General features: G+C 70.7%; 111 protein-coding genes and 1 riboswitch (2 of these 112 only partly in view). Of the genes, 79 read left to right on the forward strand and 32 right to left on the reverse strand.

All coding sequences use genetic code 11. The features are described from left to right. The 16 genes from murF to ligA all read left to right on the forward strand — a co-directional run. Positions 1-632, forward strand: partial view of a UDP-N-acetylmuramoyl-tripeptide--D-alanyl-D-alanine ligase gene (murF, locus tag ACK4YQ_RS07815; RefSeq protein WP_409610036.1) — the 3' portion only. 766 nt of this gene lie to the left of the window's left edge; only the last 632 of its 1,398 coding nucleotides appear in the window; the start codon falls outside the window, past its left edge; the stop codon is at positions 630-632. Then, positions 632-1,741, forward strand: a complete 1,110-nt coding sequence (gene mraY / locus ACK4YQ_RS07820; RefSeq protein WP_409610038.1) for a phospho-N-acetylmuramoyl-pentapeptide-transferase — start codon at positions 632-634, stop codon at positions 1,739-1,741. The genes murF and mraY overlap by 1 nt, the downstream gene beginning before the upstream one ends. Before the next feature lie 18 nt (positions 1,742-1,759). After that, a complete protein-coding gene (gene murD / locus ACK4YQ_RS07825) occupies positions 1,760-3,175 on the forward strand; it encodes a UDP-N-acetylmuramoyl-L-alanine--D-glutamate ligase (protein ID WP_409610040.1) in 1,416 nt (471 codons plus the stop codon). After that, positions 3,172-4,344 carry a putative lipid II flippase FtsW gene (gene ftsW / locus ACK4YQ_RS07830; RefSeq protein WP_409610042.1) on the forward strand — a complete coding sequence of 391 codons (1,173 nt, stop codon included), beginning with the start codon at positions 3,172-3,174 and terminating at the stop codon, positions 4,342-4,344. Before murD ends, ftsW begins: the two co-directional genes overlap by 4 nt. Before the next feature lie 9 nt (positions 4,345-4,353). After that, entirely contained in the window at positions 4,354-5,469 is a 1,116-nt protein-coding gene (gene murG, locus ACK4YQ_RS07835; protein ID WP_409610044.1) for an undecaprenyldiphospho-muramoylpentapeptide beta-N-acetylglucosaminyltransferase, read from the forward strand. Between the two features lie 3 nt (positions 5,470-5,472). Further along, a complete protein-coding gene (gene murC / locus ACK4YQ_RS07840) occupies positions 5,473-6,888 on the forward strand; it encodes a UDP-N-acetylmuramate--L-alanine ligase (RefSeq protein ID WP_409610046.1) in 1,416 nt (471 codons plus the stop codon). Then, positions 6,889-7,803 carry a UDP-N-acetylmuramate dehydrogenase gene (murB, locus tag ACK4YQ_RS07845; RefSeq protein ID WP_409610048.1) on the forward strand — a complete coding sequence of 305 codons (915 nt, stop codon included), beginning with the start codon at positions 6,889-6,891 and terminating at the stop codon, positions 7,801-7,803. Between the two features lie 68 nt (positions 7,804-7,871). Continuing rightward, entirely contained in the window at positions 7,872-9,266 is a 1,395-nt protein-coding gene (locus ACK4YQ_RS07850) for a M20/M25/M40 family metallo-hydrolase (RefSeq protein WP_409610050.1), read from the forward strand. Continuing rightward, entirely contained in the window at positions 9,263-10,237 is a 975-nt protein-coding gene (locus ACK4YQ_RS07855; protein ID WP_409610052.1) for a D-alanine--D-alanine ligase, read from the forward strand. Before ACK4YQ_RS07850 ends, ACK4YQ_RS07855 begins: the two co-directional genes overlap by 4 nt. Before the next feature lie 136 nt (positions 10,238-10,373). Continuing rightward, positions 10,374-11,087: a cell division protein FtsQ/DivIB gene (locus ACK4YQ_RS07860; RefSeq protein ID WP_409610054.1), complete on the forward strand. Its 714-nt coding sequence runs from the start codon at positions 10,374-10,376 to the stop codon at positions 11,085-11,087. Positions 11,088-11,111: 24 nt separating this feature from the next. Continuing rightward, positions 11,112-12,440 (forward strand): cell division protein FtsA, encoded by a 1,329-nt coding sequence (gene ftsA / locus ACK4YQ_RS07865; RefSeq protein ID WP_409610056.1) that lies wholly within the window; start codon positions 11,112-11,114, stop codon positions 12,438-12,440. 342 nt (positions 12,441-12,782) lie between these two features. Then, positions 12,783-14,372, forward strand: a complete 1,590-nt coding sequence (gene ftsZ / locus ACK4YQ_RS07870; protein WP_409610058.1) for a cell division protein FtsZ — start codon at positions 12,783-12,785, stop codon at positions 14,370-14,372. Between the two features lie 262 nt (positions 14,373-14,634). Beyond that, entirely contained in the window at positions 14,635-15,528 is an 894-nt protein-coding gene (gene lpxC, locus ACK4YQ_RS07875) for a UDP-3-O-acyl-N-acetylglucosamine deacetylase (protein WP_409610060.1), read from the forward strand. A 120-nt stretch (positions 15,529-15,648) separates the two neighbouring features. After that, on the forward strand, positions 15,649-16,542 hold the full coding sequence (locus ACK4YQ_RS07880; protein ID WP_409610062.1) for an outer membrane protein assembly factor BamD: 894 nt from the start codon (positions 15,649-15,651) through the stop codon (positions 16,540-16,542). Between the two features lie 39 nt (positions 16,543-16,581). Further along, on the forward strand, positions 16,582-18,279 hold the full coding sequence (gene recN / locus ACK4YQ_RS07885) for a DNA repair protein RecN (protein ID WP_409610064.1): 1,698 nt from the start codon (positions 16,582-16,584) through the stop codon (positions 18,277-18,279). Beyond that, the gene (gene ligA / locus ACK4YQ_RS07890; protein WP_409610066.1) at positions 18,272-20,380 is read left to right on the forward strand and encodes an NAD-dependent DNA ligase LigA; all 2,109 of its coding nucleotides are present in this window, start codon (positions 18,272-18,274) and stop codon (positions 20,378-20,380) included. The genes recN and ligA overlap by 8 nt, the downstream gene beginning before the upstream one ends. 10 nt (positions 20,381-20,390) lie before the next feature. On the opposite strand, the gene ACK4YQ_RS07895 is transcribed toward ligA, so the two are convergent. Together ACK4YQ_RS07895 and ACK4YQ_RS07900 are read right to left on the reverse strand one after the other, a co-directional pair. Next, positions 20,391-20,795 (reverse strand): GFA family protein, encoded by a 405-nt coding sequence (locus ACK4YQ_RS07895; RefSeq protein ID WP_409610068.1) that lies wholly within the window; start codon positions 20,793-20,795, stop codon positions 20,391-20,393. A 68-nt stretch (positions 20,796-20,863) separates the two neighbouring features. Continuing rightward, positions 20,864-21,109 (reverse strand): hypothetical protein, encoded by a 246-nt coding sequence (locus ACK4YQ_RS07900; protein ID WP_409610070.1) that lies wholly within the window; start codon positions 21,107-21,109, stop codon positions 20,864-20,866. Positions 21,110-21,291: 182 nt separating this feature from the next. Between ACK4YQ_RS07900 and ACK4YQ_RS07905 the strand changes: the two genes are divergently transcribed. After that, positions 21,292-21,780 (forward strand): NUDIX domain-containing protein, encoded by a 489-nt coding sequence (locus ACK4YQ_RS07905; RefSeq protein WP_409610072.1) that lies wholly within the window; start codon positions 21,292-21,294, stop codon positions 21,778-21,780. A gap of 48 nt (positions 21,781-21,828) precedes the next feature. Here ACK4YQ_RS07905 and ACK4YQ_RS07910 read toward each other — a convergent pair whose 3' ends face one another. Next, positions 21,829-22,626, reverse strand: a complete 798-nt coding sequence (locus ACK4YQ_RS07910) for an SDR family NAD(P)-dependent oxidoreductase (protein WP_409610074.1) — start codon at positions 22,624-22,626, stop codon at positions 21,829-21,831. 190 nt (positions 22,627-22,816) lie between these two features. Between ACK4YQ_RS07910 and ACK4YQ_RS07915 the strand changes: the two genes are divergently transcribed. Further along, positions 22,817-23,371, forward strand: coding sequence for a DUF1003 domain-containing protein (locus ACK4YQ_RS07915; protein WP_409610076.1), 555 nt, complete (start codon positions 22,817-22,819; stop codon positions 23,369-23,371). 59 nt (positions 23,372-23,430) lie between these two features. Continuing rightward, complete coding sequence (locus tag ACK4YQ_RS07920) at positions 23,431-23,646, forward strand: hypothetical protein (RefSeq protein WP_409610078.1); 216 nt, start codon at positions 23,431-23,433, stop codon at positions 23,644-23,646. Between the two features lie 170 nt (positions 23,647-23,816). Here ACK4YQ_RS07920 and ACK4YQ_RS07925 read toward each other — a convergent pair whose 3' ends face one another. Beyond that, entirely contained in the window at positions 23,817-25,631 is a 1,815-nt protein-coding gene (locus ACK4YQ_RS07925) for an aminopeptidase P family protein (protein WP_409610080.1), read from the reverse strand. A 239-nt stretch (positions 25,632-25,870) separates the two neighbouring features. On the opposite strand from ACK4YQ_RS07925, the gene ACK4YQ_RS07930 reads away from it, so the two are divergent. Together ACK4YQ_RS07930 and ACK4YQ_RS07935 are read left to right on the forward strand one after the other, a co-directional pair. After that, a complete protein-coding gene (locus ACK4YQ_RS07930; protein WP_409610082.1) occupies positions 25,871-26,455 on the forward strand; it encodes a GNAT family N-acetyltransferase in 585 nt (194 codons plus the stop codon). Between the two features lie 58 nt (positions 26,456-26,513). Then, positions 26,514-27,053, forward strand: a complete 540-nt coding sequence (locus tag ACK4YQ_RS07935; protein WP_409610084.1) for a carbonic anhydrase — start codon at positions 26,514-26,516, stop codon at positions 27,051-27,053. On the opposite strand, the gene ACK4YQ_RS07940 is transcribed toward ACK4YQ_RS07935, so the two are convergent. Together ACK4YQ_RS07940 and ACK4YQ_RS07945 are read right to left on the reverse strand one after the other, a co-directional pair. Beyond that, entirely contained in the window at positions 27,037-27,906 is an 870-nt protein-coding gene (locus ACK4YQ_RS07940) for a 50S ribosomal protein L11 methyltransferase (protein WP_409610086.1), read from the reverse strand. The two genes, ACK4YQ_RS07935 and ACK4YQ_RS07940, sit on opposite strands and share 17 nt — an antisense overlap. Before the next feature lie 41 nt (positions 27,907-27,947). Then, positions 27,948-28,370: a hypothetical protein gene (locus ACK4YQ_RS07945; RefSeq protein ID WP_409610088.1), complete on the reverse strand. Its 423-nt coding sequence runs from the start codon at positions 28,368-28,370 to the stop codon at positions 27,948-27,950. 88 nt (positions 28,371-28,458) lie between these two features. Between ACK4YQ_RS07945 and ACK4YQ_RS07950 the strand changes: the two genes are divergently transcribed. Next, on the forward strand, positions 28,459-28,890 hold the full coding sequence (locus ACK4YQ_RS07950) for a hypothetical protein (protein ID WP_409610090.1): 432 nt from the start codon (positions 28,459-28,461) through the stop codon (positions 28,888-28,890). Here ACK4YQ_RS07950 and ACK4YQ_RS07955 read toward each other — a convergent pair. The 3 genes from ACK4YQ_RS07955 to ACK4YQ_RS07965 form a co-directional block, all read right to left on the reverse strand. After that, entirely contained in the window at positions 28,887-31,229 is a 2,343-nt protein-coding gene (locus ACK4YQ_RS07955; protein WP_409610092.1) for a DUF3553 domain-containing protein, read from the reverse strand. The two genes, ACK4YQ_RS07950 and ACK4YQ_RS07955, sit on opposite strands and share 4 nt — an antisense overlap. A gap of 31 nt (positions 31,230-31,260) precedes the next feature. Further along, the gene (locus tag ACK4YQ_RS07960; protein ID WP_409610094.1) at positions 31,261-31,482 is read right to left on the reverse strand and encodes a ribbon-helix-helix domain-containing protein; all 222 of its coding nucleotides are present in this window, start codon (positions 31,480-31,482) and stop codon (positions 31,261-31,263) included. Between the two features lie 152 nt (positions 31,483-31,634). Beyond that, a complete protein-coding gene (locus ACK4YQ_RS07965; RefSeq protein ID WP_409610096.1) occupies positions 31,635-31,811 on the reverse strand; it encodes a DUF4169 family protein in 177 nt (58 codons plus the stop codon). Between the two features lie 248 nt (positions 31,812-32,059). On the opposite strand from ACK4YQ_RS07965, the gene ACK4YQ_RS07970 reads away from it, so the two are divergent. Further along, complete coding sequence (locus ACK4YQ_RS07970) at positions 32,060-33,637, forward strand: CHASE domain-containing protein (RefSeq protein WP_409610098.1); 1,578 nt, start codon at positions 32,060-32,062, stop codon at positions 33,635-33,637. Between the two features lie 67 nt (positions 33,638-33,704). Continuing rightward, the gene (locus tag ACK4YQ_RS07975; protein ID WP_409610100.1) at positions 33,705-33,941 is read left to right on the forward strand and encodes a DUF2171 domain-containing protein; all 237 of its coding nucleotides are present in this window, start codon (positions 33,705-33,707) and stop codon (positions 33,939-33,941) included. 48 nt (positions 33,942-33,989) lie between these two features. Here the strand turns inward: ACK4YQ_RS07975 and ACK4YQ_RS07980 are convergent, their stop codons facing one another. Further along, entirely contained in the window at positions 33,990-35,192 is a 1,203-nt protein-coding gene (locus ACK4YQ_RS07980; protein WP_409610102.1) for a pyridoxal phosphate-dependent aminotransferase, read from the reverse strand. A gap of 135 nt (positions 35,193-35,327) precedes the next feature. Here ACK4YQ_RS07980 and ACK4YQ_RS07985 point away from each other — a divergent pair, with 135 nt between their 5' ends. The 14 genes from ACK4YQ_RS07985 to rodA all read left to right on the forward strand — a co-directional run bounded on the left by ACK4YQ_RS07985 (position 35,328) and on the right by rodA (position 50,682). Continuing rightward, positions 35,328-35,816: a hypothetical protein gene (locus ACK4YQ_RS07985; RefSeq protein ID WP_409610104.1), complete on the forward strand. Its 489-nt coding sequence runs from the start codon at positions 35,328-35,330 to the stop codon at positions 35,814-35,816. Further along, positions 35,815-35,898: riboswitch (ZMP/ZTP riboswitch) on the forward strand. It overlaps the preceding gene by 2 nt. Positions 35,899-35,935: 37 nt before the next feature. Further along, entirely contained in the window at positions 35,936-37,198 is a 1,263-nt protein-coding gene (gene glyA, locus ACK4YQ_RS07990; protein WP_409610106.1) for a serine hydroxymethyltransferase, read from the forward strand. 30 nt (positions 37,199-37,228) lie between these two features. Beyond that, the gene (locus ACK4YQ_RS07995) at positions 37,229-37,939 is read left to right on the forward strand and encodes a TVP38/TMEM64 family protein (protein ID WP_409610108.1); all 711 of its coding nucleotides are present in this window, start codon (positions 37,229-37,231) and stop codon (positions 37,937-37,939) included. Positions 37,940-37,941: 2 nt separating this feature from the next. Then, positions 37,942-38,562, forward strand: coding sequence for a glutathione S-transferase family protein (locus tag ACK4YQ_RS08000; RefSeq protein WP_409610110.1), 621 nt, complete (start codon positions 37,942-37,944; stop codon positions 38,560-38,562). Positions 38,563-38,788: 226 nt separating this feature from the next. Beyond that, positions 38,789-40,357 carry a 2-isopropylmalate synthase gene (locus ACK4YQ_RS08005; RefSeq protein WP_409610112.1) on the forward strand — a complete coding sequence of 523 codons (1,569 nt, stop codon included), beginning with the start codon at positions 38,789-38,791 and terminating at the stop codon, positions 40,355-40,357. Between the two features lie 90 nt (positions 40,358-40,447). After that, positions 40,448-41,329 (forward strand): EamA/RhaT family transporter, encoded by an 882-nt coding sequence (locus ACK4YQ_RS08010; protein WP_409610114.1) that lies wholly within the window; start codon positions 40,448-40,450, stop codon positions 41,327-41,329. 35 nt (positions 41,330-41,364) lie between these two features. Further along, positions 41,365-42,180: a TOBE domain-containing protein gene (locus ACK4YQ_RS08015; RefSeq protein WP_409610116.1), complete on the forward strand. Its 816-nt coding sequence runs from the start codon at positions 41,365-41,367 to the stop codon at positions 42,178-42,180. Positions 42,181-42,183: 3 nt separating this feature from the next. Next, a complete protein-coding gene (gene modA, locus ACK4YQ_RS08020) occupies positions 42,184-42,951 on the forward strand; it encodes a molybdate ABC transporter substrate-binding protein (RefSeq protein WP_409610118.1) in 768 nt (255 codons plus the stop codon). A 116-nt stretch (positions 42,952-43,067) separates the two neighbouring features. After that, positions 43,068-44,474, forward strand: a complete 1,407-nt coding sequence (locus ACK4YQ_RS08025) for a sensor histidine kinase (protein ID WP_409610120.1) — start codon at positions 43,068-43,070, stop codon at positions 44,472-44,474. Positions 44,475-44,736: 262 nt separating this feature from the next. Beyond that, positions 44,737-45,780, forward strand: coding sequence for a rod shape-determining protein (locus ACK4YQ_RS08030; RefSeq protein ID WP_012522835.1), 1,044 nt, complete (start codon positions 44,737-44,739; stop codon positions 45,778-45,780). Between the two features lie 65 nt (positions 45,781-45,845). Further along, positions 45,846-47,015, forward strand: coding sequence for a rod shape-determining protein MreC (gene mreC, locus ACK4YQ_RS08035; protein ID WP_409610123.1), 1,170 nt, complete (start codon positions 45,846-45,848; stop codon positions 47,013-47,015). Beyond that, on the forward strand, positions 47,012-47,527 hold the full coding sequence (locus ACK4YQ_RS08040; protein ID WP_409610125.1) for a hypothetical protein: 516 nt from the start codon (positions 47,012-47,014) through the stop codon (positions 47,525-47,527). The genes mreC and ACK4YQ_RS08040 overlap by 4 nt, the downstream gene beginning before the upstream one ends. Before the next feature lie 12 nt (positions 47,528-47,539). After that, a complete protein-coding gene (gene mrdA / locus ACK4YQ_RS08045) occupies positions 47,540-49,531 on the forward strand; it encodes a penicillin-binding protein 2 (protein ID WP_409610127.1) in 1,992 nt (663 codons plus the stop codon). Further along, positions 49,528-50,682: a rod shape-determining protein RodA gene (gene rodA / locus ACK4YQ_RS08050; RefSeq protein ID WP_409610129.1), complete on the forward strand. Its 1,155-nt coding sequence runs from the start codon at positions 49,528-49,530 to the stop codon at positions 50,680-50,682. Before mrdA ends, rodA begins: the two co-directional genes overlap by 4 nt. 21 nt (positions 50,683-50,703) lie before the next feature. Here the strand turns inward: rodA and pip are convergent, their stop codons facing one another. Both pip and ACK4YQ_RS08060 read right to left on the reverse strand, forming a co-directional pair. Then, positions 50,704-51,696, reverse strand: coding sequence for a prolyl aminopeptidase (gene pip / locus ACK4YQ_RS08055; protein WP_409610131.1), 993 nt, complete (start codon positions 51,694-51,696; stop codon positions 50,704-50,706). A gap of 9 nt (positions 51,697-51,705) precedes the next feature. Continuing rightward, the gene (locus ACK4YQ_RS08060) at positions 51,706-52,686 is read right to left on the reverse strand and encodes an alpha/beta fold hydrolase (protein ID WP_409610133.1); all 981 of its coding nucleotides are present in this window, start codon (positions 52,684-52,686) and stop codon (positions 51,706-51,708) included. A 110-nt stretch (positions 52,687-52,796) separates the two neighbouring features. On the opposite strand from ACK4YQ_RS08060, the gene ACK4YQ_RS08065 reads away from it, so the two are divergent. Then, the gene (locus ACK4YQ_RS08065; protein WP_409610135.1) at positions 52,797-54,023 is read left to right on the forward strand and encodes a multidrug effflux MFS transporter; all 1,227 of its coding nucleotides are present in this window, start codon (positions 52,797-52,799) and stop codon (positions 54,021-54,023) included. Here ACK4YQ_RS08065 and ACK4YQ_RS08070 read toward each other — a convergent pair. From ACK4YQ_RS08070 to ACK4YQ_RS08085, 4 genes are all read right to left on the reverse strand, one after another. Then, on the reverse strand, positions 54,014-54,376 hold the full coding sequence (locus ACK4YQ_RS08070) for a DUF423 domain-containing protein (RefSeq protein ID WP_409610137.1): 363 nt from the start codon (positions 54,374-54,376) through the stop codon (positions 54,014-54,016). The genes ACK4YQ_RS08065 and ACK4YQ_RS08070 overlap by 10 nt on opposite strands. 14 nt (positions 54,377-54,390) lie before the next feature. Further along, the gene (locus ACK4YQ_RS08075; protein WP_409610139.1) at positions 54,391-55,821 is read right to left on the reverse strand and encodes an amidase; all 1,431 of its coding nucleotides are present in this window, start codon (positions 55,819-55,821) and stop codon (positions 54,391-54,393) included. 7 nt (positions 55,822-55,828) lie between these two features. Next, complete coding sequence (locus ACK4YQ_RS08080; RefSeq protein ID WP_409610141.1) at positions 55,829-57,109, reverse strand: aminotransferase class III-fold pyridoxal phosphate-dependent enzyme; 1,281 nt, start codon at positions 57,107-57,109, stop codon at positions 55,829-55,831. 75 nt (positions 57,110-57,184) lie between these two features. Continuing rightward, complete coding sequence (locus ACK4YQ_RS08085; RefSeq protein ID WP_409610143.1) at positions 57,185-57,931, reverse strand: exopolysaccharide biosynthesis protein; 747 nt, start codon at positions 57,929-57,931, stop codon at positions 57,185-57,187. 23 nt (positions 57,932-57,954) lie between these two features. On the opposite strand from ACK4YQ_RS08085, the gene ACK4YQ_RS08090 reads away from it, so the two are divergent. Further along, on the forward strand, positions 57,955-59,115 hold the full coding sequence (locus ACK4YQ_RS08090; RefSeq protein ID WP_409610145.1) for an MFS transporter: 1,161 nt from the start codon (positions 57,955-57,957) through the stop codon (positions 59,113-59,115). Here ACK4YQ_RS08090 and ACK4YQ_RS08095 read toward each other — a convergent pair. Continuing rightward, positions 59,081-59,725: a hypothetical protein gene (locus tag ACK4YQ_RS08095; protein ID WP_409610147.1), complete on the reverse strand. Its 645-nt coding sequence runs from the start codon at positions 59,723-59,725 to the stop codon at positions 59,081-59,083. The two genes, ACK4YQ_RS08090 and ACK4YQ_RS08095, sit on opposite strands and share 35 nt — an antisense overlap. 111 nt (positions 59,726-59,836) lie before the next feature. Between ACK4YQ_RS08095 and ACK4YQ_RS08100 the strand changes: the two genes are divergently transcribed. From ACK4YQ_RS08100 to ACK4YQ_RS08110, 3 genes are all read left to right on the forward strand, one after another. Further along, complete coding sequence (locus ACK4YQ_RS08100; protein ID WP_409610149.1) at positions 59,837-60,853, forward strand: zinc-dependent alcohol dehydrogenase family protein; 1,017 nt, start codon at positions 59,837-59,839, stop codon at positions 60,851-60,853. A 205-nt stretch (positions 60,854-61,058) separates the two neighbouring features. Next, on the forward strand, positions 61,059-61,757 hold the full coding sequence (locus ACK4YQ_RS08105; protein ID WP_409610151.1) for a hypothetical protein: 699 nt from the start codon (positions 61,059-61,061) through the stop codon (positions 61,755-61,757). A 40-nt stretch (positions 61,758-61,797) separates the two neighbouring features. After that, positions 61,798-62,262, forward strand: coding sequence for a hypothetical protein (locus tag ACK4YQ_RS08110; protein WP_409610153.1), 465 nt, complete (start codon positions 61,798-61,800; stop codon positions 62,260-62,262). Between the two features lie 12 nt (positions 62,263-62,274). Here ACK4YQ_RS08110 and cysN read toward each other — a convergent pair whose 3' ends face one another. After that, the gene (gene cysN, locus ACK4YQ_RS08115) at positions 62,275-64,179 is read right to left on the reverse strand and encodes a sulfate adenylyltransferase subunit CysN (protein ID WP_409610155.1); all 1,905 of its coding nucleotides are present in this window, start codon (positions 64,177-64,179) and stop codon (positions 62,275-62,277) included. Beyond that, positions 64,179-65,138, reverse strand: a complete 960-nt coding sequence (gene cysD / locus ACK4YQ_RS08120) for a sulfate adenylyltransferase subunit CysD (RefSeq protein WP_409610157.1) — start codon at positions 65,136-65,138, stop codon at positions 64,179-64,181. The genes cysN and cysD overlap by 1 nt, the downstream gene beginning before the upstream one ends. A gap of 251 nt (positions 65,139-65,389) precedes the next feature. Here cysD and ACK4YQ_RS08125 point away from each other — a divergent pair, with 251 nt between their 5' ends. The 10 genes from ACK4YQ_RS08125 to ACK4YQ_RS08170 all read left to right on the forward strand — a co-directional run bounded on the left by ACK4YQ_RS08125 (position 65,390) and on the right by ACK4YQ_RS08170 (position 76,049). Continuing rightward, positions 65,390-66,901 carry an AlkA N-terminal domain-containing protein gene (locus tag ACK4YQ_RS08125; protein WP_409610159.1) on the forward strand — a complete coding sequence of 504 codons (1,512 nt, stop codon included), beginning with the start codon at positions 65,390-65,392 and terminating at the stop codon, positions 66,899-66,901. Continuing rightward, entirely contained in the window at positions 66,882-67,412 is a 531-nt protein-coding gene (locus tag ACK4YQ_RS08130; protein ID WP_409610161.1) for a methylated-DNA--[protein]-cysteine S-methyltransferase, read from the forward strand. Before ACK4YQ_RS08125 ends, ACK4YQ_RS08130 begins: the two co-directional genes overlap by 20 nt. A gap of 160 nt (positions 67,413-67,572) precedes the next feature. Further along, positions 67,573-68,097: a beta/gamma crystallin-related protein gene (locus ACK4YQ_RS08135; protein WP_409610163.1), complete on the forward strand. Its 525-nt coding sequence runs from the start codon at positions 67,573-67,575 to the stop codon at positions 68,095-68,097. Positions 68,098-68,206: 109 nt separating this feature from the next. Next, positions 68,207-68,404 (forward strand): hypothetical protein, encoded by a 198-nt coding sequence (locus tag ACK4YQ_RS08140; protein ID WP_409610165.1) that lies wholly within the window; start codon positions 68,207-68,209, stop codon positions 68,402-68,404. A 179-nt stretch (positions 68,405-68,583) separates the two neighbouring features. Then, positions 68,584-71,550 carry a polar localization protein TipN gene (locus ACK4YQ_RS08145; protein WP_409610167.1) on the forward strand — a complete coding sequence of 989 codons (2,967 nt, stop codon included), beginning with the start codon at positions 68,584-68,586 and terminating at the stop codon, positions 71,548-71,550. Positions 71,551-71,710: 160 nt separating this feature from the next. Further along, positions 71,711-72,310, forward strand: coding sequence for a PleD family two-component system response regulator (locus ACK4YQ_RS08150; RefSeq protein ID WP_409610169.1), 600 nt, complete (start codon positions 71,711-71,713; stop codon positions 72,308-72,310). Then, positions 72,307-72,798, forward strand: coding sequence for a hypothetical protein (locus tag ACK4YQ_RS08155; protein ID WP_409610171.1), 492 nt, complete (start codon positions 72,307-72,309; stop codon positions 72,796-72,798). Before ACK4YQ_RS08150 ends, ACK4YQ_RS08155 begins: the two co-directional genes overlap by 4 nt. A gap of 81 nt (positions 72,799-72,879) precedes the next feature. After that, positions 72,880-73,851 carry an N-acetyl-D-Glu racemase DgcA gene (dgcA, locus tag ACK4YQ_RS08160; protein ID WP_409610678.1) on the forward strand — a complete coding sequence of 324 codons (972 nt, stop codon included), beginning with the start codon at positions 72,880-72,882 and terminating at the stop codon, positions 73,849-73,851. A gap of 136 nt (positions 73,852-73,987) precedes the next feature. Further along, positions 73,988-75,670: a SulP family inorganic anion transporter gene (locus ACK4YQ_RS08165; RefSeq protein ID WP_409610173.1), complete on the forward strand. Its 1,683-nt coding sequence runs from the start codon at positions 73,988-73,990 to the stop codon at positions 75,668-75,670. Positions 75,671-75,677: 7 nt separating this feature from the next. Further along, on the forward strand, positions 75,678-76,049 hold the full coding sequence (locus tag ACK4YQ_RS08170) for a VOC family protein (RefSeq protein ID WP_409610175.1): 372 nt from the start codon (positions 75,678-75,680) through the stop codon (positions 76,047-76,049). A gap of 21 nt (positions 76,050-76,070) precedes the next feature. Here the strand turns inward: ACK4YQ_RS08170 and scpA are convergent, their stop codons facing one another. Together scpA and ACK4YQ_RS08180 are read right to left on the reverse strand one after the other, a co-directional pair. Beyond that, positions 76,071-78,230, reverse strand: a complete 2,160-nt coding sequence (gene scpA, locus ACK4YQ_RS08175; RefSeq protein WP_409610177.1) for a methylmalonyl-CoA mutase — start codon at positions 78,228-78,230, stop codon at positions 76,071-76,073. Further along, positions 78,227-79,666 carry a methylmalonyl-CoA mutase family protein gene (locus ACK4YQ_RS08180; protein WP_409610179.1) on the reverse strand — a complete coding sequence of 480 codons (1,440 nt, stop codon included), beginning with the start codon at positions 79,664-79,666 and terminating at the stop codon, positions 78,227-78,229. The genes scpA and ACK4YQ_RS08180 overlap by 4 nt, the downstream gene beginning before the upstream one ends. 159 nt (positions 79,667-79,825) lie before the next feature. Here ACK4YQ_RS08180 and ACK4YQ_RS08185 point away from each other — a divergent pair, with 159 nt between their 5' ends. After that, positions 79,826-80,833 (forward strand): NAD(P)H-dependent flavin oxidoreductase, encoded by a 1,008-nt coding sequence (locus tag ACK4YQ_RS08185; protein ID WP_409610182.1) that lies wholly within the window; start codon positions 79,826-79,828, stop codon positions 80,831-80,833. A 3-nt stretch (positions 80,834-80,836) separates the two neighbouring features. Here ACK4YQ_RS08185 and ACK4YQ_RS08190 read toward each other — a convergent pair whose 3' ends face one another. From ACK4YQ_RS08190 to ACK4YQ_RS08230, 9 genes are all read right to left on the reverse strand, one after another. Further along, positions 80,837-82,846, reverse strand: coding sequence for a transglycosylase domain-containing protein (locus tag ACK4YQ_RS08190; RefSeq protein WP_409610184.1), 2,010 nt, complete (start codon positions 82,844-82,846; stop codon positions 80,837-80,839). A gap of 235 nt (positions 82,847-83,081) precedes the next feature. After that, positions 83,082-83,279 carry a helix-turn-helix transcriptional regulator gene (locus tag ACK4YQ_RS08195; protein ID WP_409610186.1) on the reverse strand — a complete coding sequence of 66 codons (198 nt, stop codon included), beginning with the start codon at positions 83,277-83,279 and terminating at the stop codon, positions 83,082-83,084. After that, positions 83,279-83,665, reverse strand: coding sequence for a hypothetical protein (locus ACK4YQ_RS08200; RefSeq protein WP_409610188.1), 387 nt, complete (start codon positions 83,663-83,665; stop codon positions 83,279-83,281). Before ACK4YQ_RS08200 ends, ACK4YQ_RS08195 begins: the two co-directional genes overlap by 1 nt. 68 nt (positions 83,666-83,733) lie before the next feature. Continuing rightward, positions 83,734-85,509, reverse strand: coding sequence for an ATP-binding protein (locus ACK4YQ_RS08205; protein WP_409610680.1), 1,776 nt, complete (start codon positions 85,507-85,509; stop codon positions 83,734-83,736). A gap of 113 nt (positions 85,510-85,622) precedes the next feature. Continuing rightward, positions 85,623-87,080, reverse strand: a complete 1,458-nt coding sequence (locus ACK4YQ_RS08210) for an MFS transporter (protein WP_409610190.1) — start codon at positions 87,078-87,080, stop codon at positions 85,623-85,625. Continuing rightward, on the reverse strand, positions 87,077-87,532 hold the full coding sequence (locus ACK4YQ_RS08215; RefSeq protein ID WP_409610192.1) for a MarR family winged helix-turn-helix transcriptional regulator: 456 nt from the start codon (positions 87,530-87,532) through the stop codon (positions 87,077-87,079). The genes ACK4YQ_RS08210 and ACK4YQ_RS08215 overlap by 4 nt, the downstream gene beginning before the upstream one ends. 82 nt (positions 87,533-87,614) lie before the next feature. Beyond that, complete coding sequence (locus tag ACK4YQ_RS08220; protein WP_409610194.1) at positions 87,615-88,178, reverse strand: SOS response-associated peptidase; 564 nt, start codon at positions 88,176-88,178, stop codon at positions 87,615-87,617. A 31-nt stretch (positions 88,179-88,209) separates the two neighbouring features. Continuing rightward, a complete protein-coding gene (locus ACK4YQ_RS08225) occupies positions 88,210-88,653 on the reverse strand; it encodes a hypothetical protein (RefSeq protein ID WP_409610196.1) in 444 nt (147 codons plus the stop codon). A gap of 62 nt (positions 88,654-88,715) precedes the next feature. Further along, positions 88,716-89,366 carry a peptidase S24 gene (locus ACK4YQ_RS08230; RefSeq protein ID WP_409610198.1) on the reverse strand — a complete coding sequence of 217 codons (651 nt, stop codon included), beginning with the start codon at positions 89,364-89,366 and terminating at the stop codon, positions 88,716-88,718. Positions 89,367-89,498: 132 nt separating this feature from the next. On the opposite strand from ACK4YQ_RS08230, the gene ACK4YQ_RS08235 reads away from it, so the two are divergent. The 18 genes from ACK4YQ_RS08235 (at position 89,499) to ACK4YQ_RS08320 (ending at position 101,236) form a co-directional block, all read left to right on the forward strand. Further along, a complete protein-coding gene (locus tag ACK4YQ_RS08235) occupies positions 89,499-89,777 on the forward strand; it encodes a hypothetical protein (protein ID WP_409610200.1) in 279 nt (92 codons plus the stop codon). Continuing rightward, positions 89,770-89,964: a hypothetical protein gene (locus ACK4YQ_RS08240; RefSeq protein ID WP_409610202.1), complete on the forward strand. Its 195-nt coding sequence runs from the start codon at positions 89,770-89,772 to the stop codon at positions 89,962-89,964. The genes ACK4YQ_RS08235 and ACK4YQ_RS08240 overlap by 8 nt, the downstream gene beginning before the upstream one ends. Before the next feature lie 29 nt (positions 89,965-89,993). Beyond that, positions 89,994-90,503: a portal protein gene (locus ACK4YQ_RS08245; RefSeq protein WP_409610204.1), complete on the forward strand. Its 510-nt coding sequence runs from the start codon at positions 89,994-89,996 to the stop codon at positions 90,501-90,503. Between the two features lie 502 nt (positions 90,504-91,005). Beyond that, positions 91,006-91,635 carry a hypothetical protein gene (locus ACK4YQ_RS08250; protein WP_409610206.1) on the forward strand — a complete coding sequence of 210 codons (630 nt, stop codon included), beginning with the start codon at positions 91,006-91,008 and terminating at the stop codon, positions 91,633-91,635. 260 nt (positions 91,636-91,895) lie between these two features. Next, on the forward strand, positions 91,896-92,381 hold the full coding sequence (locus ACK4YQ_RS08255; RefSeq protein WP_409610208.1) for a P22 phage major capsid protein family protein: 486 nt from the start codon (positions 91,896-91,898) through the stop codon (positions 92,379-92,381). A 70-nt stretch (positions 92,382-92,451) separates the two neighbouring features. Next, on the forward strand, positions 92,452-93,090 hold the full coding sequence (locus tag ACK4YQ_RS08260) for a hypothetical protein (protein ID WP_409610210.1): 639 nt from the start codon (positions 92,452-92,454) through the stop codon (positions 93,088-93,090). A 1-nt stretch (position 93,091) separates the two neighbouring features. Beyond that, a complete protein-coding gene (locus ACK4YQ_RS08265) occupies positions 93,092-93,475 on the forward strand; it encodes a hypothetical protein (protein WP_409610212.1) in 384 nt (127 codons plus the stop codon). A 146-nt stretch (positions 93,476-93,621) separates the two neighbouring features. Continuing rightward, the gene (locus tag ACK4YQ_RS08270) at positions 93,622-94,668 is read left to right on the forward strand and encodes a hypothetical protein (protein WP_409610214.1); all 1,047 of its coding nucleotides are present in this window, start codon (positions 93,622-93,624) and stop codon (positions 94,666-94,668) included. A 3-nt stretch (positions 94,669-94,671) separates the two neighbouring features. Next, the gene (locus ACK4YQ_RS08275; protein ID WP_409610216.1) at positions 94,672-94,899 is read left to right on the forward strand and encodes a hypothetical protein; all 228 of its coding nucleotides are present in this window, start codon (positions 94,672-94,674) and stop codon (positions 94,897-94,899) included. Next, positions 94,900-95,517, forward strand: coding sequence for a hypothetical protein (locus tag ACK4YQ_RS08280; RefSeq protein WP_409610218.1), 618 nt, complete (start codon positions 94,900-94,902; stop codon positions 95,515-95,517). Positions 95,518-95,532: 15 nt separating this feature from the next. After that, complete coding sequence (locus ACK4YQ_RS08285; protein ID WP_409610220.1) at positions 95,533-95,955, forward strand: hypothetical protein; 423 nt, start codon at positions 95,533-95,535, stop codon at positions 95,953-95,955. Then, entirely contained in the window at positions 95,955-96,674 is a 720-nt protein-coding gene (locus ACK4YQ_RS08290; protein ID WP_409610222.1) for a hypothetical protein, read from the forward strand. Before ACK4YQ_RS08285 ends, ACK4YQ_RS08290 begins: the two co-directional genes overlap by 1 nt. 57 nt (positions 96,675-96,731) lie before the next feature. Continuing rightward, entirely contained in the window at positions 96,732-98,762 is a 2,031-nt protein-coding gene (locus ACK4YQ_RS08295; protein ID WP_409610224.1) for a hypothetical protein, read from the forward strand. A 126-nt stretch (positions 98,763-98,888) separates the two neighbouring features. Then, positions 98,889-99,776 (forward strand): hypothetical protein, encoded by an 888-nt coding sequence (locus ACK4YQ_RS08300; protein WP_409610226.1) that lies wholly within the window; start codon positions 98,889-98,891, stop codon positions 99,774-99,776. A 5-nt stretch (positions 99,777-99,781) separates the two neighbouring features. After that, a complete protein-coding gene (locus ACK4YQ_RS08305) occupies positions 99,782-100,078 on the forward strand; it encodes a hypothetical protein (protein ID WP_409610228.1) in 297 nt (98 codons plus the stop codon). Beyond that, positions 100,075-100,515 carry a D-Ala-D-Ala carboxypeptidase family metallohydrolase gene (locus ACK4YQ_RS08310; RefSeq protein ID WP_409610230.1) on the forward strand — a complete coding sequence of 147 codons (441 nt, stop codon included), beginning with the start codon at positions 100,075-100,077 and terminating at the stop codon, positions 100,513-100,515. Before ACK4YQ_RS08305 ends, ACK4YQ_RS08310 begins: the two co-directional genes overlap by 4 nt. A 24-nt stretch (positions 100,516-100,539) precedes the next feature. Then, the gene (locus ACK4YQ_RS08315) at positions 100,540-100,764 is read left to right on the forward strand and encodes a hypothetical protein (protein WP_409610232.1); all 225 of its coding nucleotides are present in this window, start codon (positions 100,540-100,542) and stop codon (positions 100,762-100,764) included. Between the two features lies 1 nt (position 100,765). Further along, complete coding sequence (locus ACK4YQ_RS08320; RefSeq protein WP_409610234.1) at positions 100,766-101,236, forward strand: hypothetical protein; 471 nt, start codon at positions 100,766-100,768, stop codon at positions 101,234-101,236. Between the two features lie 17 nt (positions 101,237-101,253). Here ACK4YQ_RS08320 and ACK4YQ_RS08325 read toward each other — a convergent pair whose 3' ends face one another. Continuing rightward, a complete protein-coding gene (locus ACK4YQ_RS08325; protein ID WP_409610236.1) occupies positions 101,254-101,841 on the reverse strand; it encodes a DUF2239 family protein in 588 nt (195 codons plus the stop codon). A 184-nt stretch (positions 101,842-102,025) separates the two neighbouring features. Here ACK4YQ_RS08325 and serS point away from each other — a divergent pair, with 184 nt between their 5' ends. From serS to ACK4YQ_RS08345, 4 genes are all read left to right on the forward strand, one after another. Next, the gene (gene serS / locus ACK4YQ_RS08330) at positions 102,026-103,306 is read left to right on the forward strand and encodes a serine--tRNA ligase (protein WP_409610238.1); all 1,281 of its coding nucleotides are present in this window, start codon (positions 102,026-102,028) and stop codon (positions 103,304-103,306) included. Further along, positions 103,303-104,079 carry a 5'/3'-nucleotidase SurE gene (gene surE / locus ACK4YQ_RS08335; protein ID WP_409610240.1) on the forward strand — a complete coding sequence of 259 codons (777 nt, stop codon included), beginning with the start codon at positions 103,303-103,305 and terminating at the stop codon, positions 104,077-104,079. The genes serS and surE overlap by 4 nt, the downstream gene beginning before the upstream one ends. 1 nt (position 104,080) lies before the next feature. Then, positions 104,081-104,749 (forward strand): protein-L-isoaspartate(D-aspartate) O-methyltransferase, encoded by a 669-nt coding sequence (locus ACK4YQ_RS08340; RefSeq protein WP_409610242.1) that lies wholly within the window; start codon positions 104,081-104,083, stop codon positions 104,747-104,749. 105 nt (positions 104,750-104,854) lie between these two features. Further along, positions 104,855-106,270 (forward strand): peptidoglycan DD-metalloendopeptidase family protein, encoded by a 1,416-nt coding sequence (locus ACK4YQ_RS08345; protein ID WP_409610244.1) that lies wholly within the window; start codon positions 104,855-104,857, stop codon positions 106,268-106,270. Between the two features lie 17 nt (positions 106,271-106,287). On the opposite strand, the gene ACK4YQ_RS08350 is transcribed toward ACK4YQ_RS08345, so the two are convergent. After that, the gene (locus tag ACK4YQ_RS08350) at positions 106,288-107,127 is read right to left on the reverse strand and encodes an ATP-binding protein (RefSeq protein ID WP_409610246.1); all 840 of its coding nucleotides are present in this window, start codon (positions 107,125-107,127) and stop codon (positions 106,288-106,290) included. 119 nt (positions 107,128-107,246) lie between these two features. Here ACK4YQ_RS08350 and yajC point away from each other — a divergent pair, with 119 nt between their 5' ends. The 3 genes in view from yajC to secF are tightly spaced (at most 19 nt apart) and all read left to right on the forward strand, a layout consistent with a single transcriptional unit that may run on beyond the window. Continuing rightward, positions 107,247-107,597, forward strand: a complete 351-nt coding sequence (gene yajC, locus ACK4YQ_RS08355) for a preprotein translocase subunit YajC (RefSeq protein ID WP_409610248.1) — start codon at positions 107,247-107,249, stop codon at positions 107,595-107,597. A 19-nt stretch (positions 107,598-107,616) separates the two neighbouring features. Then, a complete protein-coding gene (gene secD, locus ACK4YQ_RS08360) occupies positions 107,617-109,221 on the forward strand; it encodes a protein translocase subunit SecD (RefSeq protein ID WP_409610250.1) in 1,605 nt (534 codons plus the stop codon). Positions 109,222-109,233: 12 nt separating this feature from the next. Next, positions 109,234-109,922, forward strand: partial view of a protein translocase subunit SecF gene (gene secF / locus ACK4YQ_RS08365; RefSeq protein WP_409610252.1) — the 5' portion only. Its footprint extends 268 nt past the window's final position; the window shows 689 of its 957 coding nt (coding positions 1-689); the start codon lies at positions 109,234-109,236; its stop codon lies off the right edge, out of view.

The raw sequence follows: 109,922 nt of genomic DNA on the forward strand, positions 1-109,922 counted from the left end.
ACGTCGCCGACGGCCATGCGGTGGTAACCGCGCGCCTGCACGGCCAGGCGCTGGAATTCCCGATCCTGCAGACCGGCTTCCACTGGGGCCCGAACAGCATGGCCGTCCTGCTGATGCTGGAAGCCCTCGGCGTCAGCCAGTCCGACGCCCTGGCGGCGCTGGGTTCGTTCGAGCCGCTTGCGGGGCGGGGCGCGGAGAAGACGGTGCGGCTGGCGGGCGGCGCCTTCACCCTCATCGACGAGAGCTACAACGCCAATCCGGTGTCCATGGCCGCCGCCTTCGCCTCCCTCGGCGCGCGCCGAACGCAGGGGCGGCGGATCGTCGCGCTCACCGACATGCTGGAACTCGGCGACGGCGCCGCCGGCTTCCATGCGGCCTTGGCCGAGCCGCTCGCCGAGGCCGGCGTGGACCTGGTGTTCTGCGCCGGGCCGATGATGAAATCCCTCTGGGACGCCCTTCCTTCGACTCGACGCGGCGGCTACGCCGAGACCGCTGAGGCGCTCGCGCCGCAGGTCGTCCAGGCCGCAGAGCCCGGCGACGTGGTGATGGTGAAGGGGTCCAACGGGTCGAAGGCGGGAGCCGTGGCGGCGGCTCTGGCTGCGCTCGACGCCGTCTCGGGGGAGAACGGCTGATGTTCTACTGGCTGTACGAACAGCTTGCGGCCGGCGGACATGTGCCGATCCTCAACGTCCTGAAATACATCACGTTCCGCACGGGCCTGGCGATCTTCACCGCCCAGCTCGTGGTGGTGCTGATGGGCTCGCGCTTCATCCGCTGGATGCAGGCCAAGCAGGGCAAGGGCCAGCCGATCCGCGCCGAGGGCATCGAGCGCCACGTCGTCGAAAAGGCCGGCACGCCGACCATGGGCGGGGTGATGATCCTGGCCGGCCTCGGGGTGGGCACGCTCCTGTGGGCGGACCTGTCCAACGTCTACATCTGGGCCGTCCTGCTGGTGACCATGGGCTATGGCCTGCTGGGCTTCCTGGACGACTACGCCAAGGTGACCAAGCAGACGACGGCGGGGATCTCCGGCCGCGTGCGCCTGGCCCTGGAGGCCCTGATCGCGGTCGCCGCGGTGACCATGCTGATCCTGTGGGGCGGCCGCTCGCCCGAGGCGCCGGCCCTGTCGACCTCGGTCGCCTTCCCGGTGTTCAAGGCGCTGCTGGTGGACCTGGGCTGGTTCTACCTGGCCTTCGCCGCCTTCATCATCGTGGGCGGGGCCAATGCGGTGAACTTCACCGACGGTCTGGACGGGCTGGCCACCGTGCCGGTGATGATCGCCGCGGCCGCCTTCGGCCTGATCGCCTACCTCGTCGGCAACTACGTGTTCGCCCAGTACCTGCAACTGCACTTCGTGCCCGGGGTGGGCGAGGTGGCGGTGTTCTGCGGGGCGATGATCGGCGCCGGGCTCGGCTTCCTCTGGTACAACGCCCCGCCGGCCAAGATCTTCATGGGCGACACCGGGGCCCTGGCCCTGGGCGGCGCCCTGGGCGCGGTGGCGGTGGCCACCAAGCACGAGATCGTGCTGGGGGTGATCGGCGGGCTCTTCGTGCTGGAGACCCTGTCGGTGATGATCCAGGTGGCCTCGTTCAAGCTGACCGGCAAGCGGGTCTTCCGCATGGCGCCGATCCACCACCATTTCGAGAAGCTGGGCTGGTCGGAGTCCACCGTGGTGATCCGCTTCTGGATCATCGCGGTGATGCTGGCGATGCTCGGCCTCGCCACCCTGAAGCTGCGATAGGGAGGGGCGGCGGCGCGCATGATCCCGGTTCGCGGTTTCGAAGGCAAGACGGTGGCGGTGTTCGGCCTGGCCCGCACGGGCCTGACGGCCGCGCACGCCCTGGTGGCCGGCGGCGCGAGCGTCGCGGTCTGGGACGAGAGGCCGGCCGCCCGCGCCCAGGCCCAGGCCGAGGGGCTGAACGTCGTCGACCTGTCGGCGGCCGACTGGTCCGGCTTCGCCGCCCTGATGCTGTCGCCCGGCGTGCCGCTCACCCATCCCAAGCCGCACTGGACGGTTGAGCGCGCCCGCGAGGCGGGTGTCGAGATCCTGGGCGACATCGAGCTCTTCGCCCGCACGGTGAACGCGGCCCCCGAGCACAAGCGGCCGAAGGTGATCGCCGTCACCGGCACCAACGGCAAGTCGACCACCACCGCCCTGATCGGCCACATCTGCGCGGCCGCCGGCCGCGACACCCGCGTGGGCGGCAACATCGGCTTCGGCGTCCTGGGCCTGGAGGACATGCACGGCGGCGCCGTCTACGTCCTGGAGATGTCGTCCTACCAGCTCGACCTGACCTCGAGCCTGAAACCGGACGTAGCCATCCTCCTGAACCTGTCGCCCGACCACCTGGACCGCCACGGCGGCATGGAGGGCTATGTGACCGCCAAGCGGCGGATACTCCTGAACCAGGGCAAGGGCGACACCGCCGTGATCGGCGTGGACGATCCCTGGGGCCAGCGGATCTGCACCGAGATCACCGCCGCCAACCGCCGCACCATCGTGCCGATCTCCGCCAGCAAGGCCATGGGCCGCGGCGTCTACGCCCTGCAGGGCCTGCTCTACGACGCCACCGGCGAACGCGCGGTCGAGGTCGCCGACCTGTTGCAGGCGCGCTCCCTGCCGGGCCGCCACAACTGGCAGAACGCAGCCGCCGCCTACGCTGCGGCCCGCGGGATCGGCCTGTCCGCCGAGGAGGCTGGCGAGGGCCTGATGAGCTTCCCGGGCCTGGCCCACCGGATGGAGACCGTGGGCCAGATCGGCCGGGTGCGCTTCGTCAACGATTCCAAGGCCACCAACGCCGACGCCGCCCGCCAGGCCCTGTCGAGCTATCCCAAGGTCTTCTGGATCGCCGGCGGCCAGCCCAAGAGCGGCGGCATCGACGACCTCGTCGACCTGTTTCCGCGGGTGGAGAAGGCCTACCTGATCGGCGAGGCGGCGCAGGCCTTCGCCCGGACCCTCGAGGGCCACGCGCCGACGGTCCAATGCGGCACGATCGAGGTCGCCGCCGAGCGGGCCCTGGCCGACGCCGCCGCCACCGGCGAGGACGCCGTGGTGCTGCTCTCGCCGGCCTGCGCCTCGTTCGACCAGTTCGCCGACTTCGAGGCGCGGGGGGAGGCCTTCCGCGCGGCGGTGGCGGCCCTGGCCCAGCCCAAGGTGAAGGGAGCCCGCGCTTGAGCCCGTCCCAGGCCCATGCCTTTTCGCGCGCCGACCGCTCGACCCTAGGGGTCTGGTGGTGGACCACCGACCGCTGGCTGCTGGGCGCGGTGGCGGTCCTGATCACCCTGGGCGTGCTGATGTCCTTCGCCGCCAGCCCGGCGGCGGCGGCCCGGATGAACGTGGGCGATCCCTTCCATTTCGCCGTTCGCCAATGCGTCTTCGCCGTGGCGGCCGCCTTCGTGGTGGTGTCGGTCTCGATGCTGAGCACGCGCGGCGTGCGCCGGGCGGCCTTCTTCATCTATGTGGCGGCGATCGCCGTGATGATCGCCCTGCCGTTCATCGGCCACAACGCCAAGGGGGCGACGCGCTGGCTGGAGTTCGGGGGCTTCACCCTGCAGCCCTCAGAGTTCATGAAGCCGGCGCTGATCATCCTGGTCGCCTGGATGTTCGCCGAGGGGCAGAAGGGCGAGGGCGTGCCGGGGGTGACGATCGCCTTCGGCCTCTATTTCCTCTCCGTCGCCCTGCTGCTGATCCAGCCAGACGTGGGCCAGACGGTGCTGATCACGGTCGCCTTCGGGGCCGCCTTCTGGATGGCGGGGGTGCCGCTCTCCTGGGTGATGGTGCTGGGCGGCGTGGCCGTGGTCGGGCTGTCGAGCACCTACTTCCTGTTCCCCCACGTGGCCAGCCGGGTCGACCGCTTCCTGAGCCCCGACAAAGCCGACACCCACCAGGTGGACCGGGCGGCCGAGGCGATCGCCGCCGGCGGCTTCTTCGGACGTGGACCGGGGGAGGGGGTGATGAAGCGCCACGTGCCCGACCTGCACACCGACTTCATCTATTCGGTGGCCGCCGAGGAGTACGGCCTGGTCTTCTCCCTGCTGCTGATCGCGCTGTTCGGCTTCATCGTCGTGCGCGGCCTCTACAAGGCCATGAAGCTGACCGATCCCTTCGAGCAGGTGGCCGCGGCCGGTCTGTTCGTCCTGGTCGGCCAGCAGGCCTTCATCAATATCGCGGTGAACCTGAACATGATCCCGACCAAGGGCATGACATTGCCGTTCATCTCCTACGGCGGGTCGTCCATGCTCGCCATGGGCCTCACTCTTGGCATGGCGCTGGCCCTGACCCGGCGGCGGCCGGGCGCCTATTCCCAGGCCGACGGGCTCGCCAAAGCCGGCGCCTTCGCTTAAGGCGAGGCCATGGCCAAGACAGCCGTCGTCGCCGCCGGGGGAACCGGCGGCCATCTGTTTCCCGCCCAGGCCCTGGCCGAGGCGCTGATCGCCCGCGGCTGGCGCATCGTGCTGGCTTCGGACGAGCGGGTGGCCGGCTTCGCCGAGAGTTTCCCGGCCGAGCGGCGCATCGGCCTGTCGGCGCGCACGTTCAGGCGCGGCGACCCGCTCGGCATGGCCCTGGCGGGCCTTGCGATCGGGCGCGGCGTGCTGCAGGCCCAGCGCGCGTTCCGCGAGATCGACCCGGCGGTGGTGGTGGGGTTCGGCGGCTATCCCTCGGCCCCGGCCCTGGTGGCGGCGATCCTGTCCGGCCGGCCGACGGTGATCCACGAGCAGAACGCGGTGATGGGCCGGGCCAACCGGCGCCTGGCGCCCCATGTGCGGACGGTGGCCTGCGCCTTCCCGACGCTGCAGAAGGCCACGCCCAAGGTGGCCGCGAGAGCGGTGGTGGTGGGCAACCCGGTGCGCCCGCCGATCCGGGCCCTGTACGATGTTCCCTATGAGCCGCCGACCGAGGGCGGGCCGATCCGCCTGCTGATCACCGGCGGCAGCCAGGGCGCGCGCCTGCTCTCCGAACTCGTGCCCGAGGCGATCCGCGCCCTGCCGGACGACCTGCGCGTGCGCCTGAAAGTGCAGCAGCAGACCCGTCCGGAATCCATGGACAACGCGCGCCGCATCTACGCCGACGCCTTGGTGGAAGCCGAGGTCGCCCCCTTCTTCCGCGACATGGCCAGCCGCCTGCGCGACGCGCACCTGGTGATCGGCCGCTCGGGCGCAGGCTCGGTCTGCGAGTTCGCCGTCGCCGGCAAGCCGGCCATCCTGGTGCCCCTGGCCCTGGCCCTGGACGACGACCAGGGGCAGAACGCGCGTCTGCTGGCCGAGGCGGGCGGGGCCGAGGTGGCCCGCGAGCACCAGCTCACGGTCGAGAGCCTCAGCCGAGCCCTTGAGACCCTGCTCTCCAATCCCGCCCGGCTGGCGCGGATGGCCGCGGCCTCGCGCTCTGTCGCCACGCCCGACGCCGCCGAACGCCTGGCCGACGTGGTCGAGGCCACCGCGCGCAACCCCAAAGCCCTGTCGAAAGCCTGAGTCATGAACCGCCGTCGCCCCGTACCCTTCGACATCGGCCCCGTGCACTTCATCGGCATCGGCGGCATCGGCATGAGCGGCATCGCCGAGATCATGCTGCGCATCGGCTATTCGGTGCAGGGCTCGGACGCCAAGGCCAGCGCCAACACCGAGCGGCTGGAGAAGCTCGGCGCGAAGATCTCCATCGGCCATGAGGCCAGCCACGTGGAGGGCGCCTACGCGGTCGTGTATTCCACCGCGGTCAAGCCGGACAATCCGGAGATGGTCGCCGCCCGCGAGAAGCGCCTGCCGCTGGTGCGCCGGGCCGAAATGCTGGCCGAGCTGATGCGCCTGCAGTTCTCGGTCGCGGTGGGCGGCACTCACGGCAAGACCACCACCACCTCGATGATCGCCGCCCTGCTGGACGCCGGGGGCTTGGATCCCACGGTGGTCAACGGCGGGATCATCAACGCCTACGGGACCAACGCCAAGGTGGGCGAAGGCGACTGGATCGTCGTCGAGGCCGACGAGAGCGACGGCACCTTCCTGAAGTTGAAGTCCACCGTCGCAGTGGTCACCAACATTGACCCCGAGCACCTGGACCACTACGGCGACTTCGACGCCGTGAAGAAGGCCTTCCAGGACTTCGTCGAGAACATCCCCTTCTATGGCTTCGCGGCCGTCTGCACCGACCATCCGGAGGTGCAGGCGATGGCCGCGCGGGTGGAGAACCGCCGCCTCGTCACCTACGGGGTCAACCCCCAGGCGGAGGTCCGCGCCGAGAAGATCGCCATGGGCCCGGACGGAGCCCACTACGACGTGGTGATCCGGCCCCTCGACGGAGCCGAGATCCGCCTGGACGACCTGCACCTGCCGATGGCCGGGCACCACAACGTGCTCAATTCGCTGGCCGCCATCGCCGTCGCCCGCGAACTGGGCGTGTCGGCCGAGGACATCCGCAAGGGCCTCGCCGGCTTCGGCGGGGTGAAGCGCCGCTTCACGACCACCGGCGTGGCGCGGGGGGTGCGGGTGATCGACGACTACGGCCACCATCCGGTGGAGATCGCCTCGGTGCTGAAAGCCGCTCGGGCGGTGACCAACGGGCGGGTGATCGCCGTGGTCCAGCCCCACCGCTATTCGCGCCTGCACGACCTGTTCGACGACTTCTGCAAGTGCTTCAACGACGCAGACGCCGTGATCGTGGCCGACGTCTACGCCGCCGGCGAGGCGCCCCTGCCGGGCGTCAGCCGCGACGCCCTCGTGGAGGGCTTGCGCCGCTACGGTCACCGCCGGGCGATGCCGCTCGAGGGGCCGGAAAAGCTGGCGGCGGTGATCGGCGAAGAAGCCAAGGAGGGCGACCTTGTGGTCTGCCTGGGCGCCGGAGACATCACCTCGTGGGCCTACGCCCTGCCGGGCCAGCTCGAAGCGCTGGTGGGCTGAGTGGCGGGGGACTGGCGCGAGCGCCTGCCGGCCGTCCGCGGCAAGCTCCTGCGGGACGAGCCGCTGGGGCCGTTCACCTGGTTCCGGGTGGGCGGGCCGGCGGAACTCGTCTTCCTGCCGGAGGACGAGGACGACCTCGCCGTCTTCCTGGCGGGGCTCGACCCCGCCGTTCCGGTGACGCCGCTCGGCGTCGGCTCCAACACCCTGGTGCGCGACGGCGGCGTCGAAGGCGTGGTGATCCGCCTGGGCAAGGCCTTCGCCCGGGTGGAGCCCCGGCCGGGGGCGCGGCTGTTCGCCGGGGCGGCGGCGCTGGACGCCACCGTGGCGCGGGAGGCGGCCAAGGCCGGAATCGGCGGCCTGGAGTTCCTGCGGGGGGTGCCCGGCTCGGTGGGCGGCGCCTGCGTGATGAACGCCGGCTGCTACGGCGCCGAGACCAAGGACGTCCTAGTGGAGGCCTACGCCGTCGCCCGCAGCGGCGAGCGCCTGACCCTTTCCAATGCGGAAATGGGCTTCAGCTATCGCAAGTCCGCCAGGGCGGCGCAGGGCGGGCTGATCTTCACCGGCGCCCTGTTCGAGGGCCGGCCGGACGACCCGGCCGCCGTCACGGCCCGGATGGAGGAGATCACCGCTCGTCGCGAGGCCTCCCAGCCGATCCGCGAAAAGACCAGCGGCTCGACCTTCAAGAACCCGCCGGGCCACTCGTCGTGGAAGCTTGTGGACGAGGCGGGCTGGCGCGGCAGGCCCTACGGCGGGGCCATGTTCTCGCCCCTGCACGCCAACTTCCTGATCAACACCGGCGAGGCGACCGCCGCCGACCTGGAGGGGCTGGGCGAGGTGGTGCGCGCCGACGTGAAGGCCAAGACGGGGATCGAGCTGGAATGGGAAATCAAGCGCATCGGGCGGCCCGCCGGCTGATCCGCAGGCCGCGCTCCGGCGACGCAGGGCGGCTTGACTTGAATCCGCCGCGGGCGCACCGGCGGGGCATGCGCCTGATCACACTCCTGGCCGCCTCGGCCGCCCTGCTTTCGGTCGCGCCGGCCAAGGCCGCCGACCTTTCCGCCACCGCCGCCGCCCTGCGCGACAAGGCCCTGATCGACTCCACGGCCTGGAGCGTCGCCGAGTCCCTCACCACCGAGATCGGCGCGCGGCCCACCGGATCGCCCGCCATGGAACGGGCCCGGGACTGGGCGGCGGCCAAGTTCGCCGAACTCGGCTTCACCAACATCAAGGTCGAGAGCTACGAGGCGCCGTCCTGGCTGCGCGGCGCCGAGAGCGCCGAGGTCGTCGCTCCGTTCCCGCAGAAGCTGCACATCCTGGGGCTGGGGCTGTCGGCGCCCACGCCCAAGGGCGGGCTGGAGGCCGAGATTGCGCTCTTCCGCACATTGGAGGAACTCAAGGCCCAGCCGCCCGGCGCCCTGAAGGGCAAGATCGCCGTGGTGACGGAGAAGATGATCCGCGCCCAGGACGGCTCCGGCTACGGCGCGATCAACGCGGCGCGAACCGCCGGGGCGGCGGAGGCCTCGCGCCGCGGGGCGGTGGCCTATCTGGTCCGCTCGCTGTCGACCGACGACACCCGCCTGCCGCACACCGGCGGCATGCGCCCGTGGGGCGACGTCACGCCGATCCCGGCAGCGGCGCTCTCGACGCCGGACGCCGAGCTGCTGGAGCACATGGCCGAGCGCGGCCGGCCGGTGCGCGTGCGCCTGTCGATGGCCTCGAGCTTCACGCCCAAGGCGCCGGCCTGGAACATCTCCGGAGAGATCCGGGGCTCCGAGGCGCCCGACGAGGTGATCGTCGTCGGCGGCCACCTGGATTCCTGGGATCCCGGCACGGGCGCCGTGGACGACGCGGCCGGGATCGCCATCACCACCGCCGCGGCCAAGCTGATCGGCGAGCTGCCGCACCATCCGCGGCGCACCATCCGGGTGGTCATGTTCGGCGCCGAGGAGCAGGGCGGCGCGGGGGCGGCCTACGCCGCCGCGCACAAGGACGAACTGGGCAGGATCGTCATGGTCGGCGAGAGCGACGAGGGGGCGGGCGCGGTCTGGAAGGTCAGCCTGCCGAAGGGTTCGGCCGGCCACCCGGCGATGCGGGCCTTCGCCTCGACCCTGCCGGCGGTCAAGGCCTATGTGGAAGATGCGCCCGCCCGCTTCGGGGGGGCGGACGTCTTCCCGATGGTCGCCGCCGGCGCGCCGGTGGCCGACCTGCACCAGGACGCCAGCCGCTACTTCGACCTGCACCATTCGGCCGACGACACCCTGGACAAGATCGACCCGGCCGAGCTCGCGCAGAACGTCGCCGTGTGGGCCGCGCTGCTCTACACGGTCGCCGACAGCGACATCGATTTCCGCGCCCTCGCCGCCGGGGGCGGCCAATGAGCGCCCTCGCCGGACGCCACGTCGCCCTGCTGATGGGCGGACTGTCCTCGGAGCGGGAGGTGAGCCTGGTGTCCGGCCGCGAGTGCGGCGCGGCGCTGGAGCGGCTTGGGGCCAAGGTCTCCTATGTCGACGCCGGCCGCGACATCGCCCAGGTGCTGACCCGCCTGAGGCCCGACGTCTGCTTCAACGCCCTGCACGGGGAATGGGGCGAGGACGGCTGCGTCCAGGGGGTGCTGGAGACGCTGGGCCTGCCCTACACCCACTCGGGCGTGCTGGCCTCGGCCCTGGCCATGGACAAGGCCAAGGCCAAGGCCGTGCTCGCGGCGGCCGGGGTCGCCGTGCCCGGCGGTGGGCTGTTCAACCGTTTCGAGGTCGCGGCCGACCACGTCATCGCCCCGCCCTATGTGGTGAAGCCCAACGCCGAGGGCTCCTCGGTGGGCGTGTTCATCGTGCAGGAGGGCGCCAACCGGCCGCCGCAGGAGATCGTCGCCCCGTCTTGGACCTTCGGCGAGGAGGTGATGGTCGAGCCCTATATCGCCGGCCGCGAGCTCGCCGTCGGGGTCATGGACGGCCGGGCGATGACGGTGACGGACATTGTGCCGCGGTCCGGCTTCTACGACTACGAAGCCAAGTACGGGGAGGGCGGCTCCGAACACATCCTGCCGGCCCAGCTTCCTCATCATGTATTTGAGAAGGCGTTGAAACTCGCCGAGCTGGCGCACGCGGCCCTTGGTTGTCGCGGCGTTACCCGGTCCGACCTCCGTTATGATGACGTTAAGGACATTCTGGTCCTTCTAGAGGTGAATACGCAGCCTGGAATGACGCCCACTTCGCTCGTCCCCGAGCAGGCGGCTCTGAAGGGTGTGGATTTCGACCGTCTAGTGCTTTGGATTACGGAGGACGCTTATGCCCGCGGCTCTGCGGGGGGGATCGCGCGCTCAAGCGAAACCTCGGACCAAAGCGTCCGCTAGTCCGGCCAGATCGCGTAACCCGTCCAAATCCCGGGCCGGCTACGCGCCGGCCAAGCTGGGGGCTGCGCGTGGCGTAGGCCTGTCGCCGCCGCATGCCCTGGCGGCCGCCGGCGCGCTGCTGGTCGCCGCCCTCGGCGTGGCTCTGGGCACCGGCGACCGCGCCGAGCGCCTGGGCGAGGCGACCACCGGCGCCATCGGCCAGCGGCTGGCGGGAATCGGCTTCCGCCTGCGCGCCGTCCATGTCCAGGGGGCCTCGGAGCTGGCCCGCGACGACATCCTGAAGGCCGCCAACGTCGAAGCCGGCCAGCCGACCATCGGCCTGGACCTCGATGCGCTGCGCCAGCGCATCGAGCAGGTCGGCTGGGTGAAGGAGGCGCGGGTGCTTCGCCTGCTGCCGGACACCCTGGTGATCGCCGTCACCGAGCGCAGGCAGCTGGCCGTCTGGCAGAACGGCGGCCGGGCGGTGGTGATCGACGAGCAGGGCCGCGTGATCCCCGAGGCGGCGCCGCGGCAGTTCCCGCACCTGCCGCTGATCGTGGGGGAGGGCGCCAACGAACACGCCGCCGAGATCCTGCCCGAAGTGGCCGCGCGGCCGCGCCTGATGGCCCGGCTCGAGGCCCTGGTGCGGGTGGACAACCGCCGCTGGGACCTGCGGCTGAAGGACGGCTCGCTGGTGCAACTGCCGGCGGTCGATGAGGAAGCCGCGCTGATCCAGCTCGAACAGCTCGATCGGCGCGCCCGGATCCTGGAGCTGGGATTCGAGCGGATCGACCTGCGCGATCCGAACATGGTGGCCGTGCGGCCCAGGGACGGCGCCTCGCCAGGGCAGCCCGTCGCGGGCGGCGCGTAGAAGAATTCGGAAGGGAGAATCCCGTTGGCGACCCGCGTTGAGGACCGCAAGGAAAACCGTGAGAGCCTGAAGGCGGCGCTGGGCCGCCAGCCTGTCGTCGCGGCTGTGGACCTGGGCGCCTCCAAGGTGGCCTGCTTCATCATGAAGTCGGACGGAGTGCGCCGCGTCGACCGCACCCTGACGACCGCCGGGGTCGGCTATGTGCAGTCCCGCGGGGTGAAGGGCGGCTCGATCGTCAATCTGGACGAGGCTTCCGACGCCATCGCGCAGGCGGTGGAGCGGGCCGAGAACGTCGCCAACGTGAGCGTCCAGGGCGTCACCGTCGCCACTTCCGGCGGCCAGCTCGCCAGCCATCGGGTGTTCGGCAAGGTGTCGCTTGGCGCGCGGCCGATCGCCGACAACGACCTGGTGCGCGCCATCCAGGCTGCGCTGGCGCAGGTCAAGCTGCCCGGCCGCCGCGCGGCCCACATCCTGCCGATCGCCTGGCAGGTTGACGCCCATGGCGGCGTGCGCGACCCCCGCTCCATGTTCGGACGCAGCCTGGGGGTGGAGCTGCTGGTCGTCTCCGTCAGCGAGGCTGTGTTCCAGACCCTGGGCGCCTGCGTCGAACGGGCCCACCTGCAGTTCGAGGGCGTCGTCGCCGCCCCCTTCGCCTCGGGCCTTGCGGCCCTGGAAGAGGACGAGATGGACCTGGGCTCGGTCTGCATCGACATGGGCGGCGGCTCGACCTCGGCCGCCCTGTTCGCCGCCGGCAGCCTGGTGCACGTGGAGACCGTGCCGGTGGGCGGTCAGCATGTCACCGCCGACATCGCCCGCGGCCTGTCGACCTCCATCGCCGGCGCTGAGCGCATCAAGACCCTGCACGGCTCGGCCATCGCCTCGGCCAACGAGGACCGCGAGATGATCGAAGCGCCGCCCCGCGGCGATGATCCGGGGGCGGGGCCGGTGATCGCTCCGCGCTCGCTCCTGAAGGGCATCATCGCCCCGCGGGTGGAGGAGACGCTGGAACTGCTGCGCGACCGGCTCAAGGCCTCCGGCGCGCCGGTGGAGCCGGGCGCCGGCATCGTCCTGACCGGCGGCGCCAGCCAGCTCGCCGGCGTGCGCGAGGTCTGCGTTCGGGTCTTCGACAGGCCCGTGCGCCTGGGCCGGCCGCGGCGCGTGCCGCACCTGGCCGACGCGGCCTCGGGCCCGGCGTTCTGCGCGGCGGCCGGCGTGCTGCAGCGCGCGGCCTTCGGCCCGCGCGAGGCGGTGTCGCTGAAGGCCCTGGCCAACGCCAAGGTGCGCCGCGAACCGCTGGACCCGCGCGCCAATCCGGTCGCCAAGGCCGCAGCGTGGCTGCGCGAGAACCTCTGAGCGCCGACGCCAGAATCAAGCTACCGGCTGCCTCCGAATGGTTAATCGGCGCCGTGGAGATGCAAGCTAAACGAGCGTCGCCGTAGATCGGCACGCGTCGAATGCGCCACAAAATCGCCTGAGCCAGCTTGTCGCATCGGGACCGCGCGATTCGCGCCGACGCCTTATTTCACAAGAAAATTGGCGTCGCCCCCCGTCGACGAATCTCCGACTCAGGTTATGCGGGTTAACTCTCAATTAAGGATGGTGGTCGCTTAGTTAACCGCATCCGCGAGAGGGTGGCCGCCATGCGGGGAAGGCGGGCGCTCAGACGGGGATTTTGGCGGAGGACGCAGGCTCGTTATGGCAATCGCACTTTCAGCGCCGCAGGCGACAGAGCTGAAGCCGCGCATCGTGGTGTTCGGCGTGGGCGGCGCCGGCGGCAACGCCGTGAACAACATGATCGAGGCCCATCTCGAGGGCGTCGAGTTCGTAGTCGCCAACACCGACGCCCAGCAGCTGGCGTTCTCCAAGACCGACCGCCGCATCCAACTCGGGGTCCAGGTGACCCAGGGCCTGGGCGCCGGCGCCCATCCCGAGGTGGGGATGAGCGCGGCGGAGGAATCGATCCCCGAGATCGGCGAGCACCTCGACGGCGCGCACATGGTGTTCATCACCGCGGGCATGGGCGGCGGCACCGGGACGGGCGCCGCGCCGATCATCGCCAAGTGCGCCCGCGAGCGCGGCATCCTGACCGTCGGCGTGGTCACCAAGCCCTTCCACTTCGAGGGCCGCCACCGCATGCGCCTGGCCGACGCCGGCATCGGCGAGCTGCAGCGCTACGTCGACACCCTGATCGTCATCCCCAACCAGAACCTGTTCCGCGTCGCCAACGAACGCACGACCTTCGCCGAAGCCTTCGGCATGGCCGACCAGGTGCTGCACTCGGGCGTGCGCTCGATCACCGACCTGATGGTGCTGCCGGGCCTGATCAACCTCGACTTCGCCGACGTCCGCACGGTCATGACCGAAATGGGCAAGGCGATGATGGGCACCGGCGAAGCCTCCGGCGACGACCGCGCCCTGATGGCCGCCCAGAACGCCATCGCCAACCCGCTGCTGGACGAAGTCTCGCTGAAGGGGGCCAAGGCCGTGCTGGTCAACGTCACCGGCGGCCTGGACATGACGCTGCTGGAAGTCGACGAGGCGGCCAACGCCATCTCCGAACAGGTCGATCCGGAAGCCAACATCATCTTCGGCGCGGCCTTCGATCCGTCGCTGGAAGGAGTGATCCGCGTGTCGGTGGTCGCCACCGGCATGGACGGCGCCTCGATTGCGGCCATCGAGCCGAAGGTGGAGCGCGTCGTGGCGGCCCGCCCCGAGCCCGCCCGTCCGGCGGCGCCCGAGCCGATGCGCCCGGCGGCCACCTACCAGCCGCGGCCGGCCCCGGCCCAACCGTCCTACCAATCGACCTATCAGCCGCAGCCCCAGGCGCCGATCGCGCCGGCCGCGCCGCAGTCCTATGCGGCGGCCCCGGCCTATGCGCCGGCCCCGGCCTACGCGCCCGAGCCGGTCCGCGAGACCGCGCCGGAGGCGGCGGTTGCGCCGGAAGAGCAGGGTGACCTCTATGCGGTCTCGCCGGCCGCCGCGCCGGCGCCGGCCGCGCCCGAGCCGCAGATCGTTCGGCCCACCACCCGGATCGTCGATCCGGCCGTGGCCGACGAGGACGACGAGCCGCTGTTCGGCGACGCCGGCTTCGAGGAACGCAAGCCCCAGAAGGGCGGCTTCCTCAGCCTGTTCGGCAGCCGCCCGCGCTACGAGGCTCCGGCCGCTCCGCCGCGTCACGCCGCCCGCGGCGGCGCCCTGCCGGTCGAGGCGCCGAACGAGGCCGAACAGTCCGACGCGGGCGAGGATCTGGAGATCCCGTCGTTCCTGCGGCGGCTCGCCAACTGACGTACGAGGGGGTGCTTCCTGCGTCGTCTCGGAAGCCGGGCGTAAAGTATTGAGACGACAGCGTTAAGGGAGCCCCGGCGAAAGCCGGGGTTCTCTGATTCCGGGGCGCCGGGCGCGGCGTTTCGGCGGTCGCGCGGGCGGCGATTCACCACGAAACATTCCGAAACAGGAGTTGTTTTGCGGCGCCGCAGCATGAGTTTTATCTGGCGGCTGGGGCGATACGCGGCCAGCGAGGCCGCCCGTCGATTGGGAAGGTCCGACCTTGGCCGCAGCCGCGTTTCAACACACCCTTCAGGGCCCCGCGATCTTTGCGGGCGTCGGCGTGCACACGGGCGCCTACACGCGCGTTTCGGTGCGCCCTGCGCCGGCCGACTCCGGCGTCGTGTTCGTCCGAACCGACGTCGCCGACAGGGACAACCGGATCGCCGCGTCGGCCGAAGCCGTCTGCAAGACCCAGCTCGGGACCGTCATCGGCAATGCGGCGGGGGTCACCGTCTCCACCATCGAGCACCTGATGGCCGCCCTGGCGATGCTGGGGGTCGACAACGCCGTCGTGGAGCTGGACGGGCCGGAAATGCCGATCATGGACGGCTCGTCCCTGCCGTTCGTGCAGATCCTGGACCGCGCCGGACGCCGTCCGCTGGACGCCCCGCGCCGCTACATCGAGATTCTCGAGCCGATCGAGGTGGTGGAGGGCGACAAGCGCGCCACGCTCACCCCGGCGGACCGCTTCGAGGTGGCCTTCGAGATCGCCTTCCCCTCGGCCGCCATCGGCCGCCAGCGCGTCGACCTGCCGATGGACGAGCAGGCGTTCCGCCGCGAACTGGCGGACTGCCGCACCTTCGGCTTCCTGCACGAAGTCGAGGCCCTGCGCGCCATGGGCCTGGCCCGCGGCGGCTCGATGGAGAACGTGGTGGTGATCGAGGGCGACCGCGTCCTCAACCCCGAGGGCCTGCGCCGGCCGGACGAGTTCGTGCGCCACAAGGCGCTGGACGCGATCGGCGACCTCTATGTGCTGGGCGCGCCGATCATTGGCCGCTTCGAAGGGATCCTGGCCGGCCATGGCCTGAACAATGCGCTGGTGCGCGCCCTGGTCGCCAGGCCCCAGGCCTGGCGCATGCGCTCCCTGGTCGAGCGGCTGGCCGAAGCCGTCTGAGGCGACCGCCACGCGGCACGGTTAATCCGGGTCCGCCTTCCGTTTGCGCGACGCGCCCCCTGGTGTAGAAGCGACGGACGCGGCGCGGGGGCGCGCGTTGGTCTTGAGGTGAAGGTGTCCTTGCTTCGCAATTCCCTGGGTCGTTCGGCGCTGGTCGCCGCCATGGCGGCGCTCGCCCTCGCCGGGTGCGCCGGCCGGAAGGAAAAGCCCCGACTCGCCTATGAAGAGCGCCCCGTGGAGCTGCTCTACGCCACCGGCGCCGACCGACTCGACCGCGGCCTGTGGAGCCAGGCGGTGGGCTATTTCGAGGAAGTCGAGCGCCAGCACCCCTATTCGGAGTGGTCGCGGCGGGCGATCCTGATGACCGCCTTCGCCCACTACCAGAGCAACAACTACGCCGAGGCGATCGGCGACGCCGACAGGTTCCTGTCGCTCTATCCGGGCAACCCGGCGGCGGTGTACGCCTATTACCTGAAGGCCATCTGCTACTTCGAGCAGATCGTCGACGTGGGCCGCGACCAGGCCGCCACGGGTCAGGCGCTCAACGCCCTGGAAGAGGTCGTCCGCCGCTATCCGAACAGCGAATACGCTCAGGACGCGCGCCTGAAGATCGACATGGTCAACGACCAGTTGGCCGGCAAGGAAATGAACATCGGCCGCTGGTACCTGCGCCAGGGCGACACCCTGGCCGCCATTGGCCGGTTCAAGACCGTGGTCGAGCGCTACCAGACCACCAGCCACACCCCCGAGGCCCTCTACCGCCTGGTGGAGGCCTATCTCACCCTGGGCCTGTTCGAGGAAGCCAAGCGCAACGGCGCGGTGCTGGGCTACAACTACCCAGGCGACGTCTGGTACTCGGACGCCTATAAGCTCTTGACCAGCAAGGGCCTGCAGCCGGCGACCGCGCCTTCGGCCCGCGCCGAGCGCCGGGGAATGCTCTCACGCCTGCCCTTCGTGAAGGACAAGGACGCCACGTTGAAGCCGCCCGCCGACGCGGAACCAAAGTCGAACTAGCCGCTTCCAGACCAGCCGATTCCGGGTGATCTTCCCCGCATGCTGATCGGGCTCTGGATCCGCGACGTGGTGCTGATCGAGGCGCTGGACCTGTCCATCGGGCCCGGCCTCACCGCGCTGACCGGGGAGACCGGCGCAGGCAAGTCGATCATCCTCGACGCCCTGGGACTGGCTGTGGGCGCCCGCGCCGACTCAGGCCTGGTGCGCCGCGGGGCGAGCCAGGCCGCGGTGAGCGCGGTGTTCGCCCCGGCGCCCGACCATCCGGTGTGGGCGGTGCTGGAGGAGAAGGGGCTCGACTACCGCACCGACGAGGACCTGATCCTGCGCCGCACGCTCAGCGCCGACGGCCGCAGCCGCGCTTTCGTCAACGACCAGGCCACGAGCGCCGGCGTCCTGCGCGAAATCGGCGAGCGCCTGCTGGAGGTGCACGGCCAGCACGAGACCGTCGGCCTTCTGGACGCGCGCACCCATCGCCCGCTGCTCGACGCCTTCGCGGGCCTCGGTCCTCACGCCGCCGCCGTGGCCGCCCGCTGGAAGCACTGGCGGGCCGCTCAGGTCCGGCGCGACGAGCTGGCCGCCCAGGTGGCCCAGGCCGCCTCCGAGGCCGAGGAGCTGTCCCTGCGCCTGGCCGAGCTCGACCGGCTGGATCCGCGGGAAGGGGAGGAGACCGAGCTCGCCGAGGCCCGCGCCGTCCTCGGCGCCGCGGAAAAGGCGTTGGGCGACATCGCCGGCGCGCGCGAGGCGTTCGACGGGCTGTCCAACCGCCTGGCCCAGGCGATCCGGGGGCTGGAGCGGGCGCGGGAGCGGGCCGTGCAGGCCGGGGCCGGCGAGGACGGCGCTGCGGTGTCGCGTCTGATCGCCGCCAGCGCCGCGGTGGATCGCGTCCTGATCGAAGCCCAGGAGGCGGAAGCCGCGATCGACGCGGCGGCAGGCGCCTTCGAGTTCCGTCCCGACGACCTGGAGAAGACCGAGGAGCGGCTGTTCGACCTGCGGGGCCTGGCGCGCAAGCTCTCGGTCAGCGTCGAGGAACTGCCGCCGCTGCGGGTGCGCTTCGCCGAGCGGCTGCGCGCCATGGAATCCAGCGAGGACGAACTCAAGGCCGCCGAGGCCGCCGTGGCCGAAGCCCGCGCCGCCTATCGGCGCGAGGCCGAGGCGCTCTCGCAGGCGCGCAGGGCGGCGGGGGAGACCCTGGCCGCGGCGGTGATGGGCGAGCTTGCGCCGCTCAAGCTGGACAAGGCGCGCTTCCGCGTCGCGGTCGAGCCGTTGGACGAGGAGCGGGCAGGGCCGACGGGCCTCGACCGCGTGGCCTTCGAGATCGCCACCAACCCCGGGGCGCCGTTCGGCGACCTGGGCGCCATCGCCTCGGGGGGCGAGCTGGCCCGCTTCGCCTTGGCGCTGAAAGCCTCCCTGGCCGGGCGCGGGGAGGGCCCCCAGCCGCTGATGATCTTCGACGAGGTGGACCAGGGGGTCGGCGGCGCGGTGGCCGACGCTGTCGGCCTGCGCCTCAAACGCCTGGCCTCCACGGCCCAGGTCCTGGTCGTGACCCACAGCCCCCAGGTGGCCGCCCGCGCCGAAGCCCACTGGCGCATCGCCAAGAGCGGCGACGCCGAGCGGGTGCGCACGGCCGTGGAGGTGCTGTCCGCCGCCGACCGCGAAGAGGAGATCGCCCGCATGTTGGCCGGCGCGGAGATCACCGACGCTGCCCGCGCCGCAGCCCGGGCCCTGATGCATGCCTAAGCCGACCACCGCCGCAAAGCCCGTCGAGGCCCTGAGCGAGAGCGAGGCCGCCGACGAGCTGACCGAACTCGCCGACGCCATCGCCGCGCACGACATCCGATACTACCAGGAGGAGGCGCCGAGCGTCTCCGACGCCGAGTACGATGCGCTCAAGCAGCGCAACGCCGCCATCGAGGCGCGCTTTCCGCACCTGATCCGTGAGAATTCGCCCTCCCTGCGGGTGGGGGCGACGCGCGCCGAGGCCTTTGCGCCCGTGGAGCACGGCGTGCCGATGCTCTCGCTGGACAACGCCTTCTCCGACGAGGAGGCCGTCGAGTTCGAGGCGCGGGTGAAGCGGTTTCTTCGGGTGGAGGAGCCGGTGGCCTTCACCGCCGAGCCCAAGATCGACGGGCTGTCCGCTTCGCTGCGCTACGAGGACGGCGTCCTGGTGCGCGGCGCTACGCGGGGCGACGGCCGGGTTGGCGAGGACGTTACGGCCAACCTGAAGACCCTCGCAGAGATTCCGAAGCGGCTGAAAGGCGAGGGCTGGCCGCAGGTCATCGAGATCCGCGGCGAAGTCTATCTGGGCCACGCCGAGTTCGCCGCCCTGAACGCCGCCGCCGAAGCCGCCGGCCAGAAGACCTACGCCAACCCGCGCAACGCCGCCTCCGGCTCCCTGCGGCAGATCGATCCGAAGATCACGGCCCAGCGGCCGCTGCGCTTCTTCGCCTACGCCTGGGGAGAGGTCTCGTCCCCGTTCGCCGGGACCCAGTGGGAAGCGCTTGCGGCGCTGCGGGCCTGGGGGTTCTGCGTGACGCCGCAGGCGGAGCGGGTGGAGGGCGCCGAGGGGCTGCTGGCGGCCTACCGGGAGATGGAGGCGCTGCGCCCGCGCCTGGGCTTCGACATCGACGGGGTGGTCTACAAGGTCGACCGGCTGGACTGGCAGCAACGGCTGGGATTCATCACCCGCACCCCGCGGTGGGCGATCGCCCGCAAGTTCCCGGCCCAGCAGGCGCGCACCATTCTTGAGGCGATCGACGTCCAGGTGGGGCGCACCGGCGCGGTGACGCCGGTGGCGCGGCTGAAGCCGGTGACCGTCGGCGGGGTCGTGGTCGAGAACGCCACCTTGCACAACGCCGACGAGATCGAGCGTAAGGACGTACGCCCCGGCGACACGGTGATCGTGCAGCGGGCCGGCGACGTGATCCCGCAGATCGTGGGCGTGGTGCTGGAGGAGCGGCCGCCGGGGACGCAGCCCTTCGAGTTCCCGACCGTCTGCCCCTGCGAGCTGAAGACCCCGCTGGTGCGCGAGACCACCGCCTCGGGCGCGGAGACGGTGGTGCGCCGCTGCTCGGGCGAGTTCGCATGCCCGTTCCAGCGCATCGAGCACCTGCGCCATTTCGTGTCGCGCCGGGCCTACGACATCGAGGGACTGGGCGAGAAGCAGCTCCAGGCCTTCTTCGACCGCGGCTGGATCCGCGAGCCGGCCGACATCTTCCGCCTGGCGAGGGACGAGGCGAAGCTGGCCGAGCTGCGCCAGACCGAGGGCTATGGCGAGACCAGCGTGGCCAACCTCGTCGCCGGCATCGAGGCGCGCCGCGCCATCCCCCTGGACCGCTTCATCTTCGGGCTTGGCGTGCGCCACATCGGCGAGACCACGGCCATGGTCCTGGCCCGCGGCTACGGCTCGGCCGACGCCTTCCTGGAGGCCATGGACAAGGTCGCCGACCGCGACCCGGCCGCCATCGAGGACCTGGACGCCCTGGATCAGATCGGCTCGGCGGTGATCGAGGCGGCGGCGGCCTATTTCGCCGAAGACCACAACCGGCGCATCGTGCAGAACCTTCGCGAACAGCTCCAGATCCTGGACGCCGAGCGCCCGAAGACCGACACCGCCGTCGCTGGCAAGACCATCGTCTTCACCGGCTCGCTGGAGCGGCTGACCCGCGACGAAGCCAAGGCCCAGGCCGAGCGGCTGGGCGCCAAGGTCTCCGGATCGGTGTCGAAGAAGACCGACCTCGTCGTCGCCGGCCCGGGCGCGGGCTCCAAGCTGAAGACCGCGACCGAGCTCGGCATCCAGGTCCTGACGGAAGAGGAATGGCTGGCCCTGGTCGCCGGCTAGCCGGCGACCTTCAGCCCGGCAGGCGCTCGAAGGCAGGCATTCCCTCGGGGATCACGTGGAACGGCTGCCGGTCGCAGGTGTAGATCGCCATCTGCGGCCCGCCGTACTGCGACGGGTCGTCGAGCGTGCCGACCTTAAGCACCAGGGCCGGATAGCCGGGCGGACGGGTGACGATGTGCGTGCCGCAATCGGGGCAGAACTCGCGGGTGACCGGCGCGTCCAGGTCCTTGCGGGTGAAGCTCTTCGGCTGGCCCTTCACATAGGAGAAGCCGGCCGCCGGCATCATCATGAAGAAGTTCGGACCGCCGCCGGCGATGTACTGGCACTCGCGGCAGCAGCACTCGGCCTTCAGCACCGGGTCGCCCTCGCACACGTAGCGGACCTCGCCGCAATAGCAGCCGCCTTCCAGTCTCATGACCCTGTCCTCCCTGGTCTTTGCAGCGGGATCACACAGGGGCGTGCGGCTGTCCAGCGCCGGGGGCCTCACCCCCGCGGCGTCTGCGGCGACTGACCGCGCGCCAGCCACAGGCCAAGCCCCACCTCCACCAGCCCGAGGGCCGCCGTCAGCGCCGGCCGCTCCTCGAAGTAGCGCAGGGCCCGCGACCAGGACGGCGGGCCGGTCCGCCAAAGGGCGACGTGCCGCCGCGGCTCGATCATGGCCAGCACCCCGTCGCCGATCATCATCATGCCGAGGGTCTCGAACGTGCGTCGGGTGGGAAGCGACAGCATGGGGCTCTCCGTTGCGCCTGACCGAAGCAACGGCGCGGCGGCCGGATCGTTGCCAAAGGGGCGCCGGCGAGGCCGGTCTGGGACCTGAGCCCGCCGGTGCGCGGCGGCGGGGCCGCTCGTTGCAGCCTGAGGGGGTCGCCGATATGCATCCAGGCGTTGGAGCGGGAGCGGGGGACGCGCCGATGGGCGGCTTCGCCGAAAGCTATCTGGGCCGCCTTCGCGAGGTCGTCGGCGACCGGCTGTTGCTGATGCCGGGCGCGCGGGTCGTGGTGGAGGATGTGGCTGGCCGCGTGCTTCTGCAGCACAGGTCTGACTTTGGGCTCTGGGGCGTGCCAGGCGGCGCGCCCGAGGTGGGCGAGGACCTCACCGCCGGGCTTCTGCGCGAACTCCTCGAGGAGACGGGGCTGACGGCGGACGTCGCCTCGCCCTTCGGTTTCGCGTCGGATCCAGCCTACGAGACGATCACCTACCCCAATGGCGATCGCTGCCAGTATTTTGTGATGCTCTATGCGGTGCGGGCCTATTCCGGATGCGCGGTGGTGAATGACGATGAAAGCCAAGCGCTGGAGTGGTTCGCGACGGACCGCCTGCCGCAGATGCTGCCGAACATGCGCCGCACCGTGGAGGCCTGGGTGCGCCACAAGGCGACCGGAGCCTTTCAGATGATCTAGGCGCCGATCGGGCGGCGGAGCCGCGCGGGCCCCGCCGCCCTCGCCCCGTCAGAGCGCGAACGAGAAGCCGCCGTTCACAGGATAGACCTGGCCGGTGATCCAGCTGGAGGCGTCGGAGGCCAGGAACTGCACCATGTTGGCGATGTCGTCCGGGCGGCCGGGCCGGCGGATGATGTACTTCTCCAGGGTGCGCTTCAGCCGCTCGGGGTCGCCCTTGAGCGTGCGCTCCACCGCCGGCGTGGCGGTGAGGGCGATGGCGACCGAATTGGCGGTGATGCCGTAACGGCCGAGGGAACGGGCCACCGAGCGCATGAAGCCCGCGGCGCCGGCCTTGGCCCCGGCGTAGATCTCCAGGCCCGCATCGCCCCAGCGGCTGGCGTCGGAGATCACGGTGATGATCCGGCCGGGCGCCTGGCGCTGGATCATGCCGGGGATGACCGCGGCGGTGCAGTTCATCACCCCGTAGAGATTGACGCCGATGAAGCTGTTCCACACCTCCGGGCTGGTTTCCCAAAACGGCTTTCCGAGCTCCGGCGAGGGGTTGGCGCCCGCATTGCCGGCGTTGTTGACCAGGACGCCCACGGCGCCCAGCTCGGCCGCGGCGCGGGCCACCATGTCCTTGACGGCGGCGTGGTCGGAGACGTCGCACTGGGCGGCCAGCGCCTTGCCGCCGGCGGCGCGGATTTCCTCTGCGACCGCTTCGGCGCGGTCCAGCACATAGTCGTTCACGACGACGCCGCCGCTGTTCTGCGCCGCGGCGAGCTGCAGGGCGACCTGGCGCCCCACGCCTTGGCCCGCGCCGGTGACCAGCGCCACGCGCCCGCCCAGGTCCAGGATGTCCGTCATCAGTTCCCTCCCATCTTATGGCTGCGCCTTAGGGGCGCTGAGGGAAGGCTAGCGGGGCTGACGTGGGGGAGGGCGAGGGGGTTTGGAGGCGGAGGATCGCCCGCTCCGCAGTGTGAGCCGTGACGCCGGTTCGCGCGTTGTTCGAGCGCGCCGCGCGCCGGCGATCCGCGCAAGCTCCTGGAGCCGATCCATGGCAGAGTCTGCAGCTCCTTCGCCGACGGTGCCGCCGCCCCAGCCGGAGGGACTGAACTCGGCCCTGGCGAGAAACATCAGGGCCCTGCATGCGCGCCACCTGCGCGAGGAGCGGCGCGCGCGGCCGGGCGACCGGATGGCGGCCGCGATCACCGCGTTCACCGGGAGCATGACCTTCGTCTATGTGCACCTGGCGATCCTCGCCGGCTGGATTGCGGCGAACGCCGGGATCTTCCCGCAGGCTCCCCGCTTCGACCCCACCTTCGTGATCCTCGCGACGGCCGCCTCGGTCGAGGCCATCTTTCTGTCGACCTTCGTGCTGATCAGCCAGAACCGGGCCGCCAAAGCGGCCGACCGACGGGCGGACCTGGACCTGCAGATCAACCTTCTGACTGAACACGAGGTGACGCGACTGATCGGCCTCGTCACCGAGATCGCCGACCGGCTGGGCGTGGCGGAAGGTCGCGACCCTGCGCTGCGTGAGCTGGAACGGGATGTGGCGCCCGAGGCGGTGCTCGACACGCTCGCGGCGACGGAAGAGGGAACGCCGTAAGCTCGGCGGAACCTCGGCCAGACGCGGGTGTTGCGCCTGCAGCAACGCAGGAGGTCGTGATGGGCGAGCAGAACCGCAGGATCGTCGATGGGCAAGGCGCGCCGGCCGATCGGGCCAGGGCCCGCCAAGCGGCTCACGGCGAGGCTACGCCGACCCCGCCGGACCCGGCGCCGGAGCGGGCCCTCGGCGTCGCCGCCGACGAGCGCCAGACCGAACGCCAGGCGCCGGCCGGCGCCGCCCCTGGCGAGGGGAGCCAGGGCGACTCGATCGGCTGACGTCATGGCGTCCGCCGCGGGTGACTGGAGCGGGCGCGGGTGGGAGCCGAGGCGCCCGCCTCGCCCTGCGAGCGCACGCCGGGGCGGCCGGGCATCTTCGCCCGCCTTTTCGGCAGGGGGTAGCGGGGCCGGCGGCGGCGCCTCGGCGACAGACGCCGCTGGACGCGGGCCTAGATCGGCGCGCAGGCCTCCTCAAGCCAGGCGGCGACGTCGGCGGGCGCCTTGGGGCCGATCACGGCCAGCACCCGGGCGTGATAGGCGTCGAGCTGCGCCCGCTCCTCGGCGGTAAGGAGGTCGGCGACGATCAGGCGCCGGTCGATGGGCGCCAGGGTCAGGGTCTCGAAGCCCAGCATCGGCCGCTCGCCGCCGGCGATCGGCGCCGCCTCGGTGACCACCTGCAGGTTCTCGATACGGATTCCGTAGGCGCCTTCCTTGTAGTAGCCGGGCTCGTTGGAAACGATCATCCCCGGCTTCAGGGCGACCGTGTTGGGGACCTTTGAGATCCGCTGCGGCCCCTCGTGGACGCCAAGGTAGACGCCCACCCCGTGGCCGGTGCCGTGGTCGTAGTCCAGGCCGTGGGCCCAAAGCGGGGCGCGGGCCAGGGCGTCCAGCGCCGATCCGGTGGTGCCCGCGGGGAAGCGCACGCGCGCCAGGGCCAGATTGCCCTTCAGCACCAGGGTGAAGCGCTCGGCCATCTCGGCGCTGGGCTCGCCGATGGCGACGGTGCGGGTGACGTCGGTGGTGCCGTCCAGGTACTGGGCGCCGCTGTCGACCAGCAGCAGGGAGCCGGCTTCAGTGCGCTTGTTCAGGCGCGCCGTCGGCCGGTAGTGGACGATGGCGCCGTTGGCGGCGGCGCCGGCGATGGTGTCGAAGCTGAGGTCCTTCAGCGCCCCAGTCTCCTCGCGGAACGCCTCCAGCCGGCTCACCACCTCGACCTCGTCGGGCAGGCTCTGCTGGGCGTCGGTCGCCAGCCAGTGCAGGAACCGGGTGAGGGCGACCCCGTCGCGGGCGTGGGCCCGGCGGGTCCCTTCGATCTCGGTCGCATTCTTGCAGGCCCGCGGCAGGGCGCAGGGGTCCTCGCCGCGCACCACCTCGGCTCCGGCGGCGCGCAGGGCCTCGAAGTACCAGGCCGAGGACTGGGCGGGATCCACCAGCACCCGCTTGCCCTTCAGTTCGGCGAGGGCCGCGGGCAGGTCGTCGGGCGTCTCCAGGCGCACCTCGTTGCCGAGCCAGGCGCGCAGCTCGCCCGAGACCTTGGCCGGATCGAGGAACAGGCGGGCGGAGCCGTCGGCGTTGAGAATGGCCTGGCCGAGGGGCAGGGGCGAGCGGATGACGTCGCCGCCGCGGACGTTGAACAGCCAGGCGATCGAGGAGGGGGCCGTCACGACCGCCGCCTCGGCGGTTTTCCGGGCGAGGTCGGCGCCGACCCGGCTGCGCTTGGCCGCGCTTTCCTCGCCGGCGTACTCCAGCGGATGGGGAACCACCGGCGCCTGCGGCTGGGCCGGGCGGGCCGCGCCCCAGGCGAGGTCGAGGGGGTTGGCCTCGACCGGCTTCAAAGCGGCGCCGGCCTTCTCGGCGGCGGACTTCAGCTTGTCGAGGGCGTCGGGGCTGTGCAGGCGCGGATCGTAGCCGATGGCCTGGCCCTTGGCCGCGGCGGCCTCGAGGTAGGCCGGCACGCCGCCATCCACCAGGTCGCGGATTTCGAACAGGGCCTGATCGACCTGGTCGCGCACCTGCAGGGTGTAGCGCCCGTCGACGAAGATCGCCGCTTTGTCCTTGAAGATGACCGCTGCGCCGGCCGAGCCGGTGAACCCGGTGGCCCAGGCCAGCCGGTCGTTGGCCTCGGGCAGGTACTCGTTCTGGTGCTCGTCCTCGTGCGGCACGAGGAAGCCGTCCAGGCCCTGCTCGGCCATGGCCTGGCGGATCAGGGGGACGTGCCGTGGGCCGAAGGAGGGGTCGGTGGATTCATCGAAGGTCTGGCGCATGCGAAGGATGTAGGCCGTCCCGAGCGCCGGGCAAAGGCCGTATCTTGCGCCGCCGCAGCTTGACCGGTAACACCATGCCCATGGTCCACGCCTCTGGCCTCGGTTGCTCGAACTCGAACGCGCCTTGCGGGGCCGTTCGTCGTCGCGCGCCTTGACCTGAGCCGCGACGACCGGACCCCGCCGCATCGGCCGGGGTCCATGAAGGCGAGCCCGTCCGATCCTTCCTCGGAGAGCTCGACATGATCCTACCTGCCGAACCCTGGTTCCCCCTTCGCACAGAGCGGCTTCTGCTGCGCGAGTTCCGCATGGGGGACTTCGACGACGTCCACGCCTATGCGACCGACCCCGAGGTCGTCCGCTACATGGAGTGGGGGCCCAACACGCCGGAGGTCACGCGCGAGGTGCTCGCCCGCTGGGAGGCCGACGCCGCCGTCTGGCCGCGACCGGGCGTGACCCTGGCCGCCGAGCTGCTCGACACCGGCCGGGTGATCGGCTCGATCCGGCTGGAGGTCACCTCGCCGAACGACCGCACCGCCGACTTCGGCTACAGCTTCCACCGCCCCTGGTGGCGCCAGGGCTACGCGACCGAGGCCGCCCGCGCGGTGGTCGCCGTCGGCTTCGACAAGCTCGGCCTGCACCGTGTCTGGGCGACCTGCGACGTGCGCAACGTCGGCTCCTGGGGCGTCATGGAAAAGCTCGGCATGCGCCGGGAGGGCCTTCTCAGGCGCAACCGCCTGGTCCGCGACGGTTGGCGCGACAGCTTCATCTACGCCGTGCTCGCCGAGGAGTGGGCGTCTGCGACGCACGGCCGCACGTCCCAGTAGAGGTTTGGCAAGGGCGGCGCCGCAGGAATTTGCGCAAGGATTTCATAGGGAGAAGCCCATGACCTGTTGCGCCGTCCACGCCGCCTGGCCGTCGATGTCGCGTCGCGCCGTGCTGGGGGCCGCCGCCCTTGGCGCGGGCGTTTCGCTGCTGACCGGCCTGACCCCGGGGGTCGCCCGGGCCGCCGGCCAGACCGAAGCCCTGCTGCTCACCTGCATGGACTACCGGCTGGCGAACGAGATCGAGGCCTACATGACCGCCCGCGGCCTCAGGGACAAATACGACCATGTGATTCTGGCCGGCGCCTCCCTGGGCGCGGTGAGCGACAAGTATCCCGCGTGGGCCGAGACCTTCTGGGCGCACCTGGACCTGGCGATTCAGCTTCATCACGTGCATCGGGTGATCGTGCTCGATCACCGCGACTGCGGCGCCTACAAGCTCGTGCTGGGGGAAGGGGCGGTGAAGGACCCGCAGACCGAGCTCGCCAGCCACGTGAAGCAGCTCTACGCCCTGCGCCAGGCGATCGTCACGCGCCACCGCCACATGGAGGTGGAGATCGGGCTGATGAACCTCGACGGAACCGTCACCCAGCTCGTCTGAGCACCAGGGTGGCCCAGGCGTCGCGGTGCAGCCGGCGGACCAGCACGAAGCCCTTTGAGCGGTAGGCGGCGAGCACGCGCCGCTCCTGGGAGCGCAGGAGCCCAGACAGGATCGCCAGGCCGCCGGGCTTCAGGGCCGCCCTGATCGGCTGGGACAGGAAGACCAGGGGCGCGGCCAGGATGTTGGCGAACACCAGGTCGTAGGGGCCGGCGCCGCGGACGCTGCGGTGGTCGAGGCCGAAGGCGTGGACGAAGCGCGCCCGCGCCGTGTTGAGGCGGGCGTTCTCGCGGGCGATGCGCACGGAGACGGGATCGATGTCCGTGCCGACCACGACGGGCGAGCCGGTGCGCGCGGCGGCGATGCCGAGCACGCCGGTGCCGCAGCCCACGTCCAGCACCCGGCCGAAGCGGCGGGCCTTGAGCAGCTCGTCGTAGGCAAGGAGGCAGCCGACGGTGGTGCCGTGGTGCCCGGTGCCGAAGGCCGCGCCGGCTTCGATGCGCAGGTTCACGGTGCTGGCCGGCGCGCGGCCGCGGTCGTGGGCGCCGTAGATGAAGAACCGGCCGGCGCGCACCGGCGGCAGGCCCGACAGGGCCATGGCCAGCCAGTCGGCGTCGGCGAGCTTCTCGCGGGTGACCTTCAGGGCCGGGAACCCGGCCAGGGTCTCGGCGAGGGCGTCGGCTTCCTCGTCGCTGGTGGGGAAGGCGTCGATGCGCCAGACGTCGTGGTCCTCGTCCTCCTCCAGGATGGAGTAGGTCGCCCCCTCGAGCAGGGGGGCGGAGTCGATCGCCGCGGCGGCGGCCTCGGCTTCGGCGCGGGGGCCGCGGGCGATGATCTGGAAGGCGTCGTCGGTCATGGGCCTCCCTCTAGAGAGGCCGAGGGCGAAAGGCGAGGGGTTCAGAACAGGGGCGCGGCCGGCGCGGGGGCTTCCGCGGTCAGGGCGGGCGCTGCCGGGGCCGTGCGCAGCGGTTCGGCCGTCTTACCGGCGGCGAGCAAGGGGGCCGACCTGGGCTTGGGAGCCGCGGCCGTCACCACTGTCATCGGATCGACCTCGGTCTCCTCGGCCTGCAGCGAGGCCTCGTCGAAGGACGGGGGCAGCCAGTCGGTGCCGACCACATAGTCGGGGGCGTCGGCGGCGAAGGGGTCGACCTCCGGCTCCGCCTCGGTGGTCTCGGCGCGGCGGCCGGCGGCGGCGGTCTCCAGGCGCGGGGCATGGATCTGGCCGACCAGGCTGCCCATCTCGGGCTTGATGAGACCGCCCGCGACGGTCCCGGCGAACGCGGCGGCGACGCCGCCGGCGAGCGCGATGATCCGGCGCATCTCGGCCTCGCGTTTGGCTGGGAACGGCCTAACTTGATGAAAGTCGCCCTTCCAGGCAATGACGCATAGGTCGCACCCGGAGCCCTTGATGAGCAAATACCAGCCGCTGACCGATCACCTCGCCCACCTGGCCGCCGACGAATGGCGCGCGAGCTTCGCCGAGGTCGAGGCGGTGCTGGGTTTCCCCCTGCCGAAGAGCGCCTCCACCTACAGCTCGTGGTGGTCGAACGAGGCCGACAAGCCGCACAAGAAGGGCTGGCTGGACGCGGGCTGGCGCGTGGCCGAGGTGGACCGGCGCGACGGCAAGGTCGCGTTCGAGCGCGCCGAGGCGCGCCTGGCCACCCCGGCGCTGGCCGAGGCGCCGCCGCTGGCGCCCACCTCGCCGGTGGCGGTGATCGCCGCCTCGCCGGAGGCGAAAGCCAAGGCGCCGAAGGTGAAGCTGGCCGCCATCGTGGCCGGCACGGCGGCCCTGGCGCTGGGGCTTGGCGTCACGGCCGCGCGGCTGATGCGCCGGCGCTAGGCTCGTTCCACGAAGCTGTCGATCACGCGCTTCTCGCCGGCCTTTTCGAACTCGACGGTCAGCTTGTTGCCCTCCACGCCGCGGACCTGGCCGTAGCCGAACTTGACGTGGAACACCCGGTCGCCGCGCTTCCAGTCGCTGGCGGCGGACGGTTCGGAGACGGCGATCAGCCGGCCTTCGCCCTCGATCACCTGCTGGCGGCCGGGCTGGCTGCCGCGGTAGCTGCGCTCCTGGGCCCGCTTCCAGCCGGGGGAGGAGTAGCCGGCGCCGAATGCGGGGCTTTCGTCCCAGCGGCTGCCGTGCTGCTGCATCCCGGGCCCGCCGCCGTAGTAGCCGGTCTCGGAGGCGGCCTCGACATTGGCCAGCGGCAACTCGTCCACGAAGCGGGAAGGGAGCTGGGTGGTCCAGCGACCGTAGACCTGGCGGTTCGCGGCGAAGGAGATGCGCGCCTCCTCGCGCGCGCGGGTGATGCCGACGTAGGCCAGCCGCCGCTCCTCCTCCAGGCCCTTTTCGCCCTTTTCGTCCATGCTGCGCTGGGAGGGGAAGACGCCTTCCTCCCAGCCCGGCAGGAAGACGAGGGGGAACTCCAGCCCCTTGGCCGAGTGCAGGGTCATGATCTGGACCGCGTCGGCCGCAGGGCCGCGGTCCAGATCCATCACCAGGGAGACGTGCTCCAGATAGGCCTGCAGGCTGTCGAACGCGCCCATCGACTGGACGAGTTCCTTGAGGTTCTCCAGGCGGGTCTGGGCGGTGGGCGTCTTGTCCAGGCGAAGGGCGTCGGTGTAGCCGCTTTCCTCCAGCACCTGCTCCATCAGCCGTTGGTGGGGCATGACCTCGGCCTGGGCGCGCCAGCGGTCCAGGTCGCGCAGGAAGTTGGCGAGGGACGTGCGGGTGCGCGCAGGCAACTCGTCGGTGAGCGCCAGCTGGCGGGCGGCCACGGTGGCCGGCACGCCGTTCAGGCGGGCGACCTGCAGCAGCTTCTGCACCGAGGTGTCGCCGATTCCGCGCTTGGGCACGTTGACGATGCGCTCGAAGGCCAGGTCGTCGGCGTCGGACTGGATCAGCCGCAGATAGGCGTGGGCGTCGCGGATCTCCGCCCGCTCGAAGAAGCGCGGCCCGCCCACCACCGTGTAGGGGATCTGCAGCAGCACGAAGCGCTCTTCGAAGGCGCGCATCTGGAACGAGGCGCGCACGAGAATGGCGATGTCGCGATAGGCGCGCGGCGCCCGCTCGGTTCCGCCGCGGTGGGCGCGCTCGATCTCGTCGGCGATCAGGCGGGACTCCGCCTCGCCGTCCCAGACCCCGCGGACGATGACCTTTTCGCCGCCCTCGGCCTCGGTCCAAAGGGTCTTGCCGAGGCGCGACTTGTTGGCGGCGATCAGACCGGAGGCGGCGGCCAGGATATGGCTGGTCGAGCGGTAGTTGCGCTCCAGCCGGATGACCTTGGCGCCGGGGAAGTCGCGCTCGAAGCGCAGGATGTTGTCGACCTCGGCCCCGCGCCATCCATAGATCGACTGGTCGTCGTCGCCCACACAGCAGAGGTTCTGGCGGCCCTGGGCCAGCAGCCGCAGCCACAGGTACTGGGCGACGTTGGTGTCCTGGTACTCGTCGACCAGGATGTAGCGGAAGCGCCCGTGGAAGTCGGCGAGCACGTCCGGATTGGCGGTGAAGATCGTCAGGTTGTGCAGGAGCAGGTCGCCGAAGTCGCAGGCGTTCAGGACCCGCAGCCGCTCCTGATAGAGGCGGTAGAGGGCCTGGCCCTTGCCGTTGGCGAAGTGGGCGGCCTCGGCCGGCGGCAACCGGTCCGGCGTCCAGCCGCGGTTCTTCCAGTGGTCGATGAGGCCCGCCAGGGCCTTGGGCGTCCAGCGCTTGGCGTCGATGTTCTCGGCCTCGAGCACCTGCTTGAGCAGGCGCTCCTGATCGTCGACGTCGAGGATGGTGTAGTTGGACTTCAGCCCCACGAGCTCGGCATGGCGGCGCAGGATCTGCGCGGCGATGGCGTGGAAGGTGCCGAGCCAGCGCAGGCCTTCGGCCTGGGGGCCGATGATGGCGGTGATGCGCTCGCGCATCTCGCGGGCGGCCTTGTTGGTGAAGGTGACCGCCAGCAGTTCCCAGGGGCGCGCCTTGCCGGTGGCGAGGATGTGCGCCAGGCGGGTGGTGAGGACGCGGGTCTTGCCCGTGCCCGCCCCGGCCAGCACCAGCACGGGCCCCTCGGTGGATTCGACCGCCTCGCGCTGCTCCGGGTTCAGCCCTTCAAGATAGTCGGGGCCGCGCACGCGAGCGAGGTCGCTGACGCGGGGCGAGGGCAGGGCGGGATCGAACGATTCAGGCGCGGACATCGGAACATATGTAGCACGCGAGCGCGCCGGGTTAACTACGGGCGGAGCTCATCGCGTGGGAGAGCGCGGCCACCCGGCAGGCCGAGGCCAGGGGTGCGCCGGCGCGGCCGGCGTCGATCTCGGCCACCAGGGCGGGGAGGCTGACGCCGCGGGCCTGGGCCATCGTCTCCAGGGCGGCCCAGAACTCCGGCTCCAGGGCGAGGGAGGTGGCGTGACCTGCCAGAAGGATGGAGCGCTTGCGCAGGCGGGGCATGAAGCGTTCTTGCAGGCCAAAGCGGGGGCTGCGCAAGGCGCCGCCTCGACCGGCGGAAAAATTGCGTGCGAGCTGCGCGAAGGCGCTGGCCGGCGCCTGGGCGTCACGCCGCCGACGATCATGACCGGGGTCCGCGCGCCGCCTGCGACGGGCTAGTCGTCCCGCCGGGCGCCGTCGAGCTTGCGGGAAAGCATCACGACCTCGGCCTTGCCGCGCACCTTTTCCGCCCGCGTGCGGCCGAAGGCGAAGCGGTTCTCGGCGGCCTGGGCCTTGGCCTCGGCGCGCGCCCGGGCCTTGCGGGCCTTGTTCAGATTGACGATCTCGCTCATCGGCGACCTCGCGACAGAGTGCTGCAATCTGCCCTGAAACGCGCCGATGCGAAACGGGATCATCCGCGGCGGCAGACAGAGGTTTCGCGCCTCGTCCGTCGGGCGCCCATGAAGCCATTGAAGTTCGCGAAGAATATGGACGCGGCGCGGCAAATCAGTCACGCCTGGAACACGCAAAGCCGGGAGCGGTCGTGGCGACGGGCTCGGGAGCTGGGACATTCCGCTGGTCAAGGGCGAGGGGGCTGCCGGTGCTCGTCCTCGTCGGGGGCCTGCTCGCCACCGGCGGCGGCGCAGCGCTCATCCAGTCCCTCAACGCAAGCCGGGAACACGAACGCTTCGAGCGCCTGGCGGACGAAGCCAACGACGCCATCGTCGACAGGCTGGGGACCTATGTCGCGGTGCTGCGCGCCGGCGCCGGGCTCTTCGCCGCCAGCCGCACCGTCAACGCCGGGGAGTTCCGGGCCTTCGCCGAGCGGGTGGAACTGACCACACGCTACCCAGGCGTGGAGGGGATCGGCTATGCGGCCGGGGGCCGGGCGGCCGACGGGACGGCCGTGATGAGGATCGCCTATTTCGAACCGCCCCACGGCGACAGGGCCGCGGTGATCGGGCGCGACCTGCTCGCCGATCCGGTGCGGCGCGAGGCCGTGGAGCGGGCGCGGGACAGCGGCCTGCTGACGATGACCGGGAAGGTGACCCTCTATTCCTCCCGCGACCCGAGCGACGGGTCAGGCTTCCTGATCCTTGAGCCGATCTACCGCGGCGGGACCGTGCCGCGCAGCGTGGGCCTGAGGCGCGATCTGCTGGAAGGGGTGATCTATGCGCCCTTTCGGGCCGAAACCCTGCTGCAGGAGGTGTTCAGGGGGCTGCGGGGACCGGAGCTGCAGTACGCCGTCTACGATGGGGACCGTCCCGGCCAGGAGGTGCTTCTCCATGCCGAAACCCCGGCCGGCGCCCGCGAGGCGAAGGCGTATCGCGCCATCCGGCGCCTGGAGGTGGGCGGGCGGACCTGGACGGTGGTCTACAGCGCCGGGCCGGCCTTCGCCGCCGGCGACGCCTCGCAGGAGCTGGCCCTGTTCATTCTTGTCGGCCTCATGACCACGGGCGCGCTCGCCTGGGCCATGTTCGTCCAGGTCGACGCCCGCCTGATCGCCGAGCGGGAAGTGGCCGCGCGCCAGCGCGGGGAGGAACGGCGCAAGCTGTTGCTCGACGAACTGAACCACCGGGTGAAGAACACCCTGGCCACGGTGCAGTCGATCGCCGCCCAGTCGCTGCGAAGCGCCCCGGACCTCGAGAGCGCCCGCCGGACCTTCGAAGCCCGCCTGATCGCCCTCAGCGAGGCGCACAACCTGCTGACCCGGGACAATTGGCGCGGCGCCGGCCTGGAGGATCTGGCCGCGACCGAGCTTGAGCCCTACCGCGGCGGGCGGCGCGAGCGGGTGAGCATCCTCGGCGAGCCCGTCTGGCTGTCGCCCGATACGGCGGTGGCCCTGGGCATGGCGTTCCACGAACTGGCCACCAATGCGGCGAAGCACGGCGCGCTTTCGGCGGAGAACGGCCGGGTGCGGGTGGAATGGACCGTGGCGCGACGTCAGGGCGCCCCGGACCAGGTTTCGATCGTCTGGCGTGAGGCCGGCGGCCCCCCGGTCGGCAAGCCGACACGGCAGGGATTCGGCTCGCGGCTGATCGTGGCGGGCCTGGCTCACCAGCTCAACGGAGAGGTGAGCCTCGCCTTCGATCCCGAGGGCGTGAGCTGCTCGATCGTGTTCAACCTGACGCCGGAGCGAAGGGCCGCGCCGCCTGCGGGCGCCGAGGAGGCCGCGTGAAGGCCGAGGCTGAAACCAGGCCCGGTTTCAGCAGTTCTCCTCGCACCCGAAACGAAGGAGACGAAGGATGATTCAGGCTTCGCAGATCCGTGAACACATGGATGTGGTGGGCTCGGACGGCGGCCACGTCGGCCGCGTCGATCACGTCGTCGGCGGCGACATCGAACTGGCCAAGTTCGACATGGGCTCTGGCCTCAAGCACCACCTGATCCCGATGAGCTGGGTCGACCACCTGGAGGAAGGCAAGGTGTGCCTGAACCTCACCAAGGACGCCGCTAAGGCCGCCTGGCGCGAGAAGCACTGAGGGCTGACGCCCGCCCCCGCCCGAAGCCCGGGACGGGGGCGGAGCCGCTTACTTCACCGAGGCGCAGAAGCGCTGGATGCGGGTGCAGGCCTCCTCCAGCACCGTGTTCGAGGTCGCGTAGCTGATGCGGAAGAAGGGCGACAGGCCGAAGGCCTCGCCGAACACCACCGCCACGCCCTCGGCCTCGAGGAGCTCGTTGGCGAAGTCCTTGTCGGACCCGATCGTGCGTCCGCTCGGGGCGGTCTTGCCGATCAGCCCTTCGCAGGACGGATAGACGTAGAAGGCCCCCTCGGGCGTGGGGCACCTCAGGCCGCTAGCCTGATTCAGCATCGACACCACCAGATCGCGCCGCTCCTGGAAGAGCTTGGCGTTCGGCTTGATGAAGTCCTGCGGGCCGTTCAGCGCCTCTACGGCGGCGTACTGGCTGACCGAGCACGGGTTGGAGGTGGACTGGCTCATCACCTTGGCCATCAGCTTGATGAGCGGCTCGGGGCCGGCCGCATAGCCGATCCGCCAGCCGGTCATGGCGTAGGCCTTGGACACGCCGTTCATGGTCAGGGTGCGCTCGTAGAGCGCCGGCTCGACCTGGGCGATGGTCCAGAACTGGAAGTCGTCGAACACCAGGTGCTCGTACATGTCGTCGGTGAGGATCCACACCTGCGGGTGGCGCAGGAGGACCTCGGCGAGGGCCTTCAGCTCGTCCTTGGTGTAGGCCGCGCCCGACGGGTTGGATGGCGAGTTCAGGATCAGCCAGCGGGTCCTGGGCGTGATCGCCGCTTCCAGGTCGGCGGGCTTCAGCTTGAAGCCGGTCTCGGCGGTGGTCGGGGCGAACACCGGCGTGCCGCCAGCCAGCAGCACCATGTCCGGATAGCTCACCCAGTAAGGGGTGGGCACCACGACCTCGTCGCCGGGGTTCAGGGTGGCCATCATGGCGTTGAAGATCACCGGCTTGCCGCCGGGCGAGACGTTCACCTGGGACGGCTTGTAGGCGAGGCCGTTCTCGCGGGCGAACTTGGCGCAGATCGCCTCCTTCAGCTCCGGGATGCCGTCGACCGTCGTGTACTTCGTCTTGCCGTCGCGGATCGCCTTGATGGCGGCTTCCTTGATGTTGTCGGGCGTGTCGAAGTCCGGCTCGCCGGCGCCCAGGCTGATGACGTCTTTGCCCTGCGCCTTGAGCTCACGAGCCTTCTGATCGGTCGCCATGGTGGCGGAGGGCTTTACGCGGGCGAGCGTGGCGGATTCGAGCGACATGGCGCTGGGGCTTTCCGTCTGAGGTGGAAGAAACGCCCGGGGGTGTAGACCATGGCGGGACGTGCGCAACCCCGAATGGTCCGTGGAACGGCGGATGGCGCCCGTCGTTTGCCGAAAGGTCACAGGAGGAGCGTCATGCCCCGATCCAAAGCGCTGCTGATCGCGCTGGCGCCCGCGGCCCTCGCGGCCTGCGAGCGGACCGTCCCCACGTCAGATGCGCCCGCCGCCGCCGCGCCGCCGGCCGCGGTGCGTCCGCCCGCCCCGGCCACGGCCCTCGCGCCGGCGCCCGTCGGCAAGGACCTGCCGCCGATCAACGGGCCCGATCCGCGCTACGTCGGCCGCTGGGCCGCCGCGGCCACCGCCTGCGGCCACGAGGCCTGGCGCTTCTCGGCGCAGGAGCTGGAAACCCCGGGGGAGGTGGCCTGCACCTTTGGTAAGGTGACGCCCACGCCCGGCGGCTACGACATCGACATGACCTGCGTGGCGGAGGCCCCGCCCGCGCCCTCGACGCTCCATCTGCGCTTCGCCGAATCGGCCAAGGCCATGCTGGTGAGCGGCGGGCCGTTCAGCGGCGAGGTCGGACTGGTCTATTGCGGCCCGCCGGAGGCGACGCTAAACCGCTGAACGTCCGCGTGACTGGCGAGATCGGAGGGATTCAACCCTCGGGGAGCGCGGACGTCATCGGCCGCTCGCCTGGGCGATCGGGATCCTTCCCGGTCAGACCTCCTCGCCAGGAGCCGCCCATGGACGCCGACCGCCAAGCCCTTCGCACCTACGACCCCGACATCTTCGCCGAGATCGCCGGCGAGGAGACCCGCCAGGTCGACGGGGTCGAGATGATCCCCTCGGAGAACTACACCTATCCCGAAGTGCTCGCCGCGCTGGGATCGGTGCTGACCAACAAGTATTCCGAAGGCTACCCCGGCCGGCGCTACTACGGCGGCCAGGAGCACACCGACGCGGTGGAACGGCTGGCCAGGGAGCGCGCCTGCCGCCTGTTCGGGGCCGAGCACGCCAACGTGCAGCCGCTTTCGGGCTCGCCGATGAACCAGGCGGCCTATTTCGCGGTGATGCAGCCCGGCGACACGGTGCTGGCGATGGACCTGTCCCACGGCGGGCACCTGACCCACGGGGCGCCCGTCTCGCACATGGGAAAGGTGTTCAACTTCGTCCGCTACAAGACCGCGCAGGGCGGGGCGATCGACTTCGACCACGTGATGAAGCTGGCCAAGCAGGTCCGGCCCAAGGTGGTTCTGGCCGGCTATTCCTCCTACCCGCGGGACTACGACTACACGGGGTTCCGCAAGGTGGCCGACGAGGTGGGGGCGCTGGCGATGGCCGACATCGCCCACATAGGCGGGCTGGTCGCGGCCGGGGTGATGCGAAATCCCTTTGACGCCGGCTTCGACATCGTGACGACCACCACGCACAAGACCCTGCGGGGGCCGCGCGGGGGACTGATCCTGTGCCGCAAGGACCTGGCCAAGGCGATCGACGCCTCGGTGTTCCCCGGCCTGCAGGGCGGACCGCACATGAACAACGTGGCCGGGGCGGCGATCACCTTCAGGAAGGCGGCCGAGCCCGAGTTCCGCGCCTATGCCGAACAGGTGCTGGCCAACGCCAAGGCGCTCGCGGCGACCCTGCTGGACGAGGGGGTCAGCCTGGTCACCGGCGGGACCGACAACCACATGATGGTGATCGACGCCGTGGCGAGCTTCGGGATCGACGGCCGAGCGGCGGAGGAGGCGCTGGACCGCATCGGGATCGCCACCAACAAGCAGGTGATCCCGGACGACCCTCGACCGCCCCTGCGGCCCAGCGGGGTTCGGCTGGGCACGCCGGCCTGCACCACCCGCGGGATGGGCGAGGGGGAGATGCGCCGGCTCGGCGGCTGGATGGCGCAGGCCCTGCGCGCGCCGCAGGACACGGCGCTGGCCGAACGGCTGCGGGGCGAGGTGCGTGCGCTGTGCCGGGGCTTCCCCGTGCCGGGCGTCGCCCACGCTTGACCGGGGCGGGCGAACGGGCGAGGGAGCGGCATGGGCAGCATCCTGCGCTTCCTGACCAACATGGACGCCCGCGCCTGGCGCACCCTGGCCGTCTCCTTCGTGCTGTTCGGCGGGGTGGGCGTGGTGTTCCTGTTCGGCGCCCAGGTGCTGGGCTTTTCCGGCGAGGCCACCGTCGAGCGCTGGCTCGGCCTGGCGGCCGACGGCCCCTGGGCCCTGCCGGCGGCGGTGGCGGCCTTCGCCGTCCTGGCCTTCCTGGGCGTGCCGCAGTTCGTGCTGATCGCCGCGGCGGTGGTGGCCTTCGGGCCGTGGACGGGCTTCGCCTACAGCTGGATCGGCACCATGGTCTCGGCCCTGGTCGGCTTCTACCTGGGGCGGCTGGCCGGCGGGCGGACCATGACCCTGCTGTCGGGCGATGGCGTGAGGAAGTTCATGGACCTGGTCGGGCGCAACGCGTTCCTGGCGAGCCTGATCGTGCGGCTGGTGCCCTCCGCGCCGTTCATCGTCGTCAACATGGCCGCCGGGGTGACGCCGATGCCGGTGTGGCTGTTCGCGGCGGGCACGGCCCTGGGCATCGTGCCGAAGATCGCGCTCACGGCCTTTGCGGGGAACTCCATCGTCCAGGCGCTGAAGGGCGAGGGGCTCGAGCACGTCGGCTGGCTGGTCGGGATCGCCGCGGCCTGGCTGGCGATCGGCTGGTATGCGCGCCGCTGGCTGAAGCGGCGGGAAGGGGAGAAGGTCTGACCATGATGAAGCTGTTCTACAGCGTCGGCTCCTGTTCGCTGGCCTCGCACATCGCCCTGGAGGAAGCCGGCGCCGACTACGAGGCGGTGCGGCTGAACCTGGCCGCGGGCGAGCAGCGCACGCCCGAGTACCTGGCGATCAATCCGAAGGGGCGGGTGCCGGCGCTGGTCACCGAGCGGGGCGTGCTGACGGAGACCCCGGCGATCCTGGCCTTCATCGCCCAGGCCCATCCGGCCGCGGGCCTTGCGCCGCTGGACGATCCCTTCGCCTTCGCCGAGCTGCAGAGCTTCAACGCCTACATCTGCTCGACGGTGCATCCGGCCTACGCTCACTGGCGGCGCGGAACGCGCTGGGCCGACGAGGACAGCTCGATCGAGGACATGAAGCGCCGGGCGCCGAAGAACATGGCCGACGAGTTCGCGGCGATCGAAGCCTCGATGTTCCGCGGACCCTGGATGATGGGCGCCGACTACAGCGTCGCCGACCCCTATCTGTTCACCCTGGCCTCCTGGCTCGGCAACCTGGGGGTGAACCTGGGCGACTTCCCGAAGGTGGCCGAGCACCAGGCGCGGATGAGGGCGCGCCCGGCGGTGAGCAAGGTTCTTGCCGTACATGCGGCCTAGCGGCGCGCCGGCGGCAATCGCCTTGCGCCAGAGCGGCGTTTTGGGGTAGAGAGCGGCCCATGGACATGCGCCGCCACAGCCAGCTTATGCTCGGCCTGCGTCTCGACCTGGGGCTTAGCCGCCCCTGGGCGCCTTACTAGGCTGCGCGTCTTCGCGGCCGGGCGTTCAGGGGATGACCCTTCCGCCCAAGCCCTGTAAAACCGCCTTCCGCGAAGAGACCTGCCCCATGACCTCCGTAACCGATCCGGCGCGCGAGCGCGTCATCGTCTTCGACACCACCATGCGCGACGGCGAGCAGTCGCCCGGCGCCTCCATGTCGCTCGAGGAGAAGCTCGAGCTGGCTAAGATCCTGGAGGAGATGCGCGTCGACGTGATCGAGGCCGGCTTCCCGATCGCCTCCAACGGCGACTTCGAGGCCGTGCGCGAGATCTCCAAGATCGTCACCGAGAGCACGATCTGCGGCTTGGCCCGGGCCGGGGTGGCCGACATCGAGCGCTGCGCCGAGGCGATCCGCCCGGCCAAGCGCGGCCGCATCCACACCTTCATCTCCACCAGCCCGGTCCACATGAAGTGGAAGCTGCAGATGGAGCCGGAGGCGGTGCTGGAGATGGTGACCAAGTCGGTCGCCCACGCCCGCAACCTGTGCGGCGACGTGGAGTGGTCGGCCGAGGACGCCACGCGCACCGAGCGCGACTTCCTGCGCCGCTGCGTGGAGGCCGCGATCAAGGCCGGGGCCTCGACGATCAACATCCCCGACACGGTGGGATACACCTATCCGTCGGAATACGCCGACATCTTCCGCGACCTGATCGAGAATGTGCCGGGGGCGGACGGGGTGATCTTCTCGACGCACTGCCACAACGACCTGGGCCTGGCCGTGGCCAACAGCCTGTCGGGCGTGCAAGGCGGGGCGCGCCAGGTCGAGGTGGCGGTCAACGGCATCGGCGAGCGCGCCGGTAACGCCGCGCTCGAGGAAGTGGTGATGGCGCTGAAGGTGCGGGGCGACGCGCTGCCGTACTACACGGGCGTGGACCCGCAGCACATCACGCGGGCCAGCCGCTACGTCTCGGCGATCACCGGCTTCCCGGTGCAGTTCAACAAGGCGATCGTCGGCAAGAACGCCTTCGCCCACGAGAGCGGCATCCACCAGGACGGGATGCTGAAGAACGCCGAGACCTATGAGATCATGAGGCCCGAGGACGTGGGGCAGGGCGCCACCAACCTCGTCATGGGCAAGCATTCGGGCCGGCACGCCTTCCGCGAAAAGCTCAAGGCGCTGGGCTACGAGCTGGGCCAGAACGCGCTGAACGAGGCGTTCCAGCGGTTCAAGGACCTGGCCGACAAGAAGAAGCACGTCTTCGACGACGATCTGGTGGCCCTGGTGGACGACGCCCTGGCCTCCGGCGCGGACCGCATCCAGGTCTCGCACCTGCGGGTGGTGGCCGGCACCGAGGGGCCGCAGCAGGCCGAACTGACTGTCACCGTCGACGGCGAGGAACGCACCGCCACGGCGACCGGGGACGGCCCGGTGGACGCGGTGTTCAACGCCATCCATGAGGTGATCCCCCACACCGCCATCCTGCGCCTGTTCCAGGTGCACGCGGTGACCGAGGGCACCGACGCCCAGGCCCAGGTCTCGGTGCGGCTCGAGGAAGACGGCCGCATCGCCACCGGCCAGGCGGCCGACACCGACACCCTGACCGCTTCGGCCAAGGCCTATGTGAACGCGCTCAACAACCTCTTTGCGAGGAAGGAAAAGAGCGCGCCCGAAGCGAAGGTCGCTTCCGGCTTCTAGGCGCCCGGCCGCAAGGCGGGGTTGTCGGCGACCACGCCGCCTGAGGGGCGGCGGGCCTGCACGCGTGCGGGCTGAGCGGGTGTGTCTGTCATGTTGTGGATCGTACTGACGGCGGCGGCCGCGCCGCTGCAGGTGGCGCGCAACGCGCTGCAAAGAGGGCTGGTGGGCGACGCCGGCCCCTGGGGGGCGACGCTGGTTCGCTTCCTGTTCGGCCTGCCGTTCTCGCTGGCGATCTTCGCCGTGGCGGCGGCCCTGACCCCGTACGCCGCGCCTAGGCTGAGCGGCGAGTTCCTGGCGGCGGTTTCCATCGGCGCCCTGGGGCAGGTGAGCGCCACCGCGGCCCTGCTGACCGCCATGCGCCGGGCCGGCTTCGCGGTGGCCACCTTCATGCAGCAGGCCTCGCTGCCGTTCGGAGCGCTGCTGGGCTTTGCGGCGCTGGGCGACCGGCTGAGCGCGCAGGGCTGGATCGGGGTGGCGACCACGACCGCGGGGCTGATGGCCCTGTCCTGGCCGAGTAAGGGCGAGGGCCGGCGCGACCTCGCCGGGGCGGCGGCGGGACTGGCCTCGGCGGCGTTCTTCGCCGTGACGCTCAACGCCTACCGCCGCGCGGGCCTGGCGCTGGAGCCGGACTATCCGATCTATTCCGGGGTGGCGTCGGTGTGCGTGGCCCAGACGCTGCAGACCCTGGGCCTGGGCGCCGCCCTGGCGCTTGCGCGGCCGCAGGCGCTGCGTGCGGTGGCCGCCTCGTGGCGGGCCTCCCTCGGCGCCGGGTTCTTCGGGGCGGCGGCGTCGGCCTGCTGGTTTTCGGCCCTGGCGCTGGCGCCGGCCGGCCCCGTGCGGGCGGTGGGGGTGATCGAGGCGCCGATCGCCGCAGCGGCGGGGCGGCGGCTGTTCCAGGAACGGCTGTCGCTGGTCCAGGCGGCGGCGGGGGCCGTCACGGCCCTCGGCGTGGTGCTGGCGGCCCTGGGCTAGGGCGCGCAGGGAACCGCTTGCCATGGCGTTATGAAGTGTGGCTACATAACGCCATGGACGACGCCACGCCCCTGCACGCCTCCCTGGTCCTGCGCCGCGGCCTCGGCGGCCGCGTGGGCGCCGAGCGCGTGGCGCTTCTGGACGCGATCGACGAGACCGGCTCCCTGAGCGCCGCAGCCAAGCGGCTGGGGCTGTCCTACAAGGGGGCGTGGGACGCCGCCCAGGCGCTCAACAACCTGTTCGACGGCCCGCTGATCGAGACGCGGGCCGGCGGCGGCGGCGGGGGCTCGGCGAGCTTGACTGCGCGGGGCCGCGCGGTCGCCACAGGCCTTCGCACCCTGCAGAGGGAACTGGCGACCACGCTCGCCCGCCTCGAGACCGTGGTCGGCGAGGGCGGCGAAACCCAGGACCTGATCTGGAGCCTCGGCATGCGGACCAGCGCGCGCAACGCCTTGAAGGGCGTGGTCGTGGAGGTGACGGACGGGGCGGTGAACGCCGAGGTGGCGCTGGAGGTCGCGCCGGGGGTGCGGATCGTGGCCGTGGCGACCCGGCAAAGCGTCGCCGAACTCGACCTTCGGCCCGGCGTGGCGGCCGTGGCCCTGATCAAGTCGAGCTTCATCACCCTGGCGGTGGGGGAAGGGCTGCGCACTTCCGCGCGGAACCAACTGGCGGGCGTGGTGAGCCGCCGGGAGGACGGGGCGGTGAACAGCGAGGTCACCCTGGAGCTCGCCCACGGCAAGACGCTGACGGCGACGATCACCCGCCAGAGCGCCGAGGCGCTGGACCTGAGGCCGGGCGCCGCGGCCATCGCGCTGATCAAGGCCCCGCACGTCATCCTGGCGGTGGAGTAGGGCGTGGCGGCAGTCCTGCGCTGGTTCGCGGCCCTGGTCCTGGCCTGGGCGCTGAGCGCCCCGCCGGCGTCGGCGCAGACGGTGACGGTGTTCGCGGCCGCCTCCCTGAAAGACGCTCTGGACGACATTGGAAAGGCCTATGAGGTCAGGACCGGCGTGAAGGTGAGGGTGTCCTATGCGGCAACCTCGGCCATCGCCCGGCAGATCGAGCAGGGGGCGCCGGCCGACATCTTCGTCTCGGCCGACTCCGAATGGATGGATTATCTGGCCGACCGCGGGCTGATCGCCCCGGCCAGCCGGCGGGACCTGCTGCGCAATCGCCTTGTACTGATCGCGCCGGCGAATTCGCGCACCCGCTTGCGGATCGCGCCGGGAGCGCCGATCGGACCGGCCCTCGGGCGCGAGCGACTGGCGCTGGCTGCCGCGCAGGTGCCGGCGGGCAAGTACGCGAGGGCCGCCCTGGCCCGCCTGGGCCTGTGGAGGGACGTCCAGGGATGCGTGGTCGACGCCGAGAACGTGCGCACCGCGCTGCAATACGTCGCTCGCGGCGAGGCGCCATTGGGGGTGGTCTACGCCACGGACGCGAAGATCGAGCCGAGAGTGCGCGTCGTCGGCGTCTTTCCGGAAGCGACGCATCCGCCGATCGTCTATCCCGCCGCCCTCACCACCGCCTCCCGCAGCCGCGAGGCAAACCGGTTCCTGGCCTTCATGGCCAGCGCCCAGGCGGCGCGGACGTTCCAGGGCTACGGCTTCACCATCCCGCGCCGTTGAACCGCGAGCCGCACCCCCGGGGAAACAAGCGGCGCCGTTCCGGAACCAACGCGCCCGCCGCCCCTTAGTGCCCTATCGCCGCAGCACGTGCGGCGACGTCGCTCGGGGGACAAGCGATGCGCCAGACTAGAATGACGCGTGGCCGAGCTCCCCCCGGGAACCCGGCGCCGGCGCTTCCCAGGTGGGAGCCGCTGCTCGAGCACCTGCCGGCGGGGGTCCACCTCTACGACCTCGACGGGCGGCTGGTGCGGGCGAACCGCCGCGCCGCGGAGATCGCCGCCGAGGGCCTGGGCGAGGGCGTCCTCGCGGCCGCGCTGAGCGGCGGGGCGGACCTGGGCGGAGAGGAACGCGAGCCGCCGGTGCGGGAGGTTCTGCGCCGCGGAGAGGCCGTGCGTGACCGCGAGGTCTCAGTGACGGGCCGGGACGGGACCCGGGTCCACCTTCTGACCAACGCCGACCTGGTGCTGAACGCCAAGGGGACGGCTGCGGGAGCGGTGGTGTGCTTCCAGAGCATCAACGGCATCCGCCAGGCCCGCACCGATCTGCGCAAGGAGCGGGTTTGGGCGCGCAGGATGTTCGAGACCTCGCCGGTCGCGGTGTACTGGACGGATCCTGAGGGACGCATCCGCTCGTTCAATCCGGCGGCGGAGGTGCTCTGGGGCCGCCGGCCCGCAGCGGACGAGCGGTGGTGCGCCTTCCAGGCGCGCTTCCATCCCGACGGGCGGGCGATGGGACGCGAGGAGTCTCCGCTGGCGGCGGCCGTGCTGCGGGGGCAGGCGGCCGGGGGGCGGGAACTCGCCTATGAGCGGCCGGACGGCCTGAAGGGATCGGTGATCTCCTATCCCACGCCGCTTTATGACGAGGGCGGACGGCTGGTCGGGGCGATCAACATGCTGGTCGACATCACCGAACGCAGGCTGGCCGAAGAGCGCCAGAAGGTGCTGCTGGACGAACTGAACCACCGGGTGAAGAACACCCTGGCGACGGTGCAGTCCCTGGCCGGGCAGAGCTTTCGCGGCGACAGCGATCCGGCCGCCATGGCCGCCGCCTTCGAGGCGCGGTTGCTGGCGCTGAGCAAGGCCCACGACCAGCTGGCGCAACGCCACTGGAACGATGCGGACCTGAAGTCCCTGGCCATGGCCGTCCTGTCGCCCGTCGATGGGGCGCGCCTGACCGTAGACGGCGAGCCGACGCGGATCAGCCCGCGGGCGGCGGTGACCATCGCCATGGGCCTGCACGAACTGGCCGCCAACGCCGAGCGCTTCGGCGCCCTGTCGACGCCGACGGGAAAGCTTCGCGTGGGCTGGGCGACGGACGCGGCCGGGGCGCTGGTGCTGACCTGGCGCGAGAGCGCCGGGCCGGCGGTCTCGCCGCCGCAGCGGCGGGGATTCGGCCGCCGCTTCCTGGAGGCGGCGCTCAGCCGCGAGCTCGGCGGGCGGGCGGACCTGGACTTCGCGCCGGACGGGCTGAGCTGCACGCTGCGCCTTCCGGCGTGGCGGCAGGGCGCGCCCGCGGACGCCTGAGCCCGGCCGGGGTGCGACACCCGCCACCCTGAGGCGCCGGCGGCGAATCGCTGCACGCTGCGGGCGACGTCCGTCGAAGTGCGAGGTCCTTGACCATGCCCGCCTCAATAAGCCTTGAATTCGACCAGATGGCAGGGCACACGGACGGGAGTCTGACAGCGGAGGCTGGGCGGTCAGGCGCTCCAGCAATCGGGGCGCGGGAACCTGCGGCCCGGGCTTCGCGGACCCGCCGTTCCAGCTCGCTTTCCTTCCAGGGCACTAAATGATCTCGTCCCTCTTCGGCGCTATCTCGAACGATATCGCCATCGACCTCGGCACCGCCAACACCCTCATCTACATGAAGGGCAAGGGCATAGTGCTGAACGAGCCGTCGGTGGTGGCGCTGCGCAACGTGGGCGGCCGCAAGGTGGTGCACGCGGTGGGCATCGAGGCCAAGCAGATGCTGGGACGCACCCCGGGGCACATGGAAGCCATCCGCCCGATGCGCGACGGGGTGATCGCCGACTTCGAAGTCGCCGAGGAGATGATCAAGTACTTCATCCGCAAGGTTCACAACCGCAAGGGCTTCGTGAACCCGAAGGTGATTGTCTGCGTGCCGTCGGGCGCGACTGCGGTGGAACGCCGCGCCATCAACGATTCCTGCCTGAACGCCGGCGGACGCCGCGTGGGCCTGATCGACGAGCCGATGGCCGCGGCGATCGGCGCCGGCCTGCCGATCCATGAGCCGACCGGCTCGATGGTTGTGGACATCGGCGGCGGCACCACCGAGGTGGCCGTGCTGTCGCTGTCGGGCATCGTCTATTCGCGTTCGGTCCGCGTCGGCGGCGACAAGATGGACGAGGCGATCATCAGCTACATGCGCCGCAACCATAACCTCCTGATCGGCGAGACCACGGCCGAGCGGATCAAGAAGGAGATCGGCACCGCCCGCGCGCCGGCCGACGGCGAGGGCCTGTCGATCGAGGTCAAGGGCCGCGACCTGATGCAGGGCGTGCCGCGCGAGGTGCGCATCAGCGAGAAGCAGGCCTCCGACGCGCTGTCAGAGCCGGTGGGCCAGATCGTCGACGCGGTGAAGATGGCCCTGGAAGCCACCCCGCCGGAACTGGCGTCGGACATCGCCGACAAGGGCATCATGCTGACGGGCGGCGGCGCGCTGCTGCGCGGGCTGGACGCCGAGATCCGCGACCACACCGGCCTGCCGGTGACGGTGGCGGACGATCCGCTGTCCTGCGTGGCGCTCGGGTGCGGCAAGGTGCTCGAACATCCGAAGTGGATGAAGGGCGTGCTGGAGTCCACTCTAGCCTGAGGCGAGCGAATCGCGCCGGCCCTCGCAGGGCGGCGGCTTCGACAGCCCCTGGAGACGACCCTTAAGTGCCCCTGCGGGACAACCAGTTCGGTGATCTGAAGGTCCCTCTGACCTGGACGGCCGGCATCGCCCTGGTGGTGGCGGCCGTGGCGGCTGCGGCCTTCCTGCTGAGCGACCGCCGCGAGCGCTTCCAGTCGGAGGCCTACGGCGTGACACGCCGCGTGACCGACGCGGTGGCGACGCCTGTCGGCGGGGTGCTCTCGGCGCCCGGGCGCTGGGTGGGCGTGGGGGCAAAGACGGTGGGGGGGTATTTCTTCGCCGTCTCGGAGAACCGCCGCCTGAAGGCGGAGCTGGCCGAGATGCGCCAGTGGAAGGACGTGGCGATCGCGCTGCGCGACACCAACGAACGCTACAAGACCATACTGGGCCTGAAGACCGATCCGCCGGTGCCGATGGCCACGGCCCGGGTGGTCACCGACGCGCGCGGGCCCTTCGCCAACACGCGGCTGGCCAACGCCGGGTCCGAACGGGGCGTGCGCGAAGGCAATCCGGTGATGAGCGAGAACGGCATCGTCGGCCGGGTGATCGGGGTGACCAAGGGCGCGAGCCGGATCCTGCTGCTGACCGACATCGCCTCGCGGGTCCCGGTGATGGTCGACCGCACCAACGCCCGGGCGATCCTGACCGGGGACGGCGGACCCAACCCCAAGCTCGAATACCTGCGCGGCAAGGACCCGGTGCGCGAGGGCGACCGCATCCTCACCTCCGGCGACGGCGGCCTGATGCCGCGAGGCCTGCCGGTGGGCGTGGCAGTGAAGGGCCTGGACGGGGAGTGGCGCGTGGTGCTGGCCTCCGACGCCGCCCCCATCGACTTCGTGCGGATCCTGCTGTTCGAAGACTTCGCCCAACTGGTCGACGCCCAGGAACTGGACCGGATGACCCCGCCGCCGGCGGCGACCCCGCCCGAGGCGAGCATGCAGGTTCCCGCCCCGTCGGCGACGAGGCCCGCCGCGACGCCGCAGCCGGCCGCGCCGGCCTCCGCGCAGTCCGCGCCCAGGACGCCGGCGACGGCCCAGACCACACCCCCGGCCCAACGCAGTACGGCGCCGCCGTCGGCGTCGCGGCCGACCAGTGCGGCCCCCCCCGCGACCCCGCCGCCCAACCGGACCGTCCCCGCGCCGGCGGCGAGGCCGAGTGAGACGCCGCCGGCCGCCGCAGGGCCGCCCACGCCATGAGCTATTCGGCCGCCCAACCGCTGACGCCCTGGCGCTGGCTCGGCGTGCCGCTGCTGCAATGTCTGGCGGTGACGGTGTTGCTGGCCGTCCCGATGCGGCTGTTCGGCCTGCGCCTGCCCGAGCCGGTGCTGCCGATGATCCTGGCCTTCGCCTGGGCCGTCATCCGGCCCTCGATCATCGCGCCTGCGGCGATCCTGTTCATGGGCCTGTTCCTGGACGTCTTCTGGGGCGGCTCGCTGGGCCTGTGGGCGCTGGCGTTGCTGGTGGCCTACGGCGTGGTGCTGGCGAGCCGCAACATGATGGCCGGGCAGAGCCGGCCGATGATGTGGGCCTGGTATGCGGCGACGTGCACCATCGCCATGGGCGCGGCCTATCTGCTCAGCATGGTGGACGCCAGGCAGGCGCCGAACCTGGTGAGCGTGGGCTGGCAACTGCTCGCCACAATTCTACTTTATCCGTTCGCGGACCGGCTCATCGACCGCTTCGAGGACGCCGACGTGAGATTCCGCTAGGGGGCTGCGGGGATGGCCGAGCCGTCCATCTTCTTTTCCGAAGTCAACGAGCGGCAGGGCGTCTTCCACCGCCGCTCGGTGCTGATGGGCGGGCTGGCCGGCGCCGGCATCGCCGCCCTTGGCGGCCGGCTGGCGCACCTGCAGCTGGTGGAAGCCCAGCGGTACCAGAAGCTGTCGGCCTCCAACCAGTTCAACTACAAGCTGGTTCCGCCGCCCCGCGGGCTGATCACCGACCGCAACGGAGCCGTCCTGGCCTCGAACCGGCCGAACTTCCGGCTGCTGGTCACTCGGGACAAGACGACCGACGCTCCGGCGATGCTGAAGACGCTGGCGAACTACGTGCCGCTGGACGACGAGCGGCAGAAGCGGCTGCTGCGCGAGATCGAGCGCACGCCGCGCCGGGTGCCCGTCTCGGTGATGGAGGACATGAGCTGGGAGCAGTTCAGCGCCGTCAACGTGCGCACGCCCGAACTGCCTGGCGTGACGGCCGACATGGGGGAGGTGCGCGTCTATCCGCATGGCGGGGCGTTCGCCCACGTGATCGGCTACGTGGCCAAGGTCAATCGGGAGGACCTGACCGAAACCGGCCCCAACTCGGACCCGATCCTACTGCACCCCGGCTTCCGGATCGGCCGCCAGGGGGTGGAGAAGGCCTTCGACCTGTCGCTGCGGGGCAAGCCCGGGGCGAAGAAGGTGGAGGTGGACGCCAACGGGCGCGAGGTGCGCCAGGACCCGGAAGGGGACATTCCGGCGACGGCGGGCAAGGAAATCCAGCTCACCCTGGACGTCGACATCCAGAACCGCGCCCTGGAGGTGTTCGGCGAGGAGAGCGGCGCGGCGGTGATGATCGACTGCCGCACCGGCGATCTTCTGTGCATGACCTCGGCGCCGAGCTTCGACGCCAACCGCTTCGTGCGGGGGCTGACCGGGGCGGAGTACCGCGCCCTCGCCAACTATGAGCGCAAGCCCCTGCTGGACAAGGCCATGTCGGGCCTCTACCCGCCGGGCTCGACCTTCAAGACCATGACCGCCCTGGCCGCCCTGGAGGCGGGGATCAATCCGGAGGAGACCGTCTTCTGCGGCGGCGGCATGTACTTCGGCGGCCGCTACTTCCACTGCCACAAGCGCGGCGGACATGGCGTGCAGAACCTGCACGAGGCGATCAAGAATTCCTGCGACGTCTGGTTCTATTCGATGTCGAACCGCATCGGGCCGGACCGCATCGCCAAGGTGGCCAAGGCGTTCGGCCTGGGCCAGACCTTCGACATCGGCATCTCGGGCCAGAAGGCCGGGATCGTGCCGTCGACCGACTGGAAGAAGCGCTACTACAAGAGCAATCCCGCCCAGCAGAAGTGGTTTCCCGGCGAGAGCCTCAGCTACGCCATCGGCCAGGGCTATCTGACGGTCAACGCCCTGCAGCTGGCGGTGATGACGGCCCGCCTGGCCAACGGGCGCAAGGCGCTCAATCCGCGTCTGATCAAGGCGATCGGCGGCAAGGAGATGCCGGCCGGCTCGGCGGTCCCCGACCTGCCGTTTCCGCCGGAGAACATCGAGCGGGTCCGAGCCGGCATGGCCGCGGTGACGGAAGCCGGCGGCACGGCCTATCGCGCCAGCCAGCTCGGCCTGGGCGACGTGCTGATGGCCGGCAAGACCGGCACGGCCCAGGTGCGCTCCTATTCCAGCGGCAGTCCCCGCGGCAAGGGCGGGCCCTGGCGCTATCGCGACCACGGCCTGTTCGTGGCCTTCGCCCCGGTCGACGACCCGCGCTACGCCATTTCGGTGATCGTCCAGCACGGCATGGGCGGATCGACCGCTGCTGCGCCCCGGGCGCGCGAGATCATGCGGGTGGCCCTGCTCAAGGACCCTGAAATCCGGGTTCGGGTGGAAAAGCCGCTGCCGATGCCGGAGGTCGCCCCCGAGGAGGACCTGATCGGCGCCGCGCCCGAGGACCCCACCGTCGCGCCGCCGGCCGCCGAGCCTTCGCCCACCGGAACCGAAACATGACCGTCAGCGCCCTTACGCGACCCGGCGAGCGCGACCGGCTGATCGTCAAGATCAGCGAGTTCGACTGGACCTTCGGGCTGTTGCTGGCCCTGATCGCCGGCGCCGGAGCGCTGATGATGTTCTCGGTCGCCGGCAGCTCCTGGGAGCCGTGGGCGGCCAAGCACCTGATCCGCTTCGGCCTGTGCTTTGTGCTGATGGTCGCGCTGGCGATGATCGACCTGCGGGTCTGGTTCGCCCTGGCCTATCCGATCTACGGCGTGGGCCTCCTGCTTCTGGTGGCGGTGGAGGCGGTGGGCGACGTGCGCATGGGCGCGCAGCGCTGGCTGGACCTGGGGGTGATCAGCTTCCAGCCGTCCGAGATCATGAAGATCGGCATCGTCCTGGCCCTGGCGCGCTTCTACCACGGCATGTCGGCCGATAGCGCACGGATGAGCTGGTGGCTGCTGGTTCCCGCCGCGATGATCGGGGCGCCGGTGCTCCTGGTGGCTCACCAGCCCGACCTCGGCACGGCGATGCTGATCGCCCTGACCGGCGGGGCGATCATGGTGCTGGCGGGCCTGTCCTGGCGGATCATCGGCGCGATCATCGGCTCGGTGCTGGTGGCCATCCCGCCGATGGTGATGTTCGTGATGCACGACTACCAGCGCAAGCGGGTCATGACCTTCCTGGATCCGGAGAGCGATCCGTCAGGCTCGGGCTACCACATCCTTCAGTCGAAGATCGCCCTCGGCTCGGGCGGGCTCCTGGGCAAGGGCTACGGCCTGGGGTCGCAGAGCCAGCTCAATTTCCTGCCCGAGAAGCACACCGACTTCATCTTCGCCACCCTGGCCGAGGAGTTCGGCTTCGTAGGCTGCGTATCGGTGCTGATCCTCTATGCGGCGGTGATCTTCATGGCGCTGCGCACGGCCTACATCTCCCACAGCCATTTCGGGCGGCTGGCGGCGGCGGGCTCTACGGCGACCTTCGCCTTCTACGTGCTGATCAACGGGGCCATGGTGATGGGCCTGGCCCCGGTGGTGGGGGTGCCGATGCCGCTGCTCTCCTACGGCGGCACCGTCATGCTGACGGTCATGATCGGCTTCGGCATGGTGCAGTCGGTGCGCGTGCACCGCTATTCGGAAGTGAGCAGCGGCAAGGGCAGCCTGCTGTAGGCGCCCCGCGCCGCCCGCCGGTCAGCGCTTCAGCGCCTGGTCCGTCGACCGCACCAGGGCGTCGACGATGCCCGGCTCGGTGGAGGCGTGGCCGGCGTCCCAGATCACCTCGAACCGGGCCTCCGGCCAGGCGGTCTTCAGATTCCAGGCCGCCTCCATCGGCGTGACCACGTCGAACCGGCCCTGGACGATCCAGCCCGGGATGTCGCGGATCCTGTGGACGTTCTTCAGGATCCAGCCTTCTTCCGGGAAGAAGCCGTGGTTGACGAAGAAGTGGCATTCGATCCGCGCGAAGGCGATGGCGAAATCCACCTCGTTGAACTTGGAGGGGCGGGCTTCGGGGCCGCGGATCGAGATGGTGTCCCCTTCCCACTGGCTCCAGGCCGCCGCGGCCTCCGCCTGGATGCGGCGGTCCGAATGGGTGAGGCGCTTGTGATAGGCGCCGATCATGTCGCCGCGCTCGGCGGGCGGGATCGGGGCGGCGAACTTCTGCCAGGCGTCGGGAAACAGGAACGACGCGCCGTCCTGGTAGAACCACCTGAGCTCCCGCTCGGTGAGCAGGAAGACCCCCCGCAGGACGAGGCCCTCGACCCGCTCGGGGTGGGTGATGGCGTAGGCCAGCGCCAGGGTCGATCCCCAGGAGCCGCCGAACACGGTCCACTTCTCGATTCCGAGGTGCTCGCGCAGGCGCTCGATGTCCTCGATCAGGGTCCAGGTGGTGTTGTGCTCGAGGGAGGCGTTGGGGCGCGAACGCCCGCACCCGCGCTGGTCGAAAAGGGCCATGCGCCACTTCGCCGGATCGAAGAAGCGCCGCATGGTCGGGTTGATCGCCCCGCCCGGGCCTCCGTGCAGGATCACGCAGGGCTTGCCGTCGGGCCGCCCGCATTCCTCGTAGAAGACCTCGTGGCCGTCGCGGGGCGGCAGCCAGCCATAGGCGAAGGGCTCGTTCTCGGCGAAGAGCCCGCGCCGGTTGGACGTCGAGGCGAAGGCTGGGGGCGGCGTGGCGCGTTCCATGCGGCTGTTCTACTTCGGAAACCTGCGGCCCATCCAGTCGAGGATGAGGCGATTGACCTCTTCGGGCTTCTCCTGCTGCGTCCAGTGGCCCGAGCCCTTCACCAGCGCCTTCTCCAGGTCGCCGATCACGTCCTCCATCCCCTCGGCCATGGCCGGGCTCAGCACGGCGTCGTTCTCGGCCATGATCATCAGGCAGGGCAGGCCGTCGATCCGCGTGGGCAGGTCGGCGGAGCGTTCCCAGTTGCGGGTGAAGTTCCGGTACCAGTTGATCCCGCCGGTGAAGCCTGTGCGCTCGAAGGTGTCGACGAAGACCTTCAGCTCCTCGGGCGACAGAAGCTGGTGGGCGGCGTCGGACTTGTCCCAGGCCTTCAGCGCCGGCCCGAAGGCGAAGGTGGGGCGCTCCTGCCCGGGCGGCGGGGCGGCGACGGTCGCGCCGGGGCGGCGCATGAAGAAGCGCATCGTCTTATCGACGTCCTCAGCGAGAGCGGCGTCGGCCTCGCCCGGCTTCTGGAACCAGACGATGTACATCTCCTCGCCAAAGGCGGCGCGCATGCCGGCGATCGGATCGATGGGCGCACGGCGCAGGAAGGGCGTGTTGAGGCCGATAACGCCGGCGCAGCGGTCCGGATGCATCAGGGGCATCTGCCAGACGATCAGCCCGCCCCAGTCGTGGCCGCAGAAGATGGCCTTCTCCACGCCCAGGTGGTCGAGCAGCCCGACGAGGTCGCCGGTCAGGTGCTCCATGTCGTAGTCGGCGACCGCCTGCGGACGCGAAGTTCCGCCGTAGCCCCGCTGGTCGGGGGCGATCGCCCAGCGGCCGGCGGCCTCGAAGGCGGCGAGCTGGTGGCGCCAGGAATAGGCGATCTCCGGAAAGCCGTGACAGAACACGACCGGCACGCCCTCCCGCGGTCCGACCTCGTAGTAGGCCATCTCGATTCCGTTGACCTTGGCGGACCGGACCGGCGGCATCTGAGGGGACGGATTGGACATGCAGGCGTTTCCTGACTTCTGACGAGCGTTGCGCGCACGGTGGCGAGGGCGAAGCCCCGGCGCAAGGGTTTCAAGCTTCGCCTTTGCGTGAGCGCGGCTAGAAGGGAACGATGACGATCGATCAAGGCGAGTCGCGGGCGCAGGCCACCCCCTGGGGCTTGGTGATCCTGTTGGGGGCGTTGACGGCGTTCGCGCCGATGTCGATCGACATGTACCTGCCGAGCCTGCCGACGATCGGCGAGGCCCTTTCGGCGAGCTCCGGACAGACCCAGGCGACGGTGTCGGCCTTCCTCGCCGGCATGGCGATCGGCCAGCTCATCTACGGCCCCGCCTCCGACCGCTTCGGGCGCCGCGGCCCGATCCTGGTCGGCGTGGTCGTCTATGTGGCGGCCTCGGCGGCCTGCGCCCTGGCGACGTCGCCGGAGATGCTGATCGGGGCGCGTTTCGTCCAGGCCCTGGGCGGATGCGCCGGGGCGGTCGTCGCCCGCGCAGTCGTCCGCGACCGCTTCGACCATGTGGAGACGGCGCGGATGCTGTCGCTGCTGATGCTGGTGATGGGGCTGGCCCCGGTGCTGGCGCCGCTGGCCGGCGGGGCTGTGCTGGCGCTGGCGGGCTGGCGGGCGATCTTCTGGATCCTGGCGGTGTTCGGCGTATGCGTCGGCGTCGCCTCGGCCCTGCGTCTCACCGAATCCCGATCGGAGGAGACGGCGCGCCAGGCGCGTTCGGAGACCCCCCTGCGGTCCTATCTGGCGCTTCTGCAGCGCCGGCGGCTGGTGGGGTACGCCTTGGCGGGGGCGTTCAACGGGGCGACGCTCTTCACCTATATCTCGGCCTCGCCGGAGCTGCTGATCGGCGCCTACGGGATTTCGCCAGGCCAGTTCGGCTGGGTGTTCGGGCTGAACGCGGCCGGGCTGATCGCGGCGGGCCAGGTCAACCGCATGATCCTGCGCTGGACGACGCCGGACCGGGTCCTCTCGCGGGCCAGCGTGATCGCCGTGGGCCTGGGCGGAGTGCTGGCCCTGGCCGCCGTCTCCGGCCTTGGCGGTCCGGGGACGATCCTGCCGCTGCTGTTCGCGCTCCTGGCGACCTACGGCTTCATGCAAGGCAACGCCACCGCGGGCGCGCTCAGCGTCGATCCGTTGCGCGCGGGCTCGACCTCGGCGCTGATGGGGGCGGTCTCCTTCGCCATGGGGGCGGCGGCCTCCAGCCTGTCTGGCCTGCTGCACGACGGCACCGCCCGGCCGATGGCGCTGATCATGTTCGCGGCGATGGCGGGGTCGGCGCTGGCGCTGAGGTTCCTGGCGCTGGCGCCCGAGCCGCCTGCCGCTCAGCCCTGATCGAGCTGGAAGGCGGCCCAGGCCAGCACCACCCAGCCGGCCAGGAAGAGCAGGCCGCCGATCGGCGTGATCGCGCCGAACCAGCGGGGCGCGCCGAGCGCCATGGCGTAGAGGCTGCCGGCGAAGACCAGCACCCCCGGAAGGAACAGGGCCGGCGCCAGGCGGGCCCGCTCGGCGCCGGCGGCGACGAGGGCCAGGCTCGCGAAGCACGCCAGCACGTGGACCATGGCGTAGAGCGCGCCGGTGCGCAGCCACTCCTTGGCCTGCGGGTCCTGCACCCCGTGCGCCCCGAAGGCGCCGCCGGCCACGCCGAGAAAGCCGCCGAGGGCGGCCAGGATCATCCAGATGCGCATGGGCTTGGTTCGACCTAGTTCCAGAGCGCCGGGCGGCGGTCCTTCCAGGGGGCTTCCTTCTCGAGCTGGGCGGCGAGGCGGAAGAGGGTGGCTTCGTCGGCGTAGCGGCCGGTGAACATCATGCCGATCGGCAGGCCTGCGCTGTCCTGCTCCAGAGGCAGCGACAGGGACGGCTGGCCGGAGAAGTTGAACGGCGGGGTGAAGGGGAAGACCTCGGCCTGCCGGCGGTTGACCTCCCGGGGCTCCAGGGCGACCGGATCGATGTAGCCGACCTTGGGCGTCGGCGCGCCGGTGACGGGGCAGAGATAGACCTCGATGTCCTCGAAGGCGGCGAGGGTGCGGCGGTTGAGCATGCGCAGCTCCTGCAGGCTGCGCAGGGCCTCGGCCCCGGTGACGCGGCGGCCGCCCTTGAGCGAGGCCCAGGTCAGGGGCTCCAGCTCGTCCTCCTCCGGCTCGCGGCCGATGACCTCGATCAGGCGGGCCATGCCGGCGGCGAAATTGGCGCCGCTGAGCGCGGCGCGGGCGGTGTAGAGGGCGCGATAGTCGATGCCGAGCCCGCGCTCGATCACCTCGTGCCCGAGGCCCTTCAAGAGGGCGGCGGTGCGTTCAAGCGCCGCCTGAACCTCGGGGTGGATCGGCTTGCCGCTAGGCGTCTCGGCGGACCAGGCGATGCGCAGGCGGCCGGGGGAGGCCTCGATCTCCTGCGCGTAGGGCCGCGCCTTGGGCGGCGCGGGGTAGGGGGCGCCCGGCTCCGGATAGCCGCTGGCGTCCAGCATGGCGGCGCTGTCGCGCACAGTGCGGCTGACCACGTGGTCGACGACGAAGCCGGCGGCGTAGTCGAAGCCGTCGGGCAGGTTCGGGTTGCGGTCGCGGGTGACCTTCATGCCGACGAGGCCGCAGAGCGCTGCGGGAATGCGGATCGAGCCCAGGCCGTCGCTGGCGTGGGCCAGGGGGACCATGCCGGCGGCGACCGCCGAAGCCGAGCCGCCCGAGGAGCCGCCGGAGATGTGCTCGGGATTCCAGGGATTGCGGCATGGCCCCAGGAGGGCGCTCTCGGTCGTGCCGGTGATGCCGTACTCGGGTGTGTTGGTCTTGCCGAGGGGGATCACGCCGGCGGCGCGGTAGCGGGCGGTGAGGCCGCCGTCGTCTTGGTCGATGATGCCGCGGGCGAACCGGCTGCCGGAGGTGCGGGGCCAGCCGGCGACCGGCATCCCCAGATCCTTGATGAGGAAGGGCACGCCGGTGAACGGCCCCTCGGGCAGGGCGCCGCGGGCGGCGGCGCGGGCCTCGTCGTAGGCCTTGTAGACCACCGCGTTGAGCGCGCCGTTGTGGCGTTCGATGCGCTCGATGGCCGCTTCGACCAGTTCCGCCGGCGACACCTGGCCGGACTTCACAAGGGCGGCCAGGCCCAGGCCGTCGTAGTCGGCGAATTCGGGAAAGCTCATGAACTCCTCACCTGGAAGCGGCGGCTGTCAGGAACGCCATCTTGTCGACGGCGCCGAGGCCGGGGGCCTCGCGGCGAAGGTCGGCGAAGGCGGCCTCGGCCGCATCGAGCAGGCCGTCGATGTCGGCCTCGGTCATCGCCGCGCAGAGGAACATGTTGTGCCAGGGGTGCACGTAGACGCCGCGGGCGAGCATCTGGCTGGACCAGAAGAAGCCCTTGCGTAGGTCGGGGTCGTCGTCGAACAGGAAGAGCGGTATTTGCACCGGACCGCTCTGGCGAAAGCCGAAGCCGGCGGCGGCGGCCCGTTCGGCCAGGCCCGCGCGCAGGCGCTCGCCGAGGGCGGCCAGACGCTCCAGATAGTCGGTCTCCCGGACGAGCCGCAGGGTCTCCAGCGCCGCGGCCATGGGGGCCGCCTGATACCAGAACGAGCCGGTGACGTAGATCGAGGCCGCGCCCTTGCGGGCGCTGTCGGAGCCGAGAAGCGCCGAGATCGCGTGGCCGTTGGCCAGGCACTTGCCCCAGGTCGACAGGTCCGGCCGCACCCCCACCAGCGACCAGCTGCAGTCGCGCGACAGGCGCAGGCCCGCACGCACCTCGTCGACCACCAGCATGGCGCCGCGCGCGTCGCAGAGTTCGCGGGCGCGGCGGGCGTAGGCCGGATCGGGCGCGGCCTGATCGACGAAGGCGTCGTGCTTGAACGGCGCGGCGAAGACGGCGGCGAGGTCGTCGCCGGCCTGGGCGACCGCAGCCTCGAGGCTCGCGACGTCGTTATAGTCGCAGAAGATCTGATGGGCGCGGTCGGTGTCCAGCACCCCGGCGCCCCGCGGCGTGCACCAGGGGGCCGCGCCGTGGTAGGCGCCCTTGGCGCGCACGATGGTCTTGCGCCGGGTCTGCGCCCGGGCGGCGACCAGGGCCATGGAGGTGGCGTCCGTGCCGTTCTTGCAGAACATCGCCCAGTCGGCGTGGGAGACCTGGGCGACCAGGGCCTCGGCCAGGGCGACCATCAGTTCGGTGGGGCCGGTGAGGGTGTCGCCGAGGCCGAGCTGGCGGACGTAGGCCGCGTCGATCTCCGGATGGGCGTAGCCGAAGAGATTGGGCCCATAGGCGCACATCATGTCCAGGTAGCTGCGGCCGTCCACGTCCCACAGGCGCGCGCCCTCGCCCCGGGCGAAGAACTGGGGATAGTCGTCGGGCAGAAGGCCCGTGGCCTGGTGGCCGTACATGCCGCCGGGGATGACGGCCTCGGCGCGGGCGCGAAGCGCGCGGTCTCGGCTGTCGGCGATGGGCATGGCGACCTCCCTGGCGGACCTGAGGCGACCTTAACCCGCCGGGGCCGGCCCGCAACCGCAAGCCGCCCGAGACGATCAGAAGATCATGCGCAGGGTTTCGACCAGGGCCCCGAAGAAGGCGAGGATCGCCACCACGATCGCCCGCGACAGAACGGCGAGCACCAGCACGCTGAGGATCGCCGCGACCCAGCCGACGAGCGCAGCCACGCCGTCGCGCTCGGCGGCGCCGATGGCGAAGGCGGCGATGGCGAAGGACGGCAGCATGTTGCCGAAGGGGATCGGCAGGAACACCACGAGCGACAGGACGAAGCAGACCGCCCCCAGGAGCCGGTCGCCCACACGGTTGTACATGAAGGTCAGGCGCGGCCTCAGGCGCCGCTCAAGCCGCTTCAGGTAGGGCGTCATCTTGGCGGTCACGGCGCGGAAGTCGCTCATGCTCATGGTCCGCTCGAGCAGGACCTTGGGCAGCCACAGGGTGCGCCGGCCCAGCATCCATTGGGCGGTGACGAACATCAGGGGCGCCCCGAGGATCGCGGAGACCCCGGGCGGCATCGGCAGCACCAGGGGGCCGGCGAAGACGAAGATCAGCGCTCCGAAGGCGCGGTCGCCGAAGGCGTCCAGGATGTCGCCGATCGAGACCTTGCGCGCCTTCCGCTCGGCGACGAGTTCAAGGATGTCGGAAACGCTGGCGGCCTGGGACTGGTGAGACATGGCCCCAGGCGCTAGCACGAGGGCGGCGAGGGGCGAAGGGGCGGGACGGAAGAAACGCCGCGCCTGGAGCCAGTTGTCCGGCGCCTGCGGCGCGCGCAGGCTGGAACGCACGATTCGCTCCTTCGCGGACCCAAATGCCCCAGCCGCTCCGCCTCGGCCTGATGTACGCCGCAATGTTCATCGGCACGGGCGCGAGTTCCCCCTACATGCCGGTATGGTTCGCCGACCAGGGCCTGAGCGGGGCGCAGATCGGCCTGATCCTGGCGGCGCCGATGCTGGCGCGGGCGGTGACCGCGCCGGCCCTGGCCATGTGGGCCGACAGCTTCAATCTGCGACGGACCCCCCTGATGCTGCTGGGCGTGGCCTCGACCCTGGCGGTCGCGCTGCTGGCCGCGCCGTTCGGGTTCCTCTGGTGGTTCGGCGTCTGGTTCTTCGCCTCCTCGCTGCTGTCGACCATGTCGCCGCTGGTGGACGTGATCGTGCTGCGGCGGGCGCGGCTGGACGGCTTCAACTACGGCTGGCCGCGGGGGATCGGCTCCGCCGCCTTCATCGTCGCCAACGTCGGATGCGGGGCGCTGATCGTGCGGTTCTCGCCGGACCTTGTGCTGGTCTGGACGGTGCTCGCAGCCGGACTGGCGGCCGTGGCGGCGCGGTTCCTTCTGCCGCCGGATCCGGTGCACGAGACCAGCGGCCCGGGGCGGCTTTCCGAACGCATGGCTGGGCTGGGCGGGTTGCTGACGGACCGGGGCTTCCTGCTGGCGGTGGGATCGGTGGGGCTGATCCAGTCGGCCCACGTCTTCTACTACGGCTTTTCCGCGCTGGTCTGGAAACAGCAGGGCGTCTCGGAGACCCTGACAGGCGTGCTCTGGGGCGTAGGCGTCGCCGTGGAGATCGGCTTCATGTGGTTCATGGAGCCGTGGCGGCGCGCCGTGGGGCCCAGGCGCCTGCTGGTGCTGGGCGGGGCCGCGGCGGTGGTGCGCTGGACCGCCCTGGCGTTCTCCCCGCCGCTCTGGGCGCTGTTTCCGCTGCAGGCGCTGCACACCCTGTCGTTCGCCGCGACCTTCCTGGCGTCGCTGCAACTGGTGGAGCGGCTATCCACGCCGGCGAACGCCTCGGCGGCGCAGTCGATCAACTCGGCGCTGTCGGGCGGCCTGCTCAGCGGACTGGCGATCATCGCCTCGGGCTGGATCTACGACCGTGGCGGCGCGCAGGGCTATCTGCTGATGTCGCTGATCGCCGCGATCGGCCTGATCGGCGCACTCAGGCTGTACGGCGTCCAGCGGCTGGACCCGTGAGCGGCGCAGCCAGGTCGTCGGCGAAGGCGGCGACACAGGCGCGCACGGCCCGGTCGATGTCGGCGAGGGTGAAGGCCGCCTCCGCAGCGCACTCCCGAGCCTGGGGCACGTGCAGGAACCCGGCGGCCGGGATGGACGCCTCGGCCAGAAGCCTGAAGAGGGTGAAGTTGCACAGGTAGTCGCCGGCGTCGTCGGAGGCGACGACGGGCAGGCCGGTCTCGGCGACGGCGGCGAGCATGGACCGCCAGGGCGCCGTGGCCGGCAGGGCCGCTGGCCCGCCGGGGGCGATCAGCGCGGCTGGCCAGAGATCGCCCGCATGGTCGGGGCGGGTCGGATCGGCGTGGTTGCGGCCCAGGGTCTCCACGCGGAAGGCCTCGGCCTCGACCGCAACGCCGACCACGAGGACGCCTTCAAAGCGTTCCCTGGCGGCCCGGACGAGGATCGCCTCGACGGATCCGCGCCAGGCGACCGGAAGGGTCAGATAGGCGACGTCGGCGCCCGCCGGCGACCAGGCGTCCCGGCCGAGCGCCTCGACCACAGCGGCGGACGGATTGCGCGGCGCTTCGGGAAATGAATCGAAGCCGCAGACGAGGAGGCGCGGGACGGACATGCGCCGACTATAGGCCGGCAGGGGCGGAAATCGACAGGACCTTCCCCGGCGACAGGCTTGCGACGGCGGCCCCCGCCGCGACTATGGGACCAAACATTGAGGAGGATCGCCATGCGCGCGCTGCAAGTCGCCGAGCCCTGGGGCGTCGACAGGCTGGAAGTGGTGGAGGTGGAGGCGCCGACGCCGGGACATGGCGAGGTGCTGGTGCGGATGCGCGCGCTGTCGCTGAACTACCGCGACCTGCTGATGGTGGGCGGGATGTACAGCCGCGGATCCGCCACGGCCGGGACGGTGACGCCGTTCTCCGACGGCTGCGGGATCGTCGAGGCGGTGGGGCCCGGGGTGACGCGGGTGAAGCCGGGGGATCGGGTCTCGACCCTGTTCTTCCAGAACTGGAACGCCGGACCTGCGCGTCTGGAGAACCTGATGTCGTCGCTGGGTCACCCGATTCCCGGCGCGGGGCGGGAGCTGGCGACCTTCAGCCAGGAGGGGGTCTCGAAGGTTCCCGACTTTCTGACCGACCACGAGGTGGCGACCCTGCCGTGCGCGGCGCTGACGGCCTGGCGCGGGCTTTTCGAAGACGCCCGGCTGGAGCCCGGCGACACGGTGGTGCTGCAGGGCACGGGCGGGGTGTCGATCTTCGGCCTGCAGTTCGCCAAGGCGGCGGGCTATCGGACGGTGATCACCTCGTCGTCCGACGAGAAGCTCAGGCGCGCCAAAGCCTTGGGGGCGGATCATGTCGTGAACTACAAGACGACGCCCGACTGGGCCAAGGCCGTGCGGGAAGCGACCGGCGGGGTCGGCGCGGACTTCGTCATGGAGGTCGGCGGCGCCGGCACCATCCAGCAGAGCTTGAGAGCTGTGCGCATCGGCGGGCATATCGCGATCATCGGCGTAGTGGCGGGCGCCGCCGAGGGCTTCAACCCGGCGGTGCTGATCGGCAACAACGCGCGGCTGCAGGGGCTGTCGGTCGGCTCGCGGGCGATGTTCGAGGCCATGTGCAAGGCGATGGAGCTGCACCAGATCCGGCCGGTGGTCGACAAGGTGTTCCCCTGGACCGAGGCGCGGGCGGCCTTCCAGGCGATGCAGGGCGGCGAACATTTCGGCAAGATCGTGCTGGCGTTCTGAGGCGACCCGTCCGCCCACACGCGTCGGCGATCCGGGGGAGATCCGAGTTCGCTTTTTGTTCTTTACAATCCAGGGTTGGCGTGAGAGACTGCTCTTCGAGTTGTCGGGGCGTCGGCGAATTCGAGGTTGCGCATGCAGGAGCCAGGTTGCGCCTCGCGCGGCGGGAGTTCGCTTGCGGCCGACTAGATCTGGAGATGAGAGCGAAATGGCGAGAATGCCGACGGGGCAGCCGCGGAGCGTGCCGGATGTCGAAGGGGAGCTCTACGACCAGCGGATGAGCGAGCTTCGAGCGAAGCGGGAAGCCGAAGACGGATTCGGCCCGCAGCTGGAGCTTGCCCGGGACGCATGGCGCAACTTTCAGGATGGGCCGGATATCCCGCGTCCGACGACGGCGCAGTCCTTCATCCCCGTCATCGGTCCGGCTTGGGAAGCGGCTGCGGACCTTCAGGATGGCGACTACGCCGGTGCGGCGTTCAACGGCGCTATGGCCGTGGCCGACGCACTGCCGATCGGCGTGGCGGCGAAGGGCGTGAAGGCCGCGTCCAAGGGCATCGGCATTCTCAAGACGGGCTCCGTGACGGCCAATGCGGCCTCCAAGACGCTGCGCCGGCGCGGATTGGCCGGCAAGGGGCAGGAGATCCATCACACCATTCCGCTGAAGGGGACCGGGCGCACCGTTCAGGATCCGCGAAACCACTACGCCCTGCTCAAGGTCATGCCCAAGGAGCAGCATCGCCGGCTGACCGGCAGTTGGGCCGGAAAGCCAAGGTATGATCCGGTTCGGCGTGTCTGGTACGGCACCACTGATTGGATGAAGGCAGTCCCGGCCGGACTGGCGGGCTACGGCGCAGACAGCGTGCAGAATGTCTCAGCCAGACCCACGCCGCCGGGCGCGCGGCGTTGACTTCGCCCGGTGCGGGCGCGTGTGAGGAAGGGGAGCTCTCATGAAGACGTCAGAGGTGGACTTTCGCTTTCCGGTGATCGGCTTCACGACGGATGAGGACATCTGGGGGTGGCCGGACCTGGACACGCTGACAAAGTGCGGCTCGATGACCCTTAAGGACCGCATGCAGGATGGCATGGAGCTCATTGACGCCGACGGCCGGCGTTGGAGGGTGCTTTCGGTGACGCGGACCGGTCGGGCCGGCCCTCTGCTATCGCTGGCGAGGCTTCTCGGGGCGCCGCCTCAGTCCCGGATCGAGCATGAGCTGGAGGCGCTTGAACCCGTCTCCCTGAAGGAGGTCCAGGCGCGTGCCCGCGCGTCGATCAAGGCGCATCCGGAGTTCTGGAGCGAAGGCGAAGAGGGCCGCGATGCCGAGCTTCGCAACCGGCTCGCCGATGTCGATGGCGTGACGACGATTGGAAGCCTGCTTGAGACCCTGGGACTGGACACCTTCGAGAGCTACTGACGCCGCCTGGCCTCAGATCGTGTATTCGAGCTCGCCTTCCAGCCAGGCGACGATCCGCTCGGCCGCCTCGGCGGGCGACAGGGCCGTCGTGTCGATCCGGATTTCCGGGAACTCCGGGGCCTCGTAGGGGCTGTCGATGCCGGTGAAGTTCTTCAACTGGCCGGCGCGGGCCTTCTTGTAGAGCCCCTTGACGTCTCGCGCCTCGGCGACCTCCAGCGGCGTGTCGACGAAGACCTCGACGAAGTCGCCCTCGGCCATCAGGTCGCGAGCCATGCGGCGCTCGGCCCGGAACGGGGAGATGAAGGAGACGAGCACGATCAGGCCCGCATCCACCATCAGCTTGGCGACCTCGGCCACGCGACGGATGTTCTCGACCCGGTCCTCATCGGTGAAGCCGAGATCCTTGTTGAGCCCGTGGCGGACGTTGTCGCCGTCGAGCAGGTAGGTGTGCCGCCCGTTCGCGTGCAGGCGCTTTTCCACCAGGTTGGCGATGGTCGACTTGCCCGAGCCGGACAGGCCGGTCAGCCACACCACGCGGCCGCGCTGGGCCTTGAGGGCGGCGCGGGAGGTCTTGTCGACGTCCAGCGCCTGCCAGTGGATGTTCTGCGACCGCCGCAGGGCGAAGTGCAGCATCCCCGCGCCGACCGTGCGGTTGGACATCCGGTCGATCAGGATGAAGCCGCCGAGGTCCTTGTTCTCGGCGTAGGGGTCGAAGGCGATCGGCGCGTCGAGCGAGAGGTTGCAGACGCCGATCTCGTTGAGCTCGAGGCGCTTGGCCGCGAGACGTTCGAGGGTGTTCACGTTCACCTTGCACTTGGGCTCGGTGATGCTGGCGCCGACGGTGCGGGCGCCGATCTTGATGAGGTAGGGCCGGCCCGGAAGCATGGCCTCCTCGTCCATCCACACCAGGGTGGCCTCGAACTGGTCGGCGACCTCGGGCGGCGCCTTGGCCGAGGCGATCACATCGCCCCGGGAGATGTCGATCTCGTCGGCCAGGGTGATCGTCACCGACTGTCCGGCGACGGCGATGGGCAGGTCCCCTGTCATGGTGACGATCCGCGTCACCGTGCTTTCGCGGCCCGAGGGCAGGGCCTTGATCCGGTCGCCGGGGCGGACCGTTCCCGAGGCGATCAGGCCGGAAAAGCCGCGGAAGTCGAGGTTGGGGCGGTTGACCCACTGGACCGGCATGCGCAGCGGCTTGCCCTGCAGGTCGTCCTCGACCTCGACCGCCTCCAGATGCGGCAGCAGCGCGGGGCCTGCGTACCAGGGCGCGGCGTCGCTGCGGGTGGTGATGTTGTCGCCCTTGAGGGCCGACATCGGAATGGCGGTGAAGTCGTTGAGGCCGATCTGGGCGGCGAAGTCGCGGTATTCCTGGAGGATCGCGTCGAAGACGTCCTTCGACCAGCCGACGAGATCCATCTTGTTGATCGCCAGCACCACGTGGCGGATGCCGAGCAGGCTGACCAGATAGGAGTGCCGCCGCGTCTGGGTGAGCACGCCCTTGCGCGCGTCGATCAGGATGACCGCGGCGTCGGCGGTCGAGGCGCCGGTGACCATGTTGCGCGTGTACTGCTCGTGGCCGGGCGTGTCGGCGACGATGAATTTGCGCCTGTCGGTGGAGAAGAAGCGGTAGGCGACGTCGATGGTGATGCCCTGCTCGCGCTCGGCGGCGAGTCCGTCGACGAGGAGGGCGAAGTCGATCTCGCCGCCCTGGGTGCCGACCTTGCGGGAATCCGCCTCGAGGGCCGCGAGCTGGTCCTCGAAGATCATCTTGGAATCGTAGAGGAGGCGGCCGATCAGGGTCGACTTGCCGTCGTCCACCGAGCCGCAGGTCAGGAAGCGCAGCAGCGACTTGTGCTGGTGGGCCTCGAGGTAGGCGTCGATGTCCTCGGCGATGAGCGCTGACTGGTGGGCCATCAGAAGTAGCCCTCCTGCTTCTTCTTCTCCATGGACGCGGCCTGGTCGTGGTCGATGACCCGGCCCTGGCGCTCGGACGTGGTGGTGAGCAGCATCTCCTGGATGATCTGCGGCAGAGTGGCGGCCGTCGATTCCACGGCGCCGGTCAGCGGGTAGCAGCCGAGCGTGCGGAAGCGCACCGAGCGCATCTGCGGGGTCTCGCCGGGCTTCAGCGGGAAGCGGTCGTCGTCGACCATGATCAGCGCGCCGTCGCGCTCGACCACCGGCCGCTCGGCGGAGAAGTAGAGCGGCACGATGGGGATGTTCTCCAGGTGGACGTATTGCCAGATGTCCAGCTCGGTCCAGTTGGAGATCGGGAACACGCGAATGCTCTCGCCCTTGTTCTTGCGGGCGTTGTAGAGCCGCCAGAGCTCCGGGCGCTGGTTCTTGGGGTCCCAGCGGTGCTGGGCCGAGCGGAACGAGAAGATGCGCTCCTTGGCGCGTGACTTCTCCTCGTCGCGGCGGGCGCCGCCGAAGGCCGCGTCGAAGCCGTACTTGTCGAGCGCCTGCTTCAGGCCCTCGGTCTTCCACATGTCGGTGTGCAGGGCGCTGCCGTGGTCGAACGGATTGACGCCGCGGGCCAGGGCCTCGGGGTTCTGGTGGACGATGAGCTCGAAGCCGAGCGCCTTGGCCATGCGCTCGCGCATCTCGTACATCGCCCGGAACTTCCAGGTGGTGTCGACGTGCAGCAGCGGAAACGGCGGCCGCGACGGATAGAAGGCCTTGGCCGCCAGGTGCAGCATGACCGCCGAGTCCTTGCCGATGGAATAGAGCATCACGGGACGCTCGGCCTCGGCGACGACCTCCCGCATGATGTGGATGCTCTCGGCCTCCAGGCGCTGCAGGTGCGTCAGCGTCTGCGGGGTGATCAAGGGCGTGGCGGCCATGGGCCTCAGATCAGGCGCGGCGACGGCGCTCATGCGGGCAACCTTGCACATAGTGTTCAGGCCGCCGCCACAGGTTCGCAGCGTGCGGCAGGGCCCCTTCGCCGTCGATCTAGGTGACGGGACCAAGTCCAGCAATAGGACGGTTTCTTGTGGCCGGCGTTAGAAATTCTGCCGCACCTGCCCGGAACCGTACGTGCAGAACGCGGCCGAATTCCGCCGGACGGCCGACGAGAATGTCCGAAAACCGCGAGACAGGTGGCGGCGGAGGGACGATCCTGGCGCGCATGGATATGGACCACGAGGCCTGCTACCGCGCGGTCGTCACCCGCGATCCGCGGTTCGACGGCAAGATCTTCGGCGGGGTGAAGACCACCGGGATCTATTGCCGGCCGATCTGCCCGGCGCGAACGCCCAAGCGCGAGAACATGACCTTCTATCCTTCGGCCGCCGCCGCGCAGGAGGCGGGCTTTCGCCCATGCCTGCGCTGCCGTCCGGAGACCTCGCCGGACCTCGGCTCGTGGCGCGGCACGTCGAACACGGTGTCCCGGGCGCTGGGCCTGATCGAGGCGGGCGCGCTGGATGCGGGGGACGTCGAGGCGCTGGCGGAACGGCTGGGCGTGGGCGAACGCCAGTTGCGCCGCCTGTTCAAGCAGCACCTGGGCGCCTCGCCGGTGGCGGTGGCGCAGACGCGGCGGGTGCTCTTGGCCAAGCAACTGATCCACGAGACCCGACTGCCGATGAGCGAGGTGGCCCTGGCCGCCGGCTTCGGCAGCGTTCGGCGGTTCAATGAGACCTTCCAGCAGTTGTTCGATCGCCCGCCGGCGGCGCTGCGCCGGTCCGGATCGCGGGAGGGCGCGGCGGGCGAAGGCGGCGCCGTGACGCTGAAGCTCGGCTACCGGGCGCCCTACGACTGGGAGAGCATGACCCGCTTCCTGGCCCTGCGCGCCATCCCCGGCGTCGAGACGGTGTCGGCCCGGCGTTATGCGCGCACCCTGAAGGTTGGCGGCGAGCAGGGGGTGGTGATCGTCGAGCCTGGCGACGGCGACTTCCTGAAGGCGACCATCCGGTTCGCCCGGCTGTCGGCCCTGCCGACGGTGATCGCCCGGGTGCGGCGGGTGTTCGACCTGACCGCCGATCCCGAGGCGATCGCCGCGCACCTGATGGAGGATCCGGCGCTGGCGCCGCTGGTCGCGGCGCGTCCGGGACTGCGGGCGGCCGGCGCGTGGGACGGGTTCGAACTGGCGGTGCGGGCGGTGCTGGGCCAGCAGATCACAGTGGTCGCCGCCCGGGGGCTGGCGGGGCGGATGACGGCGGCGTATGGCGAGCCGCTGGGGGCGGGCGTCGCCGCTGTGGAAGGCCTGACGCACCTGTTCCCGACTCCAGAGCGGCTGGCGAGCGCCGACATCGCCGCCCTCGGCATGCCGCGCTCGCGGGCGCGGACCTTGACGGCCCTCGCCGAGGCGGCGGTGCGTGATCCGGCGCTGTTCGCGCCCCGGCGCAGCCTGGAGGAGGCGGTGGCGCGCCTGCGGGACCTGCCGGGGATCGGCGAGTGGACGGCGCAGTACATCGCCATGCGCGAGCTGCGCGAGCCCGACGCCTTTCCGCACGGGGACATCGGGCTGATGCGCGCCATGGCCGACCCGCAGGGACGAAGGCCCACCCCAGGCGAGCTGCTGGCGCGGGCCGAGCGGTGGCGTCCGTGGCGCGCCTATGCGGCCCTGCATCTGTGGGCCGCGGATACGGCCGGCGCCGCCAAGCCAAGCCGGGAGAAGGGCCATGCCGCCGAGGCCGCCTGAGAATCTGCGCCTCGAGGCGCTGGCCACGCCGATCGGCCGGGCGCTGGTCGTCACCGATGCCGACGGGGTGCTCTGCGCCGTCGACTGGGAGGACTATGAGGCGCGGATGCGCCTGCTCATGGCCCGCCATCACCCCGGCGCCGAGATCTCGCCGGGCCGCGCGCCTGCGGCGGTGCGCGAGGCGTTCGAGGCCTATTTCGCCGGCGCGACCGGGGCGCTGGCGCCGCTGGTCTGGCGGACCAACGGAACGCCCTTCCAGAAGGCGGTGTGGGCGGCCCTGTGCGACATCCCGGCCGGCGTCACGCTCAGCTACGCCGGTCTGGCCGCGCGCATCGGCAAGCCCGCCGCCGTGCGGGCGGTGGGACTGGCGAACGGGGCGAACCCGGTGGGCGTGGTGGTGCCCTGTCACCGGGTGGTGGGGGCGAACGGGACATTGACGGGCTACGGCGGGGGGCTGCACCGCAAGCGCTGGCTCCTTGCGCACGAGGGTGCAGGGCGGTTCGAGCGCTAGGCCGCGCTCGCCTTCCTAGGCCGGCGCGGGTGGGCTAAGCTTGGCCGGATCTGGAGGACCTTCGATGCGCAGACTTGCCCTTGCCGCCGTCGCCGTGGGCGCGGTCGGATGCTTGGCTCTCTCGGCCGCTGCGCAGCCCTATGGGGGCGGGCGCCGGCCCATGGCGACGCTCTACGAGGGCTACAACTTCGAAGGCCGCAGCGTCGACGTCTACGCCAGCGAAGAGAACCTCTCGGGCCTGCGGTTCAACGACAAGGCGCGCAGCGCCCGCTTCCAGGGCGAATGGCGCGTATGTGAAGACGCCGGCTTCGGCGGTCGCTGCCAGACGGTGCGCGGCGATGTCCCCGACCTGAACCGCATCGGCATGGCGGAGCGAATCTCCTCGCTGCAGACCAGTTCGGGCGGCTATGGCGGCGGCTATGGCGGCGGGGGCCGGCCGGGCTGGAGCGGCGGCCAGGGCCGCTCGGCCGAAGGCGCCCGATCGGTGTTCTTCCCCTATCCGAGCTTCGACGGACGCGACATCGCCGCCGGCGGCATGTCGGCCAACGCCTTCTGCCGTTCGCAGGGGCTGGGTCCGGCGCTCTACTACGACTCCAACGACCGAGCTCCGAGCGCGGTGGACGGAGAGGGGCGCTACGTCGCCAACACGACCATCATTCGTGACCTGCTGTGCCGTCGATACTGACCAGCGTCACTGCATGACCAAAAATTCACGTTGCGTCACATTGCCCTAGGGGGCGGCTGGGCGGATAACACCGCTCGCCGGAATCGTATCGGGATCGGGGAGAGATCCGATGCAAACCTTGACCGAGATCGTTGCGGCGGTGGTCGTCCACTCGTCGGCCGCCGCCTTTTCGCATCTTGGCGTGCCCGTGGAGGCGCATCAGGCCCCAAGGCCGGCGCCGGCGGAGCGCACGATCGCGCGCACCTCTCCCAAGCCGACGGCGGTGGCCGATTGCCCGCAGTCGCGGGCCAAGGCCGTTAAGACTTAGCGGCCAAAAGCCGGAGTTTCCGCTACAAATCGAGCCTTTGAAGCGCATGATCGTCGGATCGTGCTTTGCCTTGGGCGACTTCGTCGGTAATCCTTCGCTTGAGGCGCGAGTGCGGGGCGGCGCGTGGGGTCGCGCTCGTCATCCACCGCAGTTGTCAGCCCGCGCCGGACGGATCGCGTATGAAGATCAGGAAGCGGCGGCAAACGCTGGATTTCGGAGCGCTCGCCCAAGGGGTCGCGGCGGAGTTCGACGACGCCGAGGCGCTCGACATGGAGTTGGAGGTCGCTCCGGATTTCGACCTGTCGCCCGCCGAGCCGCCGCCGCTGTCGCCGGATGAGGCCCTGTTTGCGCCGAAGGAGCCGCCCAAGGCCGCCCCTGCGCCGGCCCTGACGGCCGCACCCGAGACCGCCGCGGATGAGGCCCCGGCGGCCGAAGCGCCTTCGGCTGAGCCGCAGAAGCCGGCCGCCGAGCCCGCCCCCGCCCCGAAGCCGCCGGCGCCGGAAGCGCCGACCCCGAAGGCCGCCGCGCCGGTCGAGCCGGCGCCTCCGGAAGCGACCCGGAGCGAGCCGGCGCGGCCCGCCGCCTTCCGGGGCGAGCCTGCCGCGCCGAAGCCGCAGGGGGAGCCTCCGTCGGCCGCCGTGCAGGCCGAGCCTCAGAAGAAGCCGGAGGCGCCGCAGCAGAAGGCTTGGGAAATCAAGCCTGCAGCCGAGCGTTCCCAACCGACCGCCGCTCCGGCTCCGCTGGCGCGTAGCGGCGGGGCCGCGCCGTTGCGGCGCGAGCCGCAGGGACGGCCGCCGGGCGCTGCGGCCAGTCAGCCGTCGCGGCCGGCGGCGGCCTCGCCGATCCCCGGCGCCGCGACCAGCGGCCGGAGCGCGGCGCGCAGCGCACGCCCGACCAGCGAACGCAGCGCGGCCCGCCGCCCTGTCGAGCCCACGTCCTCCGGCTGGCCCATCTATATCGGCGCGGCCGGGGCGACCCTGGCCTGGATCGGCGCACTGGCGGTGCTGACCTGGACTTCGCTCGGCCTGTCGTCGGGCCGGACGCTCGACCCGATGCTGCTGGCCGGCCTCGCCGCTCTGGCGATCGGACCGGTGGCGCTGATCTGGGTGTCGGCCTACCTGGCTCGCCAGGGCATGCGGCTGGCCACGGAGGCCGCCCGCGCCAAGGCCCTTGCAGACGACATGGTATCGCCCGCGGTGATCGCCGCCGGCCGGGCCGGCGACCTGGTGCAGGCCGTGCGCGAGGAGATCGTGACCGCAGGGCGCACCGCCAAGGAGGCGCGCGAATCGCTGCTGGCGTTGCGCCAGGCCCTGGCGGCGGAGACCGAACGGCTGGCCGAGACCACGGCGGCCTCGACCAAGGCCGCCGAGACGCTCGCTCAGACCCTGGGGCGCGAGCGCACGGACATGGCGGGCCTGGCCCAAGCGCTGGAAGCCCAGGCCGCCTCGGCCGTGGAGGCGATCGGGCGGCAGTCGCGGATCGTGGCGGACGCTTCGGACCTGGCGGAGACGCAACTGCGCGAGGCTGAAGCCTCGCTGACCGCACGGGCGGCGGACCTGACGGCGGCGGCCGGATCGGCGGCCGACGTGGCGCGCACCGCCGGCGAGGACCTCACGCGGCACATCGCCCGGCTGGAGAGCGCGGGCGGCGGCGTGGCCGAACAGATCAACGCCGTGGAAGCCGGGCTGGTCGAGCAGCGGGCGGCCCTGGTCGCCGCCAGCCAGACCCTGCGGGCCGACCAGGAGGTGTTCGCCGCCGAGGCCGAGAGCCAGACGGCCAAACTGTCGGAGTTCATCGCCCAGGCCCGGCTGTCGGCTTCCGAAATGGGCGACCGGGCGATCAAGGGCGCAGACGCCCTGCGCGGCCTGATCGCCGAGGCGGCCGACCAGTTCCGCGAATTCTCCGACCAGGCCAAGGTCGAGCGCGAGGCGTTCGGCGCCTCGACCAAGCAATCGCTGGAGGCGGTCGCCGCCGCTGCGGCCGAGGAGCGCGCCAAGCTGGAAGCCCAGACCCGTGCGTCGATCGAGGCCCTGGGCAAGGCGGCCGAGGAGACGCGCCAGGCCGCCGAGCGGCACGCCGAAGCCGCCCGCGCCCAGGTGGACCAGCTCGCGGAGGCGGCCTTCACCGCCGGCCAACGCGCCAATCAGGTGTTCGAGGCCCGCCTCGCCGAGGCGCGAGACCTCATCGAGCGATCGGCCCAGATGGTGGAACAGGCCGGGGCGGCGACGGCCAAGAAGCTGGACGAGGGCGCCAATGCGGCCCGGGGCACCCTGCAGGAACTGGAGAAGATGCTGCAGGAGATCGAGTCGCGGGCGTCGCAACTGCCTGCGGCGGCGCGTCAGCAGGCCGAGGAGGTCCGCAACGCCGTGATCCAGGGTATGGATCAGTTGATGGAGCATGCCCGGCGCACGGCCGAGGAGACCGAGGCGATCGACCTGGCCTTCCAGGAGCGGGTGCGCCGCAACTACGAGATGCTGAGCGAGGCCGTGCGGCTGATGGGGGCGGTGGCGACCAACGCCGGTCCGGCGCCCGCCCCGCGGTCCGTGCCAGGCGGCCGGCCGGGCAAGGGCGGCGCCTCGCTTGCGGAGCCGGCGCCCGCCGCGACGCCGGCGGCGGAAATGGGCCTGCGCCAGCGGCTGCGCCTGACGCCCACGGCGAGCGACCAGGAATTCTCGGAAGTATTCGACGCGGCCGGAGGGCGCACGCCGGAGCCGGCTGAGGCGGGCGACGGCTGGACCTGGAAGGAGCTGCTCTCCTCGATCGACGAGACCGACGAGGCGGCGCCGGAAACCCAGGGCGAGGTCAGCCTGATCGCGGAAATCACCAGCATGGGCATCGATCCGGCCGCCCTGCTGCCGCGGGCGCGGATGGAGGAGATCGCCGATCTGCTGCAGAACGGCGAGGCCGACGCCTGCCGCACGCTGGTGCGGCGCCTTGCGCCGGCGGCCACGCGGCGCCTGGCGCGGCGGCTGTTCACCGACGCGCCGCTGAAGCAGCAGGTGCGCCGTTACGTGGCCCGCCACCAGCGCCTGCTGGCGGACGCCGCCAAGCGGGACAAGGACGGCCTGGAGCTGGGCGCCCTGCTGGCGTCGGACGCCGGGCGCGCCTTCCTGCTGCTAGACGCCGCGGCCGGAGACGGAGCCTAGGGCCGCGCGCCTGCGCCGCAGGCGCCGGCAAGGCTTCATTAACGGACCCGACTCCTAATCGATCGGGGGCGTTGCATGCCTCTCGACCGGGCGGGGGCCCGTGCTCGCAAGGCGGCGTCGCCGGGAGGGTGGCCGTGGGTGTGCGGACAGCGTTGCGCTGATGGGGCTGGATGCGAACTCCCGCGCGCGCTTCAATTTCGAGCGGGCCTCGGTGCTGCTGCTCGACGGCACGCCTCTGGGCCTGGAGATCCTGGTGCAGGTGCTGACCGGCTTCGGCGCCAAGACCCTGCACAGAGCCGCCAACGCCGACGAGGCCAAGGACATCATCCAGCGCTTCGCCATCGACCTGGCCGTGGTCGACGCCTCGCCGACAGGCGAGGGCTATGAGTTCGTCGCCTGGCTGAGGCGCAGCAAGATCGAGCCCAACTGCTATGCGCCGGTGCTGCTGACGGCGGGACACACGCCGACCCATGCGATCGAACAGGCGCGCAACTGCGGCGCCGACTTCATCATGAAGAAGCCGCTGACCCCGAAGGCGGTGCTGGAGCGGGTGGTCTGGATCGCCCGCGAGGGACGCAAGTTCGTCGACTGCGACACCTATGTGGGTCCGGATCGGCGGATCAAGAACGAGGGCGTGCCCGGCGGCGGTCCCGGCCGGCGGCGGGACGACCTGCCGCCCGACGTGGGCGAAGCGGTGACGCCCAACATGGACCAGGACATGATCGACGGCCTGGTGCCCACCCAGAAGGTCAAGCTGTGAGCGTCAGCTTCTTCATGCCCAAGCGCCAGCTCGGCGCCCTGCTGCGCGCGCCGGGCGGCCTGCCGCTCGCCGAGGCGATCACCCGCGCCACCGCCAACCTGGGGACGGTGGCCGGCCAATGCGTCGCCGAACTGGGCAAGATGATCGGCGAGGCGGAGGCGCTCATGCGACAGTGTCCCGCGGCGTACGACAAGGCGTTCCTGGCCGAGCTCTACGGCCTGGTGAGCCCGCCGATCGGCCTGGCTTCGGTGTGCGGCCTGAACGCCATCGACGTGGCGCTGCACAGCCTGTGCGACCTGGTGGATCACCTGGGCGCGACCGGGCGGTGGGACGTGGAGGCCATGCAGGTTCACGTGCAGGCGCTGAAGCTGCTGCTGCACACCGAGAGCGCGCAGGACGCCAAGCAGACCGAGGCGGTGTTGAGCGGTCTGCGCCGGGTGAGCCAGCGCTATGCGGCGCCCAAGGCCGACACCCCGGCCGCGTCTTGAACCGGCGGCGGGGGCTCGCTAGGGCAGGCGGACGGCCGACCCGCGGCCGACCCCATTGACCGGAGCCCAGCCCTGCGCACGCTGACCGTCCAAGATGAGCGCTGGCCCATCGCCGGCGCCTTCAAAATCGCCCGCGGCGCCAAGACCGAGGCGCATGTGGTGGTCGCCGAAATATCCGAGAAGGGCGCGAGAGGGCGCGGGGAGGCCGTGCCCTACGCCCGCTATGGCGAAACGGTGGACGGGGTGCTCCGGCAGATCGAGGGCGTCCGGACGGCGATGGAGGCCGGCGTTTCGCGCGAGCAACTGCAGGGGCTGCTGCCGGCCGGCGCAGCGCGCAACGCCCTGGACTGCGCCCTTTGGGACCTGGAGGCCAAGCTCGCCGGCGAGCCGGCGTGGCGGCTCGCCGGGCGGCCACGGCTGGACCCTGTGAAGACCTGCTATACGATCAGCCTGGGCGCGCCGGAGGAGATGGCGGAGGCCGCCAGGGCCGCAGCGCGGCGCCCGATGCTGAAGCTGAAGATCGGCGGACCCGGAGACCTCGACCGGGTGGCGGCGGTGCGCGGCGCAGCTCCGAAGACGCGGCTGGTGGTCGACGCGAACGAGGCGCTCAGCTTTTCGGACCTGGAGCGGCTGGCCCCGGAATTCGCGCGCCTGGACGTGAAGCTGATCGAACAGCCGCTCAAGGCCGGGGAGGACGAGGCGCTCGAAGGCTTCGAGAGTCCGGTGATGCTGTGCGCCGACGAGAGCCTGCACACCCGAGCCGAACTGGACGCCTGCGCGCGGCGCTACGGCTGCGTGAACATCAAGCTCGACAAGGCCGGCGGGCTCACCGAAGCGCTGGCGCTGGCGGACGCAGCGAGGGCGCGGGGGCTGGAGATCATGGCCGGCTGCATGGTGGCGACCTCGCTGGCGATGGCGCCGGCGATGATCATGGCCCAGGGCGCGGCGTTCGTGGATCTGGACGGTCCGCTGTTGCTGGCCCGTGACCGAACTCCAGGACTGACCTTCATCGGCTCGCTGATCGAGCCGCCGACGCCGGCGCTGTGGGGCTGAGGCGGTCGCCCCCGCGGCCCGCCGGAAAGTTGACAATTGTCATGGCGCCCGCATCAGCTCGGGCGGCAGGACGCATGGACGCCCGCCCGCCGCCGGGGCGGCGGACGGGCGGACCTGGCGCAGGCCGGAGTACAGGATGACCATGGCGCACCGGCCGAGAATGGCCGACAACTACACGCCCAAGCTCTTCACGGTGCTGAGCGAGCGCTACGGGCTGCGCGACCTGCGGGCCGACGCGCTGGCCGGACTGACGGTCGCCATCGTCGCCCTGCCGCTTTCCATGGCCATCGCCATCGCCTCGGGCGTGGGCCCCGAACGGGGGCTCTTCACGGCGATCGTCGGCGGATTCCTGGTCTCGGCCCTTGGGGGCAGCCGCTATCAGATCGGCGGGCCGGCCGGCGCGTTCATCGTGCTGGTGGCCGCCACCGTGCACCAGCATGGGGTGGACGGGCTGGTCCTGGCCACCTTGCTGTCGGGCCTGATGTTGGCGGCGGTGGGGGCGCTGCGGCTGGGGTCGTTCATCCGCTACATCCCCTATCCGGTGACGGTGGGCTTCACCGCCGGCATCGCGGCGATCATCCTGGCGAGCCAGATCAGGGACCTGCTGGGCCTCACCCTTTCGGGCCCGGAGCCGGGCGAGCTGGCGCCGAAGCTCGCGGCCCTGGCCCAGGCGCTGCCCACGGCGAGCTGGCCGGCGGTGGCGGTGGGCGCCCTGTCGATCGGCGTCATCCTCGGCCTCAAGCGCTGGCGTCCGCACTGGCCGGGCATGCTGGTGGCGGTGGTCGTCGCCTCGGTCGCCGCCATCGCCCTTGGCCTGCCCGTGGAGACGATCGGCAGCAAGTTCGGCGGCATTCCGCGAGGGTTGCCGGCGCCGCACCTGCCGCCGGTGGACCTGGCGAAGATCCAGGCGGTGCTGCCGGCGGCGCTGTCCTTCACCCTTCTGGGATCGATCGAGAGCCTGCTGTCGGCGGTGGTGGCCGACAGCATGAGCGGTCGCCGCCACCGATCGAACATGGAGCTGATGGCCCAGGGCGCGGCGAACGTGGGCTCGGCGTTCTTCGGCGGGATTCCGGTGACCGGCACCATCGCCCGGACGGCGACGAACGTGCGCGCCGGCGCGCGCGGGCCGGTGGCGGGGATGCTGCATTCAGCCTTCCTGCTGACCTTCATGCTCGTGGCGGCGCCGCTGGCGGGGTACATCCCGCTCGCCGCCCTGGCCGGCGTGCTGGCGCTGGTGGCCTGGAACATGGCCGAGAAGCACGAGTTCGCCACGCTGATCCGGGCCTCAAAGGGCGACGCGGCGGTGCTGCTGACCACCTTCGGCCTGACCATCTTCAAGGATCTGTCGACGGGCATCGTCGCCGGCTTCTCCCTCGGGGCGCTCCTGTTCATCCACCGCATGTCGACGACGGTGGGGGTGCAAGCCGGCGCCGGCGAAGAGGACGACCGCGGCTATGCCGAAGGGCTGGTAGGGGACCGGGACGTCGCGGTCTTCCGTATCTCCGGCGCGTTCTTCTTCGGCGCGGCCTCGGCCGTGAGCACGGCGCTGGACCGGATCGGCGAGCACCCCAAGGCCTATGTGCTGGACGTCTCGGACGTGCCGCTGCTGGATTCCACCGCGGCCGCCTCGCTGGCGAGCTTCGTGCGCAACGCCGGCCGTCACGGGGCGAGGGTCTATGTGGCCGGGGCCGGGCGGGAGGTGCGCCGGGCGCTGCTGCGGCATGGGGTGCGCCCCCCGCTGGCGCGGTTCCGCAGCAACGTGGAGCACGCGGTCGCCTCGGCGCGTGCTAGGATCGCCGGAGAAGCCGACAGCGACTGAGGCGGCGATGTTCCGGCATGTGAAGTTCGCCAGCGCGCCCGTGCGCGACCAGGACCGGGCCGTCGGATTCTATCGGGACGTCCTGGGGCTGACCCTCGTCAACGACACCCCTTACGGCGACGACTGGCGCTGGATCGAGTTCGAGATTCCCGGTGCGGCGACGCGGATCCTGTTCGCGCGGGCGGGGGCCGAGGCGCCCGGACCGGAGCCGGCGCTGATCCTGGTGTGCGAGGACGTGGACGCCGCCCACTCGGAACTCGCCGCGCGGGGCGTCAGGTTCACGCAGGAGCCGACCGCCGCACCCTGGAGCCCGCAGGAGCGCTTCGCCCTGTTCGCCGACAGCGAGGGCAACGTGGTGATGCTGGGCTCGGGAGCCTGAGGACCGGGCGCCCGCCGGGTTCTAGCGGGCCGGTTCGACCTGGGCGTAGCCGAGCTGCTCGTTCAGGCGCTCGATCACCTCGATGGCCGCCTCGGGCACAGGCGAACCCGGCGTGAAGATCGCCGCCACGCCCATCTCGCGCAGCGCGTCGAAATCCTCAGGCGGAATGACGCCGCCGACAACCACCATGATGTCGGCGCGGCCCAGGCGGGCGAGTTCGGCCTTCAGCTCCGGCACCAGGGTCAGGTGGCCGGCGGCGAGGGAACTGGCCCCCACCACGTGGACTCCGGCCTCGACGGCTTCGGCCGCAGCTTCGGCGGGGGTCTGGAAGAGATCGCCGATGTCGACGTCGAAGCCGAGGTCGGCGAAGCCGGAGGCGATCACCTTCTGCCCGCGGTCGTGCCCGTCCTGGCCCATCTTGGCGACCAGGATGCGAGGCTTGCGGCCGTCGGCCTGGCGGAAAGCCTCGGCGAGGGCCCGGGCACGGTCGGCGGCCGGGGTGTCGCCGGACTCGCGCAGGTAGACGCCCTTGACCGCGTCGGCGCGGGCCTTGTGGCGGCCGAAGACCGCCTCCAGGGCGTCGCTGATCTCGCCGACCGTAGCCTTGGCGCGTGCCGCCTCGACGGAAAGCTCGAGCAGGTTGCCGCCGCCGCGGGCCCCGTTGGTCAGGGCCTCGAGGGCGCGGGCGACCGCGGCGGGATCACGCTCGGCCTTGAGGCGCTTCAGCTTTTCGAGCTGGCGCTCGCGCACGGCGGTGTTGTCGACCTTGAGCACCGGAATCTCGTCGGCGCTTTCGGGCTTGTAGCGGTTGACCCCGACGACGCTCTGGCGGCCGGAGTCGATGCGGGCCTGGGCGCGGGCGGCGGCCTCTTCGATCCGGCGCTTGGGCAGGCCGTCCTCGATGGCGCGGGCCATGCCGCCAAGGGCCTCGACCTCGGCGATATGCTCCAGGGCGCGGGCGGCGAGGTCGGCCGTCAGACGCTCGACGTAGTAGGAGCCGCCCCAAGGGTCGATCACCCGGGTCTGGCCGCTCTCCATCTGGATGAAGAGCTGGGTGTTGCGGGCGATCCGCGCAGAGAAGTCCGTCGGCAGGGCCAGGGCTTCGTCCAGCGAATTGGTGTGCAGGCTCTGGGTCTGGCCGCTGGCGGCGGCGATGGCCTCCACGCAGGTGCGCGGGACGTTGTTGAAGACGTCGTGAGCCGCAAGGCTCCAGCCGCTGGTCTGGGTGTGGGCGCGCAGGGCGAGCGAACGGGAGTCCTTGGGGTCGAAGTTCTCCTTCATGAGCCTGGCCCACAGCAGGCGTCCGGCGCGCTGCTTGGCGATCTCCATGAAGGCGTTCATGCCGGCGTTCCAGAAGAACGACAGGCGCGGGGCGAACTGGTCGACCGTCATGCCGGCGGCGACGCCGGCGCGGACGTACTCGACGCCGTCGGCCAGGGTGTAGGCCAATTCCAGGTCCAGCGTCGCGCCGGCCTCCTGGATGTGATAGCCGCTGATCGAAATCGAGTTGAACTTCGGCATTTCGCGCGAAGTATATGAAAAGATGTCGGAAATGATCCGCATCGATGGTCCGGGCGGATAGATGTAGGTGTTCCGGACCAAGAACTCCTTGAGGATGTCGTTCTGGATGGTGCCCGACAGCTTGGCGTGCGGGACGCCCTGTTCCTCGCCGGCGACGATGTAGAGCGCCAGGATCGGCAGGACCGCGCCGTTCATGGTCATCGACACGCTCATCTGGTCGAGCGGGATGCCGTCGAACAGGGTGCGCATGTCGAGGATGGAATCGATCGCCACGCCCGCCATGCCGACGTCGCCCTTCACCCGCGGGTGGTCGGAATCGTAGCCGCGGTGGGTGGCCAGGTCGAAGGCGACCGACAGGCCCTTCTGACCGGCGGCGAGGTTGCGCCGGTAGAAGGCGTTGGAGTCCTCAGCCGTGGAGAAGCCCGCATACTGGCGGATGGTCCACGGGTTGGTCAGGTACATGGTCGGGTAGGGGCCGCGCTGGAACGGGGCCAGGCCAGGATAGCCGTGGCGGGCGTCCAGGTCGGCGACGTCGGCGGCGGTGTAGACGGACTTGACCGCAATGCCCTCGGGCGTCTGCCAGGGCGCCTCGGCGGCCGGCGGCGCGGCGGCCGAGCCGGCGTCGAAGGGCAGGGTGGAGAAGTCGGGGAAGCGGCTCATCGCGCGGCCTCCTCAAAAGGAGCGGACAGGCGGATCGGCGTCAGCGGCGGACAGGCGCCGTCGGGGCCGGGCAGGCGGGGCGAAGGGGCCTCGACGGGCGTGCGCGCGGGGCGCTCCACCTCGACCGGAGCTTCCTGAGCGGGCGGGAAGGCGGTGACGCCGACGATCTTCGGCGCGCCGGCCGCGGCGCGGGCTTCCAGGGCTCGGGCGACGTCGGCGGCGACCGCCCCGTCCGTCAGGGCGGCGACGAGGCCGCCCTTCGCCTCGATGGCCTGGAAGGCGGCCCAGGCGGCGCGGGCGAGGCCGTCGGTCAGCGCCTCGACATAGCCGGCGCCGGCGGCCGGGTCGGCGACGCGGCCGAGGTGAGCCTCCTCCATCAGAACGAGCTGGGTGTTGCGGCTCTGGCGCCGGGCGAAGGCCGTGGGCGCGCCGATCGCGTCGGTGAAGGTCCCGAGCTGGATGGCGTCGGCGCCGCCGACCGCCGCGCCGAAGCCGGCGGAGGTGAGGCGCAGCATGTTGGTCCAGACGTCCTGTCCGGCCAGCATGCGGCGCGAGGAGCGCGCCTCGATGCGAGCCGGTCCGGGCGCGCCGCAGGCTTCGGCGATCCGCGCCCAGACGGCGCGGGCCGCACGCAGCTTGGCGATGGTCACGAAGTAGTCCGCGTCCGCCGCCAGGCTGAGGGTGATGCGCGAGAGCGCCGATGCGATCGGCAGCCCCGCACGGACCAGGGCCTTGGCGTAGGCGACCGCGGCGGCGGCGGCGAACGCCAGCTCGCCCACCTCGCCCCCGCCGGCCTCATGAACGACCCGGCCGGAGGCCAGGAAGAGCTGGGACTGGGGATAGGTCTCGGCCATGCGCACCGCGACGGTGGCGGCGGAGACCAGATGGCTTTCGATCGGGCCGGGCGATTCGCCCGCCTGGGCGAAGGCGCTCAGGGGATCGAGGTTGAAGTGCAGGCGGGCGGCGGGCGAGGCCTTGGCCACGGCGCTCAGCCAGTCGGCGGCCCTCGGCCCGAGGAAACCGGCGTCCAGGCCCACCGGGGCGAGCTCGAGCAGCACGCCCTCGAGGGCGCGGGCGAGGTCATCGGCCGAGCCGACCGCGACGCCGTCCTCGGCGGCCGGGTCGAGCCGCAGAATCGTGGACGCCGCGCCGCCCTCCAGGTCCCGCAGGATCTCGCGGTTCGCGGCGGCCGGGTCGGGATGGGCGACGGCCACGCGCAGGTCCCAGGGCCGATCGGCGTCGAAGGGCCGCATCGCCATCGGCGGCGGGGCGGGCGCGTCGTCGGCGGTGTAGAGCGGCGCGATCGGCACGCCGTCGACGGTGGCGCCGAAAAGGCTCTCGAACGGCTTGTCGCCCAAGGTCTTTTCGACGAGGGCGCGCCAGTCCGCCGCACTGGCTGCGGGGAAGGCGGAGGCGAGATGGGAGGTGTCGGCCATGGCGGGCCAGATGGGCCGCGTGCGCCTTTCGCGTCAAGTCGCCGTAGGGGAACCGCGGCCTGCGCGCCGCCCGCGGCGCAACGCCGCTTGCACGCCGCCGCGTGATGTGCGTACGCTGTAAATATTAGAACGCACCTGATATTAGAGAGGACCTCGTCCATGGCCCTGCCGCCCGTCCTGCGCGATCGCCTTCGCCTGCCGGTGATCGCCTCACCGCTGTTCATCATCTCGAATCCGGACCTGGTGATCGCCCAGTGCAAGGCGGGCATCGTCGGCTCGTTTCCTTCGCTGAACGCGCGGCCGATCAGCCAACTGGACGAGTGGCTGGCGCGGATCACCGAAGAGCTGGCGGCCTACGACAAGGCCAACCCCGACGCGCCGTCCGCGCCGTTCGCGGTGAACCAGATCGTGCACAAGACCAACGACCGGCTGGAGCAGGACGTGGAGCTGTGCGTCAAGTACAAGGCGCCGATCGTCATCACCTCTCTGGGCGCGCGCACCGACGTGAACGACGCGATCCACTCCTACGGCGGCGTGACCCTGCATGACGTCATCAATTCCAGCTTCGCCCGCAAGGCGATCGAGAAAGGCGCCGACGGCCTGATCCCGGTGGCGGCGGGGGCCGGCGGACACGCCGGCAAGCTGTCGCCCTTCGCCCTGATCCAGGAACTGCGCGAGTGGTTCGACGGGCCGATCGCCCTGTCCGGCTCGATCGCCAACGGCGCGGCGATTCTGGGCGCCCAGGCGATGGGCGCGGACCTGGCCTACATCGGCTCGGCCTTCATCGCGACCAAGGAAGCCAACGCGGTGCAGGACTACAAGGAGATGATCGTGGCCTCGAGCGGCGACGACATCGTCTATACGAACCTGTTCACGGGGGTGCATGGCAACTACCTGCGGCCCTCGATCGAAGCCGCGGGGCTGGACCCGGACAACCTGCCGCAATCGGACCCGTCGAAGATGAACTTCGGCTCGGGGGGCAACACCAAGGCCAAGGCCTGGAAGGACATCTGGGGCTGCGGCCAGGGCATCGGGGCGGTCAAGGACATCCCGTCCGCGGCCGAGCTGATCGAGCGGCTCACCCGCGAATACGACGCCGCGGTCGAGGCCCTGGAGGCCAAGGTGGCCCTGACCCGCAAGCGGGCCGCGGCGCTGGCGGCGGAATAGGCCCTAGAAGGGAACGCTAGGCGGCCAGGTCGGAAGCCGGCGTTCCTCCCGTGGCTCGGGGGCCCAGGCCCGTTCGTCCTGGGGGCGGCGGGCGCGGCCATAACCCGGGCTGAAGGCCGGGCCTTCCGCCGCCTCGGCGGGGGCTTGGTCGTTCCACGGCGCTTCGTCGGGACCGTAGCCGTAGGCGTAGTCGCGGTCGGCGGCCATGTCGTCGTACGGGTCTTCGTAGTAGGGCTCGTAGTACCAGTCCGGCGGCGTCGGCGGCTCCAGCGGGGCGGCCCAGTCGAAGTCCCGCACCGGCAGGCCCTGATGGGCGTCGGCCATGAAGGTGCGCCAGATCACGGCCGGCGTAAGCCCGCCGGTGACGCCGCGCATCGGACGGTTGTCGTCGTGGCCCACCCAGACGCCGCAGACCCAGTCGGGGGTGAAGCCGACGAACCAGGCGTCGCGATAGTTCTGGCTGGTGCCGGTCTTCCCGGCCGCGGGACGGCCGAGGGCGGCGCGCGCGCCAGTGCCGGAGGAGATCACCCCCTCCATCATCCGCACCATCTGGCCCGCCTGGTACTGCGGATAGACCGGGACAGGCGCGCCGGGGGTGTTCTGGTAGAGCACGTCGCCGCGGGCGTTGGTGATCTGCGAGACAAGATACGGCCGCACGCGCGAGCCGCCGGCCTGAAGCACCTGGTAGGCCGAGGTGAGGTCCAGGAGACTGACTTCGTAGGCGCCCAGGGCGAGCGAGGGGCCCGGGTGCTCGGGCACGCTGGACAGTCCGAAGCGGCGGGCGAGCTCGGCCACCCGATCGACGCCGACTTCCCGCGCCAGGCGGACCGCGACGGTGTTGAGGGACAGGCGAAGGGCGCGTTCGACGGTGACGGCGCCGCTGTAGCCGCCGCCGTAGTTCTGAGGCGACCAGCCGTCGATGTCGATCGCCCGGTCCGCCCGCACGTCGTAGGGATTGACCCCCCGTTCGAGGGCGGCGGCCCAGACGATCGGCTTGAAGGCCGAGCCCGGCTGGCGGCGCGCCTGCAGGGCACGGTTGAAGGGGCTCCTGGCGTGATCGACGCCCCCGACCATGACCCGGACCGCGCCGTCCGGGGCCAGGGCCACGAGCGCGCCCTGGCGGCCGCGGCCGAGGTTGCGGCGGAGCGCCTGGGCGGCCTTGGCCTGGAGCGCCGGATCGACGGTGATGCGGACGACGAGGTCGGGCGCGGCTTGGCCGACCAGGGTCTCGGCCTCGCGGGCGGCCGCGTCCAGCGCCCAGGCCATGTCGCCCTCGGGCCGCGCCCCGGGGGGGCGCACCTTGGGCGGCCCGGCGGAGGCGGCGGCGATCTCGGCGGGCGTGGCCCAGGCGGTGTCCTGCATCGCCGCCAGGATCAGGCGGGCGCGGCTCCAGGCCGCCGGCAGGTCGTTGGTGAGGGCCAGGCGGCTGGGGGCCTTGGGCAGGGCGGCGAGGAGTGCGGCTTCGGCGAGCGTCAGGTCAGACGCGTCCTTGCCGAAGTAGCGGTCGGCGGCGGCCGCGAGGCCATAGGCGCCGTCACCGAAGTAGATCCGGTTCAGGTAGAGCTCGAGAATCTCGTCCTTGGTCAGGGAGCGCTCCAGGCGCGCCGCCAGGGCGGCCTCCTGGATCTTACGCTTCAGGGTCTTGTCCGGCTTGAGGAACAGGGTGCGGGCGAGCTGCTGGGACAGGGTGGAGCCGCCCTCCACGGCATGGCCGGCGCGCAGGTTGGCGAGCGCCGCACGGGCGAGGCCGCGGACGTCGACGGGGCCGTGCTGGTAGAAGCGGCGATCCTCGGCGGCGAGGAAGGCGAGGGGCACGTGCGCCGGGAGCTCGGCCAGATCGACCCGGCGGCCGTGCCGCGGGCCGCGATAAGCGACGACCTTGCCGTCGGGGCCCAGGAAGGTGACCCCCCGCGGGCGGCCGGCCGACCAAAGCGCGGCGCGGTCGGGGATCGCCGGCAGGTCGGCGAGATAGAACCGCTGAACCGCCAGGCCCGTGCCTGCGGCGCCGACCACGACAACGGCGAGAACCGCGCCGAGGAGCGCGCCCCAACGCAGACCCGGGCGCCGCGGAGGCGGCGGTCTGGGCGTCGATGGCGGCTTGGCGAACGTCCTGGGGGGCAAGGGAAAATCCGGAAGGTGCCTTTAGGGGGCCGATTGGACAGGTGGCCGGCGGGTCCTGCAAGGGACGAGCCGGCGGACGGGAGCGGACAGACTGACGCAAGGCCAAGGCCAGGATGTGTCGGCGGCGTCAGGCGTGGGGATTGTCGAAGACCTGCTCCACTGCAAGACCGAACAGCGCCGCGATCCGGTAGGCCAGATCGAGGGAGGGATCGTGCTTCTCGGTCTCCAGGGCGTTCACCGCCTGCCGCGACACGCCAAGCCGGCGGCCGAGCTCCTCCTGTGTCCAGCCGCGCTCGGTGCGTAGTACCCTCAGGCGGTTGCGCATCAGCGGGAGGTCCGCACCAGGGGCGTCACCGCCCCGAAGGCGGCCCAGAACAGCGGATAGATCAGCCACCCCGGGGCGTGCGGCGCCTGGGCGTAGCTTTCAAGAAAGCCCCAGGCGCTGAACAGGGCCATCGCCACGCCCGAGGCGATGATGAAGCGCTTGGCGAGAACCGCACGCACGAACTCGTCGCATTGGCGCATAAGTTCGAGCGTCGCCCAGATCTGTGCAGCGACGGGGGCGGCGATCGCCAGCCCCAGGACCCATGCGCCGGGCCGCCGCAGATCGTCGAACGCGCCGGCGACGGCGGCGGCGTTAACCGCGACATAGGCGCCCATGAAGGCGAAGGTGCGTCGAGCGTAGCGGCGTCGGGGAAGGTCGGCGGACATGACTGCTCCTGCGATGGAAGGCAAACCTTACATGCGCCCGATGTCAGGTCAACCTGACATCGGTAGGATCAGGCGGCGTCGGAGGCGGCGGCCGTCAGCAGGGCCTGGTCGATAGCCTCGTAGAGCCGGGCGGCCTCGATGGGCTTGGAGACGTGACCCGTCATGCCGGCGGCGCGGTACTCGGCCACCTGGTGGGCCATGGCGTTGGCGGTGAGCGCGATGATGGGCGTGGGCGCAGCGCCGCGGGCGGCCTCCTCGGCGCGTATGGCGCGCGCGGCGGTGGGGCCGTCCATCACCGGCATCTGCACGTCCATCAGGATCAGGTCCCAGCGCTCGCGGCGCCAGGCCTCCACCGCCTCGGCGCCGTTCTCGACCACCACGGGATCGATGCCGGCCTGGTGCAGCAGCGTCTTCAGGACGAGCTGGTTCATGGGGTTGTCCTCGGCGGCGAGGATGCGAATTTCGCCGTGGTCCGCGCCGGGCTCGCCGGCGGGGGCGGGCGCCTGGCCGGCATGGGAGCCGCGGCGGTCCCCGACCCGCGGCAGGGGCAGGACGACCTTGAAGGTCGAGCCGACGCCCGGCGTGCTTTCCGCCCGGACCTCGCCGCCCATGAGGGTGGCCAGATCGCGACAGATCGCCAGCCCCAGTCCAGCGCCGCCGAAGCGGCGGGTGGTGGAGACGTCGGCCTGGACGAACTTGTCGAACAGGCGGTCCATCCGGTCCGGCGGGACGCCTTCGCCGGTGTCGGTGACGGCGATCACGATCTCGCCCGAGCCGGGGACGATGTTGACCTGCAGGCGCACCTCGCCGCGGGCGGTGAACTTCAGGGCGTTGGAGATGAAGTTGTAGACGATCTGTCGCACGCGGGTCGGATCGCCGCGGTAGACGCCCTCGGCCTCGGGGGCGACGTGCAGGGTGAGGGCCAGGTCCTTGGTCTCGGCGTCGCCGGAGAAGGCCAGACGGGCGGTGCGCACGAGGTCGCCAAGATCGAACTCGATCTCCTCGAGGTCGAGCCTGCCGGCTTCGATCTTGGAGATGTCGAGCACGTCGTTGAGGATGGCGAGCAGGGCCTCGCCCGACTGGCGGATGACCGACAGCCGTTCCCGCTGGACGGCGCTGAGGTCGCCGGCGGCCATGGCCTGGGCCATGCCGAGCACGCCGTTCAGGGGCGTGCGGATTTCGTGGCTCATGGTGGCGAGAAAGGCGGACTTGGCGTGGCTGGCGGCCTCGGCGGCGACACCGCGCTCCATCGCCTCGGCGCGGGCCGACCGAAGGGCCGTGCGCGACGCCGACAACATCTGGCGCGCCGCGGCGAAGTAATAGACGAGCACCGCGCCGCTGACGACCGCGGGCAGGATGCGCAGGGGGCGCCCCTCGGCCACGACGCCGGCGATCAGGTCGGCCACGCCGGCGCAGGCCGCAAGCAGGAGCGGTGTGGTCGCCCAAAGGAACATGCGTGGGCGCGCGTAGAACTGCATCAGCAGGTAGAGCGTGGTGACGGTGAAGATCGAGACCGCCAGCAGCCGGGCGACGAGGTCGCCGGACAGCCAGAGCAGGGCGGCGATGACGGCGTAGTTGCATCCGGCCAGGATGATGACGCCCATGATCGTGAGCAGGAGGCGGTCGGTCGGGGGCGACTCGGCGCGCCGCTCGAAGGACGAGGCCAAGGAGCGCTCAAGCAGGGCCGCTGAGATCACGCAGGCGAGCCAGACGAGCGGTTGCCACCAGGGCAGCAGGGGCAGGGCGCCGAGGGTGACGGCCGCCGCAAGCCCCATGCGCTGAGGGATGGTGCGGTTGGATGCGATGAACAGCTTGAGGGCCGCCATGCGCTCCGCATCGTCCATTCGAGCCAAGCGTCGATCCTCCCCCCAAGCGCACTTCTTTTGCGAGGATGATCAAGCGGCAGGGTGATCAAGGCGTTAAGGGTGGGCCTGCCGCGACGCCTGGACGCGGCGGGTCAGCGTTTTACGCGCCCGTTGAGCTCGTCGCCGGCGTCCCTGGGCAAGGGCAGGAAGAAGGCGAGGGAGACGAAGGTGATCAGGCCCACCACCATGAAAGCCGGGGAGATCGCCGCCGCCGTCAGGTGCGTTTGCCCCTGGGCCGTCATGAACAGGTGCATGAGCATGGCCGCCAGGCCGACCCCGATCGACTGGACGAGCTGCTGGGCCATGCTGGACATGGTCGAGGCGCGGCTCATCCGCGACTGGTCGATGTCGGCGTAGGCCAGGCCGTTGAGGCTGGTGAACTGCAGCGAGCGGAAGAAGCCGCCGACCAGCAGCACGAGCATGATCAGCCAGTGCGGCGTTTCCGGCTGGAAGAGACCGTAGGCCATGAACAGGACGCCGGTGATGACGGCGTTGACGACCAGTACGGTGCGGAACCCGAAGCGGCGCAGGATCGGCGGGGCGGCCGTCTTCATGACCAGGGCGCCGGCGGCGCTGACGAAGGTGAGCAGCCCGGCCTGGAACGGAGACATGCCGAAGCCGAGCTGCAGGAGCAGGGCCAGCATGAAGGGCGTTGCGCCCATGGCCAGGCGCATGAAGGCGCCGCCGACCACCGAGGCGTTGAAGGTCTGCACCCGGAAGAGGGTGAGGTCGAGGATCGCATGCGGGTCGCCGCGCGCCTGGCGCGCATAGACCCAAAGGCTGAAGGCGCCGCCCAGGAAGAGCGCGAGGACCGCCGGCGCCGGCAGGATGTCGCGGCCGAGATTCTCGAAGCCGAAGATCAAGGCGGCCATGCCGAAGCCGGTGAGGAACAGGCCGCGCCAGTCGATGGGTGAGACCGCCTGTTCCTGCACATTGGGCACGAAGCGGGCGACGAGGGTGACGCCGATCGCGGCGATCGGCAGGTTGACGAAGAAGATCCAGCGCCAGTCCCAGAAGGTGACGACGAAGCCGCCGATGGGCGGACCGATCACCGGGCCCAGCAGGGCCGGCATGGTGAGGACCGACATGGCCCCGACCAATTCGGACTTGGGCGTGGTGCGCAGGAGAACCAGGCGGCCGACGGGCACCATCATGGCCCCGGCGGCGCCCTGGAAGACCCTGGCGAGGACCAGGTCGAGCAGGGAGTTGGCCAGGCCGCAGGCCGCCGAGCTGAAGGCGTAGAGCACCATGGCCGCCAGGAAGATGCGCTTGGCGCCGAAACGGTCGGCCGCCCAGCCGCTGATCGGCAGGAAGACCGCAGTGGCCAGCATGTACATGGTGATGGCCAGGTTCAGGCGCAGCGGGTCCTCATGGAGCGCCCGGGCCATGGTGGGCAGGGCGTTGGAGAGGACCGTGGCGTTCAGCGTCTGCATCAGCAGGGCCGAGCCGATGATCGCCGGGATCATCCAGCCGACGGTGGCGGTGGGCTCGGCCGGCGCGGCGGGCGCGGCGCGCGCCGAGGGATCGGGCAGATCCTCGAGCTGGCTCACGGCTGCCCCGCGGAGAGCTGGAGAAGGGGCTCGGCGGCGGCGGCCAGGGCCAGGCGCGCCTCGGCGGGGAGCTGGGCGAGGTGGGCGGCCAGCCAGTCGTTGCGCTGGCGGCGGATGGCGGCCAGGGCCTCGCGGCCGGCCTCAGTGATGGTGAGGCCGGAGCGGCGGCCGTCCTCGGCGTCGCCCGTGCGGCTGACCCATCCGGCGGATTCGAGCCGCTTGACGTGGCCGCTCATGGTGGGCCGGGAGATCTGCTCCTCGTCGGCGAGGTCGCAGACGCCGACGCCGGGGTTGCGCAGGATCTGGCCGAGGAGCAGGGCGTCCAGAGCCGAGACTCCGACCTTCTTGGCTTCCTGCCGCAGGCGCCGCGAGACGCGCAGGATCGCCGGCCGCAGGGCTTCGGCGAGGGCTTCGGGGTCGGCGGGATTGGCGGAGAGGGCGTCGAGAGGCACGGATCTGCGGCCATATAGTTAGGTCGGCGAACTATCTATATGGCCGCGGCGGGTCGATCAAGCGCGACCTCCGGGGGGCGCGTCAGCGGATGCGCTCGACCTTGAGGGTCCCGGCGGGGAGGGGGGCGATGGGCGGAGCGTCGGACGCCGACGGGTCGAGCCAGGCGGCCCACTGGCTGGGGGGCGGCAGCACCACCTGACGGTCGTGATAAGGGGCGATGTCAGGGCCCGGAGCTGTGGTGAGCAAGGTGAAGCGATCCTCGCGGATCAGACCGGCGATGCAGAAGAGGTCGCCCTGGGTCGAGGTCACCAGCCACTTGGCCTTGGGCGACTTCTCGCCGGTGTACTCGTAGAAGCCGTCGACGAGGACGAGGCAGCGGCCGGTGGGGAAGCGGCGGCCCTCGGAACGGAAATTGATCACCGGACCGCCCTTTGGCCGCGGAAATCCCCATCGGAGCTGGAGGAGTTCCGCGCCGCCGTCGCGGCCCACGAGGATCGCGGCCGGATCGGTGGGGCGAATGGAGTCCCGCGGCTCGAGGTTGGGGGCGCCCCCCGTCCAGGCTACCGGGATCTGCAGGGCCTTGAAGTCCTCGACGATCTGATCGAGCGACTGGCGGAAGCGGATCTCGTTGCACATAGCCGCCATCAGGCTCCGGCTCGACCGGATTGGGAAGACCCTATCCGCCGCCGGCCTGAGCGGCGGCGCGGCGGACGATCCGGCGGGCGCGCCGGGCGGCGCGGCAGGCGGCGAGGGTTCGGGCGGCCATCTCCTCGGCGGCGGCCATGCAGCCTTCGGTCGGCTCCCGCGGATTCCGCGCCAGGGCGGCGCGGGCCGCTTCGCCTGCCGCGTGGGCCGCCGCCGCGGCGCGCTGGCTCTCGGCGATGGCGGCGAGGAGGCGGCCGGCGTCGGAAGCGCGCCAGGCGTCGAGGCGGGCGAGCTTTTCGCGGGCCTCGGCGTCGAGAGCCTGAGGCGGCCGTACGAGGGCGGGAGGAGGGGCGAAGCCCGACCAGGCGACCCCGCGGTGACGGGCCGCTTCGCGGTCGCGCGCCGAAATGTGGGCGCGGTCGATCGCCTGCTCCAGGGCGATCAGGCGGCTCAGGTCATCGTGGGCGGCGGCCATGACGAAATGTACAAAATATACACAATCGGGTCAAGTGTATATTAGCTGCGCCGGCCGAGCGCTCAGGCGGCGCTGGAGCGGATAATCTTGCGGGCCTGGAACGGCGGGATGATCGCCGTGATGTGAGCGGCCCAGCGGATGCGGGCGTCCTGGCGGGTCGGGCCGGCGACGCTCTCGAGGTCGTAGAGACCGGCCCCGGACCCGCGCAGCAGCCGCTTGACCAGCACCTCGTCGGTGTCGGTCTCGACGACCACCACATGGCCCAGCATGTCGGGGGTGGGCGGGGTGCGCTGATCTTCGAAGTAGATCAGGGCGCCGTCGTCGGCGACGCCGCGCATGGAGTGGCCGACCACCCGAAGCGCAACGGCGCTGTCGGTTCCCCCAGGCGGAATCGGCGCCAGGTCGCCAGCTTCCTGGCCGTTGGCGAAGAGGACGACGCCATCGGGATTGGCGCCCACGCGGCCAATAACCGGCACCAAGCCGCTTTCGGCGGCCGGGCGCATCGGGCCGGAGGCGTCATAGAGCCACTCGGGGCGAACGCCGAAAGCCGCCGCGTACTCCTTGGCCTTGCGATAGGAGAACGGGGCGTTGCCGTTCTCATTGGAGGCGTAGGTGTTGCGGTTCCAGTCGAACGCGTCCGCCGCCGCGGCGGCGGTCTCGAAGCCCTTTTCCAGGCGGGCCTGTCGCAGGCGATGGGAGCGGTCGTCGATCATGGCGTCTGTGGATGGACTGTATTTTGCATACAGATTCCGATTGCGCAACATGTGTACGTTTTATACAGTTCGCCCATGCCTCGACACCCGCCCCCCATTCCCGCCAGACCCGCCGATCCGGCCGCTTACGCCGTGCTCCGGCGCGGAGGCGCCAGCCCCGCATCGACCCGCGCCCAACTCTCCCTGGGGGCCCGGGAGGCCGCGGCGCTGGAGGCGCGGTTCAGCGCACGCGCCCTCGGCGGCGGCGAACAGCAGCCCCGGTTCGCTCGGCATGCGCTCCACGTGGCGGCGGTGATGGCGCAGGGCGGGTTTCCCGCCTTCGCCGAAGCCAAGGGGCCGGACGGCCGTCCGGTGCTGACCTGCCGGCTGGCGTGGCCCGCCCGCAACGACGGGCGCTCGCGCCATGAGTGAGGATCGTGACGTGGCCGCGCTGGTCGCGGCGCAGCTCCGGGCGCGGGCGGCCGACGAGCGCGGTCTGTTCCTGCGCGAACTCCTGGCCCACACCGCCGCCGGCCTCGTGGTTCTGGAAGGCGAGGCGCGCGCGAGCGAGGCGGTCTACCGCCTGGCCGACGCCGTGGTCGCCCGAGGCCGCGCCTGAGCCCAACCTCCCGAACAGAGAGACCATCCATGTCCCGCATCTTCGATCCTGCGCGCCGGGAGCGCGAGCGCCTGCTGGTCCTGGCCGACGCCCAGGGCCAGGTGCGGGAGATCGAGAAGATCTACGACCTGGGCGCGGGCAAGTACGACCTGACGGTGCGGGCGGGGCCGAGCTTCACCAGCCGGCGGGAGGAAGCGGCCAGCCAGATGATCGAGCTGATCCGGGCCTTCCCGCAGGCCGCGCCGGTGATCGGCGACCTTCTGGCGCGCAACCTGGATTGGCCCGGCGCCGAGGAGATCGCCGGACGGCTGAGCGCGCTGTTGCCGCCGCAACTACGGGACGGGGCGCCGTCGCCGCAGATCGAGCAGGCGAAGGCGCAGATGGTCCAGCTGGTTCAGGCCCTGGCCGCCGCCAAAGCGAAGATCGACACACTTGAGAATGATCGGGCGCTGGAGGCCCGCAAGCTGGAAATCGACGCGTTCGAGGCACAGACGCAGCGGATGAAGGTGGCCGGCGTGATTCAACCGCAGCAGCGCTAGCGGCCCAGGTGAAGTCCTAGAACCAGCGGTCCGCGAAGCGCGTTCGCCAGATGGGGAGCGCGCCCTGAACGGCGAACGCTGCGCCAAGCGGCAGGGATGGCGGGCGGAGCAGTAGGGCCGGCCGGCAGGACTGCATGCCCGACAGGATCAGAAGGCGCGCCTTCTTCGCAGGCCATGGCGAGGAGAATGGCGAACGCGCCGATCGCCTTGGCCGCCGCGAACTGGATGAACGAGCCGGCCCGTAGCGTCACTGTGCGCACGATCGCGGAAGCGTCGCCCGACACCCTGGGGGAGCCCAGGACCGCGACAGGGCGCGGAGCCAAGCATTTGTCACGTCAGCGCGTGCGCAGGTCGGTGCGCCAGACCGACCGGGCCGCCTTGATCAAGAGCGTCGCGCCCAGCCCAAGGAACGGCGCGCCAAACGCCAAACTAGCAAAAATGAGGCCGTAGACCGCGGCTGTCTCCGCGCCGAAGCGAGCAGCACCAGGCGCAGGTCGAGCGGGTGCTCGCCGAACGCCTGGCTGAGACCGGCCGGGTGTTGTCGAAGGAAATCGAGGGCTGGTCGCCGGAGGTGGCGATGAAGCTGGTGGAATACGCCCAGGCCTTCGGTGTGACGCTGGACGAGATGCGGCAGGTGGCCGACCCGCGCCTGTGGATCATCCTGCATCGCGCCCACCAGGGCGAAGAGGCGGCCAGGCGGCAGGAGACGGCCCGCGCCGTCGAACAGGCCCAGGCCGTACGGCCGGCGCTTCAGGTCAGCGGCGTGTTGGCCGGCGGCGGCGGGGAGGGCGATACCGTCTCCGGGAAGGGGAACAAGAGCGTCTACAAGGACGCCGAAGGCGAAGTCTACTTCTGGGAAGACACGGATGGCGGCAGCGCCTTCAACTACGGCGTCGACGTGAGTTCGTTTTCGACGACGCCGGACAAGTTGACGCCCATAGAGGATCCGAGGCGAAAAGCCCAGGTCCTGGAAAACCTGCTGGACTTCTACAAGTGGGCAGGAACTCCGGTAGACGTACTCCTTCCGTACGACGGCAAGAAATACTGGGTGCGCGTGGTGTCCGGCGGCCAATGGGTCGGACCGCCAGACGCAATCTTCCGAGCGACGGGATATGAAGCTCCCGGCGCATAGAAGGCGCGTGAGCGGACGGATAGCGGCCGACGGCCGCGTGGAAATGGGACGAAGCCTGGGCTCCCAGAGATGGCCCCCCTCTCGCCGCGATCAGCGACCGCGCCACACCCCTGTCTAAAGATGGTCGAGGCGATGGGCGCGACTCCGCGCCACCGCATGTTTCATGTGGCGCAAGGTCATGAGGATCCCGGTCAAGGCGGCCTGGGCCCACGAGCAAAGGCCCGGCAAGGCGTTTCTCTTCGCTAGTCCACCATCTGCAGATGCGGCTCGCCCGACCTCGTCGGATGCGGCCACAGCCACGAACAGCGACCAATCCCCAGGCGGAAGTCGCCCTAAGCGCAGCGCACTGCCTGCGCTTCCAATCTCGCGCGTGCGAGCTGGACGGGACGGCGGACGGTTCGGGCAACCTGACCGTCGCAATCAGCCCCGCGATCGTGACGGCGGGCGCGACGCAGAACGTCTCCGGCTCGCCGGCGGACAATGCAGCGATCACCGTGGCCGGTACGGCCTCGACCCCGCACGGGATCTCGATGGCCTATCACAAAGGGGCCTTCGCCTTCGCCTCGGCTGACATGGTGATGCCGCGCGGCGTCGACTTCGCGGCGCGCGAGGTGTTCGACGGCGTGTCGATGCGGATCGTGCGCCAGTACGACATCAACAACGACAAGTTCCCGTGCCGGCTGGACGTGCTCTACGGCTACCAAACGCTGCGACCGCAACTGGCCTGCCGGCTGGCCAACAACTAGCGCCGCGGCGCTGGCGGGGAGGGGCGGGGCCGAACCCGCCCCTCGACCTTCTCCATTCATCGGCGGGGCCATGACGCTTTCCACCTACACCGACCTGAAGTCGGCGGTCGCCGACTGGCTGGACCGCGCCGACCTGAATGCGCGAATCCCCGATTTCGTCGCCCTGGCCGAGGCGCAGATGAACCGCACGCTGCGGGTGCGCCGGATGATCGCCCGGGCGAGCGCAAGCCTTGAAGCGGAGTTCACGAGCCTGCCTGGCGATTTCCTGGAGGTGGTGGCGCTGACGGGGGACGACGGACAGACGCTAAGGCCAGCGCCGCCGCAGACGATGGCGGCGCTCAAGGCGGCCTCCCCCGGTCCTGGACGACCGCAGCGCTATGCGCTGGCCGGAGAGGCGCTCCAGGTCCACCCGGCGCCGGAGCGACCGGTCGGCGTGGCCCTGACCTACTACGCGAAGATTCCGGCGCTCTCGGCTTCGGTGGCCGCCAACTGGCTGCTGGCCGAGGCCCCCGACGCCTACCTCTATGGCGCGCTGCTGCAGGCTGCCCCCTATCTGCGCGATCCCGAAGCCCTGCCGATCTGGAACGCGGGCTACGAGGCGGCGCTGGCGGGCGTGCGCGCCGGCCAGGCGACGCAGGCCGGTCCGCTGCAGGCCGAGCCGGGGCTTCAGACGATGCGCGCCCTATCATCCACGGCAAGGGAGTTCTGACGTGACCAAGGCGAACTACGCCGAGACCGCGGTGGTCGACTGGCTTCTGGGCGGCGCCACGCCGAGCCGTCCCGGCGCCCGCTATCTGGCGCTGCATACCGGCGACCCGGGCGAAACGGGCGCGGCCAACGAGCTGTCCGGCAGCGGCTACGCCCGCCAGGCGGCGAGCTTCGGCGCGGCGTCCTCGGGCTCGGCTTCGAACACCTCGACCCACACCTTCACCGCCGCGGGCGGGAACTGGGGAACGGTGACGCACTTCTCGATCTGGGATGCGGCCAGCAGCGGCAACTGCCTCTATGTGGGCGCGCTGACCACGCCCCGGACGATCAACGACGGCGAGAGCGGCACGGTGGCGGCGGGCGCCGTCGTCTGCTCCGAAGACTAGGGGCCAGGCGCAGATGGCGCTGTGGACGCCGGCGGACCTCGCGGCCGAACCGCGGATCTGGCTCGACGGCGACGAAGCCGTCTTCAACGGGGCAAACCAGCTCACGGCGTGGACGGCCAAGGGATCGGACGGGGGGCGCCGCAACGGTGGGTTCGGGCCCTCCGACCCGGGCGTCGCCCCTCAACGGCGCAAGCGGCGTCACCTTCGACGCCAACAACGAGTACGTCAGCCGCGCCTTGCCGGCATGGGGGACGAGCGGGGAGGCGTTCTGCTTCGCGGTCTTTCGCAAGCGCGTCAGCCAGTCGTCGAACTATGCGTTCTTCATCGGGCACGGGGCGTTCCCCAACGCGGGGCAGACGGGCTACCTGGTCGACGACGACTCCACCGGGGGCCCGGCCTGGTATGCCTCCGGCTATCCGTCCGCCGTCTACTGGGAGAAGCTGGACCCCCCGGGATACTGGGGCGTAGCGCCGGCTCTTGCGGCGGCGCAACTGGGCGCAACGCACCTGCTGCGCAGGAACGGAACTGCGACGACGTTCTCGGCCAGCGGCGCGGGCGCTGTGCCGAACTACAGCGCCCGCACCTGGTACTTCGGCGCGGGCGGGGCGGCCGACACCACCTTCATGGATGGTGACCTGTTCCAGCTGGTGCTGCTGGACTACGCCCCCACGATGGACGAGGTCGAACGCCTCGAGGGCTGGGCGGCCTGGAAGTATGGCCTGCAGGCGAACCTGCCGTCCGGCCATTCCTACAAGACCGCGGCGCCGACCATCGGCGGCGCAGGTCATGTCCTGAGCGGGGCCGCGGCAGGCGCAGGCGCGGCGGCCGTGGCCGCGGCGGCGGCCAGACCCCTTGCCGCCGTGGCGGCGGGATCGGCCGTCGCCGCGTTCGCCATCGATGCGCGACGTCCCGTGGGCGGATCGGCCGTGGGCTCCGGCAAGGCCGACGGCGATCTGGCGGCGGGACCCGGCGCGGTCGGGGGCCTCGCGATCGGCGGCGCGGTCGCGGTCGGCGAGATGCTCAAGCGGGGGACGCTCCTGGGCGCCGCCGGAGGGCAGGGCCTGAGCCGGCTGACGATGGGCGGGGGGAGCCTCTGGCTGCCCGCAGCCGACTCCGGGGCCAACTGGACCGTGCTGGGCGCCGCGCCGGCAGCCTGGGCGTCCCACGATGCGGCGCTTGGCGCCTGGAGCTAGGCGATGAGGTTCACAGCCACCACCCTCGAGGCCCTGAAGCTGGAACTCGAGCGCGAACTCGATCGGCCGCGTGCGCCCCGCGGGCCGACGCCGGTGTTCGCCTGCGCCACGGCCGAGATGCCGCCGGCCGCCGACCACCCGAACTGCGTCCTGCGCAATTCGACCCTCAACATCCTGGCGGTCTCGGATGGGACGCGCTGGGTCCGACAGGACACGGGAGCCGTGATCTAGATGCCTTCGAGCGCAACGCCCTCGCTTCGCCTGGAAAAGCAGTTCACGGGCGAGAACATCAACGTCTGGGGCGAGCACCTCAACACCAACTTCGAGCTCATCGACCAGGCGATCAGCGGCCTTCGGACCATCGCGCTCACCGGCGACCATACGCTGACGGCCGCGAACTGGACGGAGGACCAGGCTCGCTATGCGATGCTGAAATTCACCGGATCTGCGGCGCCAACCGTGACCATCCCGTCGGTGGCAAAAGCCTATCGCATCTGGAACGCCTGCAGCGGCGCCCTGATCCTCACGACGGGCGCCGGAACGGCGGTCAGCGTGGACCCCGGCGACATCGTGGACGTGTTGTGCGACGGGACCAACGTGCGGGCTCCCGGTTTCGGCGACCTCAGCCTGAAGGACTACATCGCCAGCGTGGTGGTGGGCGGCGGCGCGACTTTGCCCAGTCTGTTCGGCGCCGCCGGCAAGTGGCTCACCAACAATGGCGCCGCGGCCATCTGGGGACAGCCCGCCGTCGCCGACATCTCCGACTATGCGACGGACCAGGCGGCGAAGCGCGCCGAGATCCTGGCGAAGGCGCTCGCGACCACGGTCGCACTGGCCATCTCATTCTAGATCGAGGGGGACTCCATGCCCGTCACGCCCAACAGCATCATCACGCCGCAGGCGCTGAAGGCGAACACCGTCGTCTGCACCGCGGCCAACGCCGACTATGACGACGAGCCGGCCAATGTCGGCGCGGCCCTGATCACCGCCGGCCCGAATGGCGCGCGCGTGACGAAGGTCACCGCCATTCCGCGGGGCACGGTGAGCGCCACCCAGCTGCAGCTCTACCGCGACATGACCGGCGACGGCTCGGCCAAACGCCTTTTCGATTCCGCCCTGATGAGCGCCTACACCATGGCGCAGACCACCGTGATCTCGGCCGAGACCGATTTCGGCTACTCGGACGCCAACCCGCTGATCCTGGCGCCCGGCGAGAAGGTCTATCCGGCGATCGGCGTGGGCCTGGCGGCGGGCGTGGTCTTCACCGCCGAGTGGGCGGACTACTGATGAAGGGGCTGCAGGGGTCGATAGCGCCATTCCAGGACTTCGGCATGGGTGGCCTGAAACGGGTCGTGCAGCGGATGGAAAAGCGACCCACCCACCCCTTCTTCGTAGGCGCAAAGTGGGTGCCCAATAGTGGAACTGAGCCCTATCAAACGGTCATCAGTCTTCCGGAAGCCTCGAGTGCGGGGGACATTTGCTATATTGCAAGTGCATACAATCAAACGGAAATGCCTGCCGGATTCATTGCTTTTGAAAACTGGGTAATGAAGCACCGGGTAGATCAGTGGATAAAGCACGGATACAAGATACTAAATAAAGAAGATATATCTGCTGGGCACATTTCCTTTAATTCTGTTCCCTCCACGAGTGGGTACGCTGCGGCAATTTGTGTATTGCGGGGGGCTTCGGCGGCGATCGATCGCGGGTGCGTTGAATCTGATCCAGCGATGTTCCAGGCGTCTTTCTCAGCCTCACCGACAGATAAATCTCTTGGATGGCTGAGTGTCGCCTGCGACTTCGATCTCAGGTTTGCGGACTGGAAGCCATCTCTTCCGCTCGTTCTCAAGTCAATTACGGCATCCCCTTCGGGAAGATATGATTTAGCTTTCGCGTTTTGGGAGGGGCGTCGGGCTTATGCTGGCCAGAAGCTGCTTTGGGAGTGGTTTGGAAACGACCATGGCACCGGATCAAACCTAGTCGGGCTCATTGAGCTCCGACCCTGATCAGCCGAAAGCGAGCAACAGTTCCTTTCAGCGGCCACCCACAGGAAATCAAAATCCATGCGACTACCCCTCGACATTCCCGCAGGGCTCTTTGCGGACGACACCACGTTCGCGGCGGCGGGCCGGTGGGTCGACATGGACAATATGCGATTCCGGCTCGGTCGGCCTCAGGTGCGCGGCGGATGGGAGAGCGTCGTTGGGCGCAGGCTGAGCGGCGTCTGCCGGGCCGCGCTGGCATGGACCGACAACGCCGCGACGTTGAACCTCGCGTTCGGGACGCATGAAGGCCTGGAGCTCTATCAGGGCGGCGGTCTGTATGACCTGACGCCGGTCCTCGGCCGGCCTGCGCGGACGCTGACGGATGGGCTGACGGTGACGGACGGCTCGACGACGATCCTGGTCGCTCATCCTCGCCACGGGCTGGCGAACGGGGACGAGGTGGTCGTGTCGAACGCCGAGCCGGTGGGACGGATCACGCCCGACGGCGCGTTCACGATCACGGTGGTGGACGATGACAGCTATTCGTTCGAGGCGGCCTCGCCGGCGGACCTCGCCAAGACGCTCGGATCCAACCCGCTCTCGGTGTCGAGCGGCTCCACGACCGTTAAGGTCGCCGAGGCCGGGCATCGGATCGCCGAAGGGACGAGCGTCACCATCAGCGGCGCAGCGGCGGTGGGGGGCGTCACTCCGAACGGAACCTTCCCCATCAAGGTCGTGGACGCCGACACCTACAGCTACGAATTCACCGCACCGGCGACCTCCAGCGCAACCGGGGGCGGCGCGTCGGTCGTGGCGAGGGTGGCCGCGAGGGGCGGCGGGCTGGTGGTGGTAGCGCCCCAGGCCGGCTTCGAGGGAGGGCAGGTCGACGGCACCGGAAGCTCCGGCTTCGGCACCGGCGGATACGGCGTGGGCGGCTTCGGCCAGCCCTCCACCGCCGACTACTTCCCCCGCACCTGGAGCCTGTCGGCCTGGGGGCAGAACCTGGTCGCCAACCCGCGCGGCGGGGCGATCTACGAGTGGGCGGCGACCGACAAGGCGACGCCCGCGGCGCCGCTCAAGGACGCGCCCGCCAACACGACCTATGCGCTGGTGACGCCGACCCGCCAGGTGATGGCTCTCGGCGCCAACGAGGAACTGTCCAACGTCTTCAATCCCGTCTGCATTCGCGTGAGCCACGTGGGCGACAACGCGGACTGGACGACCCGGGCGGACAACCTGGCGGAGGAGATCATCCTGTCGGGCGGGGGGCGGCTGGTGGCCGGGCGGGTGGTGGGGCCCTACGTGCTGGCCTGGACCAACCATGGACTGTTTCTGGGCTCGTTCGTCGGTTCGACGGCGCAGGGCTGGCGCTTCGACCAGATCGGGCGCAACTGCGGCCTGATCGGGCCCAACGCCGCTGTGGTGTTCGGCCAGACGGCGTTCTGGATCAGCCCTGACCGCCAGTTCTGGAGCTGCACCCTTGGCGGTGCGCCGACGCCGATCGACTGTCCGGTCCGCGATGACTTCGCCGACAACCTGGCCGCCTCGCAGGCCGACAAGATCATGGCCTCGTCCATCAGCGAGTTCGGCGAGGTGAGGTGGGACTATCCGGACGCCCGTGAGGGCTTCGAGAACTCCCGCTACCTGGTTCTGCAGGTGGCCGGGCCGGACGCCGGCGCCTGGTCGAAGGGCGTGATGGCTCGCTCGGCGATGATCGACGCCGGGCCATCGCTCTATCCGCTGGGGGCGACCCCGGAGGGCGACATCTACTGGCACGAGCGCGGGCAATCGGCCGACGGCGCGCCGATGAGCGCCTTCGTCGCGACGGGCGACCTTTATCTCGCCGACGAGTACGTCACGACGCTGGCCCAGGTCTGGCCCGACCTTGCAGGGCAGATCGGCGGCGTGAAGATCACCGACGCCTATCGGTTCGAGCCGCAGGGAGACTCGGTCTCCGAAGCCACCGGGGTCATGGCGCCCGGTGAGCGGAAGGCGGACCTGCGCGCCACCGGGCGGCTGCACCGCCTGAGATTCGAGGTCGAGTCCTCCCCGGCGTTCTTCCGGCTGGGGCGGGTGGTGCTCGACGTGAGGCCGGCCGGAGGCCGGTGACCTTTCAAAGATGAACGACGGCGCTGCGCGGCTCGCCTCGTGGCGGCGCCGCGCCATGCCCGCGGCGGACGGGCGAGAGCCCACGGCGAGCGGCGGGCCGCGTCCTCGGTACGAGAAGGAGTTGTGATGGCATTCGGTTTCAGTGGAAGCATCGGGGGCGAGAAGTCGAAGACCTCGTCGACGACCACGAGCACGCCGAACGTTCCAGATTGGATCAGGACCGGGGTCCAGGACCTGTCGTCGAGCGCCCTGGGCCTCGCCGGGACGGATCCACGGTCGTTCACGGCGGACTGGAATCCATACCAGCAGACGGCGGCGGATGGGGCGTCGCGGCTCGGCGGGTCCAACCGCTACCTCGACCAGGCGTTCTCGATCGTCAATCTGGTGGGGAATTACAAGGCGCCGCGGGTGCAGGCCCAGAGCCTCCTGGACAACCTGTCCTCCTATCAAAGCCCGTACACCAAGAACGTCGTGGACGCCGCGCTGGCGGATTACGACTTCGGCGCGGGCCAGAGCCGGGCCGCTCAATCGGCGGAGCTGGCCAGGTCCAGCGCCTTCGGCGGTTCGCGTGCCGGCATCGCCCTGGCCCAGACGGAGGGCGCCCTGGCCCGAGGACGCGCGTCGACGGCCGCCAATCTCTATGACCAGGCCTTCAACGCCGCAGCCAACCTGTCCGGCCAGGACGCCGCGCGACGGCAGGAGGCTTCGGCGGCCAACGCCCAACTTGCATTGGCCAAGCAGAACCAGGGCGTGCAGCTGGCGCAGCTGCTTGCCGAAATGGGCTTCCAGCAGAACGCCAGCAACCGCGCCGACATCGCCAGCCAGCTGGCCGTCGGGGACGCGCTCTACGGGGTGCAGAACACCCAGGCCCAGGCCCCCATCTCGACCCTGGCGGCGGCCTCGCAGATCTACAGCGGCCTGCCGCTCCAGCTCTTCGTCGGCAACACGACCAACCAGACCGGAAAGAGCTCAAGCTTCAACTGGGGCCTTTCCGGACAATGGAAGCCCGGATAGGCGTCATGCAGGACCATGAAACCCGCGCTGAGCCACGGAGGTCCGGCGCACCCTCGTGGATCGACCTGAAGATCCCGCTCTGGGGCCTCGTCACGCTGGCGTTCGGGCTCCTCGTGCAGACGGCCAGCCTCGTCGTGTGGGGCGCCAAGATGGACCAGCGGGTGCAGATGCTCGAGCAGCGGACCAACGAGATGGCCGCCGTCTCGGAAACGGTGGCGCGCATGGACGAGCGGACCCTGTCGCTGGTCACCACCGTCAACCGCATAGAGAGCCGCCTGTCCGAGCAGGAGCGTCGGCGGTGAGCCGGCTTTCGCCGCACTTTTCGCTGGAGGAGCTGACGGCGTCCCAGACGGCGGCGCGCAAGGGCATCGACAACACCCCGCCGCCGGCCGTCATCGAAGCGCTGCGCAAGACCGCGGCGCAGCTCGAAGCCGTGCGTGAACTCCTCGGCGGACGGGTGATCACGGTCTCCTCCGGCTACCGCTCGCCGCGCCTCAACCGCGCCGTCGGCGGGACGCGGGCCAGCGCGCACCTCAAGGGGCGGGCCGTGGATTTCAACTGCTACGGATTTGGGTCGCCCCTGGCGGTGTGCCGGGCCATCGCCTCCTCCGAGATCCCTTTCGACCAACTGATCGAGGAGGGGACGTGGGTGCACCTGTCGTTCGACGAACGCCTGCGCCGGCAGGTCCGGACCAAGGCGCCGGGCGGCGGCTATCGCCCCGGCCTGCGCAGCGACTGATCTCTCAAACTCAAGGACATCATCATGGAAACCAAGCCCGCCTTGACCTCCAAGGGCGTGTGGGGCGGTCTGCTCGCCCTCGTCATCTCGGCCGCCCCGACCTACGGCCCGCCGATCCTCGGCCTGTTCGGCGTGAAGGATCCCGAGGCGCAGGCCGCCATCGTGCAGGCGGTGGTCGGGATCGGCGGCTCGATCGCCGGCCTCCTCGCCATCTGGGGCCGGGGAACGGCCAAGACGGCGCTGCGCTGACGTGTTCCGGGCCCTCGCCGCTGGCGCGGTGCTGTTTGTCGGGCTGAGCCTCGGCTGGCAGCTTCGCGGCGCCTGGGCGCTGTGGGGCCAAGTGCGCGCCGAGGCCGCGGTCGCGCGGATCGCGAGCCGCCGGGCGGAGATCTCCGCCGGAACGGACCGGGCCCACGAGGCCGACGCCCGGCGCGCGCGCACCATCTATCGAACCCTGGTTCGGGAGATCCCCAGACATGTTCCGGCTGACGCCGCTGCTCGCTGCGACGTGCCTGTCGGCTTTGTGCGCCTGCACGACGCCGCGGCCCAAGGCGTGCCCACCGTTCCCGATGCCGCCGGCCGCCCTGATGGTGCCGCCTCCGGCGTTGACCTCCCTGCCGTCGCCGAAACCCTCATTGACAACTATGAAACCTGCAACGCGGTGAGGGATCAGCTCGCGGCGTTGCAGGGATGGGTGAGAGCGCAGTCCGCCGTCCAGTGACGCCGGTCGTGTCGAGGTCAGCCCGCTTCGGCCGCGACCGCGGCGTGCATGTGGCGAGCGATCTGCAGGCGTCCAGACAGGTAGTCCGCAATGTCCGCTGGCCAGGTCGCGACCTGGTCGAGCGCGCGATCGAAGTCCGCCGCGAAGAGGGCGCGCGACGCGTCCTCGAATCCGGGGCGATCGCCGGCCAAGGCGGACATCAGGCGGTAGGCGGCGTCGCGGGCCTGGCGGGCTTCATCGGCGCCGGCGTTGGCCTTGCGAGCCTGATCCACGAGCCTGCGCAGGGCCGCCGACGCCCCGCCGGGCTGCTGGGCCAGCCATTCCCAGTGCCGGGGCAGCAGGGTGACCTCGCGGGGAACGACCCCAAGCTTCGGCCGCCCCCGTCCAGCCGGCGCTGGCGCCACGCGCGCCGCGACATCGGCGGCGCTCCCGCTCAGGTCGAAATCGAGCTGGCGGCCGGAGGCGTCCTCGAAGGCCAGAACGTGGGAAGCCCCGGCGTCGACCGCAGCCTTCACCGCGAGCGCGACCTGGCGTCGGTCGCCGGCGGCGATGCGCCGATCGCCGGCGAACGCGGTGAAGGCGAGGGCGTCTGGGTGATCGTCCATGGGCGTCTCCTGGCCGCGTCCATAGCAGGCGCGGCTGCGCGGTCAATATCATCCGGGTGAATTTGCGGCTGGCCAGCTCCGCCCGGCGGCGGCGGCGGAGGCGCCTGCGCGCTCTTGACGGTTGGCGCCCCAAGCGACGCGCACTAGACAGAGCCGCCTGATCCCCATCCCTGCGGCACGTTCCATGCACGACATCAAGGCCATTCGCGACAATCCCGACGCCTACGATCGCGCGTGGGCGTCGAAGGGCCTGGCGCCGCAGACGCCGGCGATCCTGGAGCTGGACGCAAGGCTGCGCGCCGCCCAGACCGCGCTGCAGAACGCCCAGAGCCGCCGCAACGAGGCGTCCAAGCTGATCGGCCAGGCCAAGGCCCGAAAGGACGAGGCCGAGGCGCAGCGGCTGATGGCGGAAGTCGAGGCGCTGAAGGCGACCCTCGCCGAGCAGGGCGACATCGAGCGCGAGACCTCCGAGGCGCTGCGCAACATCCTGGCGACTTTGCCCAACCTTCCGGCCGCCGACGTGCCGCTCGGCGAGGACGAACACGGCAATGTCGAGGTGCGTCGCTGGGGCGAGCCCTTCGCCATCACGTCGCCGAAGGACCACGTGGACCTCGGCGAGGGGCTGGGGCTCGTCGACTTCGAGGCGGCCGCCCGGATGAGCGGGGCGCGTTTCGTCGTCCTGAAGGGTCAGATCGCACGCCTGGAGCGGGCGCTCGGCCAGTTCATGCTCGACCTGCAGACGCGCGAGCACGGCTATACCGAAGTCTCGCCGCCCCTGCTGGTGAATGATGCGGCCGCGTATGGCACCGACAAGCTGCCAAAGTTCGCGGACGATCTGTTCCAGACGACGGACGGGCGTTGGCTGATCCCCACGGCCGAGGTGCCGCTGACCAGCATGGTCATGGGCCAGATCACGCCGGAAGAAGAACTCCCCCTGCGCATGACGGCTCTGACGCCCTGTTTCCGATCTGAAGCCGGCGCCTCGGGGCGGGACACCCGCGGGATGATCCGCCAGCACCAATTCTACAAGGTCGAACTGGTCTCCATCACGGCCCCGGACAAGTCAGAAGAGGAGCATGAGCGGATGGTCTCCTGCGCCGAGGCTGTGCTGAAAGCCCTGGAACTGCCGTTCCGCACGATGCTGCTCTGCACCGGCGACATGGGCTTCGGCGCGCGCAAGACCTATGACCTGGAGGTGTGGCTGCCCTCCCAGGGGACCTATCGGGAGATCAGTTCCTGCTCCAACTGCGGGGACTTCCAGGCCCGACGGATGGACGCGCGGACCAAGGCCGCCGGCGAGAAGGGCACCCGCTTCGTGCACTCGCTCAACGGATCTGGCCTGGCCGTGGGCCGCACCCTGGTGGCGGTGATGGAGAACTATCAGGACGAGAACGGCCGCATCGCCATTCCTCAGGCGCTTCATCCCTATCTGCCGGGCATGACGCATATCGAGGCGAACGCTTGAGAGTTCTCCTGACCAACGACGACGGCATCCACGCCGAAGGCCTGGCGGCGCTGGAAAAGATCGCGCGCGAACTCTCCGACGACGTCTGGATCGTCGCGCCCGAGTACGAGCAGTCGGGCGCGTCGCGCGCCCTGACGCTGGCCGAGCCGGTGCGCGTGCGAAAGGTGGAGGACAGGCGCTTCGCCGTGACCGGCACCCCTACCGATTGCGTGATGCTGGCGATCCGCGAACTCATCGAGGGGCGAGGGCCCGACCTCGTGCTCTCCGGCGTCAACCGCGGGGCCAACCTGGCCGAGGACGTCACCATGTCCGGCACCGTCGCCGGCGCCATCGAGGGCATGGCGATGGGCGTGCCCTCGATCGCCCTGTCCCAGGCCGGCGGCGTCGAGCCGGCGGACCCGTTCTTCGCGCCGGCGGAGGCGTTCGGCGCAGGCATCGTCAAGCGGCTGGTGGAGGTGGGCTGGCCCGCCGACGTCGTGATCAACGTGAACTTTCCGGCGCTCGATCCAGAGCAGATCAGCCAGGTCGAGGTGACCCGGCAAGGTTTCCGGGACGTGCAGGTGCGCCATGCCGAAAAGCGGACGGACCTGCGGGGGCGCGACTACTATTGGATGGGATTTCGGCAGGAGCGCTCAAAGCCCGCGGAGGGGACTGACCTGCGCGCCGCCTATGAGGGGCGAATCTCCGTGACCCCGTTGCACATCGATCTGACTCACCACGAATCGATCTTTCAGTTGAAGCAGATATTGGGCGGCGTGCCGCCCAAGGCGTGAGATGGCCCAGGACATGGCCGAAGAAGAGGACACTCCCGAGGAGCGGCTCGCCCGGCTGGTGCTCTCGCTGCGCTCCCAGGGCGTGAGCGACCCGGCCGTCTTGAAGGCGATCGAGGCCACTCCGCGCGATCTGTTCACGCCAGACCTGTTCAAGGAGCGGGCCTGGGAGGATTCGGCCCTGCCGATCGCCTGCGGACAGACGATCAGCCAGCCGTTCATCGTCGGCCTGATGAGCCAGGCGCTAAAGATCGAGCCGCGCTCGCGCGTTCTGGAGATCGGCACAGGGTCCGGCTACCAGACAACTATCCTCTCTCGCCTCGCGCGACTGGTCTATACGGTCGAGCGCTATCGAACCCTGCTCAGCGAAGCGGAGCTGCGCTTCAAGACTCTCGGCCTGACCAACGTGGTCACACGGTTCGGCGACGGCGGGGAGGGGTGGCCCGAGCAGGCGCCTTTCGACCGCATTATGGTCACAGCAGCGGCGCCGGAAGAGCCCAAGACCTTGCTCGCGCAACTGAAGCCGCACGGAATTCTGGTTGCGCCGATCGGCCGGGGGCCCGTCCAGTCGCTGCGCCGCTATGTCGGCGACGGGCAGGGCGGATTCGTGGTGGAAACCCTCACGGACGTTCGCTTTGTCCCTCTCCTGGAGGGGGTCGCGCGCGAACCCTAACGCCGATCTCCACGATTGCACCTTTGTGGGTTGGCGCGGGCGTTGGGCGTCACCCATGATCCCCTCCCCACGCCTCGACTGATTCCGACGTAACACGGAGCGGCGATGACGCCTTTCTTCAGCCGAACGGCTCTTGTCCTTCTCGCCGGCGCAGCGCTCTCGGCCTGCACCACCTATGATCCGCTGGGCGGGGAGTTGGCGCAGCCGCTGAAGCCGAACTATCCCACGCGCCTCGAAGAGGCCGCCCAGGCGCCGACGCCCGCCGAAGCGCAGGCCGCGCCTTCCAGCGTGCGCGCGCAGGAGCTGCCGGTGCCGGCGCCGCAGCGGGATACGCCGCCATCCGCGCCCTCGGTTCCCGAACCCAACTACTCGCCGCCGCCGAACTATGGATCGCGGGCGCCGAGCACGGCCCCTGCGGCCGCTTCCGCCCCTCCCGCCATGCAGACGATCACCCGCGCCAGCGTCACCGGCCGGGTGGTGGACGCCGAGGGACCGCCCAGGATCTACACTGTTGAAAAGGGCGACACCCTCTACGGCATCGGCCGCAAGCTGGGCGTTCCGCCGTCCGAGCTGGCCAAGGCCAATGGATTGAAGGAGCCCTACCGCCTGCAGCCGGGGCAGAAGCTGTCGGGGCCGCGCGGCAAGGCCAAGGCCTATGTGATCGGCGACGGCGACACGCTGTACGCCATCGCCCGGCGCTTCAACGTCCCGGCCTCGGCCATCGCCGAGGCGAACGGCATCACCCTGGAGACGCCGATCCGCGCCGGTGCAAGACTGGTCTTGCCTGAGGGCTTCCGCGACTCCGGGCCGATCCAGACGCAGGTCCGCGTCCCGGTGGAAGCGCCGCCCGCGCCGCCGCCTCAGCCGGCCCCCCGTCCCGTGGTGCAGACGCCGCCACAGACCCCTGCGCCGCCTGTGCGCACCGGTCCGGCGACGCCGCCCGCGCCCAGCGCCCCGCCGCCGACCACGTCCTCCTCGAGCGTTCCGGCGCCGAGCAATCCGGCGCCCAGCGCACCGAAGCCAGCAACGTCGCCCGCCGCACCCCCGCAGACCGCCCGCCCGGCGGCGCCGGTCATCGTGCCGTCCACCCCGTCGCCGGCCGACCAGCAGATTTCGCAGCTCGGCCGCGGCCGGTTCGTCTGGCCGCTGAGGGGCGATATCCTGTCCACCTTCGGTCCCAAGGGCACCGGGCAGCGCAACGACGGAGTCAACATCCGGACCGGGGCCGGAACCGTGGTGCGCGCGGCCGCCGCCGGCACGGTGGTCTACGCAGGCGACCAGGTGCCGGGCTTCGGCAATCTGGTCCTCGTCAAGCACGCGGACGGCTGGGTCACCGCCTATGGCCACCTCGCCCGCGTGGACGTGAAGATGCAGCAGGAGATCGCGCAGGGGCAGCAGATCGGCCAGGCCGGCGCCACCGGCGGGGTTTCGGAGCCGCAACTGCACTTCGAGGTGCGCTATGCGCCGACGCCGGCCGACCGGGCGCGGCCGATCGATCCATTGCTGGTCCTGCCGAAGTAGACCCTTGCGAGCCCCTGCTAGAGCGGCAGGGGCTTGCCCAGTTCGCCGGCCAGGTCCCGGATGAACTGCCAGGCGACCCGGCCCGAGCGACCGCCGCGAAGCTGCGCCCACTGCAGGGCGCGGCGGTCGAGGTCGCCTGCAGCGAGGCCGTAGCGCTCGGCGTAGCCCGCCACCGCGGCGAGGTAGGTCGCCTGGTCCATGGCCGGAAAGCCGATCCACAGGCCGAAGCGGTCGGAGACGCTGACCTCTTCTTCGGCGTCCTCAGCGCTGGCGATCAAGCCACGGTCCTCCGCGTGACCGCGGGGCATCAGGTGGCGCCGGTTCGAGGTGGCGACGAACAGGACATTGGCCGGAGGGCCGGAGACGCCGCCCTCAAGCGCAGACTTCAGCGCCTTGGCCGCGGCGGCGCCTTCCTCGAAGGAAAGATCGTCGCACAGGACGACGAACCGCTCGGGGCGCGCCCGCAGAACGTCGAACAGCTGGGGCAAGGCGGTGACCTGATCGCGGTCCACCTCGACAAGCTTGAGATCGCGATGGGCCTCGGAGGCCGACATGAACGCGGCCTTGGCGATCGAACTCTTGCCCGCGCCCCGCACTCCCCAAAGAAGGGCGTGGTTGTAGGGCAGGCCGCGCGCGAAGCGGTCGAGATTTTCCAGGAAACGCGTCTTCTGCCGCTCGACCCCCAGGAGCGTGTCGAGCGGAAGAGGGTAGTCGGGCGCAGGATGGAAGGCGCCGCTGTCCGGATCATGGCGAAAGAGGCGGGCTACGCCGAAATCGGGCGCCTGGGGTGCGGGCGGGGCCAGCCGGTCGAGGGCGTCTGCGATGCGGAGCAATGCGGCTTTCGTGTCCGTGTCCATGGCGCGGTGCTTAGCCGTTGGGGGCTCGCATTGCAAAAGGTGGGGCCAGCGCATAGTTTCCGCCGACCTGCAAATCGGGCGCGGCGAAGGCTGCTGCGCCGACGCTTCCCGGAGAGGCCATGTTCGCCACCCCCGCCTTCGCTCAAACCGCCGCCGGCGCCGCCAGCGCGGGCCCGCAGGACATGCTGATTCAGTTCCTGCCGCTGATCGCGCTCGTCGTGCTGTTCTATTTCCTGATGATCCGCCCGCAGCAGAAGCGGATGAAGCAGCACCAGCAGATGCTGGGCAGCCTGAAGCGCGGCGACACGGTGGTGCTGAACTCCGGCGTGATCGGCAAGGTGGTGCGGGTCGAGGACAAGGAAGTCGGCCTGGAGATCGCCACCAACGTCACCGTGAAGGTGGTGAAGGGCATGATCGCCGAGGTCCGCGGGCGCACCGAGCCCGCCGCCGCCAACGACGCCAAGGTCTGATCGGGACCGAAGCGGCGTCATGCTCAACCTCTCCCGCTGGAAGGTCATCGCCGTCGTCCTGTCGGTGATCTTCGGCGTGGTCTTCACGCTGCCGAACGTTCTGCCGCAGAAGACCCTCGACAGCCTTCCAGGCTTCGTTCCCAAACAGCGGCTGAACCTGGGCCTGGACCTGCAGGGCGGCTCCTACCTGCTGCTCGAGGTCGACACCCAAGCCCTGCGCGCCGAGCGTCTCACCAATCTGGTGGAGGACGTGCGCACGCTGCTGCGCGAACAGGACATCGCCTTCACCGAGCTGCGGCAGGCGAACGGGGAGGTGGGTGTACGCATCACCGATCCGGCCCAGGTGAGCGTCGCGGCGCGTGCGCTGCGCAACTCGGTCGGGGCGCCGCTGGCGGGCGCGCCGGGCGGGCGCGACATCACCATCTCGACCGGTGACGACCAGCGGATTCGCCTGGCCTTCGTACAGGAGGCGATCAACGCCGAAGCCTCGCGGGCGGTGGAGCAATCCATCGAGATCATCCGCCGGCGCATCGACGAACTCGGCACCCGCGAACCGACGATCCTGCGTCAGGGCGTCAACCGCGTGGTCGTCCAGGCCCCGGGCGAGAGCGATCCGGAGCGCCTGAAGAACGTCATCGGCCAGACGGCCAAGCTCACCTTCCAGATGGTTGACGAGAGCGTCCCGCTGCAGGAGGCGCTCGCCGGCCGCGTGCCGCCGGGATCGGAGCTCCTGCCGAGCGAGGACGGCGCCTCGCCGGCGCTGCTCGTGCGCCGCCGCTCGCTGGTGACCGGCGAGATGCTGACCGACGCCCAGCAGAGCTTCGACCAGCAGACCGGCCAGGCGGTGGTCACCTTCCGCTTCAACAGCCAGGGCGCGCGGCGGTTCGGCGACGCGACGGCGCAGAACATCGGCAAGCGGTTCGCCATCGTCCTGGACGGCAAGGTGATCTCCGCGCCGGTGATCCAGACCGCCATCACCGGCGGCTCCGGCCAGATCACCGGCAACTTCACCCCGGAATCGGCCAACGACCTGGCGGTGCTGCTCAGGGCCGGGGCGCTTCCGGCGCCGCTCACCGTCGAGGAGCAGAAGACCGTCGGCGCCGAACTGGGCGCGGACGCGGTCAAGGCCGGGCAGGTGTCCACGGGCGTCGGCTTCGCCGCGATCCTGGTCTTCATGCTGCTGGCCTACGGCGGTCTGTTTGGCGGCATTTCGGTGATTGCGCTGCTCGTCAACGGGCTCCTCATCGTGGCGGTGATGTCGGTCACCCAGGCGACGCTCACCTTGCCGGGGATCGCGGGGCTGATCCTGACCCTCGCGGTGGCCGTCGACGCCAATGTGCTTATCTATGAGCGCATGCGCGACGAAATCCGGGCGGGCCGCAGCGTCATCGCCTCGATGGAGGCTGGCTTCTCCCGCGCCATGAGCACGATCATCGACGCCAACGTCACCACCATCCTGGCGGCCCTGATCATGTTCCAGTTCGGCTCCGGGCCGGTGCGGGGCTTCGCCTGGACACTGTCGATCGGGGTGGTCACCTCGGTGTTCGCCGCCGTCCTCGTCACCCAGGTTCTGCTGGCGTGGTGGTATCGCGCCGCGCGGCCCAAGACCCTGCCGATCGTCTAGGGGAACAGCGCCATGTGGCCACTCATCAAGATCCTCCCCGTCCAGACGAACTTTCGCTTCGTCGCGTTCGCCCGGCTCGCCGCCGTGATTTCGGTGATCGGCGTGATCGCCTCGCTGGCGCTCACGCTAATCCCGTTCAAGCCCCCGTGCGGCGGCCTGAATTGCGGCATCGACTTCAAGGGCGGCACGGTGCTCGAGCTGTCCACCCCCGGTCCGGTGGATCTGGCGAAGGCGCGGGCGACCCTCGAAGCCATGGACATGGGCGACGTGCAGGTCCAGGCCTTCGGCGCGCCCAACTCGGCGATGGTGCGCTTCCAGACGCCGGACGGCGCCAACTCCGCCGACACCGTCGAGCGGGTCAAGTCCAATCTCAGCCAGGCCCTGGGTGAGGTGCGCTTCGCCCGCACCGACGTGGTGGGGCCGAAGGTGTCCGGCGAACTGCTGCGGAACGGGGTGCTGGCGCTCGGTCTCGCGATCGCGCTGATGCTGCTCTACATCTGGTTTCGCTTCGAGCTGCAGTTCGGCCTCGGGGCGGTGATGGCGCTGTTCCACGACGTCATCCTGACCTTCGGCATGATCGCCCTCGCCAAGCTGGAGTTCTCGCTGACGACGGTCGCGGCGATCCTGACGATCATCGGCTATTCGATGAACGACACCGTCGTCGTCTTCGACCGCCTGCGGGAGAACCTGCGCAAGTACAA

Origin of the sequence: Phenylobacterium sp., from assembly GCF_046291545.1 — a bacterium.
Taxonomy (GTDB): domain Bacteria; phylum Pseudomonadota; class Alphaproteobacteria; order Caulobacterales; family Caulobacteraceae; genus Phenylobacterium.

Excerpts from the sequence above, each read along its gene's own strand:
- mraY (WP_409610038.1), top strand. The coding sequence starts at position 632 with ATGTTCTACTGGCTGTACGAACAGCTTGCGGCCGGCGGACATGTGCCG.
- murD (WP_409610040.1), top strand. The coding sequence starts at position 1,760 with ATGATCCCGGTTCGCGGTTTCGAAGGCAAGACGGTGGCGGTGTTCGGC.
- murG (WP_409610044.1), top strand. The coding sequence starts at position 4,354 with ATGGCCAAGACAGCCGTCGTCGCCGCCGGGGGAACCGGCGGCCATCTG.
- murC (WP_409610046.1), top strand. The coding sequence starts at position 5,473 with ATGAACCGCCGTCGCCCCGTACCCTTCGACATCGGCCCCGTGCACTTC.
- ACK4YQ_RS07850 (WP_409610050.1), top strand. The coding sequence starts at position 7,872 with ATGCGCCTGATCACACTCCTGGCCGCCTCGGCCGCCCTGCTTTCGGTC.
- ACK4YQ_RS07855 (WP_409610052.1), top strand. The coding sequence starts at position 9,263 with ATGAGCGCCCTCGCCGGACGCCACGTCGCCCTGCTGATGGGCGGACTG.
- ftsZ (WP_409610058.1), top strand. The coding sequence starts at position 12,783 with ATGGCAATCGCACTTTCAGCGCCGCAGGCGACAGAGCTGAAGCCGCGC.
- recN (WP_409610064.1), top strand. The coding sequence starts at position 16,582 with ATGCTGATCGGGCTCTGGATCCGCGACGTGGTGCTGATCGAGGCGCTG.
- ligA (WP_409610066.1), top strand. The coding sequence starts at position 18,272 with ATGCCTAAGCCGACCACCGCCGCAAAGCCCGTCGAGGCCCTGAGCGAG.
- ACK4YQ_RS07895 (WP_409610068.1), bottom strand. The coding sequence starts at position 20,795 with ATGAGACTGGAAGGCGGCTGCTATTGCGGCGAGGTCCGCTACGTGTGC.
- ACK4YQ_RS07900 (WP_409610070.1), bottom strand. The coding sequence starts at position 21,109 with ATGCTGTCGCTTCCCACCCGACGCACGTTCGAGACCCTCGGCATGATG.
- ACK4YQ_RS07905 (WP_409610072.1), top strand. The coding sequence starts at position 21,292 with ATGGGCGGCTTCGCCGAAAGCTATCTGGGCCGCCTTCGCGAGGTCGTC.
- ACK4YQ_RS07910 (WP_409610074.1), bottom strand. The coding sequence starts at position 22,626 with ATGACGGACATCCTGGACCTGGGCGGGCGCGTGGCGCTGGTCACCGGC.
- ACK4YQ_RS07915 (WP_409610076.1), top strand. The coding sequence starts at position 22,817 with ATGGCAGAGTCTGCAGCTCCTTCGCCGACGGTGCCGCCGCCCCAGCCG.
- ACK4YQ_RS07920 (WP_409610078.1), top strand. The coding sequence starts at position 23,431 with ATGGGCGAGCAGAACCGCAGGATCGTCGATGGGCAAGGCGCGCCGGCC.
- ACK4YQ_RS07925 (WP_409610080.1), bottom strand. The coding sequence starts at position 25,631 with ATGCGCCAGACCTTCGATGAATCCACCGACCCCTCCTTCGGCCCACGG.
- ACK4YQ_RS07930 (WP_409610082.1), top strand. The coding sequence starts at position 25,871 with ATGATCCTACCTGCCGAACCCTGGTTCCCCCTTCGCACAGAGCGGCTT.
- ACK4YQ_RS07935 (WP_409610084.1), top strand. The coding sequence starts at position 26,514 with ATGACCTGTTGCGCCGTCCACGCCGCCTGGCCGTCGATGTCGCGTCGC.
- ACK4YQ_RS07940 (WP_409610086.1), bottom strand. The coding sequence starts at position 27,906 with ATGACCGACGACGCCTTCCAGATCATCGCCCGCGGCCCCCGCGCCGAA.
- ACK4YQ_RS07945 (WP_409610088.1), bottom strand. The coding sequence starts at position 28,370 with ATGCGCCGGATCATCGCGCTCGCCGGCGGCGTCGCCGCCGCGTTCGCC.
- ACK4YQ_RS07950 (WP_409610090.1), top strand. The coding sequence starts at position 28,459 with ATGAGCAAATACCAGCCGCTGACCGATCACCTCGCCCACCTGGCCGCC.
- ACK4YQ_RS07955 (WP_409610092.1), bottom strand. The coding sequence starts at position 31,229 with ATGTCCGCGCCTGAATCGTTCGATCCCGCCCTGCCCTCGCCCCGCGTC.
- ACK4YQ_RS07960 (WP_409610094.1), bottom strand. The coding sequence starts at position 31,482 with ATGCCCCGCCTGCGCAAGCGCTCCATCCTTCTGGCAGGTCACGCCACC.
- ACK4YQ_RS07965 (WP_409610096.1), bottom strand. The coding sequence starts at position 31,811 with ATGAGCGAGATCGTCAATCTGAACAAGGCCCGCAAGGCCCGGGCGCGC.
- ACK4YQ_RS07975 (WP_409610100.1), top strand. The coding sequence starts at position 33,705 with ATGATTCAGGCTTCGCAGATCCGTGAACACATGGATGTGGTGGGCTCG.
- ACK4YQ_RS07980 (WP_409610102.1), bottom strand. The coding sequence starts at position 35,192 with ATGTCGCTCGAATCCGCCACGCTCGCCCGCGTAAAGCCCTCCGCCACC.
- ACK4YQ_RS07985 (WP_409610104.1), top strand. The coding sequence starts at position 35,328 with ATGCCCCGATCCAAAGCGCTGCTGATCGCGCTGGCGCCCGCGGCCCTC.
- glyA (WP_409610106.1), top strand. The coding sequence starts at position 35,936 with ATGGACGCCGACCGCCAAGCCCTTCGCACCTACGACCCCGACATCTTC.
- ACK4YQ_RS07995 (WP_409610108.1), top strand. The coding sequence starts at position 37,229 with ATGGGCAGCATCCTGCGCTTCCTGACCAACATGGACGCCCGCGCCTGG.
- ACK4YQ_RS08000 (WP_409610110.1), top strand. The coding sequence starts at position 37,942 with ATGATGAAGCTGTTCTACAGCGTCGGCTCCTGTTCGCTGGCCTCGCAC.
- ACK4YQ_RS08005 (WP_409610112.1), top strand. The coding sequence starts at position 38,789 with ATGACCTCCGTAACCGATCCGGCGCGCGAGCGCGTCATCGTCTTCGAC.
- ACK4YQ_RS08010 (WP_409610114.1), top strand. The coding sequence starts at position 40,448 with ATGTTGTGGATCGTACTGACGGCGGCGGCCGCGCCGCTGCAGGTGGCG.
- ACK4YQ_RS08025 (WP_409610120.1), top strand. The coding sequence starts at position 43,068 with ATGCGCCAGACTAGAATGACGCGTGGCCGAGCTCCCCCCGGGAACCCG.
- ACK4YQ_RS08030 (WP_012522835.1), top strand. The coding sequence starts at position 44,737 with ATGATCTCGTCCCTCTTCGGCGCTATCTCGAACGATATCGCCATCGAC.
- ACK4YQ_RS08040 (WP_409610125.1), top strand. The coding sequence starts at position 47,012 with ATGAGCTATTCGGCCGCCCAACCGCTGACGCCCTGGCGCTGGCTCGGC.
- mrdA (WP_409610127.1), top strand. The coding sequence starts at position 47,540 with ATGGCCGAGCCGTCCATCTTCTTTTCCGAAGTCAACGAGCGGCAGGGC.
- rodA (WP_409610129.1), top strand. The coding sequence starts at position 49,528 with ATGACCGTCAGCGCCCTTACGCGACCCGGCGAGCGCGACCGGCTGATC.
- pip (WP_409610131.1), bottom strand. The coding sequence starts at position 51,696 with ATGGAACGCGCCACGCCGCCCCCAGCCTTCGCCTCGACGTCCAACCGG.
- ACK4YQ_RS08060 (WP_409610133.1), bottom strand. The coding sequence starts at position 52,686 with ATGTCCAATCCGTCCCCTCAGATGCCGCCGGTCCGGTCCGCCAAGGTC.
- ACK4YQ_RS08065 (WP_409610135.1), top strand. The coding sequence starts at position 52,797 with ATGACGATCGATCAAGGCGAGTCGCGGGCGCAGGCCACCCCCTGGGGC.
- ACK4YQ_RS08070 (WP_409610137.1), bottom strand. The coding sequence starts at position 54,376 with ATGCGCATCTGGATGATCCTGGCCGCCCTCGGCGGCTTTCTCGGCGTG.
- ACK4YQ_RS08075 (WP_409610139.1), bottom strand. The coding sequence starts at position 55,821 with ATGAGCTTTCCCGAATTCGCCGACTACGACGGCCTGGGCCTGGCCGCC.
- ACK4YQ_RS08080 (WP_409610141.1), bottom strand. The coding sequence starts at position 57,109 with ATGCCCATCGCCGACAGCCGAGACCGCGCGCTTCGCGCCCGCGCCGAG.
- ACK4YQ_RS08090 (WP_409610145.1), top strand. The coding sequence starts at position 57,955 with ATGCCCCAGCCGCTCCGCCTCGGCCTGATGTACGCCGCAATGTTCATC.
- ACK4YQ_RS08095 (WP_409610147.1), bottom strand. The coding sequence starts at position 59,725 with ATGTCCGTCCCGCGCCTCCTCGTCTGCGGCTTCGATTCATTTCCCGAA.
- ACK4YQ_RS08100 (WP_409610149.1), top strand. The coding sequence starts at position 59,837 with ATGCGCGCGCTGCAAGTCGCCGAGCCCTGGGGCGTCGACAGGCTGGAA.
- ACK4YQ_RS08105 (WP_409610151.1), top strand. The coding sequence starts at position 61,059 with ATGGCGAGAATGCCGACGGGGCAGCCGCGGAGCGTGCCGGATGTCGAA.
- ACK4YQ_RS08110 (WP_409610153.1), top strand. The coding sequence starts at position 61,798 with ATGAAGACGTCAGAGGTGGACTTTCGCTTTCCGGTGATCGGCTTCACG.
- cysN (WP_409610155.1), bottom strand. The coding sequence starts at position 64,179 with ATGGCCCACCAGTCAGCGCTCATCGCCGAGGACATCGACGCCTACCTC.
- cysD (WP_409610157.1), bottom strand. The coding sequence starts at position 65,138 with ATGAGCGCCGTCGCCGCGCCTGATCTGAGGCCCATGGCCGCCACGCCC.
- ACK4YQ_RS08125 (WP_409610159.1), top strand. The coding sequence starts at position 65,390 with ATGGATATGGACCACGAGGCCTGCTACCGCGCGGTCGTCACCCGCGAT.
- ACK4YQ_RS08130 (WP_409610161.1), top strand. The coding sequence starts at position 66,882 with ATGCCGCCGAGGCCGCCTGAGAATCTGCGCCTCGAGGCGCTGGCCACG.
- ACK4YQ_RS08135 (WP_409610163.1), top strand. The coding sequence starts at position 67,573 with ATGGCGACGCTCTACGAGGGCTACAACTTCGAAGGCCGCAGCGTCGAC.
- ACK4YQ_RS08140 (WP_409610165.1), top strand. The coding sequence starts at position 68,207 with ATGCAAACCTTGACCGAGATCGTTGCGGCGGTGGTCGTCCACTCGTCG.
- ACK4YQ_RS08145 (WP_409610167.1), top strand. The coding sequence starts at position 68,584 with ATGAAGATCAGGAAGCGGCGGCAAACGCTGGATTTCGGAGCGCTCGCC.
- ACK4YQ_RS08150 (WP_409610169.1), top strand. The coding sequence starts at position 71,711 with ATGGGGCTGGATGCGAACTCCCGCGCGCGCTTCAATTTCGAGCGGGCC.
- ACK4YQ_RS08165 (WP_409610173.1), top strand. The coding sequence starts at position 73,988 with ATGACCATGGCGCACCGGCCGAGAATGGCCGACAACTACACGCCCAAG.
- ACK4YQ_RS08170 (WP_409610175.1), top strand. The coding sequence starts at position 75,678 with ATGTTCCGGCATGTGAAGTTCGCCAGCGCGCCCGTGCGCGACCAGGAC.
- scpA (WP_409610177.1), bottom strand. The coding sequence starts at position 78,230 with ATGAGCCGCTTCCCCGACTTCTCCACCCTGCCCTTCGACGCCGGCTCG.
- ACK4YQ_RS08180 (WP_409610179.1), bottom strand. The coding sequence starts at position 79,666 with ATGGCCGACACCTCCCATCTCGCCTCCGCCTTCCCCGCAGCCAGTGCG.
- ACK4YQ_RS08185 (WP_409610182.1), top strand. The coding sequence starts at position 79,826 with ATGGCCCTGCCGCCCGTCCTGCGCGATCGCCTTCGCCTGCCGGTGATC.
- ACK4YQ_RS08195 (WP_409610186.1), bottom strand. The coding sequence starts at position 83,279 with ATGCGCAACCGCCTGAGGGTACTACGCACCGAGCGCGGCTGGACACAG.
- ACK4YQ_RS08200 (WP_409610188.1), bottom strand. The coding sequence starts at position 83,665 with ATGTCCGCCGACCTTCCCCGACGCCGCTACGCTCGACGCACCTTCGCC.
- ACK4YQ_RS08205 (WP_409610680.1), bottom strand. The coding sequence starts at position 85,509 with ATGGACGATGCGGAGCGCATGGCGGCCCTCAAGCTGTTCATCGCATCC.
- ACK4YQ_RS08220 (WP_409610194.1), bottom strand. The coding sequence starts at position 88,178 with ATGGCGGCTATGTGCAACGAGATCCGCTTCCGCCAGTCGCTCGATCAG.
- ACK4YQ_RS08225 (WP_409610196.1), bottom strand. The coding sequence starts at position 88,653 with ATGGCCGCCGCCCACGATGACCTGAGCCGCCTGATCGCCCTGGAGCAG.
- ACK4YQ_RS08230 (WP_409610198.1), bottom strand. The coding sequence starts at position 89,366 with ATGATCGACGACCGCTCCCATCGCCTGCGACAGGCCCGCCTGGAAAAG.
- ACK4YQ_RS08240 (WP_409610202.1), top strand. The coding sequence starts at position 89,770 with ATGAGTGAGGATCGTGACGTGGCCGCGCTGGTCGCGGCGCAGCTCCGG.
- ACK4YQ_RS08245 (WP_409610204.1), top strand. The coding sequence starts at position 89,994 with ATGTCCCGCATCTTCGATCCTGCGCGCCGGGAGCGCGAGCGCCTGCTG.
- ACK4YQ_RS08255 (WP_409610208.1), top strand. The coding sequence starts at position 91,896 with ATGCGGCTCGCCCGACCTCGTCGGATGCGGCCACAGCCACGAACAGCG.
- ACK4YQ_RS08260 (WP_409610210.1), top strand. The coding sequence starts at position 92,452 with ATGACGCTTTCCACCTACACCGACCTGAAGTCGGCGGTCGCCGACTGG.
- ACK4YQ_RS08275 (WP_409610216.1), top strand. The coding sequence starts at position 94,672 with ATGAGGTTCACAGCCACCACCCTCGAGGCCCTGAAGCTGGAACTCGAG.
- ACK4YQ_RS08280 (WP_409610218.1), top strand. The coding sequence starts at position 94,900 with ATGCCTTCGAGCGCAACGCCCTCGCTTCGCCTGGAAAAGCAGTTCACG.
- ACK4YQ_RS08285 (WP_409610220.1), top strand. The coding sequence starts at position 95,533 with ATGCCCGTCACGCCCAACAGCATCATCACGCCGCAGGCGCTGAAGGCG.
- ACK4YQ_RS08290 (WP_409610222.1), top strand. The coding sequence starts at position 95,955 with ATGAAGGGGCTGCAGGGGTCGATAGCGCCATTCCAGGACTTCGGCATG.
- ACK4YQ_RS08295 (WP_409610224.1), top strand. The coding sequence starts at position 96,732 with ATGCGACTACCCCTCGACATTCCCGCAGGGCTCTTTGCGGACGACACC.
- ACK4YQ_RS08300 (WP_409610226.1), top strand. The coding sequence starts at position 98,889 with ATGGCATTCGGTTTCAGTGGAAGCATCGGGGGCGAGAAGTCGAAGACC.
- ACK4YQ_RS08305 (WP_409610228.1), top strand. The coding sequence starts at position 99,782 with ATGCAGGACCATGAAACCCGCGCTGAGCCACGGAGGTCCGGCGCACCC.
- ACK4YQ_RS08315 (WP_409610232.1), top strand. The coding sequence starts at position 100,540 with ATGGAAACCAAGCCCGCCTTGACCTCCAAGGGCGTGTGGGGCGGTCTG.
- ACK4YQ_RS08325 (WP_409610236.1), bottom strand. The coding sequence starts at position 101,841 with ATGGACGATCACCCAGACGCCCTCGCCTTCACCGCGTTCGCCGGCGAT.
- serS (WP_409610238.1), top strand. The coding sequence starts at position 102,026 with ATGCACGACATCAAGGCCATTCGCGACAATCCCGACGCCTACGATCGC.
- ACK4YQ_RS08340 (WP_409610242.1), top strand. The coding sequence starts at position 104,081 with ATGGCCCAGGACATGGCCGAAGAAGAGGACACTCCCGAGGAGCGGCTC.
- ACK4YQ_RS08345 (WP_409610244.1), top strand. The coding sequence starts at position 104,855 with ATGACGCCTTTCTTCAGCCGAACGGCTCTTGTCCTTCTCGCCGGCGCA.
- ACK4YQ_RS08350 (WP_409610246.1), bottom strand. The coding sequence starts at position 107,127 with ATGGACACGGACACGAAAGCCGCATTGCTCCGCATCGCAGACGCCCTC.
- yajC (WP_409610248.1), top strand. The coding sequence starts at position 107,247 with ATGTTCGCCACCCCCGCCTTCGCTCAAACCGCCGCCGGCGCCGCCAGC.
- secD (WP_409610250.1), top strand. The coding sequence starts at position 107,617 with ATGCTCAACCTCTCCCGCTGGAAGGTCATCGCCGTCGTCCTGTCGGTG.